Consider the following 109,503-nt stretch of genomic DNA (forward strand, 5'->3'; position numbering starts at 1 on the left):
CGCTGCGCGGCCCGATGTCTTCCTGATGCGCCTGTCCGATCTTGCGCATACCCCGGTGCTGGATCGGGCGCGACGGCTCGGTCTGACGGTGGCGCCGACTTTCGCCGAGGACGAGCCTACCTACCTGGGCCGCGCCGAGTGGATCCGTCTGCATGGTCTGCTGACCGAACGTGAGGCCGAGGCTGAGCGCCTGTTCGACCAGATCGAAGCGCGGGTCGAAGCCTTGAAGACAGTCGCAGCCTCGCGCCCGGCCGTGCCGACGCTCTGGGCCTATCCGGCCGGCGGCGATCGCTGGGTCGCAACCGTCCGTGGGGCGGAGCAGGCGTATCTGGCCGACGCCGGCGGCCGCAACCTGCTGCTTCGGCCGGAAGACCCGCGTAAATGGTCATCCGAAACCCTGGCCACCGAACAGATACTGCAGGTGGCGGACCAAGCCGAGGTCTGGATCGTCGGCGACCTCCACGCGGCCCCGGCGCGCAGCACATCGGTGGAGGGCGTCTCGCCGGCCTTCCGCGCCGGACGGTTGTTCGCCAACACCGGTCGCAGCAATCTCCCGGCCAACGCCTATGACTGGTACCAGACCGCCTTTGTCCGGCCCGACTGGGTGCTGGCGGACTTCGTGAAGGCGCTGCATCCGGATTTGGTCAGCGAGCCCTTCCGCTTCCTCAAGCCGGTCACTCGGGGCGCCTATCGATGACCTCCGCCTTCGCTCGGCCTGCGCTTGTTGGAGGGGGGGTGACCCTTGTCCTCCTCGTCGTGATCCTGACCAGCCTGATGATCGGTCAGGTCATGCTCAGCCCGGGAGAGGTGCTGTCCGGCCTGGGCTCGATCGGATCGGGGTCGATGGAGTCGCGCATTGTCGTTGATCTTCGGTTGCCTCGGGTGCTGGCGGCCGTAGTCGGTGGAGCAGCCTTGGGGCTGGCTGGTCTGCTGATGCAGACCCTGTTCCGCAATCCGCTGGCGGATGCCTGGTCACTTGGTTTGATGGCGGGGGGGCAGTTCGGTGCGGCCCTTGTCATCGTCGCCGGCGCTGTCGTCGGCCCCGGCTTCCTGATGATCCTGACCGGGTTCGCTGGATTGGGCGTCGTCGCCGGCTCGGTATTGGGCACGCTGGGCGTTGCGCTGGCCATGAGCGCCATGGCCCGCCGCGTCGGCACGGTGACTCTGCTGGTGCTGGGCCTCATGCTGGGTTTCCTCGCCCAAGGGCTGATCAGCGTCCTGCTACACTTCACCAACCGCAGCCAGGGGCGGATTTTCGCGGCCTGGAACGACGCCACCTTCGCCAATGTGCTCTGGGGCGACTTCGTCACCCTGGCGCCCCTGCTGGCGATCGGGCTGATCGGCGCCGTCGTGTTGGCCAAGCCGCTGACTGCTCTCCTGTTGGGCGATGTCTATGCCGAGAGCCTGGGCGTGAACGTGCTCAGGCTCCGACGACTGGTGCTGGGGACGACGATCCTGCTCGCCGCCCCTGTGACGGCCTTCTGCGGTCCCGTGGCCTTCGTCGGCCTCATCGTGCCGCATCTGGCGCGTGGAATTGTCGGGTCTGCGCGGATCGGAGCCCTGATCCCTGCGACGGCTCTGATCGGGGCGGTGCTGGCCCTAGCAGCGGATTTGGTGGTCCATCTGCCGTGGGAGCAGCATTTCCTGCACCTCAACGCCATCCTGGCGTTGATCGGCGCCCCGCTCGTGATCGTCCTGCTGCTGAAGTCCCGCAGTCTGTGCGGAGGGGAGGTCTGATGTACGCAATAGACCGTCTTCAGATCGGATACGGGAAAAACGTCCTCTCGACGCTTGAGCAGGTTGTCGTCGAACCCGGCGAGTTCATCTGCCTTCTGGGGCGAAACGGCCAAGGCAAGTCCACGCTGCTGCGGACTCTGGCGGGCTTCATACCTCCGGTCGATGGCGAGGTCCGTCTTGATGGACGGCCGGTGCGGCAGTGGGCCGCTGCCGAGCGAGCGCGAAAGGTCGCCGTGGTTCTGACCGACAGGCCGCAGGTCGGCGCGCTCCGCGTTCATGAACTCGTCGAGATGGGGCGTCAGCCTTACACCGGTTGGACTGGCGCGCTGTCTGACGAGGATCGGGAGATTTGCGGATACGCATTGAAACAGGTCAATGGCGGCCATCTGCGTGACCGCTATGTCGACAGTCTGTCGGACGGCGAGCGACAGCGGGTCATGATCGCGAGAGCTTTGGCCCAACGTCCTGAGGTCATGTTGCTGGACGAGATCACCGCCTTCCTGGATCTGCCCAGTCGCGTAACCATCACGGCGACCCTGCGGCGGATCGCCCGCGAGACAGGTGTCTCAATCATTCTGTCCAGCCATGATCTGGAGCTATCGCTCAATGCCGCCGACCGGATTTGGCTACTGCCGGGCGAAGGCCGTTTTATCGATGGCGCGCCCGAGGATGTCGCCCTGTCAGGTGCTATCGGCGAGGCGTTCGACCAAGCCAATCTGGCATTCTCGCTTCAGAGCGGCCGGTTCGAAACGCGTGGGACCAACCGTGGAATGGTTTTCATCGAAGCCGACGGTCTTGCGGCCGTATGGTTGGGACGCGCCGTCAAGCGGATGGACTTTGGGGTCAGCGGATCCCAAGCAGAAGCCGACGTTGTCATCCGCCACTCGACGGAGGGCTATGAAGTTGATGGCGAGACCTATTTGACGATCCAGTCGCTGAGCAAGGCGCTCATCCACCAGCTTGGATAGGGTTCCTGTAGCGTCGCCTTTTGGCGTCGATCAGAATGTCCAGTTCTGGCGCCTACCAGCCCTCACTGGGCAGGGTGTGTTGAGGCGTCCGGCAGGCCGGAGGGCTGCACTCAACTTACACATTCTCTTACACATTCATCGGTGACGTGATAAAAACACGCAGAGTATCAAATAGTTGATGCTGGCGTGTGTGACTTAAAATCTGCCGGACGAAAGTCCTTGCCGGTTCGATCCCGGCCGCCCGCACCACTTCGAACGCTACTCGATCAGAACGGGAAGAAGATCGGGATGGCGACCATGGCGGCGATCCAGGTGATCAGGTTCAGGGGCAGGCCGACGCGGACGAAGTCCATGTAGCTGTAGCCGCCCATGTTGAAGACCAGCACATTGGTCTGGTAGCCGAACGGGGTGGCGAAGGCGGCAGAGGCCGCCATCATGACGCACACCAAGAAGGGTCGGGGATCGACGCCCAGGCTTTCGGCCAGGGCTACGGCGATGGGGGTGATCAGCACCGCAACGGTGGCGTTGGACAGCAGTTCGGTGGCGAACAGCGTCACGCCGTAAAGCACGATCAGGGCGCCCAGCGGCCCCAGGGGTCGGATCACGCCGATCAGACGGTCCGCGCCGGCGGACGCCAGCCCCGTCACTTCGATCGCCGTGCCGACCACAACCATGCCGGCGATCAGCAGCAGGATTTCGGGGCGCAGTCCGGCATAGGCCTCTTCGGGCGTGATGACGCGCAGCAGGATCAGTCCGACGGCGCCGGCGAAGGCCGAGGCGGCGATCGGCGCCCACCCCAGCGCGGCCGACAGGATCACCAAAACAAACACGCCCAGCGAGATCGCAGCCGGCTTCAGCCGTAGCGGACGATCAGCGGCGCCATACAGTTCAACGTCGCCGAGATGCGCATCGCCCGACCCATCGACCTGGTTTCGCGATCCGCCCAGGCGCGGCAGGCCGAACGGCAGCAGGCGCTTGCGGCGATTGATGGCCTCGGCCTCTGCGCGACGACGCGCCTCTTCCATTTCCGCCAGACGCGCGGCTTCCGCCTCGTCCATGGCGACCGATCGACCCAGTTGGCGCGCGCCCACGAAATAGAGCCACAGGCCACCAACGACCGCGATGGCCAAACCCACGGGCGTGATCTCGAACAGGCCGAAGACCGGCTGGCCGGCGTTACGGGCCATGTCGTTGACCAGCAGATTGGTCGATGTCCCGATCAGCGTCAGCAGACCGCCCATGACCGTGACGTGGCTGAGCGGCATCAGAAAGCGTTTGGGCGACAGGCGCAGCGACTGGGCCACGTCGCGGATCACCGGCGCGGCCAAAACCACCACAGGGGTGTTGTTCAGGAAGCCGCCGACCGAACCGCACAGGCCGATGACGATCCAGATGCCTCGCGCGCCGATCCGGGCGGAAAGCTGCGTCGCCTGTCGGATCAGCCAGCCCAAAAGACCGGACAGTTCGATGGCGTAGGCGATGACGAACAGACCGGCCAAAGCGATGACTGCGGGACTGGCGAAGGCGCCCTGCACCTCGACCGGCCGCACCACGCCCAGCAGCAGGAGGACGGCGGCGCCCGTCAAGGCGACGACATCGGCCCGCACCTTGCCGTGAATCAGGACGCCCACGACGGCGACGAGCACGGCGAGGGCGGCGATCTGGTCGAAAGTCATGATGCTGTGCAGACCGTCCCCCATCGTTCGCGTCAACCTTTTTCGGATGAGCGCATCCCCCTCAGCGGTTCGCGTGTTAGGGTGGTTCCATGCTCGAAACGATTGCGTCGCCTAAGTCTTCGATAGTCGCGCTTGCGGCGTCCCTGCTGGCGCTCGCCGCCTGCCAGCGTGAGCCGCAGCCCGCGCCCGCTCCGGCTGAGAAAACCGAAACGCCGCCGGTGGTGACCGTCGCGCCAGCGCCGGTGCTGGACCGCGCCGGCCTGCTTGAAGCGATGGACATCGCCGCCTCGGCCTTCGCCGCAGGGCGAGAGGTCGGGGGCGCGTCTCTGGTCGGGCGACGCTTCGTCGTCCGCCAGGCCTTTGGCTGCGGGGCGCCGAGCGAGGCTGCCGAGGCTGCGGCCGATGGGCTGGCGACGGTCGCCTGGGCGAAGGATCGCCAAAGCCTGAAGTTCAGCCTGGCGCCGGCGGATTGGCTGCAGTCCGGTCTGGTCGGACGCGACGACAGCGGCCTGGAGGCGGTCGAGGGGTTCTGGCTGGCTCGGCCCTGGCTGCGCACCGAGGCCTGCCCGGCGATGGCGCCCGGCGCCTCTGCTTCAACTCAGGCCTCGCCTCAGACGGCGGGGCTGGCCGCCGTATTCAAACCGAACGGCGCTCGGACCGGGCGCCGAAACGGCCGCGCCTATGAGTTCACCTTGCGTGGCGAGGACGGCCAACCCCCCGTGCCGTCGGCGCAAGGATACCGTCTCGTCCTGGAGGGGCGGATGACCGCCTTCGCCGACGGCCGCGCCATCCACTGTCGCGCAGCCGCCGCCGATCAACGGCCGGTTTGCATCGGGGCGGTGCAACTGGACCGCGTCGCCTTCGAAGACGCCGACGGCCAGATGCTCAGCGAGTGGCGCGACGGTTAGGTCTAGAACAGACTGACCGGGAAGCCGATCAACCCAGACGATTGCAGGTGCTCAATGCCTTCCATGACGGGGATGGCGGCGAGGAAGACCAGGCCGTCGCGCAGGGTGCGGACGAAGAAGGCGGGACGGATGGTCAGTTCCTCGGCGTCGCGCCAGCGGGCGGGATTGGGCAGGAAACGCGGCGTGCGGGCGCAGTAGGCGGCATAGGGCGCGCCGAAATGTTCGCCCAGCCAGGCTTCTTCGCGACCGACCGTGCGCAGGAAGACCAGGAAGGTCGCCACGGCGAAGATCGCGCCGATCGTCACGCTGCCGGTCTGTGCGCCGACTCCGAAGGCGCCGATGAAGCTGAAGACATAGAGCGGGTTGCGCGTGATGGAATAGGGGCCGCGATCAACGATCTCGGCCTTCTTGCGTCCGCCGATATAGAGCGAGCACCAGGCGCGGCCGACGATGGCGACGATGATCGCGGCCAGGCCCAAGGCCTCGACGCCCTCGTGCCATTCGCCGTCTAGGGCGGCGACCGAGCGGACGCTGGCGGTCAGGACGATGAGGGCCAGAAGAACCAGACCGGCGAACCATTTGCGACGGCGCTGAACGACGTCGAGCGACAGGGCAGGGGGAACAGGGCTCATGATGGATCTGTTCAGTGATGCTGCTGGGCGCGAACAAGCAGGGCGCGGGCCTCAGCCTTGCGACCACGGTCGGCTACGGCCCGGCCGGGACGGGCAGGGGCGTCGATGGCCTTTTGCAGATAACGGGCGGCGCCGTTCCAGTCGTGTTCGCGCACCAGCAGATCGCCCATGAAGAAGTTGGCGTCGACGTCGTTGGGCGCCATGGCCAGACCGCGCTGGAGGTAGTCGCGGGCGCGCTGGCGGTTGCCGAAACCGATCGGGGCGCCCGGCACCTGGGCGTAGAGCGAACCGAGGCTGACATAGACCGAGCCGTTCAGCGCGCGCGGGTTGATCCGCTCGGCCTGTTCCAGTTCGGTGCGCGCCTCACGCACGAGGCCCAGGGCGCCGATGCCGCCCTTCAATCCCGCTTCCGAAGCGGTGATGATGGCGTCCCAGACCAGAGGTTCGGCGCGGTTGGGGCATTGGGCCACGACGGCGTCGGCCTGGGTGTTCAACCGCGCCATTTCCGCCATTCGGACGCCTTGCGGGACCTCGAAATTTACATGGTCCCATGACTGCTGGAGCCCGCGCGCGCGGTCGTCGCAGGCGTCGGCGTGGGCGACGGAGGCGACCGTCAGGGGGGCGGCCATCAGGGCCAGGGCGAACAGGGCGGTCTTCATGGCGTGTCTCTCCTTTTGTTCTGTGGTTCAGCCGGCGAACAGGGCGCGGGCCTTCAGGTCGTTGGATTTCAAGGCACCGTCGATCAGGCCGGGCGCCAGGGCGTTGAGGCGGACGAACAGGCTTTCGGGGAAGCCGAGATAGACGTCGCGGCGATCTGAGCGGATGGCGGCGACGATGCGGTCGGCGATCAGGTCCGGATCGTCGACAGCCATGCCGGTCAGGCGCGCATATTCGTCGACCTTGGCGGAGTTGAACGGCGTAGCCACTGCGCGGGGCGCAACATAGGTGACGCCGACGCCTGTTCCGGCCAGCTCGCGGCGCAGCGATTGGCTGAGCGCCCGCATCCCGGCCTTGGCGCTGGAATAGCTGGCGAAGTGGGCGAAGTTGATCGAGCCGAAAATGGAGCCTACGTTGGCGATCTGGCCGTGCTTGCGGGCCTTCATGCCGGGCAGGACGGCCTGGGCCAGACGCGCCGGCGCGACCAGATTGACCATATAGGTCGCCAGCAGATGCTCGGGCGTCTGCTGCTCCAGCGGGCCGAAATGCTGGATGCCGGCGATATTGATCAGAATGTCCCAGGCGCGGCCGCCGGCCTGTTCGGCGACGCTGTCGAGGCCCTGCGGAGTGGACAGGTCGCCCACCAGGGTGTGATGGCCCGCCACCGGCGCGCGGGCGACGATCGTGACCCGACCGCCCTCGCGCTCGATCCGCTCGACCACACGACGTCCCAAGGCCCCGGAGCCGCCGGTGATCAGGATGTTGCGATCCTCAAACTGCATCGGCCGTCTCCCGCGCTGCGATGTGGGGGATGGAGGCAAAGACTCCACCGAACAGCCCGAACATCACCTTGGCCATGTGGACGATGGCGGCGCGGTCGTCGGCGTCCGACACTCCGTCCAGCAGTTGCTTGAGGAAAAGGATGTGATCCTGGTCCAGAGCTCCGTGGGAAATCAGATAGGTGAAGGCGGCGGGCGGCAGGCCGAGGCTCTGTTGCACGGCCTCGGCGCCGACGCTGGCCAGCTGGATGCTGGTGCCTTCCAGCACATAGACCATGCCGAAAAAGGCCATCGGGTTGATGCGCTGGATGGTGTCATAGGCATAGGCCACCATCAGTTCGGTCGCGACGTTCGGGCCGTGCTGCACGGTCTGATCGGGGTCGCCGCCGGCGGCGCGGATGTCGTTCAGGATCCACTGCTCGTGGCCGGTTTCCTCGGCGATGTAGTCGTCGAGCGCGGCCTTGAAGACGGCGTGGTCATCGTCCAGCCGCGCCCGGGCGGCCTGCATCAACGGCACGGTGTGGCGGACGTGGTGATAGGCCTGGGCCAGATAGGCGACGTAGGTTTCGCGGCTGATGCGGCCGGCCAGACCGTCGCTGATCTGGGGGATGGCGGCGAAGGCGGCCCGCTCGGTTGCGGTCGCGGCGACCAGGGTTTCAAAAAACGACATGCGAACTCTCAGGCGGCTTGCGAGGGGGAGGGGGCGTAGGTCCGCAGCAGGGTTTCGCGACGCGGACGACCGTTGGCCGTGACCTGACCGGCGGCGGGATCGAAAGGCGGCACCAGACGCCAGTCGCCGATGCGGGCGTAGTCGGGCAGGCGGGCGTTGGCGCGCCCGACGGCGGCTTCGACCTGGGCCGGTTCGGCGCCGGGCATCGCCACGATCAGGGCCGACAACGCCGCCTGCGCCTCGCCCATCACCATGGCCTGCAGGATCTGGGGCTCGGCCAAAAGCTCGCTCTCGACCCATTCGGGCGCGACGTTGCGCCCGAAGGCGGTGATCAGGGTGTTGGCCTTGCGGCCTTCGATGCTGAGCCGTCCATCGGCGTCGAAGCGGCCGATGTCGCCTGTATGCAGACGCTCCGGCGCGGGCGCCTGGCCGACATAGCCGAGGAAGGGATGGGGCGAGACCAGGATTTCGCCGTCGTCGGCCAGATGGACCGCAAGGTGAGGCAGAGGCCGGCCGACCGTGCCGGGGCGGGCGTCGTCCGGACTGTTGAGCGCCACGACAGAAGCGCATTCGCTGAGGCCATAGCCCTCGACCACGGGCAGCCCGGCGTTGGCGGCGGCCTCTAGCAGCGCCGGGGACACCCGGGCGCCGCCGACCGCGATCATCTCCAGCCGATGATCCAGCCACATGGCGCCCTGGGCGGCGATCAGGCCGCGCAGCAGTTCGGGAACCAGGATCAGGGTCGTGGCGCCGGTCTGGACAATGGTGGTCAGCAGGCGCGCAAAGTCGGGGCGGAAGGCCTGGCCCATCCCGGCCTCGGCCAGACTGGCGGCGTGATAGCGGCCGCCGGCCAGAAGCGTCGCATAGAGGCCGGCGACATTTTCCAGCAGCACCGCCAGCGGCAGCACCGGCAGATGCAGCCCGGCGCGGTCCCGGCCCAGGACCTGAACCAGAGAGGCGGCGACTGCCTCCATCTGATCCTGCGACAGGCAGACGCCCTTGGGCGCGCCGGTCGAGCCGGAGGTGTAGGTGATCTTGGCCGTGCCGGGATGCAGATCGCGCACCGGCAGCCCCGTCGGCGTCAGCCGGATCGGCGCGCCGCCCGCCGTCAGCTCGCCCGGAGCGCCCGGCGTGATCAGCAGCCCCGCGCCGGCGTCGGCCAGGGCATGATCGCGTTGAGCGGCCGTGAAGAAGGGCGGGATCGGCACGCTCGGTCGCTGGGCGAGGATTAGCGCCAGATCGACGACGACCCAGGCCGGCCCGTTGTCGAGCAGGACTCCGACCGGAGATCGGTCGTCGGCCAGGGCGGTCGCCAGCTGACCGACCTGCGCCAGCAGTTCGGCCGCGGTCAGCGAACCTTCGGCCCACTGGATCACCACATCATCGGGCGTGGAGCGGGCGCGACGCGACAGGGCGTCCAGAACAGCGCTCATGAGCGATCCTCGTAGTGCAGGCGCGTGCGGACGGCCCGTCCGACCGGCGCCGTTTCAGAGAAGTGATCCAGCGGCGCGGTCGCCGCGTCGATGGAGCCGGCCAGCACCACCGGATCGGTCTGATAGTAGGCGCCCCAGCTGCCGCCGCCGTCGTCCAGGCGGCGCGGATCGGCGCGCGCGAGTTGAAGCGCGCCCAGACCGGCCTTGTGGAAGATGCGGCGCAGTTCGTCGGTCGCGGTCGCGACGGCGAATCTCAGACCTTCGGACTGCAGATGATGGGCCATGGCGGCGAACAGGAAGACGGTCGCGCCCTGTCCGCTGGAGGCCAGGCTGCCGATCTCGACCACCTGCGCACGGTCGATGACAGCGCCGATGGCTTGGCTCAGGACGGTTTCGACGGAGCCGTCCAGATATTGCTCCAAATACAGAGGCGCTTCGGCGGCGTGTCGGAAGCCGACGGCGGCGTAGATGACGCCAGCCTCGTCCTGAACGCTCATCAGGGTCGGGAAATGGGCCTGGATCTGGCCGCCATAGGCCTCGGCATAGGCCGCCTCGATGAACTGCTCCACGCGGCGACGTTCGCCTCGGCACGGATCGTCGAACCGGATGATGCGCGACGACAGCGTGCGGCGGGCGCGCGGCCGAACCGGATCGGCGTCTTCGGGCAGGCGGAGTGGAAACATGCGGGCCTCGGGCCAGGGGACTTCGGGCCAGAGACGACGCGGTGCGGCGACCCCCACAAAAAAATCTTTCGCCGTCGCAATCGCGGTTGCCGCAAAGGGCGCAGCAACCCACGATGGGGTGGTGAACGCCCCTTCCGGTCCCCCTCAGCACGACCCGAGCCGACCGGCGCGGCAAGCCCTGGCGGACGCGTGGCTGGACAGCCGCCCGGCCTTGGTGCGCTTTCTGACGGCGCGCACGGGATCGTCGGCTGCGGCCGAAGATCTGGCGCAGGATGTCTGGGTGCGGCTGCAATCTGTGACCGAGGAGGCCGCCGCCGAGGTCCGCCATCCGCAGGCCTTCCTCTATCGGATCGCCGCAAATCTGGCCCTGGATGCGTCCAAGGCCCAGCGTCGTGCAGGCGCGCGCGATCTGGAATGGCGGCGCGCTTCCGCTATCGATGATGCGGCCGAGGCCCAGGATGCGCCGTCGGCAGAGGACGCCGTCTGGGCCAAGCTGAAACTGGAAAAGGTGGTCGCCGCGATGGACCGGATGCCGCCCAAGGCCGCAGAGGCCTTTCGTCTGCACAAGATGGCCGGGCTCAGCCAGGCCGAGGTCGCCGAACGGATGGGCGTCTCGCGCAGCGCGGTCGAAAAATACGTTTCCGCCTCGCTGAAGGAACTGCTGCTGCGGGTGGGTTGGCCATGACGACCGGATTTCGCCATTTTTCATTGAGGATGCGGCGCGACCGCGTCGTCTCTCCCCCAAAGCCCGCTCGGGCCCGGACCGGATCATGACCCAGGACGACGTCATCAAGGACGAGGAGCTCGCCGCCCAGGCCGCCGCCTGGGTCGTGCGTCTGCGCGCCGATGACGTGACGATTGCGGACATCGACGCGGCGACGGCCTGGCTCGATCGAGACCCGGCCCATCGGCGCGCCTTCGACGAGGCCGAGGGGCTGTGGACCGCTTCGGACGACCTGTCCGACGTTCAGCCGGCGCCAGTCATCGACCTGTCGGCGCATCGCGAGCGGCGCAAGGGACCGGGGCGGCGATGGATGGTGGCGGTCCCGGCGATGGCTGCGGCTCTCGCCGCGGCGATCTTCCTGGGTCCGATGCTGCAAACCGCGCCCACCGTGGTCTACAGCACCGCGCCCGGCGAAACGCGGACGGTGACGCTGGACGACGGATCGCGGCTTCAGATCAACGGCGGCTCGACCCTGTCGGTGAAGATGGAGCGGGGACGGCGCCTGGTGCATATGGATCAGGCCGAGGCGACCTTCGACGTCGCGCATGACGCCGGCCGACCCTTCCTGATCGATGTCGGCGAAAGCCAGGTGCGCGTGGTCGGCACGGCGTTCAACATCCGCAGATCCGCCGATGACACCCAGGTGGCGGTGCTGCGGGGCGTCGTCGAGGTCAGCGACCTGAAACAGCCCGCGCGGCGGGTGCGTCTGACGGTCGGTCAGTCGGTCCAGCGCGACGACGCCGACGACCGCATGACCGTGGCCCCCGTCGATGTCCGCACCGCCGCCGCCTGGACCCAGGGCCGCCGCGCCTATGACGATCGGCCGCTGCGAGAGATCGCCGCCGACCTCAGCCGCGCCTTCGCCACGCCGGTGACCGTGGCGCCGAATGCGGCGAACCTGCGCTTCTCCGGCACGCTGGTGCTTGATGACGAAGCGGCGGTGATCGGCCGGCTGGAACGGTTCCTGCCGATCAAGGCCACTCGCGGGCCGCAAGGGGTTCGTCTAGAACGGCGCTGAACCTGCTTCGGACGTCGCCTTTTGGTACGAGCCTTCCTCTGCGCCCTGGTCGTCGTTTGCGGTGTGACCACGCCGTCGATCGGCATGGCCCAAGGGCGATCCTCGCTTCAGGTGTCGGTTTCGCCTCAGCCGTTGCGGACCGCCGTCCTCGACTTCGGTCTGCAGGCGGGCGTCAGCATCGACGCCGCCGGAGCCGAGCGATGCGGCCCCACGCGCGGGGTGAGGGGCCGACTTTCCGTCGATGCGGCCTTGTCCAGATTGATGCTGGGCACACACTGCGTCGCGACCCGCGTCGGCGACGGCGCCTACAGGATCGTGCTGGTCGCCGCTGCGCCGCCTGCCGTGGCGCGGACGATCTCGGCGCCGCCCGCGCCCGTGACCCCGACGACGCTGGATGAAGTCGTGGTGACGGCGTCACGCACGGACAATCTGCTGCTGTCGCGCGCCCCCTACGGCCTGTCGTCGCTGGATGGGGTGACGCTGGAACGGGCCGGGGTCAGCGACCTTGACGGCGTCGCCGCGCGCGTGTCGGGCCTGACGGTCACCAATCTGGGGCCGGGGCGCGACAAGCTCTTCCTTCGAGGCCTGGCGGACGGACCCGTCGCAGGACAGGCGCAAAGCCTGATCGGGCTCTATCTCGACGATGTGCGCCTGACCTACGACGCGCCCGACCCGGCGTTGCGTCTGGCCGACATCGAACGGGTCGAGGTCCTGCGTGGGCCGCAGGGGGCGCTGTACGGCGCCGGTTCGATGGGCGGCGTCGTCCAGATGGTCAGCCGCGCGCCGGACCTGGACGGCGTCTATGGACGCCTGACGGCAGAGGGGGCGCTGACGGCCGGCGGCGCGCCGGGCGACGCCGTAGAGCTGATGATCAACGCCCCGATCCTGCGTGATCGCCTGGCGGTCCGGGTCGTGGGCTATGACGAGACGGTCGGGGGCTACGTCGATGATCAGGCCCTCGGACTGAGCAATACCGGCGGCATGCATCGGCAGGGGCTTAGGGCGGCGGCGCTGCTGCGTCTGACCCCCGGCTGGACCTTGAAGACGGGATTCCTCGCCCAGACCATCGACGTCGATGACAGCCAGTACGCCAACCTGGGCGCCGACCAACCCTATGCGCGTCGTCGCAGCCTGACGGAGTCCAGCCGAAACGATTTCGACGGCGTCTGGGCCTCGGTGGACGGGGATCTGGGCTGGGCGCGGCTGCGGGCCTCGTCCAGCGTTCAGTCGCACGGCCTCGATGCGCGCTACGATGCGACGCCTGCGGCCCGATTGTTCGGGCTTACGGGAACAGCGGCGCTGGACCAGGCCGACGACCTGTCGGCTGCGGTGCATGAGGTGCGGTTGAACGGCGACTTCGGCGCGCGACTGAAGTGGAGCGCCGGGCTGTTCTTCTCGGAATACACCCACACCCGCACCGTCGCGATCTCGAACGGGCAGGGCGGGCCGGGGGTCTATCGACAGCACAGGCGCGACCATGTGGACGAGGCCGCCCTGTTCGGCGACGCCGCCTATGCGCTGACCGACCGCCTGAAGATCACCGCCGGCGCGCGCCTGTTCCGCATCGGGGTGGAGCATCGCAGCGAAACCGACGGCGATCCGACGGAGGTGTCTGGAGAGGATGCCTTGGTCGATATCACCCCGCGTCTGGTGATCGAATATGATCGCGGCCCCTTCGTCTTCTACGCCTTGGCGACCGAGGGTTATCGCGGGCCGGGCTTCAACGCGGGCGCCGTGCCGGGCGGCGATCAGCAGCCCGCGCGACGTGTGAAGCCGGACGAGATCGTCGCCGGCGAGGCGGGCGCGCGCTTCACCTTGTTCGAAGGGCGACTGCGCGGGCGAAGCGCGGTCTTCGTCGCCGATTGGCGCAACATCCAGTCGGACCGCTTCGACGCCCGGGGCCTGCCCTTCACCGCCAATCTGGGAGACGGCCGCAATCGCGGCATCGAGGGCGAGGTCGAATGGCGCGACGGCCCGTGGACGCTGGATGCGCACGCCGTCGTCAATGATCCCGAGTTGACCCGACCGGACCCCGGTTTTGCGCTGGGGACCGATACGCGCCTGCCGGCGGTCGCCGATTTCAGCGTCCAGGCCGGCGTCGTGCATGAGGCGCATCTGGCGCATGCCACGGTGCGTTCCGAGCTTCGCCTGGGCTATGTCGGCCCGACCGATATCGCCCTGTCGCCGACCTCCACCGGCGCCTCGGCCGGCTATCTGACCAGTTCGCTGGGCGTCGGCGTGGAGATCGATCGCTGGGCGATCAGGGCGTCGGTGGACAATCTGTTCAACCGCAGCGACGACACCTTCACCTTCGGCAATCCGTTCTACGCCTCGGGCGACATCAGCACGCCGCAACGACCGCTCACCGCCCGCCTGGCCCTGACGGCGCGGTTCTGATCAGGCGGCGATGTGGAACAGGCGGCCCACGCCTGCGGTGATGGCCATGGCGAGCGCGCCCCAGAAGACCACGCGCAAAACCGACCGGCCGATCGGCGCGCCGCCTGCGCGCGCGCCTAGGGCGCCTAGCACCGCCAGTCCCAGCAGGGCGGAAACCGCGACCCAGATCGCCAGCGTGTCCAAGGGCGCAACGGCGGCGACGACCAGAGGCAGGGCGGCTCCGGCCGAGAAGGTGATCGCCGAGGTCACCGCCGCCTGGATCGGCCGCGCGGTGGTGATCTCCGAAATACCCAGCTCGTCGCGCGCATGGGCGCCCAGCGCGTCATGCGCCATCATCTAGCGCGCCACCTCGGTCGCCAGATCCGGCGCGACGCCTCGCCCGACATAGATGCCGGCCAGTTCGCGCGTTTCGGCCTCGTGATCGCCGGCCAGTTCGACCGCCTCACGGGCCAGATCGGCCTTTTCGGTATCGGACTGCGAACTGACTGAGACATATTCGCCCGCCGCCATCGACATGGCGCCCGCCGCCAGTCCCGCCACGCCCGCGATCAATATGCCGCCATGACTGGTCGCCGCCGCCGCGACGCCCACCACCAGACTGGCCGTCGACACCAGCCCGTCATTGGCCCCCAACACCGCCGCCCTAAGCCAGCCGATCCGATCGACCCGATGGGTTTCGCTGTGGGGCATGCGCCTTCTCCATAATCGCCGCATTGAGCATGGACCGCGCGTTGGCCTGAAGCTAGACGCGGCGGTTGAATTCCGACGATCCGGGCAACTTCGCGCGCCTTGCGACAACCGCTATGCTGCCGCGATGAGTCGGGCCGCGTCATGATCAAATATATCGGCTCCAAGCGCGCCTTGCTGGGGCATGTGACGGGTGCGGTGGCGGGGGTGCTGCCGCAGGGCGGGCGGGTGTGCGATCTGTTCTCGGGCACGGCGAGGGTCGGGCACGCCCTGAAGAAGCAGGGGTTTCAGGTCTGGTCGAACGACCTGAACGCCTATGCCCACGCCCTGGCGACGACCTATGTTCAGGCGGATCGGGAGCGGTGGATCGAGCGGGCCGAGGGCGTGCTGGCCGAGCTGCGGACGGTCAAGCCCGAGGCGGGCTGGTTCACCCAGGCCTTTTGTCAGGATGCGCGGTATTTCCACCCTGACAACGGCGCTCGCATCGACGCCATGCGCGACCGGATCGAGGCGATGGGGCTGGAGCCGGAACTCAAGGCCATCGCCCTGGTCAGCCTGATGGAGGCGGCGGACCGGGTGGATTCCACCGCCGGGGTCCAGATGGCCTATATGAAGCAGTGGGCGCCGAGGGCGCTGAAGACGCTGGAGCTGCGCACGCCGGACCTGGTTCCGGCCGTGGACGGGCCGTGCCGAGCGACGCAGGGCGATGCGGTCGAGATCGCCGAACAGGTCGAGGCGGATCTGGTCTATCTGGACCCGCCCTACAACCAGCATTCCTATCTGGGGAACTATCATTGCTGGGAAAGCCTGGTGTTGTGGGACCGGCCCGAGACCTATGGGGTGGCCAACAAGCGGGTGGACGTGAGGACGCGCAAGAGCGCCTTCAACAGCCGGCCCGGCATCGGCCCGGCGCTGCGGACGGTGATCGAGCGGGTCAAGGCGCCGAACCTGATCGTCAGCTTCAACGACGAGGGGTATCTGAGCCGGGCCGACCTGGTCGAGATGCTGTCGGCGCGGGGTCATGTGCAGGTGCTGGAGATGGCGCATCCCCGCTATGTCGGCGCCCGGATCGGGATCCATAATCCCAAGGGCGAGAAGGTCGGGCAGGTCGGGCGGCTGAAGAACGTCGAGCACCTGTTCGTGGTGACGGAGCGGCCGGTTTCCCTGCCCGTGGCCGCATAGACACCAATAAAAACAACGGAGGGCGGGGCGGAACGCGAATCGCTGCGTGCCGTTGTGGGACTATGCAACCGCACCCGTACACCGCCCCCAAAACCGATCGCCTCGACGATTACCGCGTGCGTCCGGCGGCCGAGCCGCGCTCGTGGGCGCCGCGGACGGCGGATGCGACCTTCACCCACAACGCCGCGCGCTACACGCGGCCGGTCGAAGCTGCACAACCCATCGAGCAGATCGATGTCGAGCCCGAGGTGGCGCCGCCGCCGCGCTGGATGATGGCGATCGCCGGGGCGGCTGTTGCCGCCCTGATGGGCGCGCTGCTGGGCGGCTTCCTGCACATCTGAGACGGCGTCAGGCCTCCTGCAACAGCGCCTTGATCGGCGACCAACTGCGCCGGTGGGCGGGGCAGGGGCCTAAGGTTTTCAAGGCGTTCTGATGGATCGGCGCGTTGTAGCCCTTGTGGCTGGCGAAGCCGTAGCCGGGGTATTGGGCGTCCAGATCGATCATCAACCGATCCCGTGAGGTCTTGGCCAGGATCGAGGCCGCCGCGATAGATAGCGACAGTCCATCGCCGCCGACGACCGTCTGGATTTCGCACGGAAGCTTGAAGCGATAGTTGCCGTCGACCAGGGCGGCGACCGGCTGGACCTGCAAGGCCTCAATGGCGCGGCACATGGCCAGGCCCGTAGCGTGCAGGATGTTCAGTTCCTCGATCTCGTCGACAGAGGCGAAACCGACGCCCCAGGCGACGGCGCGGGCCTTGATCTCGGGCTCAAGGGCGGCGCGGCGCTTTTCGGTCAGGGCCTTGGAATCGTCGATGCCCGGCGGCAGGTCGTCGGGGTTCAGGATCACGGCCGCCGCCGAGACCGGCCCGGCCCAGGGACCACGCCCGGCCTCGTCCACGCCGCAGACGTGACCGTTGACCCGCTGCATCAGCACCGTTTCCAGCGCGAGGGTCGGGAAGGCTTTGGGGTTTGCGAGGGCTTTAGCCATGGCTCGCCATCGCACGAACCTGGGCGTGACGGAAGCAGGTCGTCTGGTGATCGTTGACCATGCCGACGGCCTGCATGAAGGCGTAGACGATGACCGGGCCGCAGAAGTTGAATCCGCGTTTCTTCAACGCCTTGGCCATGGCGACGGACTGTTCGGTCTGGGTCGGGGCCTGGCGATAGTCGGCGTAAGGGGTCTGGATCGGTTCGCCGCCGACGAAGGACCAGAGCCAGGCGGAGAAGTCCTCGCCGTCATCGCGCATCTGAAGCCAGATCTGGGCGCCCCGGATGGCGGCGTTGATTTTGGCGCGCGAGCGGATGATGCGCGGATCGTTCAGCAGGCGGTGGATGTCGGCCTCATCATAGCGGGCGACGATCTCGGGATCGAAACCATCGAAGGCGTCGCGGATACCCTCGCGTTTTCTGAGGATGGTGATCCAGGCGAGACCGGCCTGAAACCCGTCGAGCACCAGCTTTTCCCACAGGGCGCGGGGATCGCGTTCAGGCACGCCCCATTCGGTGTCGTGATAGGCGACATAAAGGGGGTCGGTCCCGCACCAGCCGCAGCGGCCGCCGGAAACCTCTGGGGCGTGTGAGTCGGTCATGGCCTGAAGTTGCCAGTCTGTTCTGGTTGAGGAAAGGGCGGTCGGCGTCGGGGAGACGGAGGGAAAACACCGTCTAAAGTGTCTAATTCGTCTAATCTCAGGGTGGCGGTTGGAAATTGCACTGCACCTCAAGAACGCGTGCAAAGTGCAAGAAAGTGCAATTTCGCGGGTGACGTCGGATGGCGGAAAAACAGTGTGACGAGCCCAAGTCTTCTTCTCCCTTCGTCATAGAACTGCGCATTTTAAGGGCGTTTAGGGAGGGGATGGTCGATTGACGCTGGTGAAAGCTAAACGACCGAAATCCCGCAAAATATTCTGCGATAATAGGATGCGTCTCGTCTCCTCCCCATGAAATGGGGAGGGGGACCGCGAAGCGGTGGAGGGGCTCTTAAAGTCCCACGGGCGCTTGTGCTGTGGTGAAGAACCCCTCCGTCACGGCGCTAAGGAGCGCCGCGCCACCTCCCCACGAAGTGGGGAGGAGACGGTCGTCATTTCAGTCCCGGACCAATCCGCCGTCCACGACCAGGTTCTGGCCGGTGACCGCGCGGCTCCAGGGGGAGGCGAAGAAGAGGACGGCGTCGGCGAATTCCTGCGGGGTCGTGACGCTGCGCAGCGGGGTCATGCCGGCGATCAGGTCGAAGACGGCCTCGGGCGTGGCGGCGCTGGCGTCGGTGGTGCGCAGAAGACCGCCCGAGACCATGTTGACGGTGACGCCGTCGGGGCCGAGGTCGCCGGCGGCGGTGCGGGTCAGGCTGAGCAGGGCGGCCTTGGCGGCGGTGTAGTCGTGGTAGGGCACGACCGGATTCTGGAACAGGTTGGTGCCGATGTTGACGACGCGGCCGAACCGGGCCGCGGCCATGCCGGGCGCGGTCGCCTGGATCAGGTTCAGGGCGCCGCGCACGACGGTCGAGAACTGGCGATCCATCTCGTCCCAGCCGATGGCGGTCATCTGGGAGCGGGCGTCGCCGTTGAAGCTGTAGTCCAAAGCGTTGTTGACGACGGTGGTGACGGGGGCGCCAAAACGGCCTTGCGCGGCCGCGACCATGGCGTCCACCGCGGCGCGGTCGGTCACGTCAGCCTGGAGGGCGAGGGCGCGCTCGCCGATCTCGGCGGCCAGGGCGTTCGCCGCTTCGCCGCTGTTTCTCCAGTTGATGACGACGCGGGCGCCTTCATGGGCGAAGGCGCGGACGCAGGCGGCGCCGACGCCACGCGCCCCGCCGGTGACGAGGACGATCTGATCGGCGATCTTCATTGGGGGGACTCACGCGTTGGAGGAGGAAAGGACGTCCTCGCCCATCCAGGCGGGTTTGCGCAAGCGCACCGGGCGACCGTCCACCGTCAGGTCGCCGTCGAGGCGGTCGATGCGCAGCAGGGCCATGACCGAACCGTCCCGGCCCGAGAGGACTTCGCCCGCGCGCAGTTCGCCCTTCAGCACCTCGGCGCCGAAGGCGGGGGGCGGGCCGTCGAAGTCCAGCGGCAGCATCCGGTTCTTGATCGTGCCCCGGCGCTTCATCCGCGACGTCGTTTCCTGGCCGACGAAACAGCCCTTCTGGAAGTCGATGCCGTTCAGCAGGTCGAAATCGGCCTCGATCGGATAGGTCTTGTCCTGGGGCGCGTCGGCGGTCGGATCGGGCAGGCCGATCGACAGGCGGTGGGCGTCGTAGTCGGCCTCGGCGGCGTCCGACGTCGCCTCGCCATAGAGACGGCCGCCCATCAGGGGCGTGCGGGGGTCGGGGATGAAGCCGGCGGAGGTCTCGGGCCAGGCGACGAAGACCGGGCGGTCGTCGGCGGCGACCTGAACCTTGGCGCGCAGCCTGTACATCGACAGGCGCTGGATCAGGGCGTCGCGGCGGTCGGCGGCGACATCCAGCAAAACGCCGTCAGCCTGTCCCAGAAGAAACAGGTCGAACAGCAGCCGGCCGGGCGGGGACAGAAGGGCGCCGAAGCGCAGCTCGCCTTCGGCCAGCGTCTCCACATCCTGGGTCAACAGATTGTGCAGAAAGGGTTTCGCATCCTCGCCCGTGACGGAGATCAGGGCGCGACTGTCGAGACGGGCGATGAGCATGGGGCGAAGATAGGGCGCACGGCGTCCCTTCAGAAGACGCCGCAGAGAATTTAGGCGACTGCGGCCGCCGCTTCCTCGAGGCGAGGATCGAAGGTGCGCCAGTCGCTGGCGCCCCACGCGGTGACGCGCATGACCAGGTCGACGATGTTCATCGGCTTGGCGATGCAGTCGTCCATGCCGGCCTGTTCGTACTGGGTCAGCTGTTCCGGCAGGGTGTTGGCGGTCAGGGCCAGGATCGGCGTGCGGCCCACGACGCCGGGCAGGGCGCGGATGGCGCGGGTCGCTTGGACGCCGTCCATCACGGGCATCTGGATGTCCATCAGGATCACGTCCCAGTCGCCGGTGCGGGCGGCCTCGACGCCCTGTTCGCCGTCGTTGGCGGTGGCGCAGGCGATGCCCTGGGCCGTCAACACCGCCATGACAAGGGCGCGGTTGCTGTCGTGATCGTCGACATAGAGGACGCGCAGGGCGGGGGCGTCCTCATTGGCCGGCGGGGCAGGCTCGGCCGGCGTGTCTGAGGGCGCCGGGGGAACGACGTTGTCGGCCGACAGGTCGATCATATCGTTGACGACGGACAACAGGCGCTGCCCCGCGCCGTTGATGCGGGCGGCCTGATCGGCGTGTTCCTGGGCCAGGCCGGCCTTGGACAACAGGTCGGAGAAGCCGATGACCGCATTCAGGGGCGTGCGCAGTTCGTGCGACATGTCCGTCAGGAACTTCTGCCGGGCCTCGGCCATCGATGTCTTCTGCTCGGCGGCGACGCGGGCCTGTTCGGCCTCGACGCGCTCGGTCACGTCGATCTCGTTCAGCAAGACGCCGAGATGGCCCGTGACGGGGTCCGTCACGGGACGAATGTCCAGATGGTGCCAGCGCACGCCCTCGCGCGTGATGATCTCGCAGACGTCGGAAATCGCCGAACCCGACAGGGCGGTCGCCAGCATGGGCTGGGCGCGCTCGGGCTGGGCGAACCGGGCCTCGAAGGGGTGCGCGGTCGATCCGTAGGCGGCGAAGGCCGACGGGTTGGAGAAGATCGGGCGGGCTTCGCTATCGAACAGGGTGATCAGGGTCGAGGTGTGACGCAGGGCCTCGACCGCGCGACGCTCCTCGTTCTCAACCGTGATGGGCGCGGCCTCGAACAGCAGGACCGGCGTGCCGTCCGTCAGGCGATAGGTCGAGATCACCGCTGACACCGTCAGCGGTCGGCCGTGCGGGTAGAAGGTCCAGTCTTCCGTCAGGGTCTCGCCATTGGCCGTCTCGCGCGCCAGACGCTCGGTGCGGGCCAGGACGGCGGGGGAAACGTTGCTGAAATCGCGCGCCAGCAGGGCGTCAAGATTGTCGGACCCCCAGAGGTCGAGCGCGGCCGCATTGGCGTAGACGCCGCGCAAGGCGACCGGATCGAACATCCAGATCGGTCGTTTCAGCGCGTCCCAGGCCTGCATCGACGGCGTGCCCTTTCCAGCGACGGCGTTACGGATTTCACCGTAGAGCCAAGGACTTAAGCTTCGGCTAAGCTTCAGGCCGATCCTGGGTTGTCACCGCATATCGCGCGACGACGCGGTCCGGCTGAAAGTCGTGTTCGGCCAGCCGGTCGAGGGACATCAGGACGCGGGTCGTGAAGGCGCCCGGGTCGCCATCCTCGATCGCCGGGCGCAGCCAGTCGGTGATGACGGCGCGGGCGGGATAGGTTCCAACGGGGCCGGGAATGCTGAGCGCGACCTCGATCCCTTCTGCGACCCAGCCGGCGACGGTCACGAAGAAGTCGGGCGAGGCCAGGAAGTCAGAGCGGCGCAGGACATACAGGGTGATGACCCCGTCCTCCACGCCGTCAGGGCGGACGATGACGCCGCTGCGATCCGGCCGCCAGTCGTCGGACAGCTCGACCACACGCCACAGGCAGAACCAGATGCGGCAGGTGTTCGGCCGGATTGCGTGGACCGAACAGCCGGCGCCGTCGACGCAATAGGCGCACAGCTCGCCCGTCGGCTTGGCCAGTTCCGGCAGGTTCAGCGGAATGACCCGGCAGCATTCGACGCAACCGCCGCAGGTCCGGCCGGGAAGGAGGGGAAGGCTCACCCGGCCTAACGCTCCAGCCGGGCGATGCGGCGATCCATGTCGGCGACGACGGCCTCCAGCCGGGTCTTTTCGGAGGCCATGTCGATCGGCGTGCCGTCCTCGTAGGAAATCGTCGCGCCCTTGGCGATCAGGTCCAGCCGGTAGATGGCCGTGACGCGCTGGGCCTTGAAGCGTTCGAGGGCGGCTGCGGCGGCTGCGGCGGCTGGGTCGGGCGTGTGGCTCATGCGCGTCGCTGTAGCGCATGGGGCCTTCCTGTGGAAACACGCGTTTGGCGCTGAACCGCAGATAGAATCCCTGTATCCGTCGACGGATGATCGGGCGGTTTCCCATCCTGTACATCGCCGAGGCGGACGCCGAGGACGCCGTGCTGTCCTCCGGCGTGCTGGCGCATCTGGTCGAGAGCCTGCCGCACGCGACCTTCACCATCGTCGGATCGGCCGCCAGCGCGCCGCTGTTCGCCGATACGCCGCGCCTGACGAAGTTGATCGTGCTGGAGCGCGAGGGCCATTTCGATTGGATCGCCCTGTGGAACCAGGTGCGGGCGACCAAATGGGGACTGGTCGTGGACATGCGCGGCTCGGACCTGTCGGGCAAGCTGAGGCGGCACAAGCGCGCGGTGCGGGGCAAGGATCAGCCGGGCCTGCATGCGGTCGAGGCGGCGGCGGCGGTGCTGAAGCTGGAGCCCGATGAGATCCCGGCGCCGAAACTCTATGTCTCGGATGAGACGCGGGCCCAGGTCGAGGCGTTGATCCCGGCGATGGGCGGTGACGGGCCGATCCTGGCGGTCGGGCCGGGGGTGGAATGGATGGGCAAGCGCTGGCCCGCCGAACGCTACGCCAAGGTCGCGGCCAAGCTGCTGGCCGACGACGGGCCGCTGGCGGGCGGGCGGCTGATGATCGTGGGCGAGGAGATCGACCGCGAGGCGGCGCACACGATCCGCTACGCCGTGCCGCGCGCGCGGGTGATCGAGCTTCAGGGCAAGCTGACGCGGCTGCAGACGGTCGCGGCCCTGTCGACGTCGGTGCTGTACATCGGGGCGGACTCGATCTGGACCCAGCTGGCCGTGGCCTCGGGCGCGCCGGTCGTCGCCGCCTTCGGGCCGTCGGACGAGACCGTGCGCGGACCCTGGAAGGGCGAGGCCGTGCGCGGGCCGCGGACCTATGAAGAGTTCAAGAAGCTGGATCCGCGCCTGAACCAGGCGATCCAGCATATGATGGACCTGCCGTGGGAGCGGGTGCTGAAGGCGGCGCAGCGGATGTTGAAGGTGCGGGGTTAGCGCGCCCAAAGCGCTGGGTCCCCGCTTTCGCGGGGATGAGCGGAGATATAGTAAGAGCGCATCGCTCATCCCCCAGGAACCGCCCCATGACCCAGACCTATGACCTGATCGTCCGTGGCGGCGAGGTGGCGAACCATGCGGGGCGGGGCATGGCGGATGTCGGGGTGATCGACGGCAAGATCGCCTTCATCGGCGATCTGTCGCAGGCGTCTGCGGGCGAAACCTTCGACGCCACGGGGCTGACGGTCCTGCCCGGCGTGATCGACACCCAGGTCCATTTCCGCGAGCCGGGGCTGGAGTGGAAGGAAGATCTGGAGACGGGCAGCCGCGCGGCCGCCCTGGGCGGCGTCGTCGCCGTATTCGAGATGCCGAACACCAACCCCAACACCACCGATCCCGACACCATGGCCGACAAGCTGGCGCGGGCGAAGGATCGGATGTGGACTGACCACGCCTTCTACGTCGGCGGCACGCACGAGAATGCGGACTATCTGGGCGAGCTGGAGCGGCTGCCTGGCTGTTGCGGGGTCAAGGTCTTCATGGGCGCCTCGACCGGGGACCTGCTGATCGCCGACGACGAGGGGGTGCGCAAGGTTCTGTCCAATGTGCGCCGACGCGCCACCTTCCACTCCGAGGACGAATACCGGCTGGTCGAGCGTCGCGGTCTGGCCCGCACCGGCGACTGGACCAGCCACCCCGAGGTGCGCGATGCCGAAAGCGCCATCCGCTCGACCCGGCGCCTGGTCGGCCTGGCCAAGGAGACGGGCGCGCGCATCCATGTGCTGCACGTCACGACCCGGGAAGAGATGGAATATCTGCGCTTCCACAAGGATGTCGCCACCGTCGAGATCACGCCCCAGCACCTGACCCTGGTCGGACCGGAAGCCTATGAGCGGCTGGGCAGCTACGCCCAGATGAACCCGCCGATCCGGTCGCAGGAGCATGTGGACGCGCTGTGGCTGTGGGGGATGCAGCAGGGCGTGGCCGACGTGCTGGGCTCCGACCATGCGCCGCACACCAAGGAAGAAAAGGCCAAACCCTATCCGGCCTCGCCGTCCGGCATGCCGGGGGTGCAGACGCTGGTGCCGCTGATGCTGACCCATGTCGCAAACGGGCGCCTGTCGCTGGAGCGCTTCATCGACCTGACCTCGGCGGGGGCGCAGCGGGTGTTCGGCACGGCGAACAAGGGGCGGATGGCCGTCAGCTATGACGCCGACCTGACCATCGTCGATCTGAAGGCCAAGCGGACGATCACGCACGATCAGCAGGCGACGCGCTGCGGCTGGACCCCGTTCGACGGGATGGAGGCGACCGGCTGGCCGATGGCGACCATCGTGCGTGGTCGGGTGGTGATGCAGGACGGCGAACTGATCGGATCGGCGCACGGGCGGCCGGTGCGGTTCATGGAGACGCTGTGAGGGAGAGGCTCGGCCTGATCGGCTTCGGCGCCTTCGGGCGGCTGACGGCGCGGCATTTGTCGGCCGGGTTCGAAATCCTGGCGCATGATCCGGCGGCGAGCGATGGCGAAGGCCTCGCGACCCTGACCGATCTGGCGACCGCCGCCGCCTGTCCCACGGTGGTGCTGGCCGTGCCGGTCGAGGCGTTGGAGGCGACGCTGATCGCCATCGGCCCGCACCTTAATCCCAAGGCCCTGGTCATCGACGTGGGGTCGGTGAAGGTGAAGCCGGCGCAGGCGATGAACGCCCTGCTGCCGCCCGGCGTGCGGATCGTGGGCACCCATCCCCTGTTCGGGCCGCAGAGCGGCAAGGACGGCATCGCCGGCCTGCGGATCGCCGTGTGCGAGGTGCGGGGCGCAAAAGACGCCCGTCGCGTCGCCGCCTTCTGCCGCCGGGCGCTGGGGCTGAAGGTGTTTCAGGTCAGCCCCGAGGACCATGACCGCGAGGCGGCCACCGTGCAGGGTCTGACCCATCTGATCGCCCGCGTCCTGATGGCGATGGAGCCCCTGCCGACGCGCATGACCACCGCCAGTTTCGACCGGCTGATGCAGGCTGTCGACATGGTCCGCCACGACAGCCCCGCCGTCTTCCGCGCCATCGAACGCGACAACCCGTTCGCGGCCGAGGTTCGGGAGCGGTTCTTCGCGCTGTCGGACGAGGCGCGGGGAGGGTTGGACTAACTTTACGGCAAAGTTCTCATGATCGCCATTCAGCCCTCCGGCGAATGGCAGGGGCGAGGACCAGAAGCGAGAGTGTAAAACGATCCGAGCGGCGTGTCATAGCGCATGAGCTCCATCTCTTCGCCGACCAAGCACGAGATGCGTCTGTACACTTTGATCCTGGCCAAGCGGCCTTCCACATGAACGATAGCCGCAGGAGCATTGCGCCGTTCGCTTCCGGCGACATCGAACGAAATCACCTTGCCCTTGGTGGATTGCGGCGCGCTAACAAAGGCTACGACCATCGCCATCACGACAGCGAGTACGACCACAATGAGCGCTCCACCAAGAGCGACCTTATGAAAGGTCCATACCACCCAAAGTTCGTTGATCACCCTGCGCATGCTCAGCAAAACTCTGTCGCCTGAATAGTTTTTTCAAGCCGATCAGATGTTGATGACGATTAATGCGCCCGAATGAACGTCGCCACATCCTGCGCCACGCCTGGCGCCAGCGGTAAGGCCGGGTCGGCGTAGGTGGCCAGGTTGGCGGCGCGGTCGGCGGGGGCGGTCTTGAGGAGGTGGTTGACGCCGTCCCAGAGTTTCAGCGTGGCCTTAGGGTCGGCGGCGTCCAGGGCTTGCGCGTCCGTGATGCCGATCTGGAGGTCGGTGGTCCCTTGGCCGATGAAGACCGGGCCGTCGTAGGCGGCGAGCAGGGCGGCGGGGTCCAGCGGCAGCCACGAGATCAGATAGGGCTGGACCGACGGGCGGAACAGGGCGGCCAGCGTGGGCGGCGTATCGGCGACGGTGCGGCCGGCTTCGAGTTCGGTCAGGACGCCGAAGGCCTGGGTCTTCAGGGGTTCGGGCAGGCCGGCCTGGAGCTGTTCGCGGATCACCACGCCGGCCGGACGACCGGCGCCGGACAGCAGGATCAGGCCGCAGACCTTGTCGTCTCCGCCGTCGACCGCCTTCAGCGCGACCAGGGCGCCTTCACTGTGGCCGATCAGCCAGGCGCAGGGCTGTCCCGTCCGCGAGGCGGCCTCGGCCGCCCAGGCGCGCGCATCGACGGCCAAGTCTGTGAAACGCAGCTTAGTTTCGTCGAACCCGGCGGCTGTGCTGGCCGCGACGCCGCGCTTGTCGATGCGCAGGGTGGCGACCCCCTGTTCCGCCAGGTCCTCGGCCATCAGGCGATAGGTGGAGGCGGCGACGCCCATCGGGCTGTTCCCGTCCCGATCGGTCGGGCCGGAGCCGGGCAGGATGACGGCGACGGCCGTCGCCGCCTCCGGCGACAGCAGCGTGCCATGCAAGGGTGCCGGCTGGGCGGGCAAAGCGATGTCGGTCGAGACCGGGCCGGCGAGCAGGCTTGCCGCGAGAAGGGCGTGGGTCAGCATCAGCATGGCAGTCTCCTTCAGAAGGGTTGGCGGTCGGGGTCGGCGCGCCAGACGCGCCAGCTTTCGAAGATCGAGAGGCCTGCGACGACGATGACGGCGGCGATCAGGGCCGTGACGCCATAGGGCGGGGGCGCAAGCGGCGCGGCGATCAGGCCGGCCAGGCCGACCAGGCAGAACAGTCGACCCGCCAGACGGTTCGAGCGATCCCAGGCCAGGCGGCTCTTGTAGCTCCAGGGGGTGCGCACGCCGATCAGGGGATTGGGCGCGACCCGACCGAGGAAGGCGCCGGTGACCAGCAGGATCAGCGACAAGGCGCCGGTCATGACGGTGGGGCCGCTATCGACGGTCGCGTGCCCCAGGCTGGCCCAGGCGATCACCAGGCCGATGGCGGCGACGATGAACACTGTCAGCCCCTGGCCGATCCGCATCGAGCGACGACGTGAGGCGTCGCCCTGATCCTCGGCGCGCAGGGCGGCCAGACCCAGGCCGGCGGCGGCGATGAAGCCGATCACCGCCAGGCCGCCCGTGAAGGTCGCGAACTCCACCCGATCGCCCCAGCGGTCGACCTGCCAGCCCGCATTCCAGTGCATCGGCATCGGCGTCGTCGGACCGTTAACGCCGATGTAGAGGGCGAAGGCCGCCTGCACGCCGAAGACGGCGAGGGTCAGATAGTCCAGCAGGGACAGGCGATCCTTCATCGGCGTGTTTCCTTTGAGGGCTGGGGCAGGGGTCCGGTCGCCTCGCCGGTTCCGACGATGTCCATCAGAAAGGCCATCGCCTCCTCGACCGCCGAGATTTCCAGCCGATAGCGGATGGTCTGGCCCTCGCGCTCCGGGCTGACCAGGCCGGCCTCCTTCAGGGCGTTGAGGTGGCCGGTGATGGTGGGCCAGCTCATGTCGAAGGCGGCGGCGATGTCGCCGGACGCCAGCGGACCGGCGCGCAACATGGCGATGATGCGACGGCGCACCGGATGCGACAGGGCCTTGAACAGGGTGTTCATAGCAATCTTCCTAATTAGGAATTCAGCTAAATGCAATATGTCGCGGGTGCGGCGGATTGCATTGCACAGAGCGATCGGGCTAGGGACGCGCAACTTGATTTTGAGAATGCGTATCAAAATGCCCTGCCTTCGCCGTGCTTCCGTTCTTTTGACCGCCAGCGCCCTGACGCTGACACTCGCCTCGCCGGCCCTGGCGCAGCAGGCGACGGCTCCGGCGGAGCTGGGGGAGATCGTCGTGACGGGGTCGCAGGTTCGGCTGACGGCGCCGGCGGCGGGCGGTCAGGTGGCGCGCGGCGGGCGCATCGGCCTGCTGGGCAATCTGGGCGTGATGGACACGCCGTTCTCGACCGCCAACTACACCGAAAAACTGGTGCGTGATCAGCAGGCGCGCGGCATCGGCGACGTGCTGCAGAACGACCCGACGGTGCGGGTGTCCAAGGGCTTCGGCAACTTCCAGGAGCTGTATGTAGTCCGGGGCTTCCCGGTCTATTCGGACGACATGAGCTACAACGGGCTCTATGGCGTCTTGCCGCGCCAGTTCGTGGCGGCCGAACTGGTCGAGCGGGTCGAGGTGTTTCGCGGAGCCTCCACCTTCCTGAACGGCGCCGCGCCGGGCGGGACCGGGGTCGGCGGCGCCTTCAACCTGACGCCGAAGCGGGCGGGCGACGCCCCCCTGACGCGCCTGACCGGAGGCGTATCGGGCCGTGACGAGATCTATGCCGCCGCCGACCTGGCCCGCCGTTTCGGCGACGAAGGCGAATGGGGCGCGCGCCTGAACATCGCCAGCCGTGCGGGCGAAAGCGCCGTCGAGGATGAGACCGGCCAACTGCGGGTCGTCGGCCTTGGGCTGGACCGCCGAGGCGATCGCGCCCGGTTTTCGGCCGATCTGGGCTGGCAGGATCACCGGATTGATGCGCCCCGTCCCAGTGTGACGCCGGGAACCGCCATCCCGGACGCGCCCTCGGCCGACAAGAACTTCGCCCAACGCTGGACCTACACAGACGAAGAGCAGCTGTTCGGCGCCGTGCGCGGCGAGCTGGACCTGACCGACAACATCAGCGCCTGGGCCGCTTTCGGCGGGCGTCAGGGCGAGGAAGACAACAGCCTGGCCAATCCGCGCGCCGACGCGGCGGGCGCGATCCGCGGCTATCGCTTCGACAATATTCGCGAGGACACGGTGTGGTCGGGCGACATCGGCGTGCGCGCCGACCTGACGACCGGCCCGATTGAGCATCGCCTGGTCGCTTCGGCTTCGCAGATCCAGTCCAAGTCCAAGAACGCCTGGGCGGCGTCGAACTTCGCCGGCTATGCGATGGGGACGCTGACCAATCCGCTGCTGTCGCCGGCGCCGGCCATCGCCAGCGTCTCGGGCGATCTGGATGATCCCAACGTCACCGAGCGGGTCAAGAACACCAGTTTCGCCGTCGCCGATGTCTTATCCTTCCTGGACGGACGGCTGCTGGCGACCGTCGGCCTCCGCTATCAGGAGATCGAGACCCGATCCTACGCCTACGCCGACGGGGCCTTCACGTCGGGCTATTCCAGCGACGCGACGACGCCGGCCCTCGCCTTGGTCTACAAGCCCAGCGACGCGATCTCGCTGTACGCCAACTATGCCGAAGCCCTGGTTCCGGGCACGACCGCGCCGGCGGTGGTCAATGGCGTGACGGTGGCGAACGGCGGCGAAGTGCTGTCGCCGTTCCGCGCCGAGCAGGCCGAGATTGGCGCCAAATACGACGCCGGTTCGTATGGCGGCACGCTGAGCGTCTTCCGCACGACCCTGCCTAGCGCCTTCTTCGATCCGAATACCGCTGTCTATTCGGACGGCGGCGAGCAGGAGAACAAAGGTGTCGAGCTGACGGTCTATGGCGAACCGGTCGTCGGCTTGCGTCTGATCGGGGGCGCGACATGGCTGGACGCCGAGATCAATCGGTCGCTGACCGCCGCCAATGCGGGCAAGTCGGCGATCGGCGTGCCGGACTTCCAGGCCAATCTGAATGTCGAATGGGACGTGCCGATGGTCAGCGGCCTGACGGTCGAGGGCCGGGCGGTCCATACCGGCGCCCAGCCGGGCGATGCGACCAATGCGTTCGAGCTGGAGAGCTGGACCCGCTTCGACGCCGGGGTGCGCTATGCCTTCACGGCGGGCGACAAGCCGGTGACGCTGCGCGCGCGGGTCGAGAATGTCGCGGACGAGGATCAATGGGTCGCGGTCGGCGGCTATCCGGGATCGAACTATCTGACGCTGGGCGCGCCGCGGACCTTGCGTCTGTCGGTCTCGACCGAGTTCTGATCCGCGCCGGCCGATGCACGCCCGGACGATCCGCGCCTGGACCTGGACACACAAGTGGTCGAGCCTGATCTCGACCCTGTTCCTGCTGATGCTGTGCGTCACGGGACTGCCGCTGGTGTTCAGCCACGAGTTGAACGAGGCGCTGCTGCATGAGCCGTGGGCGCCGAAGAACCCGGACGGCCAACTGCTGACGCTGGACGAGGTGCTGGCCGCCGGTCTGGCCAAACATCCGGGCGAGGTTCCGGCCTTCATGAGCTTCGACGAGGACCGGCCGGTGGTGAACGTCACCAGCCGCGCGCCCGACGCCCCGGCCGGCAAATACAGTTTCGAGCCGATCGATCAGACCAGCGGCGAGGGCGCGCCGTTGGTCGCCGGTCATCCGGTGATGGAGTTCCTGCTTCAGTTGCACACCGACATGTTCCTGGGGCTGCCGGGAATGCTGTTTCTGGGCGCGATGGGGCTGTTGCTGGTCGTCGCCGTGGTGTCGGGCGTGGTGCTGTATGCGCCCTTCATGCGTCGACTGCCGTTCGGGACGGTGCGGGTCAAGAAGGCGGCGCGGACGCGGTGGCTGGACTATCACAATCTGCTGGGCGTGGTGACGGCGGCCTGGGTGCTGGTGGTGGGGCTGACGGGGGTGGTCAACACCCTGGCCACGCCCATCCTGGCCTATTGGAGAGAGACGGCGCTGAAGGAGTTGACCGTCGCCTATGATACGCCGGCGCCCGCGCAGGGCCGGGCCTCGCTGGACGCGGCGGTGGAGCGAGCCAAGGCGGCGCTGCCGGGCATGAAGCTGCAGTTCGTGGCGTTTCCGGGAACCGACTATTCGACCGACCACCACTATGCCGTCTTCTTCCACGGCGACACGCCGCTGACGACACATATGACGACGCCGGCCCTGATCGACGCACGAACGGGCGAACTGGCGGCGGTGGCGCCGGCGCCCTGGTATGTGAAGACTCTGTCGCTGTCGCAGCCGCTGCACTTCGGCGACTATGGCGGGCTGGCGCTGAAAATCCTGTGGGCGCTGCTGGACATCGCCACCATCGTGATCCTGGGGTCCGGTCTTTATCTGTGGCTGGGCAAGGGGAGGCGGAAGGCGTGAGCCGTCGCCGTCACAACCCGAGGGATCTGACCCTGTGGGCCATCTTCCGCGCGCCGATCGTCCTGTTTGCGCTCAGCCTGATCGGGCTGGTGGGCGCACTGTTGCAGGATGGGGTGTGGGACTGGGCCTTTGCGGCCTTGCTTGTCTCGCCGATCCTGGCGACCGGCTGGGCCGTCGTCAGATCGAGAAGCTGACGCCGCAGCCGCAGCTGGAGGCGGCGTTCGGGTTCCTGACCACGAACTGGGCGCCGGCCAGTTCATCGACATAGGCGATCTCGGAGTTCTTCAGGAAGGGAACCGAGACGGGGTCGATCAAGGCGGTCTGGCCGTCGGCCTGGATGCGTAGATCGTCGTCCTCGGCCGTCTCGACCAGTTCGAACCGATACTGGAAGCCCGAGCAGCCGCCGCCGTCCACCGCGACCCGCAGCATCAGGGTCTTGCCCTCGGCCGCCCCCAGTTTCGCCAGTCGCTTGGCGGCGCTGGCGGCCAGGACGATGCCTTCCGGCGCGCGCGTGGCGACGGTGAAGGCGGGTGTGGACGGTTCTGTGGATTGGACGGTGCTCACGGCTGTCTATATGAGGCGGGCAGGGCCGTTCGCAAAGGCCCCCCGCATCAAAGCAGCCTCAAAGTTGATGACTTGAGCCACACAGACCTCGCCTCCTACGCCGAGCGCGCCGACCTGACCCAGGGCCGCCGCGTTTTCGAGCCCGCCAGCCGCACGCGCACCGCCTTTGCGCGGGACCGTGACCGCATCATCCATGCGACGGCGTTCCGGCGGTTGAAGGAGAAGACCCAGGTCTTCGTGGCGCATGAGGGCGATCACTACCGCACCCGCCTGACCCATTCGCTGGAGGTGGCGCAGATCGCGCGGTCGCTGGCCCATGCGCTGAGGCTGGACGACGACCTGGCGGAAACCATCGCCCTGGCCCACGACCTGGGCCATCCGCCGTTCGCCCACGCCGGCGAGGACGAGTTGGTGGTGCAGATGCGCGACTATGGCGGGTTCGACCACAACGTCCAGAGCTTCCGCGTCGTGACCGAGCTGGAGAACCGCTATCCGCAGTTCGACGGGCTGAATCTGAGCTGGGAGACGGTGGAGGGCGTCATCAAGCACAACGGCCCGGTATCGCACCGGCTGGACGAGCCGGCCTGGTCGGTCGTGCGCCCCTATGCGACCGGCGGCGAGGCGGGGTGGGACCTGCGGCTGGGGACGTTCGCCTCGCTGGAGGCCCAGTGTGCGGCCATCGCCGACGACATCGCCTATAACAATCACGACGTGGACGACGGGGTGCAGGCGGGTCTGATCACCCTGCGCGATCTGGGTCAGGTGCCGCTGATCGGCCCGATGTTGGCCGAGGTGCGCCGCGAATATCCCGACATCGACGACCGGATGCTGCGCATCGAGGCGGTGCGGCGCATGATCGGCGTGATGGTCGAGGACGTGCTGGCCGAGACGGCGAGGCGGCTGGAGGAAGACCGGATCGTCACGACCGAGGACGTGCGGATGGCCAAGCGCACAATGGTGGATTTCTCGCACGCCATGCACGTCGATCTGGCGGTGCTGAGGAAGTTCCTGTTCGAGCGGATGTATCGCCACTATCGCGTCAACCGCACCCGCAGTCAGGCGCGGCGCGTGCTGTCGCAACTGTTCGAACTGTTCATGGCCGAGCCGGAGGTGATGCCGCCGGAGTGGGGCGAACCCGCCATGACCCCGGACAAGACACAGCGGGCGCGCGCCGTGTGCGACTACATCGCCGGCATGACCGACCGTTACGCCATAGAAGTGCACCAGAAGCTGTTCAGCCTCGACCTCGCCCTCGATCTGTGATTCGAAAGATGCACGCGGGGGCGTAGAGTGATCGTTCGGCGCGCCGATTCGCGCCGACAGACGGCGGAGCGCGACCATGTCCTTTGAAGACGACAACAAACCCGGCCGGGGCGCCTATACGCCGCCGACCGACGACGACCTGCCGTTCCGCCGCAACAGCTATGACCCGCGCAGCGGCCGCAATGTCGGCTCGGGCGGGGGCAAGGCGCCGCCGGTGACATTGATCATCAGCGCGGTGGTCCTGCTGCTGCTGATCGTGGCGGTGATCTTCTTCTATCGCTCGGGCATGCGCGCCTCGACCGACGCGCCGCCGGCGGTGGGCCAGCCCGTCGGCGAGATGAAGACCGCCGCGCCCATCGACGCCCAGCCGATCGACCCGGCCGAGGGCGTGCGCGTCTATCGCGACGAGGCCGAGACGACCGATGCGCCGGTGACCTTCACTCCGCCTCCCGAGGCGCCCCAGCCGCGTCCGGCCGCGCCGCCGACCGCCGCACCGACCGGACAAGGCCTGCCGCCCGCCAATACGGCGACGCCGGCCGCGCCTGCGCCGCGTCCGACGACTCCGGCGCCCGCGCCCGTCGCTGCGCCGGCGACCAAGGCTCCGGCCGCGACCGGCGGATCGGCCTCGGTCCAGATCGGCGCCTTCTCCTCGACCGAGATCGCGGACCGTGAATACGCCGCCGTCGCCGGCCGCTTCGGCGCGTACGCCTCGGGCGCCGAAAAGCGCGTGACCGAAGTGACCTCGTCCAGCGGATCGACCCTGTACCGGACGGCCTTCTCAGGCCTGTCGCGCGAACGGGCGGTGGCCTTCTGCAATGCGCTGAAGGCGGCGGGCCGGGACTGCATCGTCCGGTGACGTCCGCCGCCATCTATGGCTGCCTGGGACATCGGCTGACGGAGGCCGAAAAGGCCTTCTTCGCCGAGGTCCGACCCTGGGGCTTCATCCTGTTCCGGCGCAATATCGACACGCCGGAACAGGTGCGGGCCCTGACCGACGAACTGCGGGCGTCCATCGGCGATCCGGACGCGCCGATCCTGATCGACCAGGAAGGCGGTCGGGTCCAGCGGATGGGGCCGCCCCACTGGCCCAAATATCCGCCGGCCAACGCCTATCTGAAGGCGACGAACGAGTTGGCGCAGGCGCGTGAGCTGACGCGACTGGGCGCACGCCTGATGGCGCACGATCTGCGCGAGGTCGGGGTGACCGTCGACCTGCTGCCGGTGCTGGACGTGCCGATTCCCGGCGCCCACGACATCATTGGCGACCGCGCCTATGGCGTCGATCCCGAGACGGTCGCCGTGCTGGGCCGGGCGGCGGCGGAGGGGCTGCTGGCGGGCGGGGTTCTGCCCTGCATCAAACACATGCCGGGCCATGGCCGGGCCTTTGCGGACACGCACAAGGATCTGCCGACGGTTCACGCCGATCTGGACACGCTGGACGCCTGGGACTTTGCGCCGTTCAAGGCCCTGTCGGACATGCCGATCGGTATGACGGCGCATATCGTCTTTACCGCGATCGATCGCAAACATCCGGCGACGCAGTCGAAGAAGGCCATTCGCCTGATCCGCGAGCGGTTGGGATTCGGCGGCCTGCTGCTGTCCGACGATCTGGTGATGAACGCCCTTTCGGGCTCGTTGACCCAGCGCGCGCACAAGGCGCTGAAGGCGGGGTGCGATCTCGTCGTCCACTGGAACGGCGACATGGACGAAATGCGCCAGGTCGCCGAGGGCGTCGGGCCGCTGAAGGGCGGGGCGCGCCGACGTGCGGACGCCGCGCTGGCCCGGATCGTGCGCACGCCCGAACCGCTGGATCCCGTCGCCGGGCACGACCGCTTCTTCAAGGCCATGGGCGGTCGCATGGACGCCGCCAAGGGACCGGACGTGGGTGAGGCGCAGGCCTAAAGACCTATGACGGAGTCTTTCCAGCCCAATCTGGATTTCAACGCCGAGGAGGTCGAGGAGCGCGAGGCCTTCGTCGTCGATCTGGAAGGCTATGAGGGGCCGCTGCACGTCCTGCTGGCCCTGGCGCGAAACCAGAAGGTCGATCTGCTGAAGCTGTCGATCACCCAGCTGGCGGAACAGTATCTGGCCTTCGTGCATGAGGCGCGCAGGCGTAACTTCGCCCTGGCGGCGGACTATCTGGTGATGGCGTCGTGGCTGGCCTATCTGAAGTCGCGGCTGCTGCTGCCGCGCACCGACAAGGGCAAGGCCGAAGAGCCGCCGGCCGAAGAGATGGCTGCCGCCCTGGCGTTCCGGCTGCAGAAGCTGGAGGTGATGCGAAAGGCCGTCGAACAGCTGATGGCCCGGCCCCAGCTGAAGCGCGACGTCTTCACACGCGGCGATCCCGAAGCGACGGTGATCGTGCCGTCGGACCGGATCGACGCCAGCCTGTACGAACTGATGAGCGCCTATGTGGTGCAGCGCCGGCGCGAGAAGGCCCGGCGCTACGCCCCCGGCCAGCGGGTCGAGGCCTTTCCATTGGAAGCCGCGCGCGACTGGCTGCGCGAGATCATGCCGAAGCTGGCCGACTGGACGCCGCTGGAACAGGTCGCGCCCCATCGTGAGGACGAGGAGGGGCCCAGCCAGGCCAGCTTTACGGCCTCGACCCTGTCGGCCAGTCTGGAGCTGGTGAAGGAAGGGGCGATGGACATCCGGCAGAGCGAAGCGTTCGCGGACTTGTATCTGAAGCGGCGCGGACCGGGCCAGCCGCTGGAGCTGACGCCGTGAGCGACCTCGCCTTCCAGCCCGACGAGGCCGAGATCGAGCGGCGAGTCGAAGCCCTGCTGTTCGCCGCCGCCGGGCCGTTGACGGCGGCCGAGATCGCCGCGCGCCTGCCCGAGAATTGCAATGTCGCCCGCGCCATATCGGGTCTGCGCGCCCGCTATGAGGGGCGGGGGGTCGAGCTGGAGTGCGTCGCCGACCGCTGGCGCTTTCGCACCGCGCCGGACCTGGCCTTCATGATGACGCAGGAGCGCGAGGAGCCGCGCCGTCTGTCCAAGGCCGCGCTGGAGACGCTGGCGATCATCGCCTATCACCAGCCCGTCACCCGCGCCGAGATCGAGAGCGTGCGCGGCGTCAGCATCTCCAAGGGCACGCTGGACCTGCTGCTGGAGATGGGGTTCGTGCGGCTGCGCGGGCGCCGGCGCACGCCGGGACGGCCCGTCACCTATGCGACGACCGACCGGTTCCTGGAGCATTTCGGCCTGGCGACCCTGTACGACCTGCCGGGCGTGCAGGAGATGAAGGCGGCGGGCCTGCTCGATCTGTCGCTGCCGGTCGGGTTCGAGGTGCCGGACCCCACCCGTGCGTCGGAGGTGGACGACGAGGACGGCACCCTGCCGCTGGACGACGAGGCGCCCGAGTTCGCCCAGGATTTCGTCGGCGAACGAAGCTGACCCAGCGTGATGTTCACGCCGTCTTAGTCTGCGCGCCGTAAGCCAGACCGTATGAGTGGCGTGACATCGAAGACGGGTTGGCGGGCGTGGAGCACGTTCAGGATCGCAATGATCCTGATGCTGTCGTCCATTGTCGGCATGGCCGGGGTTCTGGCCATCGTCAGCCGCGGCATCGACGCCCACCAAGCCAGCAAGGAAGAAGGTCTGGTGCGGCTGCGTCTGACGCGCGCGCTGGAGACCATTGGCGAAAACCTGACCACCGCCTCGGTCTGGGACGAGGCCGTCGATCGGATGACGGCGGGCGACGTGGCCTGGTACGACCGCAACTTCGGCGCCTTCTACGCCGCGCAGCACAAGCATCAGTTCACCCTCGGCTATGACGGGACCGGGCGGCTGTTTCGCATCAGCACCCTGGGCCGACCGGCCGAGGCGCAGGTTGGCCAGCCATTTGGCCAGGCGGCCCGTCCGCTGATCGACGCGCTCAGGGCCCAGGCCGCCGGGCGCGACCGATCGGTCACGGCGGATGCCGGGGTGCATCTGAAGGCGGCGTTCGTTCGCGTCGACGACGACGTCTATGTGCTGGGGGCCTCGACCGTGGTGCGGCATACGGCGGGCGGATCGACGCCGGCGTCCGATCCGGTGGTCGCGTCGTTCAAACCGTTCGCCGGCGAGCTGGAGCCGTTGAAGACGAGGCTGGCGCTGGATCGGATTCACTTCCAGCCCGGCGAGGCGGAGCCGCCCAAAGGCATGGTCGGCGTCGATGTGCGCGATGTCGGCGGCGCCCTGTTGGGCCGAGTTGTCTGGGCGCCGGAAAAGCCCGGCTATCAGATCCTGACCAAGGCCGGGCCGCTGCTGCTGCTGCTGTTCATCGTGCTGCTGATCGGCACGGGGTCGCTGCTGTGGAACACGACGGCGGACGTGCGGCGCCTCAAAGCCTCGGAGGTCGCCCTGTCCGCGGCGCTGGAGCGGGCCGAGGCGGCGAACCGGGCCAAGACGCGGTTCCTGTCCAACGTCAGTCACGAACTGCGCACGCCCCTGAACGGGGTTCTGGGCATGGCCGAGATCATCGGGGCCGATCTGGTGACGCCGCAGCAGCGCGAGCGGCTGGAAATCCTGAAGGCGTCGGGACGTCAGCAACTGAGGCTGGTCGAGGAGCTGCTAGACGTGGTGCGGCTGCGCGACGGGGCCGTGGCGCTGGAGACCCGGCCGTTCCGGCCCGACAACCTGCTGCGGCGGGTCGCCAACGACTTCCGGGGCGCGGCCGAGGCCAAGGGGCTGAAGATTTCGGTCGAGGCGGCCGAAGGCGAGTGGCTGGGCGACCCGGTTCATGTCGAAAAGCTGATGGCGGCGCTGACGGACAATGCGGTGCGATTCACGCGCACCGGCGGCGTGATGCTGCGCGCGGTCGCGCGCGCGGGCGCGGGCCTGGCGTTGGAGGTCGAGGACACGGGGCCGGGCATGGAGCCGGGGGAGGCGGCGCGCCTGTTCGAGGCCTTCACACAGGGCGATGAAAGCGCGACGCGCACCGCTGAAGGGCTGGGACTGGGATTGACGGCGGCGCACGGTCTGGCGGCCCTGATGGGCGGCAAGATCGAGATCGTCACCGCGCCCGGCGCCGGCAGCACCTTCCGCGTCGTCTTGCCTTTGGAGGCGGTCGCCTAGGCCGTCAGCAGGCGCGGCAGTTTGAAGGTGACGGTTTCGCGGGCGCCGTCGTCTTCGGTCACAGTGGCGTCGAAGCGCGCCCGGATGGCGTCGACCAGGGCCTCGATCAGCGGCTCGGGGGCCGAGGCGCCGGCGGTGACGCCGACGGTGTTCACACCGTTGAACCAGGACCAGTCCACCTGGGACGCATCGTCGACCAGATAGGCGGCCGGGGCGCCGGCGCGCATCGCGACCTCGACCAGGCGCACGGAATTGGACGAGTTCTTGGATCCGACGACCAGCACGAGGTCGCAGCCCTCGCCCAGCGCCTTGACGGCGTCTTGGCGATTGGTCGTCGCGTAGCAGATGTCTTCCTTGTGCGGATCGGGCAGTTCGGGGAAGCGGCGCTTCAGCACCTTCAGGATGCCCGCCGTGTCGTCTACCGACAGGGTGGTCTGGGTCGCATAGGCGAGGGGCGCGTCGCCGGGGCGTTCGAACGATTCGGCGTCGGCCTCGGTCTCGACCAGGGTGATGGCGCCAGGCGGCAACTGGCCCAGGGTGCCGACGACCTCGGGGTGGCCTGCGTGGCCGATCAGGATGATGTGGCGGCCGGCCGCATGATGACGTTCGGCTTCAACATGGACCTTGGACACCAGGGGGCAGGTCGCGTCCAGGAAGACCAGTTCGCGCGCCCGCGCCGTCGCCGGCACGGACTTGGGCACCCCGTGGGCCGAGAAGACGACCGGCCGGTCGTCGGGGCATTCATCCAGTTCCTTGACGAAGACGGCGCCCATGGCCTTCAGGCGCTCGACCACATGTTTGTTGTGGACGATCTCGTGGCGCACATAGACGGGGGCGCCGAACTTTTCGATCGCGCGCTCGACGATCTGGATCGCGCGATCGACCCCGGCGCAAAAGCCCCGCGGGGTGGCCAACCGCACCAAAAGCGGGCGAAGCGGAGCGTTGGGGACAGGAACATGCGCATTCATGGCGGCGAACCTAGTCGTTTGCGGCGCTGACCGCCATCGGAGCCGATGGGCGGATGCGACGGATTCTGTCGCCCGCAGCAGCGGCGCATCGTCACGGCGGGCGGGCGCGAATGGAAAGTCGATATTCTACAATGTCTTAGGCTATGATCACGACGCCTTGACCTGTAGGCCGCTCACGATTAGTTTCCGCGCCGAATTCAGACCCGTCCGGACGCACCGTCTGGACGCCGAACGCACAGGTCCTATCCCCCATGTCGGAATCGCGCGAAGAGGCGATCAAACGCCTCCAAGACAGCGCATCCGCATTGGAGGCGCGGACCACGGCGGAGAAATCCGCCGAACTGACCGGCCATCAGGTGTCGGGTCAGGCCTACAAGATCATCGCCGAACTTCTCGGCGGCGTCTTCGTGGGACTGGCGTTCGGAGCGATCGCAGACTGGGCCCTCGGGACCCGTCCGTGGGGTTTGATCGGCGGGGTCCTTCTGGGCTTCGCCTTGTCGATTTACATGGCGCGTCGCACAGCCAACCGGCTGATGGCGCAGGCCAAGGCGCAAGGGACGACGGCTCCGGCCGAGCCCTACGTCGAGGCCGACGAAGACGGGGAACGATAGGGCTTCATGGCCGATCCGATTCATCAGTTTGCGATTCAAAAGGTCGTCGACCTTGGCGACGTCACCCTGCCTGTGCTGGGGACGGTCGATCTGGCGATCACCAACTCGCACATCGCCATGACGGTCGCCTTCGTGCTGATCGTCGGCTTCCTGGCCGCCGTGACCGCGAACGCCCAGGTCGTGCCCGGCCGGCTCCAAGCCGCCGGCGAGGGCCTGTTCGGCCTGATCGACAATCTGGCCGATTCCATCATCGGTCACGAAGGCCGCAAGTATTTCCCGTTCATCTTCACCCTGTTCATCCTGATCCTGGGCATGAACATCCTGGGTCTGTTCCTGACCTTCACGGCGACCTCGCAGCTGGCGATCACCGCCACCTTCGCCCTGATCACCTTCGGTCTGGTGCTGGTCGTCGGCTTCGCCAAGAACGGTCTGGGCTTCTTCAAGCTGTTCTGGCCGATGGGCGCGCCGCTGGCGCTGCGCCCGGTGGTCGGCCTGATCGAGTTCGTGTCCTTCCTGCTTCGCCCGTTCACCCTGGCGCTGCGTCTGTTCGGCAACATGCTGGGCGGTCACGTCGCGCTGAAGATCTTCGCCGGCTTCGTCGTGTCGCTGGGCCTTCTGGGCCTGGGCGGCGGCATCGGTCTGCTGGCCTTCCCGGTCGCGGCCCTGTCGCTGGGCATGGTCGTCGCCCTGACCGCTCTGGAGTTCCTGGTGGCCTTCCTCCAGGCCTTCGTCTTCGCCGTTCTGGCCTGCATCTATCTGAACGATGTGGTCAACCTGGACCACGCCCACTAAAGGGCCGGACCAGTCTCTTCACCCCAACCACCAACGACTTTAATCTAGGAATACAATCATGGACGCTGAAGCCGCGAAGTACATCGGCGCTGGTCTCGCCACCCTGGGCATGATCGGTTCGGCCCTGGGCGTGGGCAACATCTTCGGCAACTTCCTTGCCGGCGCCCTGCGCAACCCGTCGGCCGCCGCCGGCCAAGTCGGCAACCTGTTCGTCGGCGCCGCTCTGGCCGAAGCCCTGGGCATCCTGGCCTTCGTGCTCGGCATCCTGATGATCTTCGGCTGATATCAGTCGATCACGGCGCGCGGGGTTCGCCCGCGCGCCGCTTCATCTGATCCTGCAGTAGACGGTTCATGGCCAGCACCCACACCATCGACGCGGTCCCGCCTTCGGTCGAAGCGGACCTGCACGCCGAGACGGCGACCCCCGCCGAGCACGGCTCGGGCGGCCTGCCGCAATTCCAGTTCGAACACTGGGCGGGCCAGATCGGCTATCTGCTGATCCTGTTCGTCATTCTGTATGTTCTGGTTTCCAAGGTCTTCGCGCCACGCCTTCGCAAGGTGATGGACGAACGGGCCGACACCATTTCCACCGCCGTCGCGACCGCGCGCCAGGTTCAGGCCGAAGCCGCCGAACAGGCCGCCCAGGCTCAGGCCGAAGTCGCCAAGGCTCGCGCTGACGCCCGCGCCACGGCCGCCGCCGCCAAGGCGCGCGTGACCGAAGAAGCGAACGCCCGTCAGGCCGCCGAAGAAGCCGTGGTCAACGCCCGCATCGCCGAGGCGGAAGCTTCGATCGGCAAGACCCGCGACGCCGCCATGGCCAATGTCTCCACCATCGCCTCCGACACGACCGCCGCCATGGTCGAACGTCTGACCGGCAAGGCCGCGACCGCCGCCGAGCTGGCCGCCGTCAAGGGAGCCGCCTGATGAACCTGATCTTCGAACACGGCATCTGGAGCTTCGCCAATGCGGAGATCTGGGTCGGCATCGGCCTGATCATCTTCTTCGGCATCCTGATCGCCGCCGGCGTGCCCAAGATGGCCGGCAAGGCGCTGGACGCCAAGGCCGTCAAGATCCAGGCCGACCTGGACGAGGCCGCGCGCCTGCGCGCCGAAGCCGAAGCCCTGCTGGCCCAGATCCGCAAGGAGAAGGCCGAGGCTGAAGCCCAGGCCGCCGAGATGATGGCTCAGGCCGAGGCCGACGCTCGTCGCCTGGAAGTCGAGACCAAGGCCAAGCTGGAAGAGACTCTGGCCCGTCGTCAGAAGATGGCCGAAACCCGCATCGCCCAAGCCGAAGCCCAGGCCTCGGCCGAGGTGAAGGCCGCCGCCGCCGATCTGGCCGCCAAGTCGGCGGAACAGGTTCTGGCCGCGCGCCTCGCCAGCGGCGCCAAGGATCCGCTGCTCGACAGCGCCATCGCCCAGATCGGCGATCGCCTGAACTGATCAGGGTCGATCCTGAATGAAACAAGGCCCCCGACGTCGCCGTCGGGGGCCTTTTTCTTGGGCGATCAAGCCGTGATCAGTGGGCGTGGGCGCCGCCGATGATGGTCGCGCCCATCCGTTTATCGCGCGCCACCAGTCGGGCATAGACGTTGCCCAGCACGATGCCGAAGACCGCGTGGGTGATCAGCAGCCAGGCGAAGGTGCCGAAGCCCGCGCCGGCCGTGAAGGTACGGTAATTCCCGAACATCACGATGGCGGCCATCATCAGGATCCAGGCGCCGACGGCGAAGACGATGCCCTTCGTCTCGGGCGTGTCCGTCGGCAGGCGGGGGCACAGGACGGCGAACGACGGCCCCAGGATGAAGACGCCGCTGATGACATGGACGACCCAGCCGACAGCCAGATTGCCGGGCATTCCAAGCATGCTGGCGATGACCCCCTGGAAGGGGTCGAACCAGTTCAGGAACATATTGGGGATTTCAAGCAGTGAGACGGCCACGGTCGCCGCAACGCCGGCGATCAGACCTTTTTGTACGCGTGACATCATGACCTTAGCGCCTCCCAACGCCTAAGTGGTTCTCTGATAACGCGCAGACAGGATACGCCTGACTTGGGAGAGCTGTGTTCACGATCCTGTGGTTAGCGGTTGCAGCAACGCAACCGCGAAATCAGGCCGCGACTAGCGGAAAAGCTTGCGGAAATAGCGCCGAACACTCTTGCGGCCGCGCGATAGGCGACGGCTGGATCGTTTGGTCACGATCTTTTCGGCCCGCAGCGCCTGTTGCCAGAAGACCGGGGCGAACTCCGGCTTCTTTCGCATCAGGCGGCGGAAGGGATAGACCCATTTCGGCTGCGCATATTGGGCGCGAATGAACTGACGCTTGGCCCAGAACGAGCTTTTCAGGATCAGCATCAGGCCGACGGCGATGACGGGAATGCCGCCCGGGCCGGGCAGGGGGGCGATCAGAATGCCCAGCAGCACGACGAACAGACCGCCGACCATCAGCGCCCAGCGCTTGAAGACCCGCAGCGTCGAGGCGCGCGGCTTGTCAGAGCGAATGAAGGGAACGGGGAGTGAGGTCACGAATACGCCAGATGGGGAGGAGGATCGTCATGACAACGATCGCCACGGACGCGCGATCCCTCGTCGGGAAAGGAAAAGGCGACCGTGACGACCTTGCCACAAGACCCCTTAACGTCCTGCGTCCATGGCGGATGGATGTCCGGCGGGTGAAGCTTTGGTCATGAAGGGAGGATCTCTGCGCGACGTGGCGCGGCGGACACGCCCCGCGCCGTCAGCCGTAGGTCACGCCCGTCAGACGCTCTGATTCCGACCACAGACGCCTGGCCACATCGGCGTCCCTGGCCTGGCGCTTGATCACCGCCACGCCGGGCGGGCCCTTCATCTCCTGAAAGCCCGTGGGGCCGTAGTAGCCGCCGGGCGTCGGGTCCGTCAGGGTCGCGGCCATCAGGATCGGCAGGGCGCCGTCGGCGGCGGAATGGCTGAGCACGGCCTCCAGCAGCCGGGCGCCGCGCGCGAAAAGGCCGGGCTTGCCGGCATGGCCGTTGGCGATCAGGTCGGTGCGGGCGAAGCCGGGATGAGCCGCCACGCTGGTCAGGCCCCAGCCGTGGGCGTCGCTGCGGCGCTGAAGCTCCAAGGCGAACATCAGCATGGCCAGTTTGGACTGCTGATAGACGGGCCATGGGCTGTAGTGGGTCTGATAGTTCAGGTCGTCCAGGCGGATATGGCCGCTGCGGTGGGCGACGCTGGACAGCTGGACCACGCGGGCTTTCGCAGCCGTCAGCAAAGGCAGCAGACGGCCGACCAGGGCGAAGTGGGACAGGTAGTTGGTCCCGAACTGCATCTCGAACCCGTCGACGGTCATCTGGCGCGTAGGCAGGGCCATGACGCCCGCATTGTTGATCAGGATGTCGATGGGGCGTCCCGTCGCCAGATAGCGCTCGGCGAAGGCCTGGACGGAGGCCAGGCTGGCGAGGTCCAGCAGATCGAACCGCACGGCGGCGTTCGGATGACGAGACCGGATCAGCCGTTCGGCCTCGGTCCCCTTGTCGGGATTGCGGGCCGCCAACACGACCTCCGCACCCTTGCCGGCCAGCACAATGGCGGTTTCCAGCCCCAGCCCGCCGGTGGCGCCGGTGACGATGGCCAGTCGGCCGGAAAGATCGGGGATGTCGTTCGTCGTCCAGGTCATGCGGGGACTTTAGGACGAGCCGAAGGTCGGGCGCCTCTCATTCTTTCGTCATTCCGGGCGCAGCGCAGCGAAGACCCGGAACCCAGCGGCGCCGAAGGCGAAATCCATCCGCCGCACAAACCTGCCAACATCCCAGTCCGCGCAGATTCGCGCTCTCGCGCGCCGCTGGGTCCCCCGGTCTCGCTACGCTCGCCGGAGGATGACGAAAAAGAAGTGTCTCAAACGAAAACAGCGCCCGCCCCGGCGAGGAGACGAGCGCTGCTTGGCACGGTTAAACCTGTTGCGTCGCGTTATGCCGCCTTGTTGGAGCCTTCCGGCGCGGTCCAGCGCAGAACCGGCGAACGGGCGGCCCGGGTTTCGTCCAGACGTTTCAGAGGCGCGTGGAAGGGCGCGCCCTTAAAGCGATCGACGTCGCCGGCCTTGGCCGCTCCGGCCAGGGCGCGCATCGCTTCGATGAAGCGGTCCAGTTCGGCCTTGGACTCGGTTTCCGTCGGCTCGATCAGCATGGCGCCGTGGACGACCAGCGGGAAGTACATGGTCATCGGGTGGAAGCCCTCGTCGATCATCGCCTTGGCGAAGTCGAGCGTGGTGATGTCCGTGCCCTTCAGCCATTCGTCGTCGAACAGGGCCTCGTGCATGCAGGGGCCGTCGGGGAAGGCGGCCGACATCAAATCACCGAGCCGGGCCTTGATGTAGTTGGCGTTCAGGACGGCGTCCTCGGCGACCTGACGCAGGCCGTCGGCGCCATGCGACATCATGTAGGACAGGGCGCGGGTATACATGCCCATCTGGCCCTGGAAGGCGCACAGACGGCCGAAGGCTTGCTCGGCCTCATCCTCCTCGCGCTCGATCAGGCGATAGCCGCCGTCGTCATGCACGACCCAGGGGGCGGGGGCGAAGGGGGCCAGGGCCTCGGACAGCACCACCGGACCTGCGCCCGGACCGCCGCCGCCGTGGGGCGTCGAGAAGGTCTTGTGCAGGTTGATGTGCATCGCATCGACGCCCAGGTCGCCCGGACGAACCCGGCCGACGATGGCGTTGAAGTTGGCGCCGTCGCAGTAGAAATAGGCGCCGGCCTCATGCGTCAGGCGGCTGATCTCCAGGATGTCGCGCTCGAACAGGCCGCAGGTGTTGGGGTTGGTCACCATGATGGCGGCGACGTCGTCACCCAGCTTGGACGCCAGGTCGGCGACGTCCACGCGGCCGTCCTCGGTCTGGGCCACTTCGACCACCCAATAGCCGACGAAGGCGGCGGTCGCCGGATTGGTGCCGTGGGCGCTGGTGGGCACCAGAACCTTGCGGCGCTTCTCATGCTGGCCCGACGCCTCGTGGGCGGCGCGGATCGCCATCAGGCCGCACAGTTCGCCGTGGGCGCCGGCCTTGGGCGATAGGGCGACGGCGGGCATGCCAGTCAGGGTTTTCAGCCAGTGGGCCAGGGTGTCCATCAGCTCGAGCGCGCCCTGAACGGTCGAGATCGGCTGAAGCGGGTGGATGTCGGAGAAGCCGGGCAGGCGGGCCATCTTCTCGTTCAGGCGCGGGTTGTGCTTCATCGTGCACGAACCCAGCGGATAGATGGCCAGATCGATGGCGTGGTTCTTCTGGCTCAGGCGCACATAGTGGCGCATGGTTTCCGGTTCGGACAGGCCGGGCAGGCCGATCGGATCCTTGCGGACCAGGTCGCCCAGATCGGAGCCGTCCGTCTTGGGTTCCGGCAGATCGACGCCGGTCTTGCCCCAGCCATCGCCCTCGAAGATCAGGGCTTCGTTCTGCAACAGGCCGCGGCCGCCGGTCAGGGTGGCGGGCTTGGTCTGGACCTGGTTCGGCGCGGTCGGGCGGCCGACGGTGTTCATGGTGCTCATGGTCAGTATCCCTTACGCGCCGAGGACTTTGGAGAGCGACTTGGCGAGGATCTGGATGTCGGCATCCAGGGTCGTCTCGGTCGCAGCGACCAGCAGGACATCGTCCATGCCGGCGTCAGGGGCCAGGCGGCTGTAGGGCACGCCGGCCAGGACGTGATGGGCGGCCAACTGATCCACGACCTCGGCCGCGTTCTTGGGCAGGCGCACCGCGAACTCGTTGAAGAAGCGGTCGGTTAGGACTTCGACGCCCGGAATGGCGGCCAGAGCGTCGCGGGTGGCGACGGCCTTTTCGTGGTTCAGCAGGGCCAGCTTACGCAGCCCCGTCTCGCCCAGCAGACTCATATGGATGGTGAAGGCCAGGGTGCACAGGCCTGAGTTGGTGCAGATGTTCGACGTCGCCTTGTCACGGCGAATATGCTGCTCGCGCGTGGACAGGGTCAGGACGAAGCCGCGCTCGCCGTCGGCGTCCACCGTTTCGCCGGTCAGACGGCCGGGCATCTGGCGGATCAGCTTCTCGCGCGTGGCGAACAGGCCGACGTAGGGACCGCCGAAGTTCAGGGCGTTGCCGATCGACTGGCCTTCGGCGGCGACGATGTCGGCGCCCATCTCGCCGGGCGACTTCAGCAGGCCCATCGACACAACCTCGGTGACCACGACGATCAGCAGGGCGCCGGCGGCGTGCGCGGCCTCGGCGATCTTGGTCACGTCGGTGGCCGTGCCGAAGACGTTCGGGGTCTGAACGACGACGCAGGCGGTGTCGGGACCAATCTGGTCGATCACGGCGGCCTCGGCATCCACGGCGGCGGGCAGGGCCAGGGTCTCGACGCCGACGGCGTGAACCACGGTCTCGGTCGCCTTGATGTAGTGCGGGTGCACGCCGCCCGAGATCACCGCCTTGTTGCGGCGGGTCACGCGCGTCGCCATCAGCACGCCCTCGGCCATGGCGGTCGAACCGTCGTACAGGCTGGCGTTGGCGACCGGCATCCCGGTCAGGTTCGCGACCTGGGTCTGGAACTCGTAAAGGTACTGCAGCGTGCCCTGCGCGATTTCCGGCTGGTAGGGGGTGTAGCTGGTCAGGAACTCCGAGCGCTGGATCACGTGATCCACCGTCGCCGGGACGTGGTGCTTGTAAGCCCCTGCGCCGCAGAAGAAGGGCACGGCGCCGGCCGTGGCGTTCTTGGCCGCCATGGCGGACAGGGCGCGCTCGACCTCCAACTCGCCTGCGACGCGCGGCAGATCGACGGGGCCGTCCAGACGGGCGGCCTGGGGCACGTCCACGAACAGATCATCGATGGATTTCGCGCCGATGGCGGCGAGCATCGCCGTGCGGTCGTCGGGCGTCAGGGGGAGGTAACGCATGGTCGTGTCCTGGGCCATGAAAGGCCGAAGACCCGCTGACTAATCAGCGGGTCCGATGGGGCTTAGAGGGTGGCGAGGAAGGCGTCGTAGGCGGACTGGTCCATCAGGGCGTCCAGTTGCGAGGCGTCCGAGACCTTGATCTTAGCGAACCAGCCGTCGGCCTCGGCGCCCGAGTTGACGGTTTCCGGGGCGGTCGACAGGGCGTCGTTCGCCTCGACCACTTCGCCCGAGACGGGGGCGTAGACGTCCGACGCCGCCTTGACGCTCTCGACCACGGCGAAGCTGTCGCCCTTGGAGACGGTCTTGCCGACTTCAGGCACTTCGACGAACACCACGTCGCCCAGGGCGTCGGCGGCGTGTTTGGAGATGCCGACGGTGGCGATGTCGCCGTCCAGGCTGACCCACTCGTGATCCTTGGTGAACTTCATGGTCTGATCTCTCAGGCTTTGGGTTTGCGGTAATAGCGTTGAGCCACGAAAGGCATGGCGACGACTTCGGCGGCGGCGGTCTTGCCGCGCACGATGACCTTCAGCGCCGTGCCCAGGGCGGCATGGGCCGGCGGGACGTAGCCCATGGCGATGTTCTTGCCCAAGGTGGGGGAGGGGCCGCCCGAGGTGACCTTGCCGATCACGTTACCGTCGGCGTCGGCGATTTCGGCGCCTTCACGGGCCGGGGCGCCTTCCTTGACGATCAGGCCGACGCGAACGCGCGAGGCGCCGTTGGACAGCTCCTTCAGGATGCGCTCGGCGCCGGCGAAGTCCGCGCGTTCCTTCCGTGACTTGGACAGGGCGAAGGTCAGGGCGCCTTCCACCGGCGAGGTGGTCGGGTCGATGTCGTGGCCGTGCAGCGGGAGGCCCGCTTCCAGCCGCAAGCTGTCGCGGGCGCCCAGGCCGATCGGCTTGACGCGAGCGTCTTCCAGGATCGTGTTCCAGATGCGCTCGGCCTGGTCGGCTGGGACCGAAATCTCATAGCCGTCTTCGCCGGTGTAGCCCGAGCGCGAGACGTAGCAGTCGGCCCCGAACAGCATCAGACGGGCGCATTCCATGAAGCCCATTTCGGCCAGGATCGGCTCGTGCGCGGCCATGACCTCGGCGGCTTCCGGCCCCTGGATGGCGATCAGCGCGCGGTCCAGCACCGTCAGCTTGGCGTCGCCTTCGAGGTTGGCTTCCCAAAAGGCGAAATCCTCGTCCTTGTTGCCGGCGTTGACGACGACGAACAGGCCGTCGTGATCCGGCCGTCCGGCCATCAGGTCGTCGATGATGCCGCCTTCGCCGTTCAGCAGGAGGGAATATTTCTGTTTGCCGGCCTTCAGGATGGCATAGTCGCCGGGCACGAAACGCTCGAACTGGGCGGTCGCGTCCTCGCCGGTGATCTTGCACTGGCCCATGTGGGAGACGTCGAACAGACCGGCGTGTTCCCGCGTCCAGCGGTGCTCGGCCAGAACGCCTTCATACTGGACCGGCATGTCATAGCCGCCGAAGCCCACCATGCGGGCGCCCAGCGCGCGGTGCGCGGCGTTCAGGGGCGTGATCTTCAGGGTCTGTTCGGTCATGGTTCAGGCTTTCACGGTCGCGTGTTGTGGCGGAGCTCCGCCGTCCTCGCGCCCCCGCTGTCCTGAAGCCTGAGAGATTCCGGCGACCAAATCATGTCGCCTTGCTCCGTCGGCGCGCCCGAATGGGCGACTTTCCAGCGTCCGTGTGCTTCGCGGTCCGTTTGCCTGAGCGTTTCCGGGGCGGTTGCGCCTTCGGCGTCGAACCCTGTTTCCAGCGCCCGATCTCTCCCGCGAGAGCCTGCGACCTAAGGCATCGACTCAAGCGCCAAGTCAAGCAGGCCGGGAACAAGGATGCGTGCGGCGGGTTGTCGTTTCGAACCCCGAAACCAGACCCAGGAATGCCAAAATGTCCATTATAGACAAGCTGTTCGGCGACAACGACAAGCCGCGCGATACGCCTGCCAAGGCCGATGGCCCGATGCAGAAGGTTCTGGATGAACTGGCGTCCCTCGGCGGCAAGCCGATCGAGACCCTGTCGCCAGAGGAGGCCCGCCAGCAACCGACCCCGACCGACGCGGTGAAATCGCTCTTGCGCAAGGACGGCAAGGACCCCAGCGACGACATGGGCGTCAAGACCAGCGACATCACCATCCCCGGCGCCGCCGGCCCGATCCAGGCGCGCATCTACAAGCCGCACGACCATTCCGAAGACAAGCTGCATCCGGTCGTCGTCTATTTCCACGGCGGCGGCTTCGTGATCGCGGATCTGGACGTCTATGACGGCGGCCCGCGCGGCGTGTCCAAGATGGCGGACGTGATCGTGGTGTCGGTCCATTACCGCCAGGCCCCGGAACATCATTTCCCCGCCGCCCACGACGACGCACTGGCCGCTTACCGCTGGGTGCTGGAGAATGCGCAGACCTTCCGCGGCGACCCGCAAAAGGTGGCGGTGATGGGCGAAAGCGCAGGCGGCAACCTGGCCATCGGCGTGTCGATGATGGCGCGCGACGCCGGACTGCCGGCGCCCAAACATCAGGTGCTGGTCTACCCGGTCGCCGGCGTGGACATGGACAATGAGTCCTACGTCGAGAACGCCGACGCCAAGCCGCTGAACAAGCCGATGATGAAGTGGTTCGTGAAGCACATCTTCGCCAACGAGGCCGATGCGCAAGACCCGCGCATCAATATCGTCGAGAAGGCGAACCTTTCGGGCCTGCCCTCGACGACGGTGATCTGCGCCGAGATCGATCCGCTGCGCACCGAAGGCGAACTTCTGGCCGAGAAGCTGGAGCAGGCGCGCGTCGATGTGCGTCACAAGACCTTCAACGGCTCGACGCACGAGTTCTTCGGCATGGCGGCGGTCGTGCCGGATGCGGCGGCGGCCCAGACCTTCGCCGCCCACGAACTGAAACGGGCGTTCGGTACGGCGATCCTGCCGATCTGACCGGCAACGCCGAAGGATAAGGAAACGCCCCGGTTTCGCCGGGGCGTTTTCGTTGTCACCTTGCCCTGCCGCCTTGCTCTGGGGCCTGTCCCCCGCCAAAACGGCGCAACGCCCCGAACCGGACCGACCGCATGACCCGCACACGCCTTGACGCCCATATCGCCGCCCTGGATGCGCCCGAGGGGCTGAAGACGGTTCTGACCGTGGTCGCCGCCACCTGCGCGGACATCAGCAAGGTCGTCGCGGGCGGCGCCCTGGCCGGGGCGCTGGGCGCATCGGGTCAGATCAATGTGCAGGACGAGGAGCAGAAGAAGCTCGACGTCATGACCAACGACATGCTGACCGAGGCCCTGCTGGCCAGCCCGGCCGTCGCCGGCGTCGCGTCGGAAGAGATGGACGAGGTCCAGCCAGCCTCAAACCCGGCCGGCGCGTATCTGGTGCTGTTCGATCCACTGGACGGCTCGTCCAACATCGACATCAACGCGCCCGTCGGCACCATCGTCTCGGTGCTGAAGTCCGCGACGGCGACCCCGATCGAGGCCGATTTCATGCAGGCCGGCCGCCGTCAGGTCGCCGCCATCTACGCCGTCTATGGGCCGCAGACCATGCTGGTGCTGACGACCGGCGCGGGCGTGAAGGGATTCACCCTGTCGAACGACGGCGACTGGATCCTGACCCACGACGACATCGCCATTTCGCCGGACACCAAGGAGTTCGCCATCAACATGTCGAACCTGCGCCACTGGGCCGAGCCGGTGCAGACCTATGTCGGCGATCTGCTGAAGGGTGACGAGGGGCCGCGGGCCAAGAACTTCAACATGCGCTGGGTCGCGGCCATGGTCGCGGATGTTCACCGCATCCTGATGCGCGGCGGGGTCTTCCTCTATCCCTGGGACCGGCGCGAGCCGAACAAGCCGGGCAAGCTGCGGCTGATGTATGAGGGCAATCCGATGGCCTTCCTGGTCGAGCAGGCCGGCGGCAAGGCGACGACGGATGGTCATCAGGCCATTCTGGATGTGCAGCCCGAGCATCTCCACCAGCGCATCCCTGTCGCGCTCGGCTCGGCCAATGAGATCGACGTCTACGCAGGCGTGTGATGAGCGACGCCCTTCTCGTCATCGATCCGCAGAACGACTTCTGCGAAGGCGGCCGTCTGGCGGTCGCGGGCGGTGCGGGGATCATGCCGCTGATCAACCGGCTGTCGGCCCGGTTCAACCGGGTGATCGTGACCCAGGACTGGCATACGCCGGATCAGATCAGCTTCGCCTCCAACCACCCCGGCGCGGCGCCCTTCACCGAGATCGAGGTGGCCTACGGTCGCCAGATGCTGTGGCCGGATCATTGTCTTCAGGGCACGCCCGGCGCCGACTTCCATCCCGACGTAGCGCCGACGGTCGACAAGGCCATGGCCGTGATCCGCAAGGGCTATAACCCGGCGGTCGACAGCTATTCCGGCTTCTTCGAGAACGATCACCGCACCCCGACGGGCCTAGCCGGCCTGTTGCGCGAATTGGGCGTGACGCGTGTCTTCCTGTGCGGCCTGGCCTTCGACTACTGCGTCCGCTTCACCGCCGAGGACGCGGTTCGCGAGGGGTTCGAAGCCGTGGTGATCGCCGACGCCAGTCGGGCCATCGCGCCGCAAACCGAGGCGGCGGCCCGAGACAGTTTTCGGGCCTTGGGCGTGGCTGAGATCGCGGCGACGTCCCTGCTGAGCTAGGTGGGCCTCACTCCCAGAAATCCTCGGCCTCGGGGATGCGGGTGAAGGCGATCTTGGCGCCGATATAGTCGGGCAGGCCGGCCTTGGGGCCGATGCTGACTGTGTCCTTGCCGTAGCGGCGGTTCAGCGCATCCAGCGCCTGGGACAGGCGAAGAGACGGAGCCTCGCCGTCCTGATCCGGGCCGGCGGCGAACAGATCCGTCTCGAAAGCGTCGCGGGATTTCAGGCCGTGCACCCCGACCCCGACATAGCTCAGGCGTCCCGCCTCCAGCTCCGGCTCGACCTTGCGCCACAGACTGTCGAGCGCGGCCAGCAGGGCGAAGGTGTCCTGTGTCGGCGCGATGGGACAACTCATCGCCGCCGTTTCCCACCCGCGACGACCGCTTCGGGGCGTCGCCTTCGGCCCCATGTCCAGATGCAGGGTCAGGCTGGCGCCGGTCAGGCCCATGCGCCGCAGCCGCGCCCCGCACTTGACCACCAGCCGCCGCGCCACGGCCCGCGCCTTGTCCGGGGTCCGCATGGCCTGGGCCAGGACGTGGCTGTGGCTGATGGAGGCGGGCGGTTTTTCCGGCGTCGGCTCGCTGTCCAGACCGTGCAGGCCGCGCCAGATGCGTTCGCCCTCGATGCTGTTCCAGACCGCGCGGGCCTGTTTCGCGCTCATGTTCCAAAGGCCGGCCGTGTCGGTGACGCCCGCCGCCTGCAACCGGATCTGCATTCGCGAGCCGATGCCCGGATATTTCGACAGCGGCAGATCCAGCAAGGGGCCGGGCAGCTCGTTGGCGCGCAGCACCGTCAGGCCGGCGGGCTTTTGCATGCCGCAGGCGGTCTTGGCCAGGAACCGCGACGGCGCCAGCCCGACGGACGACCGCAAACAATCGCCGACGTTTTGCAGGATGCCCGCCTGAATCCGTCGGGCCAGGGCGACCGCGTTCGCCTCCAGCCGTTCCGGACCCAGCAGTTCGCACGAACATTCGTCGATCGAGCCGACCTTCCACACCGGCACATGGCGATCGATCTCGGCCATGATCTGCTGGTGGATCTTGACGTAGAGGTCCGGGCGCGCCTCGGCGACGATCAGGTCAGGGCACAGTTTGCGCGCCTCGGACACCCGCATCCCGGTGTGCACGCCCCAGGCCTTGCTCTCATAGCTGGCGGCGATGGCGCCGGTGTATTCGCTCTCCGCAGGGCGAACGATGACCGGCTTGCCCCGCCAGTCCGGGTTCATCTGCTGTTCGACGCTGGCGAAGAAGGCGTTCAGATCGACGAACAGCCAGCGTAGGTTCGCGCTGTCTTCAGCCTTGGTGCCAGCTTGGTCCATCGACGGAACATATCAGGAACATCTGGTTCGAGGAAGCGATCACCTGTCCCTTTCGTCATTCCGGGCGCAGCGTAGCGAAGACCCGGAACCCAGGGCCGCATCCTCTCTGCACGATACAGCTGAGGCCGGATGTGAGCCTCCTGGCTTCCGGGTTCGTCCTTCGGACGCCCCGGAATGACGAGAAGGGAGGGTTCAGCGCTTCGCGTAGGCCTCGACCTCCGCCATGAACGCAGCCTTCTCCGCCTCGCCCAGGAACGACCCTTCGAAACTGTTCTTCGCCAGTTGCGTCACCTGATCGCGTGTCAGACCGACGGCCTCAGCCAGCCGGCTGTAGTTGTCGTTCACATAGCCGCCGAAATAGGACGGATCGTCCGAGTTCAGGGTGACGTGCAGGCCCCGGCGCAGCATCTCGGGGACGGGGTGGTCCTTCAGGTCATCGACCACGCACAGCTTCAGATTCGATAGGGGGCAGACGGTCAGGGTCATCTGCTCGGCGACCAGCCGCTGGACCAGCGCCTCGTCCTCCATGGAGCGATTGCCGTGGTCCATCCGGTCGATGTTCAGCAGGTCCAGCGCCTCGTGCACATAGGCGGGCGGGCCTTCCTCCCCGGCGTGGGCGCACAGTTTCAGGCCCAGCTCACGCGCGGCGGCGAAGACGCGCTGGAACTTGGACGGCGGATGACCGACCTCCGACGAATCCAGACCCACCCCGATGAAATGATGCAGATAGGGTTTGGCGGCCTCCAGCGTCGCAAAGGCTTCGTCCTCGGTCAGGTGGCGCAGGAAGCTGAGGATCAGGCCGCTTGAGACGCCCAGCTCCGCCTTGGCCCGGTCCATGCCCGCGATCAGCCCCTCGACCACCACGCCGAACGGCACGCCCCGGTCGGTGTGGGTCTGGGGATCGAAGAAGATTTCGGCGTGGCGCACATTATCGGCCGCCGCGCGCTGGAAATAGGCGAAGGCCAGATCCTCGAAATCCTGCCGCGTCAGCAGGACGGCGGCCCCCGCGTAATAGATGTCCAGGAAGTCCTGCAGGTTCGAGAAATCATAGGCGGCCCGCACCGCCTCGACGCTGTCGTAGGGAATGGACACGCCGTTGCGCTGCGCCAGTTCGAACATCAGCTCGGGCTCCAGCGAGCCCTCGATGTGCAGATGCAGTTCGGCCTTGGGCAGGCCGGCGATATAGGCGTCGAGATTAGACATGAGGGGAGGCTCCGTAACGGCCGCCAGCCTAAAGGATCAGGTTCGATGCGTCATCCGAAACGGCGATCCTCCCCCGCATGGCGGGGGAGGGGGACCATGCGCAGCATAGTGGAGGGGGCGAAAACAGGCTCGGTTCTGACCGGCGGGCGGCGGGGCGTATCCGCCCCCTCCACCGCTTCGCGGTCCCCCTCCCCCGTGAACGGGGGAGGATCGAGACCTGCTTACATCCGCTCAGGCGTGTCGATGCCCAGTAGGTTCAGGGCGATTTCCAACTGGCTGAGCGCCGCCGCCGACAGGGCGAGGCGCGAGCGTTTGGTCGCCTCGTCCGGCGCGATCAGCACGGGGCAGGCGGCGTAGAACTTCGAGAAGGACTGGGCCACGCGATAGGCGTGTTCGGCGACCAGATGCGGCATTCGCTTGTCGTAGGCGTCCGACACGGCCGTCGAGAAGGCATCCAGCGTCAGGGCCAGATCGCGCTCCGCCGGTTCGCAGATGACGATGGCGCCGGGCGTCAGTCCCTGTTCGGCGCCCTTGCGCAGAAGGGATTTGATACGGACCGACTGATACAGCAGATAGGGGCCGGTCTTGCCCTCGAAGCTCATGAAGCGGTCGAGATCGAAAACGTAGCTGGTCGTGCGCGCGTTCGACAGGTCGGCGAACTTCAGGGCCGCGATGGCCACCTTGTGCGCGATGGCCTCGAACTCTTCCGGCGACAGGTCGTCGCCCAGCTTGGCCTCGTGCAGACGCTCGCGCGCCTTTTCGGTCGCCTGATCGATCAGGTCGCGTAGCTTCAGCACCCCCCCCGCGCGGGTCTTGAAGGGCTTGCCGTCCTGTCCGTTCATCGTGCCGAAGCCGAGATGCTCCAGCGCGCCCTCTTCGGCGTAACCGGCCAGGTAGGCGGCGCGGAAGACCTGTTCGAAATGCTCGGCCTGGCGTTCGTCGACGACATAGAGGGCCAGGTCGGGCGAGAGGGCCTTCTTGCGGTCCAGGATCGTGGCCAGGTCGGTCGTGCCGTACATGGCCGAGCCTTCCGAGCTGATGACCAACAGGGGCGGGGGGGACGGGGCCTCGATCACCGAGCCGTCGGCCAGCTTTTTCTTGCGCGTCTCGCCGGACTTGGCGACGTGGACCACCTGGGCGCCGTCGTCCTCGACCAGCAGGCCGGTCTCTTTCAGATGCGCCAGCATTTCCGGCATCTGCGGATCGGCGTCGCTTTCACCGTTCCACAGGTCGAAATCGACCGACAGGTCGCCGTATTCACGCTTCAGCGCCTCACGGCTGACCGCCACGAAATGCCGCCACAGCGCGCGATAGCCGGGACGTCCGTTCTGAAGTTCCGCCGTCGCCTTGCGGGCGCGGTCGCGGAAGGCCGGATCCTCCTTGGCCTTGCCGGCGGCCTGCGGATAAAGGCGGTCCAGGTCGGCCAGGGTGACCGGGCTTTCGGCCGGGAAGGGGCCGTCGCCTTCAGCCATGAAGGCCTCGGCCAGACCCTCGTCGCCGCAGGCGACGATCAGCAGGCCCATCTGGAAGCCCCAGTCGCCGAAGTGGGCGTCGCCGGTGACGTGGTCGCCGCGGAAGCGGAACAACCGCTTCAGGCTCTCGCCGATGATGGCGCTGCGCAAATGGCCGACGTGCATCGGCTTGGCGACGTTGGGACCGCCGTAGTCGATGACGACCTGGCGCGGTTCGGCCACAGTCGCGGCGCCCGCGTGGTCTGCGTCGTTCGCCACCTCGGTCGCCCGTTCGGCCAGCAGGGCGTCGGAGAGCTTCAGATTGATGAAGCCGGGTCCGGCGACCTCAACCGAGGCGAAGCGGGCATCCGTGCTCAGGCGCCCGGCGATCTTGCCGGCCAGTTCGCGCGGATTGGTTTTCAGCGCCTTGGCGGCGGCGAGCGCGCCATTGGACTGGAAATCGGCCAGGTCGGGGCGGTCCGACGGGGTGACGCGGGCCAGGGCCGCATCCACGCCTTCGGCGGCGAAGGCGGCGGCGACCGCTTCGCTGAGGACGGTCTTCAGATCAGACATTATTGGCTCGGTGCGGAGGCAGGCGCGGGCGCGGCCGGCGTCGTGCCGGCGTTGACGCGGAAGCGGCTGCCCGAGCGATTGAACTCGGCCATTTCAGGCGTCACGTCGAAACCGACCAGGATTTCGAAGTTGCTGCCGCTGGTTTCAATGCCGGCGCGCGGAATGACGATGGTGCGCTTTTCAGTCACCGAGGCGGTGCGCTGGCCTTCGAAGTTCACCGGCAGGTCGAAATATTCCTTGGACAGGATGGCGTTGTTCCGCTCCGTCACCGCGATCCAGTAGCGGTAGGTGCGCTGTTCGCCCGCCGCCTGCGGACCACGGCCCAGGTTGAACAGCACGTCCATGTCGACGCGAATCGGATTAGCCTCGCGATATTCGCAGTCCGAGGCGATGCCCTCGATCTCGCCGGTGTAGCCGACGTTGGCCACGGCGGCGCGGCCGCCTTCCAGCTCGACGTAGCGGGCGGCGTCGTAGAGGATTTTCACATACGGGCAGGGGCCGGCGTTGGCGCGGCGACGCAGGGGCGCGATGCGCGGCGCGCGCGACGGCGCGGCGTCTTCACCCGAGGCCTGCTGCTGTTGCCCGCTGCGCTCGCGTTGACGCTGGGAGGTCTGGGCCTCGGCGGCGACGGGCAGGACGGAGGCCGCGATGGAGAGGGCGGCCAGGGCGGTGAACACGCGACGCATCAGCTTATTTTTCCGACAGCGAGAGAGGGCGCACGACGATCGGCGGCCGATCATCAACGCTCGCCGCTGATAGCGGCTAAAGCGAGGCGCGGCAAACGCTTGCTGGCCTCAGCGCTTCCCTCAGCGCTCCATGACCAGGCAGGTCGAGGTCGCGGTCGCATAGAGCTTGCCGTCCAGGCCGCGCAGATCGGCCTCCGAGAAGGCCGCGCGGCGACCGGCCTGAACGATCCGGCCCTCGGCCCGAACCGGCGTGCCGGCGGTCAGCGCCTTGTGAAAAACGGTCTTCAGCTCCAGCGTCGTATAGGTCTGGCCCGGCCGAAGCGTGGAATGCACGACGCAGCCGCAGGCTGAGTCGAGCACCGTCGCGATCCAACCGCCATGGACCGTGCCCAGCGGATTGTAGACGGCGGTGGTGGGAATGGCCTCGAACACCACACGGCCTTCTTCCACTTCGGTCAGTTCGAAGCCGACGGTGCGGGCGATGGGGGCGATGAAGGCGCCCGTCATGCCCAGACGCAGTTGGTCGATCCCGGACAGGGCGGCGATATCGACGGTTTCGGTCATGCAAAACGGCTCCCGATCAGGTCCGTTTACAATAAGGACGGACGCCGCCGTGGCAAGCGTCCGTCGTATCGGTTCTTACAGGCCCGGCAGTTTGAAGCCGTTGCTGCGACGCGGCTGGATCGTGATGGCCTGCTGGCCGCCGGTCAGAGCCTGAAGGCGAGCGGCCTCGGTCGAGGCGTCGATGGTCTTCTGGCCTTCGGCCGTCTGGCGGACCGTCGGGGCCTGGGTCGAGGCGTCGTCCTTGCGCCAGAACATCAGGCGGTTGGCGAAGCTCTCGTCCTTGTGCGCCAGGTCGCCGAACTCGTCATCGACGACATAGCGGGCCAGCGGGTCGGCCTGATCGCCGCCGGCCTGGGCCACCAGAACCTGTTCGCCCGGCGTGCGGGTTACGGCCTGACGCTGACCCAGAAGGATCTGACGCGCGGCGCTTTCGGGGGCCAGTTCCTGCGGGCGCGGCTGGCCCGGCGCGGGCGGACGCAGGCCGTATTCCGGCGGAACGCTGAGCGGAGCGGTCGAGACGGTGACGAACTCGTCCGGCACCACCTTGGTCAGGCCGATGCCCTGTTTGATGCTGCCGCAGGCCGAGACGGCGAGCGCGGAGGAGGCGACGAGGGTCAGGACGGCGACACTGCGGATACGCATGGTTTCAGGCTCTGGTCGGCTGATGCAGGAAGCGCCGCGATGGCGCAGTCGGCATAGTGAAGACGGGGTGATTACGACTTTTCGGGGGCCGCGCCAACCTTGGCGGGTTTGTCAGACACCAGACTGTCGATGATCAGCAGCACGACGCCGATGGTGATGGCGCTGTCGGCGACGTTGAACACCCAGGGAAACACGCCGGTGCCCGAGAAGTCGATGAAGTCGACCACATAACCGAAGCGGATCCGGTCGATCACATTGCCCAGCGCTCCGCCCATGACGAAGCCGATCGCGGTGATCAACAGGCGACGGTTCGACTGCGTCGCCCACCAGGCCAGGCCGGCCGAGACGACGATGGAGAAGATGGCCAGGCCCCAGCGGGCTTCGCCGCCGCCGAACAGGCCGAAGCTGACGCCGGTGTTTTCGACCCAGCTGAAGTTCAGGATCGGCGGGAAGACGGGGATGCGGCCGACTTCCTGCAGCGACAGGCCGCTGATGATCCAGGCCTTGGTCAGCTGATCCAGGACGATGATCAGGAGGGCGAACACATAGGCGGTGACGGCGAGGCGCGTGATCTTCATGCGGCGCGGTTAGCAGGAAGCGGCGCCGGGGCGAAGCGGAAAACGCGGATCATATGCGCTGCCGTCAGAACAGGCTGCCCTGATCGGCGGCGGAGGGCTTCGGCTTGGCGGCCGGACGTGGCGAGGACGGACGGGGTTCGCCGCCGTCGATCGTCGCGGGCTGAACGCCGTCGCCGAACACCAGCCTTACCGCCTGACCCGGCTCCAGCGCCTTGGCCGAGGTGATCCAGGCGCCGTCTGAATCTTCAACGCGGGCGAAGCCGGGCTTGGGACGGCCGGGGTCCAGGGTCGTCAGCGCGCGCGACAGCGCCGCCAGGCGATCGTTTTCGCGCTCCAGGCGGCGCGGCATGACGCCGTCCAGTCGCGCGCCGACGGCTTCGAGGCGGGCTTGGCGCTGATCCAGCCGCCGATGCAGCGGTTCGGGTGACAGCCGCCCGGAGACCTGCAACAACCGCCGTTCGCCGCGCGCCACGCCGGCCTGAAGCGCGGCGCCCAACCGGTCGCCCGCGCCGCGCAGACGGTCCTGCCCCCGCTCGATCCGCGTGCGCAGCAGGGCCGGGCTCAGCTTGCCGCCGGTCACCGCCAGATGCCGCTCGTGCAGGGCGACGTTGCGTTGCAAGCCCGATCCCAGCCGGCTCGACACATGGTCCAGCCGCTGTTGCGCCAGGGCCAGCAGATCCTCCGGCCGCGCCGGCAGGCCGCGCGCCACCGCCCGCAGGCGCGTGCGTCGATCCTCGATCAGCCGCCCGCCTGCCTGAACCATGCGCCGGTCCATGTCCGCGACGGCATAGCGCAGGTCCGCCAGCACCGGCGTCGCCATTTCGGCCGCGCCCGTCGGGGTCGGCGCCCGGCGATCCGACACGAAGTCGATCAGGGTGGTGTCGGTCTCGTGCCCCACGGCAGAGATGATCGGAATGCGCGCCGCCGCCACGGTCCGCGCCAGGCCTTCGTCGTTGAAGCACCACAGGTCCTCGACCGACCCGCCGCCGCGCGCGACGATCAGCAGGTCCGGGCGGGGGATCGGCCCGTTGGGCGTCATCGCATCAAAGCCGCGGATGGCGTTCGACACCTGACCGCAGGCCGAATCGCCCTGAACGACCACAGGCCAGACGATGACGCGGCAGGGCCAGCGTTCCGCGATCCGGTGCAGCACGTCGCGGATCACCGCCCCGGTCGGGCTGGTGATTACGCCGATGGTCGCGGGAAAGGCGGGCAGGGGCTTCTTGCGACCCGGCTCGAACAGGCCTTCCTCACGCAGCCGGACCTTCAGCCGCTCCAACTGGGCCAGCAGGGCGCCGGCGCCGGCCGCCTCCATGCTCTCGATCACGATTTGATAGGACGACCGCGCCGGATAGGAGGTGATCTTGCCGGTGACGATGACTTCCAGCCCCGCCTCGGGCTGAACGCCAAGGCCGCGCACCGACCCCTTCCAAACCACGCCGTCGATAGCCGACTTGTCGTCCTTCAGCGTCAGATAGACGTGGCCCGAGGCGTGGCGGTTGACCTTGGAGACCTCGCCGCGCAGCCGCACATGGCCGAAACGGTCTTCCAGCGTGCGCTTCAAAGCGAACGACAGCTCCGAGATCGACAGGGGCGGATTGTTGTCGCGAGGGGCAGGGACCTCGGCCGGGCCTTCGAATACGTAGGAGTCGTCGCTCATGGGGCCCACCCTAGCCTGCGTCGATCCGTCCGGGAACGCTGCGCGCGCCCTATCGTTCGACTTTCATGGCCGCCGACCCGCCCGGAACCGATCCTTCTGACCGCGACCCGCACGAGCGCGATCTGTCGCGCCGCGCCGGGGGCGGCGGGGCCATGAGCCCGTGGCTGATCATCGGCTGCATCATTCTGCTGGGCCTGGGCGTCTATGTCGTCTCGGCCCTGCTCTAGAGCCCAAGGAGGCCGTATGAACCGCTTCGTCCCGCTCGCCGCCATTCTTTGCCTGACCGGCGGCATCGTCGCCTGCTCGGATCGCGACGACGATGTGGTCCAGGCCCCTGCGCCGGGCGCAGCGCCCGTGGCCTTGCCGGACCAGCAGGCCGACGCCGCAGCCTCGAACGCCGCCTTGGCGTTCAACATGACGCGCGATCAGCTGGAGGATGCGGACCTGTACTCGCGCGCCAACGTCGATCTGGGCGATGTCGAAACCTTGGTGCTGGACGCTTCGGGCGCCCTGACCCATCTGGTCGTCGAACTGGAAGGACCGGGCGACATGAAGGTGCGGGTGCCGGTCGCGGACGTGTCTCCGATCGACCGCAACGGCGACCGGGATCTGGTTACCGATCTGACGCCCGGTCAGCTTCAGGCCTTGCCGGCGTGGACCCCGCCTGCACGCTGACGGGACGCTGAATGCGGCGTTAAGTCTGACGGGCGCTTGACCGGCCGGCGCCGGCCGGTCATTGCCCGATCTCATGAACATTCTTCTCGTCGGATCGGGCGGCCGCGAACACGCTCTGGCCTGGAAGATCGCCCAGTCGCCGCTGGTCACGCGCTTGGTGGCGGCGCCCGGCAACCCCGGTATCGAGAAGCTGTGCGAGCTGCGCGCCGTCAAGGCGGACGACGCCGACGGCCTGGCCGCCCTGGCCAGAGAGATCAAGGCCGACCTGGTCGTTGTGGGCCCCGAGGTGGCGCTGGCCGCCGGTCTGGCCGACCGCCTGGCTTCTGCCGGCATTCCGTGCTTCGGGCCGACCGCCAAGGCGGCGCAGCTGGAAACCTCCAAAGCCTTTTCGAAGGGCTTTCTTGAACGCCACGAAATCCCCACCGCCGGTTACGGCGTCTATGACACGGTCAAGGACGCCAAGGCGGCGCTGGACGTGTTCCGCCCGCCCTATGTCATCAAGGCCGACGGCCTGGCCGCCGGCAAGGGCGTGGCCATCAGCCCCGACCGCCCCGACGCCGAGGCCGAGATCGAGCGCATGCTGGGCGGCCGGTTCGGCGCGGCCGGCGCCCGCGTCGTGATCGAGGAGTTCATGGACGGCGAGGAAGGCTCGCTGTTCGCCCTGTGCGACGGCCAACGCGCCCTGCTGTTCGGCGGCGCCCAGGACCACAAGCGCGCTTTCGACGGCGACCTTGGCCCCAACACCGGCGGCATGGGCGCCTATTCGCCCGCGCCCGTATTCACGCCCGAGCTGGTGCAGCAGGCCGATGCGCTGATCGTCCAGCCGACGATCCGCAAGATGGCCGAAGAGGGCGCGCCCTATCGCGGCGTCCTCTACGCCGGCCTGATGGCGACGGAGGACGGCCCCAAGGTGGTCGAGTTCAACGCCCGCTTCGGCGACCCGGAATGCCAGGTGCTGATGATGCGGATGGCGGGCGACATCGTACCCTATCTGCTGGGCTGTGCGCGCGGCGACGTCTCGGGCCTGGCTTCGCCCGCCTTCAAGCCTCAGACGGTGATCTGCGTGGTCATGGCCGCCAAAGGTTATCCCGACAGCCCGCTAGAAGGCTCGATCATCCGCGGCGCCGACCAGGACTTCGGCCCCCACGTCCAGGTCTTCCACGCCGGAACCAGGCGCCGCGACGACGGCTTGCTGGCCGCCTCGGGCGGCCGCGTCCTGAACGTCTGCGCCGAGGGCGACGACATCGCGCAGGCTCGCGAACGCGCTTATGCCGCCATCAAGAAGATCGACTGGCCTGGCGGCTTCAACCGCTCCGACATCGGCTGGCGCGCGCTGGAGCGGGGCTGAAGCCTACGCCGCTGCGAACAGCAGTCGGCCCTCGCCCATGCGTTCGCGCAAAGCCGGCAGGTCGGTGTGGGCGACCGAGAAACAGCCGTAGCTACGACCCAGCTTGCCTTCACGCGCCAGGAAGTCGGGATCGGCATAGTCTGCGCCGTGGACGATGATGGCCCGCTCGCGCGCCTTGTCGTTGGTGTATTCAAGCCCGTCCAAAAGGACGTTCGGCCCCTGCTGCGCGCCCCAGTTGGCGCCCGCCGTCGCATAGGCGCCGATCGAGGACATGTTGGAATCCGGCGTGTTGGAAAAGCGCCGGGCATAGCCGGTGTGGCTGGGGTCCGATCCCCGACCGTGGCAGGTGCGCAGCACCTTCACTTCACCCGCGATGAGGTCGACTTCGTACAGCCGCTCCTCGCCCGAGAATTTCTGGAAATCGACCAGATACATCCGGTCACGCAGAGGCAGGCGATGATGGTGAGTGTCCAGCGCGGTCATGGCGCGCTCCATCAGCTCCTTGCGAACGTGACCGCGCGGATCAAGCGGCGGCGGCGTCAGGGCGGAGGTCTGGACGGTGGGCAGACCGACCTGCGGCATGGCGATCGGAGTTCCGTTCTGGGCCGTCGTCAGCGGCGCCGTAGCGCTCGCGCTGGCGCATCCCGCCAACATGGCCGATCCGCCCAGAATAAGTCCTCGTCTCGATAGCCGCATGCGACGCCCTCGTTGCGGTTGGTCTTGAGGCGTGTTTGTTTCAGTTGGTTACAGGCGAGGCAACCTGAGCCTTGTGGGGCATTTTTGCGGCCGACGCGTCGCGGGGAGAGATCGATGAAACGTTTCGGGATCGCGCTGGCGGCGGTGATGGCGTCGGCGGTAAGCGCCCATGCGCAGCAAACCCCCGTGGCCACAGGCGTTTCAACGCAACCCAACACAACGTTCGTTGAAGCCGGAAGGTTGCTTGCTGATCCGACGAACGGCGTTGTGCAGCGCGATAAAACTCTCGTGATCAGAGGGAACCAGATCGTTGAAGTGCGCGACGGCTTTGTCGGCGACCCGTCTCAAGGCAAGGTCGTGGACCTGCGCCAGGCCTTCGTCCTGCCCGGCCTGATCGACAGCCATGTCCATCTGACGAGCCAGCAGAACCCCAATGCACGCCTTGAGGAAGTGACGCTTTCGGACGCGGATCAGGCGATGGTCGGGGCCCGCTATGCGCGTCGCACTCTGATGGCCGGCTTTACGACGGTGGCGGATCTGGGCGCCTCGAACCAGGCCATCTTCGCCCTGCGAAACGCCGTGAAGAACGGCGACGTGCCGGGGCCGCGCATCATTGCGGCGGGGTCGTCGGTGTCGATCCACGGCGGGCATGGCGACATCAACGGCTATCGCGAGGACGTCATGCACCTGCTGTCGTCCGAAAGCATCTGCTCGGGGCCCGAGGACTGCATGCGGGCCGTGCGCACCCAGGTTCGCGCCGGCGCCGACATCATCAAGATCACCGCGACGGGCGGCGTGCTGTCCAACACCGCCGCCGGTCTGAACCAGCAGTTCAGCGACGACGAACTGTCCGCCATCGTCGGCAGCGCCCACCGCATGGGCCGCCAGGTGACGGCGCACGCCCACGGGGTCGACGGCATCAACGCCTTCCTGCGGGCCGGGGGCGATTCCATCGAACACGGCACCTATCTGGACGACCAGTCGATCCGCCTGTTCAAGTCGAACGGCGCCTGGCTGATCCCGACCCTGCTGGCCGGGGATTTCGTGGCGCGCATCGCCTCGGGACCCGACAACTTCTTCACCCCCGCCCAGACGGCCAAGGCGCTGGAGGCCGGGCCCAAGATGCTGGACATGGCGCGCCGCGCGCATGAGGGCGGGGTAAAGATCGCCTTCGGCACCGACTCGGGCGTTTCGGCCCACGGCGACAACGCCCAGGAGTTCGCGCTTCTGGTTCGCGCCGGCCTGACCCCGCTTGAAGCCATCCAGGCCGCCACCGTCGGCGCCGCCGAACACCTGCGCATCGCCAATGAGGCCGGGAAGATCGCCGTGGGCATGCCCGCCGACATCGTCGCCGTCTCGGGCGATCCGCTGTCGGACGTGACCGAGCTGGAGCGGATGAAGTTCGTGATGAAGTCCGGCGTGGTCTATCGCGCCGACTGAATTCTGTCGTTCAGGAAGGCGGCGAAAGCCGCCTCGTCCTCGAACCGGGCGACGACCGGCCAGGCGACGACGGCCTTGCGCTGCTCGGGCGTCAGCCGGACCCAGTCCTTTTCCGTCGTGACGAGGCCAGCGTCGAACACCGCCGCCCGGTGGGTCAGAAACGTCATGTCGGCGGCGCTGTAGGCCGCATGGTCGGGGAAGGGGACGAAGTCGACCAGGTCGCAGCCCGCCGCCTTCAGCGACCGCTCGACCTTCCAGGGCTTGGCGATGCCGGCGAACCCGACCTGTGGCCCCGACGGCGGGGGCCCCTCGGGCGTCAGGCGCGCGACGAAGACGGGCAGGGCGCCGAACACGGCCATCAGTTCGGGATCGGCCTCTTCGACATCGGTCGGCAGCATGACCACCACGGCGTCGGCGCGCGCCAGCCCGGCCTTCAACGGCTCGCGCATGGGGCCCGAGGGAAAGACCGATCCGTCGCCGAACGGCCATTCGTCGCCGCGCGTCTCGCCGTCCACGACGATCAGGCTGACGGTCTTTTTCAGGGCCGGGTTTTGATGGCCGTCGTCCAGCACCAGGGCCTGCGCCCCCTCCGCGACGGCGGCCTTGGCGCCCGCCACGCGATCGCGCGCGATCCAGACCGGCGACCCTTGCGCCAGCATCAGCGGCTCGTCCCCGACATCGTCGGCCGTATGGATTTGAGGATCGACGCGGACCGGCCCTTCCAGCCGCCCGCCATAGCCGCGCGACAGGCCTTGCGCCTCCACCCCCGCCGCCCGCAGCAGCCGCAGGGTTTCGCGCGCGACCGGCGTCTTGCCCGATCCGCCGACCGTCAGATTGCCGACCGAGATGACCGCGCAGCCGGGGTCGGCCGGGACCGTCTTGGCGATCCGGCGCGCCGTCACGGCGGCCCAGACCCAGCCCAGCGGTTTCAGCGCCGTGCGCGTCATCCGGGCGTGGTTGCTGTCGCGCACATACCACCAGCGCGGCGTGTTCAGCTTCATCGCCGGCCCTGCCTCTGCGGCATCAGCGGCGACAGCAGCGCCCACAGTCGCTCCAGCCCGCCTCCAGCCTCGACCGCCGCGCGACGCCCGCGTTCGCCCATCGCCTTGGCCGCGTTCAGGTCTTCCAGCAGGGGCTCGATCACGCCGGGCAGGTCGGACGGCGCCTGAACCAGGGCCAGGCCCCCCGCCTCGACCATGGCCGACGTCACCGGCGCCCAGTTGGATGCATCCGGCCCCGTGATCGTCGGCTTGCCCAGCCGCGCGGGCTCCAGCGGATTGTGCCCGCCGACGGGCGGCAGGCCGATAGCCGGCGCGAACGAGCCGCCCATCACCACCACATCGGCGAGGCGCAGGAACAGGCCCATCTCGTTCAGGGTGTCGGCCAGATAGATGTCGGTGTCCGGCCCGATCGTCTCGCCGCGCGAACGTATGGCGAAGGCGTAGCCGTCGCGTTGCAGGGCCTGGGCGATATGCGCCCCCCGCTCAGGATGGCGTGGCGTCAGAATCAGGCAGACCCGCTCGCTCAAATGGTCCAGCGCGCGCACGATGGCGATCTCTTCGCCCTCATGGGTGCTGGCGGCGACGATCACCGGCCTGTCGCCGATGGCGGCGCTCAAACGGCTGAAGGCGGCGGGATCGTGCGGCAGGGCGTCTCCCGACAGTTTCAGGTTCACCAGACCGTCGATCCGCGCGCCCATGCCCTCCAGCCGCTGGGCCGAGACGGCATCCTGCGGCAGGATCAGATCAAAGGCGCCGGTCAGCGCCCGCGCCGAAGCCGGAAACCGCGCCCAGCCCTCGACCGTCTTTTCCGTGATGCGCGCGCTGACCAGGGCCAGTTTCACGCCCCGCCGCTTCGCCTCCAGCAGCAGATTGGGCCAGATTTCGCTCTCGACGAAGACCGCCAGACCCGGCCGCCAGTGATCCAGAAACCGTTCGACCACGCCCGGCGCATCGACCGGCGCATACTGGTGGATCACGCCAGCCGGCAGCCGTTCGGCCAGAATCTGCGCCGAGGTCACGGTGCTGGAGGTGACCAGAACGGTCAGGTCCGGCCGCGCCTTCGTCAGCCGCTCGACCACGGGCAGCAGCGACAGGCTCTCGCCCACGCTGACGCCGTGCAGCCAGACCAGATCGCCTGCGGGGCGCGGGGTGCGGGTGAAGCCCATCCGCTCGTCCACCCGCACCGGGTCTTCCTTGCCCCGCCTGGCGCGCGCATCCAGTAGGCGCGGGGCCAGCGGCTCCAGCGCGCGCGTCGCCAGCCGATAGGCGATCAGCGGCAAGGGCGTCACGGCTGGGTCCTCACGGCTTCAGGCCCGTGATCGCATCGGCGCGTGCTTCGACGGCGTTCAACCGCGCGGTCCAGTCAACGACGACATCGGCCATGTCCGCGTCAGCAGGATAGTCGGCGCGGTCCCACACGATGGCGCCCTTGCCGAAGGGCAGGGGCAGCACGGCCCGGTCCCAACTGTCGAGACGGATCGCGGGATTGCACGACATGCCGATCAACAGCACCGGCGCCTTGGACAACTTCGCCATCAGGGGCAGGCCCTCGGCCATGACATTGGCCGGGCCGCGCGGCCCGTCCGGCGTGATGGCCAAGGCGCCGACCTTCAGCTGTTTTAATCCGTCACGCAGCGCCTGGGTGCCGCCCTTGGCCTTCTCGGCCTTGTCCTTGTTGGCCGAGGATCCGCGCACGGCGGGAAAGCCCTGACGCGCCACCGCCTTGGCGATGAACTCGCCGTCGGCCGAAAGGGAGATCAGCGCCTTGGCCGGCTGCGCCCGGTCCAGCGGCCAGCATGACGGCGACAGGCCGATCCGCGAATGCCAGAACACGCAAAGCACCCCGCCGCCCTGCGCCCAGACGGCCTCGGCGGCCTGCTGGTTTTCGTGCGTCCAGCGGATGGTGGAAAAGCAGAACTGCATCCACTTCGCCAAGGTCCAGGCCAGGGCCGACTGGACCGCCGGGTTGCGAAGCGGCCTCATGCGACTGTCTCGACGCTGGGCGCGGCGCCGTCCAGCGACTGCTGGCGCGCCAGGCGGGAATAGAGGCCGCCCTTGGCGACCAGGGCGTCGTGCGAGCCTTCCTCGACCACGCGCCCGGCCTCGATCACATAGATGCGGTCGGCGTTCCGGACGGTCGACAGGCGGTGGGCGATCATCAGGGTGGCGCGCCCCTGCATCAGCCGCTCCAGCGCCGCCTGGACCAGGGCCTCGCTCTCGGTGTCCAGGGCGCTGGTGGCCTCGTCCAGCAGCAGGATCGGCGCATCCTTGACGAAGGCGCGGGCGATGGCGATCCGTTGCCGCTGACCGCCGGACAGGCGCAGGCCCGCCTCGCCCGCGCGGGTCGCATACCCTTCAGGCAAGGCCGTGATGAAGTCGTGGGCGGCGGCGGACCGCGCGGCGTCCTCGATCTGCGCCTGCGTCGCGCCCGGCCGACCATAGGCGATGTTGGCGGCGATGGTGTCGTCGAACAGGAAGGGTTCCTGCGTCACCAGGGCTATGTGGTCGCGCAGATCATGGATGCGAAGCGCACGGACGTCCGCGCCGTTGATCGTCACCGCCCCGCCGGTCACATCATAGAAGCGCGGCAGCAGGCTCAGGATCGTGCTCTTGCCGCCGCCCGACGGCCCGACCAGCGCCACCGTCTCGCCCGGCGCGACCCGCAGGGACACCCCGTCCAGCGTCGGCGCGTCGGTCCCGTCATAGGCGAAGGACACCTCGTCCAGCACGACCTCGACCGGCCCGGCGGCCAGCGGCGCGGCGTCGGCCGCCTCGCGAATTTCAGGTTGGATGTCCAGGGCGCCGAACAGACGTCGGGCGGCGGTGAAACCCTCGCTCATCACCGTCGCCAGGTTGGTCACCTGGCGCAGGGCCTGACCGGCGGCCAGCAGCATGCCGATGAAGGCGGCGAAACCGCCCACGGTCATGTCGCCCGACTGCGCCCGCCATCCGGCGTAGGCCATGACGGCGGCGACGACGATATAGGCGACCAGATCGCTGGAGGGGCCGGCGAAGGCGCGGGCGTTGGCGCCCTTGATGACGTGGCGCTGGCGACGGGCGACCACCTCGGCGACGCGGTCCTGTTCGGCGGCCTCGCGGTTTTCGATCTTGATCAGGCGAACTCCGTCCAGATTCTCCATCAGGGCGGTGGACAGGTTTTCGGTCTCGGCCATGGCGCCGACTGCGGCCTTGCGAGTCTTGCGCCCGAACCGGCGCAGCACCAGCGCGACCAGCGGCACGCCCAGCAGCACGACGATCGTCAGCTGCCAGTCGATGAAGCCCATGTAGATCAGCACCGCGATCAGGGTCAGCAGGTTCTGGGTGTAGTTGACCACGCCCGAGGTGAAGGCCTCGCGCACCATATTGGCGTCGAATAGCACCGAGGAGACGAAGCCGCCCGAATGCTGGCTTCTCAGCCGGGCCAGATCGGCGCGGATCATGGCCCCGAACAGGCGAATCTGGATGTCGCCGACGATGGTGTGACCCAGCCGGTTGACCAGGGCCGCCTGACCCAGCGCCGCCAAGGTCCGCGCAATGGCGACGGTCAGGATGGCGACCGGAATCCAGACGACGGCCTTGTCCGCCGGAAAGGTCACCAGGCCGAACAGGCTGATCGGCTTGGTCCCGCCCAGGAACAGACCGTTGACGGCCGGCTCCAGCAGCTTCAGCAGCGCCGCCGTCAGCAGGCCCGTCGTCGCCGCGCACAAGACCGACAGGATCAGCGACCCCTTGTGCTTGGACAGATAGTCGCGCCAAATCCGCGCCAGCAGGGCGCGCAGCGGCATGGTTTCGGAGGCGGCGACGGTCATCGGCTCTCGGTCGTCCGAGCCGCCGTTCAAGTCAAGGCTTGTCCGGCGACGGTTCCAGCGCATGGCCCGGCTCGTCGGCGCGGATCAGGGTTTCGCCGGGCGCTTCCCGGATCCTGACCGCGGGCGGAACCGTCGGATTGGACGCGTATCGACGCCCGTCAAACGGCACGGCGACCTCATAGCCTTCGGTGATTCCGCCGCCCGCGACATAGACGCCCAGATCCCGTCGGCCATGGGTCTGTCGCTCCAAGAGCCGGATCGGGGCGCGCGCGACGCTGATCTCGCCGACCGACCGATAAGTTTCGCCGATTCGGTCCAGCACCAGCAGCCGGCATCCGCCCGAGCCGCACCAGTTGGGGCCGGTCAGATAGACCAGGGTCATGGCCCCGTCCGGCGTGATCGCGGCCGTATAGCGGCTGGTGTCCAGCGCCTCCTTGGCCCGGTCGCGCAGATAGGCGATCAGGGCGGGGTCTTCGGGCGGCGGCGTCTGGGCGGCGGCCGCGCCGGCCCACAGGCTGGCGGCGGCGACGACGGCGGTGGCGGCGAGGGTTTTCATCGGGGTGTTCTCCGGTCTCGACAAACATTCCAACGCATCAGGATCGAGATCGGATGACGCGGCGGCGTCGGATCGCTATCTGGCGGGCATGGCGCGCTTCGACCTCTCGACCGCGATGGGCCGTTTTCGGGCGCATTGGCATTATTTCTTGGCCGACCACGCGTTTCTGCGCGTGGCCTTTTCCAACGCCCACTGGCTGGGCCCGGATCTGGTGCGAACCAATCAGCCGTCGCCGCGCCAGCTGGCCTATTGGAAAAAGAAGGGCGTCAAGACGGTCATCAACCTGCGCGGCGCGCGGGACGAGGGCTATTACTGGCTGGAAAAGGACGCTTGCGAGCGGCTGGGCCTGACCCTGATCGACGCGCCGCTGGACTCGCGCGATCCGCCCGAGACGGTGCGCATCCACCGCGCGCGCGAGCTGTTCAGGACGATCCAGTATCCGGTGCTGATCCACTGCAAGTCCGGCGCGGATCGAGCGGGGATGATGGCGGTATTCTATCGCCACTTCCACCTGGGCGAGCCGATCTCGGTCGCCATGAAGCAGCTCTCCAAGAAATATCTGCACTCCCGCGAGGGGCTGACCGGGGTGCTGGACTATACGCTGGAGAAATACGTCAACGAGATCGAGCCGAAGGGCATCAGCTTCATCGATTGGGTCGACAGCCCCGACTACGACCCCAAAACCATCCGCGCCGAGTTCAAGGCCGGCTGGTGGGGCACGCTGCTGACCGACAAGCTGCTGCGGCGGGAGTAGGGGACTTCAGCCCCAGGGACCGGTTTTCGGCTCGTCGCCGCCTTCGCCGTTCGCGCGGGCCTCGGCGGCCAGTTCGGCGTCGCGACGGGCCTTGCGATCGGCCTCCCACCGCTTGAACCAGCGGGCGTAGTCGATGTGGCCGCGCAGCGAGAAGCTGAATAGCGCCAGCACGGCCAGCAGGCTGACCAGTTGGAAGATCTGTTGCGGTTCCAGGTTCATCGTCGTCCTCGCCTACAGATCGAAACGTCGGATCGAGGAGCCGGTTCGGCTCCTCGATGTCGCACTCAGTCCTCGGCTCAGGCCGCGTCGCCGCGCGGATCGATCAGCTTGTGGGCGTGCAGGATGAAATAGCGCATGTGGGCGTTGTCCACGGTCGCCTGGGCGCGCGCCTTCCACGCCTTCTTGGCGTCTTCATAGTTGCCGAAGGCGCCGACGAACTCGACCTGCGACAGGTCGCGGAAGGTCGGCTCGCCCAGGTGACGAAGCTCGCCGCCGATCACGATGTGCAGAAGTTGCGGCGGGACGGCGTTCTGATCGGTCATCGGAAATCCTGAAGGCTGGGCCGGAAGGCTTGGGGGAGGAGGTTTGCGCGCGGCATAGGCCGAGAATGCCCTCGGATCAATGTGGGCCGGGGTTTTTCCGCCCTCGCCTCAGGTCGAAAGCGGCACGTTTTTACAACGCCGCACGATCATCGGCTGGATGATCGGCGCCGCGCAGACTAGGCTGGCCTGACGCGGATCAGGCCGGTTGAACGCCCATGGCCGCCCGTGGTGATCGCTGACCCTGGCGCCGGCTTCGGTTGCGATCAGCCAGCCCGCGGCGACGTCCCAGTCCCATTTCGGCGTCAGGGCCAAGGCGGCGTCAAAGGCGCCGGCGGCGACCAGCGCCATCCGATAGGCCAGGGCGTTGCGCTTTTCGAACCGCATGGACGGCCAGGGTTCGTCGGCGAAATAGGGCGCTTCGATCAGTCGCGCATCGCCCAGGATCGAGGCGTCTTCCAGCGTATCGACATCCGAGGCGTGGATGGGTTTGCCGTTGCGCCGCGCCCCGCCGCCGCGCGTCGCCACATAGGTTTCGTCCACCTCGGGCGCATGGATGACGGCGGCGACGACCTCGCCGTCCTCGATCACGGCGATGGGCACGCACCACCACGGCGTCCGCTTCATATAGGCGACGGTGCCGTCGATGGGATCGACCACGAAGATGCGTCGTTTCGACAGACGCTCGGCCGTATCTTCCGTCTCCTCTGACAGCCAGCCGTAGTCGGGCCGCGCCGACAGCAGCCTGTCCCGCAGCATGGCGTCGACCTTCAGGTCGCCGCTGGTGACGGGCGAACCACCGACCTTGGACTCGATCTTCAGCCCCGCCTCACGCTCGGCGATGGCCAGCGTCCCGGCGTCTATGGCCGCCTGGCGGATCAGGTCGAGGTCGGCGTGCAAGTCGATCATTTGCCGGCGATGGCCACCGCGTCGAACATCAGGCTGGGCACATTGAATCCGCCCCGGAACTCCAGGTCCGAGCCGCGCTCGATCCGCAGATAGAGGTCAGTCAGCTTGCCCGCGACCGTGACCTCGCTGACCGGATAGGCGATCACGCCGTTCTCGAACCAGAAGCCCGACACCCCGGCGGACCAGTCGCCGGTGTTGCCATTCAGCGACGGGCCGAACATCGACGTCACCAACAGGCCGGTCCCGGCGTCGGCCATCAGGCCCGCCAGATCGCGCTCGCCCGGCTCCATATGCAGATTGTGCGTCGAGACGCCGGACGGCCCGGCCAGCCCCCGCGACGCGTGGCCGGTGGTTTCCAGACCCAGTTGCCGGGCCGAGGCGCTGTTCAGCAACCAGGTGGTCAGGACGCCGTCGTCGAACAGGGCGCGCTTCTGAACCGCTGCGCCTTCGTCGTCGAACGGGGTCGATCCCATGCCGCGCGGGCGGAACGGATCGTCGATCAGGGTGACGCCCTCGGCGAAGACGCGCTGACCCATGCGGTCCTTCAGGAAGGAGGTGCCGCGCGCGATCGAGGGGCCGGAAATGGCGCCGATGGCCGGCGACACGATCTGGCCCGCCATCCGGTTGTCGAAGATCACGGGCGCGGTGGTCGAGGCGATCTTGCGCGGTCCGACGCGGGCCACCGCGCGCTCGCCGGCGGTGCGGCCGATCAGGTCGGCGCCCGGCAGGTCGGACAGGTGGCGGGTCGAACGGCTCTCGCCGCCGCGCTCCATCGCCCCATCCTTTTCGGCGATGACGCCGACGCCCAGCGAGAAGGCCGAACCCTCATAGGCGCCGTCGAAACCGTGAGACGTCACAAGCCGCCAGCGGGTAGACGACCAGCCGGCGTGTCCGCCTTCTGATCGCGCCACGCCGGGCACCGCCAAGGCCGCGGCCTCGGCGTCGGCCGAGACCTGTTCCAGAGTTTGTGCGCTGCGTTCGCTGGGATCGAACAAATCCAGATCGATGAACGGGCCGCGCGCCAGCCGTTCCTCGGGCGCGAAACCGGCGTGGGGGTCTTCCGGCGCCAAGCGCGCCATGGCCACCGCCCGCTCGACCAGGCGCGCCTGGGTCGCCGGCGAAAGGTCCGAGGCCGAAACGGACGCCTGCCGTTGGCCCACGAACACGCGCAGGCCCAGGTCGCGCGATTCCTCGCGTTCGACATCTTCCAGCTTGCCGTTGCGCACCCCGACCGACAGGGATCGGCGATCGGCGCTGACCGCCTCTGCGGCGTCGGCGCCGGCCTTCAGCGCGGCCTTGACGATGTCGTTGAGAAGATCGGTGGAAACGGGCGCGGCCAGGGTTTCAGTCATGCCCCGATATGGCGGACGCCCCGCTGCACCGCAACCGCGTCAGACGACGGCGAAGGCGATCAGGCCCACAGCGGCCGTCAGCAGCGCCACCCAGGTCAGCAGCATGCCGACGACGCGACCCAGCGACGGCCCGGTCTGCAGCAAAAGGCCCAGGGCATGGGCGACCCGGCCGACGAACAGCGTCGCGCCGACCCCATGGACCATCCAGGCCGGCGCGCCGACGGCGGCCAGCAGCAGCATGGCGATCATGCCCGGCGTCGCATATTCCACCAGATTGCCGAAGGCGCGGCTGGCGGCCATCAGGTCCGCGTTCCCGCCGTCGCCGAATGACACCATGTGTTTGCGTCGCCCGCTGACCACGATGCCCGACAGCACCAGCATCATCAGGATCAGCAGGCCGCTCCACAGGGCGGCGGCCTGGACGGCGTACATCAGCGGCGTGGTCATCGATCAGTCCTCGCGCCCGACGGGGTAGAGCAGATAGTGGTCGTCATAGAAGGGCGTGCGTTCATAGAACCAGGCCAGACGCGCCTGCGGATCGGCGGCGAACGTGGCGTCGGCCGCCACCTTGGCCTCGAACTCGGCCTTCAACGCCGGGTCCGCCGCCATCATCTTGTCCGCAAGCGGGGCGATGGCGTAGGCCTCGATATATTCGACGCGGCTCATCACCTCGGGGAACATGCCCCAGGCGAAGAAGCTTTCGCTGGATTGCGGCTCCAGCAGCAGCACGACGATGTCGCCCAGCGGCTGATCCGTCGGCACCCGCACCGAGCCGGTCGGATACGTCCAGTCGCGCTTCTCGACCTCGACCGTCTTCACCGAGGCCTGCACGTGACCTTCATTGGCGCGGGTCGCAAGCTTGGGTTCGACCAGGCGCAGCATCGACAGGTTCACGGTGCGCGCAGCCTCGACCGTCTCCATTTCGATCCCGTGGGTCTTCAGCCGCTCGATGATGTCGGTGCGATATCCCGGCACCCAATAGGCCGTCGGCCGCGTCAGGCTCAGCGTCGGCTTGGAGCCATAGAACGGCATCTGCCACAGGTCGGGATCGGGGCGGCCCAGCCAGCGGATCTCCTTCCGGCCCGAGGCGGGACTGTCGTACATCTCGTACAGCATGCCCTTGAACGGGCGCGTGGACGATGGCGTCTCGTCAGCCTCGAAGTTGGCTGGGATCTGCGCCGGACGCAGGGCCTTGTCCTGATCCGTCGCGGCGCGAAGACCGGCGCCCTGATCGGCCAGCAGCCGCATCGCCTCCTCGATGAAGACATAGGTGCCCAGCACCCGCTGCTCGTGCGGTTTCAGGCTGTGGTTCTCGATCAGGATGGTCGGCACATGGGCGGCCGCGCCCCAGCCGTTGGAGAACCGCTCGCCCAGGCCGCCGTCCGACAGGCCCTTCTTGGGTTCATCGTCGTCGATGCCGAACACGAGTTCGCCGGGGATGTGGCCCTCGCGCTCCAGCGCGGCGTTCATGGCGGGCTTGAAGACCGAATCCAGCCAGGCCGAGCCGTTCGGCGACCGGCTGAAGGTCCCGTCCTCGCCGTTGAAGCCGTAGGTGACGTCGTACTGGTAATCCATGCCGTCGGTGACGTGGACGTCCACATACAGGTCCGGCCGGTATTTCAGGATCAGGCCGCGCACGGCCCGCATCTCGGGCTGGTCCAGCTTCAGATAGTCGCGGTTCAGGTTCTGGTTGGTCGCCGTATTGCGCCAGCCCTGGATGCGTGGGCCGCGCTGGTTGGGCCGGGAATAGGGCCCGGAACGCTCATGGCCGTCCACGCTCAGGATCGGGATCAGGATCAGGTTGACCCGGTCCAGCAGGGCGTCCTTCCCATAGAAGGCGATGTCGCGCAGCAGCATCATGCCCGCGTCCTTGCCGTCGATCTCGCCGGGGTGGATGCCGGCCTGGATCATCAGCACCGGCTTGGCGGGATCGAACGTCGCGCCATCCTTGGACGCGATCACCGCATAGATGGGCCGGCCCTCGGGCGAGACGCCAAACTGTTCGATGCGGATCAGGTCGCTGGCGGCGTCCAGGCGATCGAACCAGGCGCGGGTGTCGACATAGTTGGGGCTGAAGTCGTGGTCCGGATCGGCCTCGAACGCCGTGACCCACGGATCAGACGCATCGCGCAGCAAGGCCTTGGACGCGCCGTCCCAGGCGGGGGCGGGCGGCAGGAAGGCTTGATCCCACGGGGCGGTGTTTGGAAGCGTCTGGGACATGGCGGGGCTCACGCTACAGGCAAGGGCGGCGACCAGCGCCGAAACCAGAAGAGGGGACTGCATGGCCTTTCGTGAGCCGATTGCGCAGCCCTGACAAGGTTTCAACCGCCCCCGCCAAGCGCAGGCGCCCATCCGCCGGCCTTGAGCAGCAGGGCCGCCGCGTTCCCCATCTGCCAGAGACTGTAGAGCAGAACGAGGACCAGGGCGCCGACCGCAACCCGGCGCCACGGCGCGAACGCCGCCGTCGCCGTGCCGATCACGAAGATGGCGACCCCGATCCACAAGCGCACCGAGCCGGCGATCTTGGCGAAGCCGGGATTGAGCTGGGCCAGGATGATCACGATCACCGCCACGATCAGATTGGCCGCCAGGATGCAGCCGAACACCAGTCGCCGATGCGACCAGAAATGCGCGTCCAGATCGATCTTTTGGTCGCCGCCCTCGGCCGAAACGCGCGGGAAGGTCACGCTGGCGGCGACATAGAAGGTTGCGGCGATGGCCAGTGAGATCAGCAGCACGAAGGTGTTGAACGGGGCGCCGCGGAAGATGACCCAGGCCTGGTTCCAGAAGGTCGCGATGTCGATGGCCACGAACAGGGCCAGCATCGGCGTTAGCCAGCCGAACCGGATCCGCTGCTCTTCATGCAGCACCCGCGCGAAACCGCCGACCAGTTCGGCCACGGACAGGCCCAACAGCAGGCCGTAAAAGCTGAAAAAGAACTCGAACGCGCTCACATCGCCCCCCGGCGTCACCAAAAGCCAAGCTTACTTCCAGATCGGCGTCCCGTCGCCCGGCAGGCCGAGACGGCCCCACAGGTCGTTGACCCGTTCGACGACCGCTTCGTCCATGCGAATTTCTTCGCCCCATTCGCGCTTGGTCTCGGGCGGCCACTTGTCGGTGGCGTCCAGGCCGATCTTGGAGCCCAGTCCGCTCTCGGGGCTGGCGAAGTCCAGATAGTCGATGGGCGTCGACTCGATCACCGTGATGTCGCGCGCCGGGTCCATCTTGGTCGAGATGGCCCACATGACGTCCTTCCAGTCGCGGGCGTCGATGTCGTCGTCCACGACGATGACCCATTTGGTGTACATGAACTGGCGCAGATAGCTCCAGACGCCCAGCATCACGCGCTTGGCGTGGCCCGGATAGGCCTTCTTCATCGACACCACCGCGATCCGGTAGCTGCAGCCCTCGGGCGGCAGCCAGAAGTCTGTGATCTCCGGAAATTGCTGGCGCAGCAGGGGAATGAAGACCTCGTTCAGCGCCTCGCCCAGCACGCTCGGCTCGTCCGGCGGCCGGCCGGTGAAGGTGGTCAGATAGATGGGGTCGCGGCGCATGGTGACGGCGCTAACCTTGAAGACCGGGAACTTCTCGACCGAGTTGTAATAGCCGGTGTGATCTCCGTACGGGCCCTCGTCCTCGAACTCGTCCAGCAGGACATGGCCCTCCAGCACGATCTCGGCCTGGGCCGGGACCATCAGCGGCACGGTCTTGCAGGGCACAAGCTCGGCCTTGGCGCCCCGCATCAGGCCGGCGAACTGATATTCCGACAGGGTGTCCGGCACCGGCGTCACCGCCGCCAGGATGGTGCCCGGATCGGCGCCCAGCACGACGGCGCAGGGCAGCGGCTCCTTGGGCCGGGCCTTTTTGTGCCGGGCATAGTGTTGCGCCCCGCCCCGATGCGCCAGCCAGCGCATGATGGCCTTGTCCTTGCCCAGCACCTGCATCCGATAGATGCCCAGGTTGAAGTCGTCCTCGCGGTCGTCCGACGGCCCTTTGGTCACGACCAGACCCCAGGTGATCAGGGGCGCCGGCTCGCCGGGCCAGCATGACTGGACGGGCAGGGCGGTCAGGTCGATCTGGTTGCCCTTCAGCACCACCTCCTGCACCGGCGCCTTTTTCACCGTCTTGGGCCGCATCGACAGGACGGTCTGCATCAGCGGCAGCATCTCCATCGCGTCGCCCAGACCGCGTGGCGGCGTCGGGTTTCTCAGGAAGGCCAGAAGCTCCCCGACCTCGCGCAACTCGCCCGCCGTCGTCCGGTCCTTGCCTTCCAGCGTCACCCCCATGGCGACCCGCTTCACCGTGCCGAACAGATTGGCCAGGCAGGGGATGGGGCTGATCGTGCCGTCCGGCATGACCGGCTTCTCGAACAGCACCGCCGGTCCGCCATTCCTCAGCAGGCGGGTCTGGATCTCGGTCATCTCCAGCACGGTGGAGACGGGTTCGGACACCCGCACCAGCTCGCCCTTGGCTTCCAGCTGGTCGATGAAGTCACGCAGGGATTTGTAGGCCATGCCGCGACGCTTAGGCGGGAGTGGCCCCTCTGTCACGCGTCGCGCGACCGAACAGTCGATCCAGTCCGACGAGGCCGAGCCCGACGATCAGGAAAAACACCAGCAGCACGCCGAAAATCAGCACCACCCGGGCCAGCCCCAACTGATCCACATTGACGAACCCATAGGGCCACCAGCGCGTCGCCAGTCCATGAACCAGGGTCCAGCCGCCGTAGACGAGCGGAAACGCCAGCCATTTCGCTGGATCGATCCAGCGCAGCCGCCCTTTGGGGGTGAACCACAGCCAGTCCAGCACGAAGGCGGCGGGCATCAAGTAATGCAGCACCAGATTGACCACCAAGGACCAGCCGGTCGGGTTCCAATAGGGATGCAGCAGGAAGTGGTACACCACCCCGACCACCACGATGTACATGGCGACGGCGGCCCTGACGCCTTCGCTGGCGGACCAGCGGGCCAGACGCGATCCTTCGCCCAGCAGCGGCCCGGTGAAGGCCAGGGCGACCAGGATGTTGGTCAGGATGGTGAAGAAGCTGAAGTAGTTGATCGTCCGTTCCAGCACGGTCCAGCCCTGGGCCGGAGCGATCATCAGCAGATACTGAAGCGCCAGCGCGGTCCAGCCCACGACGGCGAACGTCGCGCGCCACAGCCTGGGCTGGTCCCGCTTGCGAAACACCGGCGCGTCCCTTGTCGGTCAGGCGGCAGTCTTGTCCCATTCGAACGCCGGGTCCAGCCAGTCGCCCAGCCGTTCACCCCGATCCAGGGCGTCCATCCGCTGCATCTCCTCGTCCGTCAGGGCGAAGTCGAAGATGTCGAAGTTCTCGCGCGCGCGGCTTTCCTTGGTCGTGCGCGGGATGGCGATGATTCCGTGCTGAATCAGCCAGCGCAGGGTGATCTGGCCGTTGGTCTTGCCGTGCGCGCTGGCGATCTCGCTGATCGTGGCGTCGTCGGCGATCTTGCCCTGCGCCAGCGGCGACCAGGCGGTGATCGACGATCCCAGCTCGGCCGCGGTGGCGACCAGCTGATCAACGCCCAGATAGGGGTGATGCTCGACCTGATCGGTCAGCAGTCGCGCCTTCGACAGGCTCTGCGCCTGACGGAATTCCTTGGAGGGGAAGTTGGACAGGCCGATCGACTTGGTCAGGCCCTGGTCCTTGGCCTCGTTGAGTGCGCCCAGCGTCTCTTCGAACGTCGGCGTCGTCTTGGGCCAATGCAGAAGCAGCAGGTCGGGCGTCGTGCCCAGGCTGTCGGCCGATTCCCTGGCCTGTTTCAGCAACGCATCGTGGGTGAAATGTTCGACCCAGATTTTCGTGGTCAAGAAGATGTCCTCGCGCGCCACGCCGGAGTCGCGAATGCCTTCGCCGACCGCCTTCTCGTTCTTGTAGATCCAGGCCGTATCGATGTGGCGGTAGCCGATCCGCAGGGCCTCAGCGACCATGCGCCGGGCATCGTCGGGCTCCAACTGCCAGGTGCCAAAACCGAGCAGGGGGATTTCGATACCGTCGACGGTGATCGTGGGTTGGTCGCCATAGGCCATGGGGCGCTCCTTGGGCTGGGTCCGCTTGAGGGGCGTAGTTAGGCGCCCGATCCCGCTCCGATAAGGTCCGGATGCGCCTTGGACAGTTTTTTCGGGGCGATCCGACGCCAGCGCTTCTCAAGCGCCGCCCTCAGCCAGACGGGATCGACGCTGGCGATGCGCGCCAGGACGATGGGATGGTCGCGATAGTGGTCGGTGAAATGAAAGGTCGCCGGGTCCATCTCAATCAGCAGTTCGCGCTCATCTCGATTGTCCAGATGCACCACGATGCTGTCGTCCAGCGCCGGGCGCATCCAAGTGAAGAACTTGCCCGCCACCTTGAACGACGGCTCGCCATAGGAGACGCCGTCCTCCACGCCGGGAAACGACAGCAGCAGGGCGCGGATCTCGTCGTGGGTCATGGTGTGGCGGCCAAGGCCGCTTGTGGTGAGGCGGTAGAGGGGCCGAGCGCGAGCAAACCGTCATAGGCGCCGTCATCAATCGAGCGCATCACCACGCCGCGCAGGTTGCGATCATCGGCTGCGGTCATGGGATGGACGCCGCAAGTTTCGCGACAGTTCCACGCCTCTCCACCCTGCGACGACACCAACAGGCTGATGACATCCTCCTGCGGAAGATGCGCGATGGCCGGTCGTCCGACGCGAGGATTGCGGCTGATGATCTTGCTGGCGTGAATACTGCCGACCAACACCAGGATTTTTGCGTTGGGATGGGCGTAGGCCGCCGATGACAGCTTGGTCGCCATCTGCAGTTCGGAATAGGCTTGGCCGACGCCTGGCACATGGGGCACGCTCGGCACGAAAGCATGGATCGCCACGTCTCGCCCACTCGCCTTCAAAACGCGAAGTCTGTTTATCAACGCGAGCATTGCGCGGCTGGTGCGGCCGTCGTCGATACGGGGGTTCAAGAACCAAGTGCCTTCCAGCGCCGCACGGGCGGAAGCCTCGTCCGGCGCTTCAAGCGCAGCCTCCAACTGCGGCTGAAGCAGGTCTGGAAGTTCAAGAGCGGCGACGACTGGACCTTGTTCGGTGGCTGCGCATACCAGTTCGCCGAACGCTGAAGGCGTTTCGACCGTACCATGCACCTCTCCGATGACGACGAAGCGCGGTCTATCATGACGCATAAGAACGTCTGAGCCGACCGGCGGCGCACAGGCGAGCGCTTGAGCTGCCGCCGCAGAAACCAGAAGGGCTGAGATCACAGTCTTCTCCCAAGCTTTACGGAAACAGCGACTGGCGTTGTCGCCGGTGTTGGCTATCACGCCTTCGCCGTCAGTAGGCCAGGGCGATGCCGTCCTTGCGCATCTCGGTCGCCGCGCCATAGGTCCAGCGCCCGCCGGGGTTCATCTGTTTCATGACGTTCTGATAGCCGCCGAAGCCGCCGTCCGGTTCGCCCAGGGTCCAGCCCATGGCGCGCAGCTGGGCCTTGGTCGCCTCGGGCACGCCGCTTTCCAGATGCAGCACGCCGGTTCCTTCCTGCGACTGGCCGGTCGGTTCGGACGAGCCATAGTGTTGCCAGCGCGGGGCGTCGCCCGCCGCCTGGGGCTCCAGCCCGTAATCGACCATGTTGATGATGATCTGGGCCTGGCCTTGCGGCTGCATGGCGCCGCCCATGACGCCGAACGCCATCCAGGGCTCGCCGTCCTTGACCGCAAAGCCGGGTATGATCGTCTGGAACGGGCGCTTGCCCGGCGCATAGATGTTGGGATGGCCGTCGCTCAAGGCGAACAGCTCGCCACGGTCCTGGAACATGAAGCCCAGCGGTTCGGAGCCGTTGTCGGGCGCCAGGCCTGAGCCCATGCCGCGATAGTTGGACTGAATCCAGCTGACCATCATCCCGTCGGCGTCGGCGACGCTGAAATAGGTGGTGTCGCCGTGGTGCGGGGCGTCGCCCGGCATGACGCGGTCCATGATCCGATCGGGTCGGATCAGCTTGGCGCGCTCGGCCGCATAGGCCTTGGAGTTCAGCCATTCGACCGGGGTCTTGGAGAATCGGTCGTCGGCGAACCAGCGCGCCCGATCCTCGAACGCCAGCCGCTTGGCCTCGGCCTGGACGTGCAGCGAGGCGGCGGACTGGAAGCCCATGGATTTTAGGTCGAACTGCTCGCAGATGTTCAGGATCTGGTTGGTGCTCAGCCCCTGGGTGTTCGGACCCAGGCCGAAGACATCCACGCCGCGATAGTTTGTCTGGATCGGCTCGACCCATTCGGTGTGATGCGCGGCCAGGTCAGCGCGGGTCATCCAGCCGCCGATTCGCTTGAAATAGGCCTCGATCTGATCGGCGATAGGCCCGTTGTAGAAGGCGTCGCGCCCACCCTCGGCGATCATCCGCAGGGTCTTGCCCAGATAGGGATTGGCGAAGACCTCGCCCACCTTGGGCGTCGCGCCGCTGGCGGCCCAGATGCGCTTTCGGTTCTCGTTTTCCTCGATCGGGATCTGGCCCCGGTCGAAGGCGGCCATGTTGCGTTCCAGATAGTAGGCGATGACCTGGGGCACGGGCACGCCCTGCTCGCACAGTTCGGCGACGGGCAGCAGCACCTCTTTCCACGGCAGTTTCCCATAGCGCTGGTGCGCGCTCCACCAGGCGTCCACCGTGCCCGGCACATTGATCGTCACCGCGCCATAGCGCGGCAGATAGCCGTCGATGGCCTTGGACCGCGCGATCTCCAGACTGAGGCCCCGCGGACTGGCGCCCGAGCCGTTCAGCCCGACGACCTTCTTCTGCTTGGGGTCCCACAGCATGCAATAGGCGTCGCCGCCGATGCCGTTGGCGACCGGCTCCAGAAAGCCCAGCGCCGCATTGATGGCGATGGCCGCATCGATGGCCGATCCGCCGCGCCGCAAGGTGTCGATGCCGATCAGACTGGCCGCCGGGTGCGCCGTCGCCGCCGCTCCGTTCGCGCCCCAGACGGTCGAGCGTCCCATGAACTTCGGTCCCGAAATCCGGTCGCCGATGCCGACGCCGGCATAGGGATCGGCCGGGCGAGCCGGCGCTGGGGCCGCCTCGGTCGGCCTGGCGGCGGGGGAAGCCTGCCGGGCCTGGGCTGCGGTCGCCGCCAGCGCGCCGGCGGGCAGGGCGGACAGGAAGGTGCGACGACGCATGGGCGGACTCCTCGAACAACCGATGCGGCATCAAGGGTGCAGTCGATCGATCCGGCAAGCCTTGCGGCAAAGAAAAAGGCCGCGTCCCTTTCGGAACGCGGCCCAAATCCTGGAAAGGACGAAGGTCCTATTCGATGTCTTCGTTCAGCAGGCCGACCTTGAAGAAGCCGTTCTCCTGCATCTTGTTCATGACTTCCATGAACTGCGAATATTTCACTTCGGGCTGAGCGCGGACGAAGACGCGCTCTTCCTGGCAGGCGCCGCCGCCCAGGGCGGTGCAGACGTCAGTGGCCAGGTTGTCGATCGAGGTTTGTTTGTCCGACAGGAACAGCTGACCGTTTTCCTGGATGGTGATGTACACCGGTTCCTTCTCTTCGGTCGGATTGGTGGGCGGCTGTGCGGGCGGCAGGTCCAGACGGATCGACACGGTCGCCATCGGCGCGGCGACCATGAAGATGATCATGAGCACCAGCAGAATGTCGATGAACGGCGTGATGTTGATATCCGCCGTCTGTTCGATCGTGTGCTTGTCCCCGCCGGAACCACCGAGCTTGGCAGCCATGCATCGTCTCCGTTACTCGCCGGCTGCGTTCCGCGCCGACATTTCCCTATGGATCGCCCGAAGGCTTGATCGGTTCTTGGCGTCCCGATGCGGGCTTGTAAAGCGGTTCTAAACGATCTGCCGTTCCCGAACGTCAATTATACACGACAGAGGGACGTCAGTTCGGCCTTCAGGCCTTGGCCAGCTTCAAAAAACGGTCCGCCAGGGCAGGATCGTCCTTGAACGCGCCGGTGAAGCGGGTCGTGATGGTCGAAACGTGCCGATGATGCACGCCGCGCGTGGTCATGCACTGATGCTCGGCGTCCACCAGCACCGCCACGCCGCGGGGCTGCAGGTGCGATTCGATGGCGTCGATGATGTCGTTGGTCAGGGTTTCCTGGTTCTGCAGGCGTCGCGCATAGATCTCGACGACCCGCGCCAGCTTGGAGATGCCGACCACCTTCTCGCCGGGCAGATAGGCGACGTAGGCCTTGCCCAGGAACGGGGCCAGGTGGTGCTCACAGTGGCTCTCGACCTCGATGTCGCGCAGGATGACCATGTCGTCATAGCCGGTCACGTCCTCGAAGGTGCGGCTCAGCTCCTTGCCCGCATCGGCGTCATAGCCGTCGAACCATTCGCCGTAAGCGTCCACCACCCGCTTGGGCGTGTCGATCAGGCCGGGACGGTCGGGATTGTCGCCGGCCCAGGCGATCAGGGTGCGCACGGCCTCCAGCGCCTGTTCGCGCGACGGGCGTTGCACGGCAGCATCGCTGACGAGGACGGGCTTGGCGGGGGTGACGCTCATGAACTCGATTTCCGGCCGGGGCGGGCGGGTCGCCCGGTTTACCTTCTACAATCCGTCGGGACTGTATATCAGGCCGCTATATGGGACAGACCGTCCGTCCCGCAAGAAAACCCGCTAAAGACTGATCCATGCCGCTGCACATCCACGACACCCTGCGCCGTGAAAAGCGCCTGTTCGAGCCCCGGAACAAGGATCGTGTGACCCTCTATGTCTGCGGCCCCACGGTCTATGACTACGCCCACATCGGCAATGCGCGCCCGCCGGTGGTGTTCGACGTCCTTGTGCGGCTGCTGCGCCGGACCTATGGCGCGGACAAGGTCCTCTACGCCCGCAACGTCACCGACGTGGACGACAAGATCAATCAGAAGGCCGCGCGCGAAGGCGTGCCGATCGGCGAGGTCACGGCCCGCTATGAAGCCGCCTATCTCGCCGACATGGGCCTGCTGAACGTCTCGCCGCCCGATATCGCGCCCCACGTCACCGACTACATCCCGGCCATCGTCGATCAGATCCAGGCCATCGTCGACGCCGGCTGCGCCTATGCGGCCGAGGGGCACGTCCTGTTCGACGTCTCGTCCTACAAGGCCTACGGCGCCCTGTCGGGTCGGAACCTGGACGACATGATTGCCGGCGCCCGCGTCGAGGTCGCGCCCTACAAGAAGAACCCGCACGACTTCGTGCTGTGGAAGCCGTCCAAGGCGGACGAGCCGTCCTGGCCGTCGCCGTGGGGCGAGGGGCGTCCTGGCTGGCACATCGAATGCTCGGCCATGATCGAAAAGACCCTCGGCCTGCCCATCGACATTCACGGCGGTGGCATCGACCTGGTCTTCCCCCACCATGAGAACGAGATCGCCCAGGGCGTCTGCGCCCACGGCCATGCGCATGGCGATCAGGCCCATGACGAATACGCCCGCTACTGGATGCACAACGGCTTTCTGACCGTGGACGCCGAGAAGATGTCCAAGTCGATCGGCAACGTCCTGCTGCTGCACGATCTGGTGCAGGCCATGCCGGGCGAGGTCGTCCGCTGGGCGCTGCTGTCGGCCCACTATCGGCAGCCGCTGGACTGGAACCAGGGGCTGTTGGATCAGAGCCGCAAGAACCTGGACCGGCTGTATGGCGTGCTGCGCGACGCCGACGCGGCCCTGGCCGACTTCGATGAGGCGACGCTCGACGAGGCCGAGAGGGAACTGGCCGAGAACGCCCTGAATCCGGTGCTGGACGCGCTTGAAGACGATCTCAATACGCCGGGCGCGATCGCCCAGCTGTTCGGGCTCGGCAACACCCTGCGCGAACTGCTGAACGACGCCGAGGCCGATATCAACGATGTCGCCATGGCCCGCTGGAGCCTGAAGGAAGCGGCCGGTCTGCTCGGCGTTCTGTCGCTGACGCCGGACGCCTGGTTCGAGGGCGGCGATCCCGCCCTGAAGGCCGAGGTCGAGGCCCTGCTGGACCAACGCGCCGCCGCCCGCGCCGCCAAGGACTGGTCCGAGGCCGACCGCATCCGCGACCGCCTGAACGCCCTGAACGTCGTCGTCATGGACGGCCCCGAAGGCGCCACCTGGCGCGTGAAAGGGTAAGCAGGCTATTCTCTCTCAAGCTGAGAAAGCAGTCGCGCCTCCCTCTTCGTCATCCTCCGGCAAGCCGCTTGCGGCGCAGACCGGGGGACCCAGCGGCGCCGGAGGCGATGTTTCCGCCGCACGGCTGTCAGCGAGTCCGCGACAGGTTCGCGCTCTCGCGCGCCGCTGGGTCCCCCGGTCGCTTCGCGCCGGAGGATGACGATGGATGGGATCACCGCCGCAGCCATCGCAATGCCGCTGGTCCATCCGCAGCGATTTCAACCGCTTGCCGATTTATGTCCCCCGTTTCCCATCCACGGGGTCAAACGGCCCCATAATGCACCCGTCTCGTCGCATGGAGGGCTCGCCTGGCCTGCGACCTTGCGGCGGCGAGAGCGGAGGGAACGGGGGCGATGGTGAAATCCCATCGCGGCGCCGGGGCTGATCGGTCGGGGAATCGCCCCGGCGTCCGCAGCCGCGTCGCAGGGTCGAGGGGGATACTCGGCCGCACCGGGGATCGGGGATCGCTGCTCCGACCCGCCCGTCGCAGGCTTATGGGGTTAGGCGATAAGACCGCCACCGCTCGGCGCCCCGAGCTTGCAGGCCAACCTTCCGCGCGGAGCGTCATACCCTTCGTCGAAACGGTACTTAAAAACTCACACTCCGGGCGAAGGCCCGGCGCTCCGCCCAGCCCTCCATCCCTCCGCCCGATAAAAGGCAGGAGCGGCGAACCATGCCCGACTCTAAGCCCTCAGTTCGTCCGGCGGATCAGTTCGTCCGCCAGCGCCGGCGTCAGATAGCCGTCGGCGATCCGGTTGTTGGCGATCTGCCAGCGACGCAGGGCCGCGCGGGTGTTGGAGCCGATCACCCCGTCGACGCCCTGGGTGTCGTAACCCAGTTGGGTCAGGGCGCGCTGCGCCCCGACACGCTGGTCGCGCGTCATCGACGGATCGTTGGGCCAGGCCTTCGTCAGCCCCGGCTTGCCCATGACCCCGTCCGCCGTCAAGCCGATGGCCAGGGCGTAGGAGACCGAGTTGTTGTAGCGGCGGATCACATAGTGGTTCGGCAGGGCCAGGAAGGCCGGACCGTTCGCGCCCTGGGGCAGCAGGATGGTCGCTTCTTCCAGCGCCTCGGCGCCGTTCGGGGCGCCGCCTTGCGCCAGGCGCACGCCCTTGGCCGCCCAATAGGCCCAGTTGTGCTTCGGGCCTTCCGCCTCGGCATAGTCGAAGCCGGAGGGCAGGGTAACTTCATAGCCCCAGCCCTGACCGCGCTTCCACCCGGCCTGGGCCAGCAGGTTGGCGGCCGACGCCAGGGCGTCGGCGTCGTCGTTCCAGATGTCGACCTTGCCGTCGCCGTCCTGATCCACGCCCAGGCGCAGATAGTTGTCGGGCATGAACTGGGTCTGGCCCATGGCCCCGGCCCAGCTGCCCTTCAGGCCCGCGCGCTCGCGCCGGCCGTCCACGACGATGTCCAGCGCGTCCTTCAGCTGCCCCTCGGCCCAATCGCGTCTGCGGCCGTCATAGGCCAGGGTCGCCAGCGAGCGGATCACGTCATAGTCGCCCTGCACCTGACCGAAGGCGCTCTCCTGGGCCCAGACGCCGACCAGGATCTCGCTGGGCACGCCGAATCGTTGAACCACCGACCACGGCACCCGGTCGATGCGCTGTTTGGCCTGGGCGATTCGCACGGGGGTCACCGCATTCTGCACATAGGCGCCGGCGGGTTTGGAGAATTCAGGCTGGTTGCGATCCAGGCGGATCACCGTCGGATCGGGCGTCAGCCCCTCCAGTTCCCGGGCGTAGTCCGCGCGGCGGGCGCCGCCCTTACGCGCCAGGAAACCCTGCTTCCAGCCTTCGAAACCCTGCTGGTCATAGGCGGCCAACGGCGGCGTCTGGGGGGTAGGGGTCGGCGTCGTGACCGGCGCGCCCGCCTGGGGCTGAGGCTGGGGCGTCGGCAGGTTCACCTGCGGCTCGGGCAGCATGGGCGCGCAGGCCGAGACGCAGCCGATCAGGAGAAGGCGGTAGGAAAAGCGCATGAGATTCAAACTAAAGCCCCCGGGGTCAGACACGAAATGACATCCGCGCGAACGGCCATTTCGACGCCCTAAAGCGCGCGCGGCGCGAATGCGTTGCCTGGCCATTCCCCGCTCGGGTGTAAGGCGCGCCGTTAACCACCTTTGTATTGGACGCCTTATAAGTGTGTGTCGTAATGACGCACCAGCTCTGACGGCCTGATGGCGGAGCGGCGACGCGGCGGGCGTGCAACCCCGTAAACCCTCCGTTCGACTCGGAGGTCAGGCCTCCATAGTTTTCTAAGCGTGCTATCGCCCTTCGGGCTACTTGAGCACGCGAAATGAAAGGCTTCGCCAGGCAGACGGGGACTGGGTTTTCTGCGGTTTCGGCCTTTGGCGGCTTGACCTTCCGAACCCCTCTCTCTATACGACCGCCTCCGCCGCGATCCGCCCGGGTCAGCGGCTTTCTTATTGGTTTCTTTCAGGACGTCCGACCATGAAGGTCCGTAGCTCGCTCAAGTCGCTGAAGACCCGCCACCGCGACTGCAAGGTCGTGCGTCGCAAGGGCGTCGTCTTCGTCATCAACAAGACCGACCCGCGCTTCAAGGCGAAGCAGGGCTAAGCAGCGTTCGCTGCGCGCCGCTTCTGCGGCGTGCGCACGCTGGGTCGCGCTCAAGCCGCCCGAAGGGCCACAGCGCGCTTGAAAGATGACGATCCACAGGCTGCGGATTTCTGTCCGCGGCCTTTTTCGTGTTCGCGGTTGTCGCGCGCCTGTCCGCAGGGTTAGCGTCCGCGCCTGATTTCTGGAGTATTTCCCATGGCTGACGACGCCTCGTTCGACGGTGGTTCCGACGTTCTCACCGCCACGGCGCAGGGCCGCCTTCGCACCATCATCGAGCGCCTTGAGCGTCTCGAAGAGGACAAGCAGGCCGTCATGACCGACATGAAGGAGGTCTTCGCCGAAGCCAAGGGCGAGGGCTACGACGTCAAGATCCTGCGCAAGGTCATCCGCATCAGAAAGCAGGACAAGGCCAAGCGTCAGGAAGAGGACGCCATCCTGGACCTCTATCTGTCGGCGCTCGGCGAGATCTGAGGCTGACCCGGCTTGAAGCGCACCCCCTTCAAGCCAGGAGGCGGGCTGTCGCGATCAGGCGGCCCGAAGCGCGATGGCGCATCCAGTCTGCGCTCAAGCAGCCCAAAGGGCGGTAGCGCTGCAAAAAAGCCCGCGCCCAGCCCCTTCGAGATGCAGCGCGAGGCGGCGAAACGCGCTGCATTGAATGCCTTGAAACGCGCTCGGCGCGCGGCGGACAAGGCGGGCGTTTCGCTGTCCGAATGGGAGGGCGAGTTCATCGATTCGGTCAGCGAGCGCGTGAAAACCCACGGCCGCGCCTTCGCCGACCCCGAAAAGGGCGCGCCGGGCCAGGCGCTCTCGGCGATGCAGGGCCGCAAGCTGAAAGAGATCACCGCCAAGGCCAATGGCGAAGAGCCGAAACGGCGGTGGGGCAGGAAGCCTTCGGGGTGATCGTCTCCTCCCCACTTGTGGAGAGGGGGACCGCGCAGCGGTGGAGGGGCTCTCGAATCTCCAAAGGCGCTATGATGCGGCGAAGAGCCCCTCCGTCACGGCGCTAAGGAGCGCCGCGCCACCTCCCCACGATGTGGGGAGGAGACGGTAACCCTCAGCCCGCTTCCTTCAGCTGACCTTCCAGACCCTGTTCGCGGACCTTGCGATACAGGGTCGAGCGGCCGATGCCGAGGCGGCGCGCGATCTCGCTCATATGACCGGCATAGACCTCGATGGCGTGCTGGATCAGGTCGCGTTCGATGTCTTCCAGCGTCCGCAGATGGCCGCGCTCGTCCAGGATGCGGATCGGCTGATCGACCTGCGCGGCGGCGTCGGTCTGGGCGCCGGCGGCTGTGGCGGCCTGGAGGGGCTGGGCGTCGGGCATGGGCGCGGCGACGCCTGAAATCGCGGGGAAATCGTGCGGCTGAAGGAAGGGCGCATCGGCCAGGACGATGGCGCGGAACACCGCGTTTTCCAGCTGTCGCACGTTTCCGGGCCAGTCGAACCCTTGCAGCAGAGCCAGGGTCTCGGGCGCGCATCCGGCGATCCGCTTGCCCTCCTCGGCGTTGAAACGGGCGATGAAGTGATCGACCAGGGGCGCGATGTCCTCGCGCCGGTCGCGCAAGGACGGGGCCTCGATCGGGAAGACGTTCAGGCGATAGAACAGATCCTCGCGGAAGGCGCCGTCCTTGACCTGCTGGGCGGGGTCGCGATTGGTCGCCGAGACGATGCGCACGTCGATCTTGACCGGGCGCTTGCCGCCCACGGGATCGATCTCGCCTTCTTGCAGCGCGCGCAGCAGCTTGACCTGCATGTCCAACGGCAGTTCGCCGATCTCGTCCAGGAACAGGGTGCCGCCGTCCGCTTCTCGGAACTTGCCCAGCGTCTTATCCACGGCCCCGGTAAAGGCGCCCTTCTCATGCCCGAACAGGATGGATTCGATCAGATTGGCGGGCAGGGCGCCGCAGTTGACGGCGACGAAGGGCTTGCCGGCTCGGTCGCTGGCGCCGTGCAGGGCGCGGGCGATGACCTCCTTGCCGACGCCGCTCTCGCCGGTGATCAGGACAGGGATGGAGGATTTGGCGGCCCGAGCGCCCAGCGCCTTGACCATGCGCATCGGCGCGCTGTCGCCCACGATGTCGTCGAAGCTGGTGCGGCCCTGCACGCGCTTGGTCAGGCGGCCGACCTCGGCGGTCAGGCGCTTCATCTGCATGGCGTTGCGCACGCCGACCAGCAGTCGTTCGGGCCCGACCGGTTTGACAAAGAAGTCCTGGGCCCCTGCCTGCATGGCCTTGACCACCATGTCGATGCCGCCGTTAGCCGTCAGGACGATGACCGGCTCATTGATCCCGGCGCTGCGCAGTTCGGCCAGGCATTCCAGCCCCGACATCTCGGGCATGACCATGTCCAGCAGGATCAGGTCGGCCCCGCCGCCGCGCGTCATCCGGTCGATGGCCTCGCCGCCGCTGGCGGCATGGACCACGGCGTTGCCGTCCCGCTCCAGCACGGCCTGGATCAGCCGGCGCTGGGTCGGATCGTCGTCAACGACCAGGATGGTCTTGGCCATGAAAATCCCTTGTACTGTCGCCCAACCCGTCACGGATGGATCGTTTCGGGACGATTCCTAAGGCGGCGAGGTGAAAATCGGGTGACACGGCGTGGTGAGCGTCCCGTTAACGCGGCTCGGTTGCGTCGCATCGCGCCTCGGGGCTGGCGCGCAATCTCTGGCCGTCGACAACCAGGTCGGGCAGGGCCGCCGGCGCCGTCGCGAGGCCCTTCGACAGGCCCGCATACATCCGCTCCGCACTGCGCCCGCAGGTGAAGCCGTATCGGCCCGTCACGCGCCACTGGCCTTGGGCGTCCTGATCGAAGGCGACGATTTCACGAGCCGTAGCGACCAGCAGATCGGTTCGTCCATCGTCGTTCAGCTCCATCGATCGCACGATGCAGGGCGTTTCCGCATTGCAGCTGAGCAGCATGTCCACCTGCGCGTCCAACTGATCGACGAAGCTGGCGGGGACGGATTGGCCATCGGCGGCCTTCAGGCGGATGGCGGCCTTGCGCGCTTGCCGTCCCTGCTCGGTATCGCCGGATGGCCACGGGCGAGCCTGGGCGGCGCGGGCGTTTCGCGCAATGCGAGGATCGGTTGAGGCGGCCAGACGTCGCAGCGCCGCCTCGCCGGCCTTGCCGCTCTCGAACCGCAGGAAGTCATAGTCGAATATGTCAGCGGACACCGCCCCACGCTGCAAGCGTGCGACCTGATCCTGCACCGAGAGGCGGGCGGGATCGGCCAGCGGGCTGAACAGGGCCAGGATGACAAGAACCGACAGGATCGCCGCTATGACATTGGTCCGCTCCAGCGGCTTCATCCAGTCGCCCGGTTTCACGGCCGCCAGCAGATAGCCCGCGCCATAGACCGCGCCGACCAAGGTGCAGGCGGCGGCGATGATCCGATCGGGCGTCAGGCCGTGCTGGCCTATCCGCAATGCCAAGCCCCAGGCGGCAAGAACGATCAGCGGCGCGATCAGGACGGACGCCGCCCGCACGCCATATCGCAGGACGACCGGCGGCAGATTGGCGGCGCGCCCGTCCTGATAGGCCGTGTTGATCAGCACGATCAGGGCGGCGGCGGCCGACAGCACTAGGGCGGTCGCGCTGCGCGTCTCCCACAGGCCGTCCAATCCGGTGAAGGGCAGGGCGAGGAGGAAGCCGCCGACCAGGACCGTGATCACCAGCAACAGCCAGGACAGCAGCATCAACGCCACGGTCCGCACGCCCCGGATCAGGCCGTCGCGCACATCGGTCAACTGGACGGCGGTGGCGAAGACCAGGGCCGTGACCGGAATGGCGAACCACGCCTCGCCGAGCAGCTGTTGCAGAAAGCCGAGGCCGATCATCTTGAACAGGGCCGCGCCCAGATGCAGCAGGATCCAGAAGGCGCCAGTGAAGCCCAGAGACAGGGCCAGTTGCACCCCCGCCTTCCAGGCGATGTCAAAATAGTCGGGATAGTCGACGATCCAGCGTCGTTCGCGGATCGCGGGCACAATCAGGTGGTGGGCGATGAACAGAGCCGCGGCACCGAAGGCCAGCACAGGGAAGCTGAGGAACGGCGGCTCCTCGTAAGGCTTCAGCACCTGGCGGGCGACGTCGTGGGCGCCCAACAGAGCCAGCACGCCGGCTGCGGCGGCCGCCCAAAGGATCAGGGCCAGCAGCTTGACCCGACCTACGCCGGCGAGAACCACCACCGGCACATAGCCGGCCGCCAGGGCCAGGGCGCCGAACACCACCGGCTGGGTTTCGGGCCAGACGCGGCTGTCGGCCGCCAGATACAGCAGATAGAGCGCCAGCCCCTGAACCAGACCCGTCGCCAGCCGAATCGCAAACAGGGCCGAGGCCCCGCCAAGGCCCGTCCGGCCGGTGTCATGCTGCAGGGTTTCGGTCATTCACGCGTCTCCGAAAGGCAGGATTGCACGGGCCGTGACGCCGAGAAAGCGCAAGGGACGGTTGCGGCCGTCGCCGCGCATCCCCAGAACAGGGGCATGAACGCTCCCTTCAAGACGCCCAACACCGAAGCCCCGCTATGGGACCTGACCGACCTCTATGCGTCGCGCGACGACGCCAAGGTGGCGGCCGACCTGGACAAGGCGCGCGGTCTGGTCGAGGCGCTGAACGGGCTGAAGGGCCGGCTGGCGGTGGATCAGGACGCGCAGGCGCTGGGCGAGGCGCTGGACCGCGCGATCCAGCTTTACGAGCAGGCGTCCGATGTGCTGGGCGCGCTGGGCGCCTATGCCTTCCTGTCGGCGTCGACAGCGCGTGATGATGCGACGGCGCAAGGGTTCGAGGCCGATGTGCGCGAGAAGATCACCGCCATCGCCACCCCGACCGTCTGGCTGACGCTGGAGATCAACCAGATCGACGATGCGGCGCTGGAAGCGGCGCTCACCGCCCATGCGGGCGCGGCGCGCTGGCGGCCGTGGCTGCGGCGGGTGCGGGCGATGAAGCCGCACGAACTGTCGGCCGAACTGGAAACCTTCATCGCCGAGCGCGGACCGATCACGGCCCAATGGCCGCGCCTGTTCGACGAGCAGCTGGCCGCCCTGCGTGCGAAGGCGGGCCATGAGGAACTGACGCTGGCCGAGGCGCTGAACCGCCTGTCGGACGCCAAACCCGCGCGCCGCAAGGCCGCCGCCGAGGGTCTGTCAGAGGCGCTGGCCGCCCGCGCCCCGACGCTGGCCCTGGTGCTGAACACCGTCGCCGCCGACAAGGCGATGGAGGATCGCTGGCGCGGGTTCGAACGTCCCGCCGACAGCCGTCACCTGGGCAACGAGGTGGATGGCGAGGCCGTGGATGCGATGGCCGAGGCGGTCGCCGCCGCCTATCCGCGCCTGTCGCACCGCTATTATGCGCTGAAGGCCAAGGCGATGGGCAAGGCGCGCCTGGACCACTGGGACCGCAACGCGCCTATCGAGACCACGACGCCGCGCGTCTTCACCTGGACTCAGGGGCGCGAGATCGTGCTGGACAGTTTTTCGGACCTGGGCGGCGATTTCGCCGACCGGGCAGGCGGCTTCTTCGACAAGCCGTGGATCGACGGCCGGGCGCGGCCGGGCAAGCAGTCGGGCGCCTACGCCCACCCCGTCACCGCCGACCGCCACCCCTATGTCTTCCTGAATTGGATGGGCGAGCGGCGCGATGTCCTGACCCTGGCGCACGAGCTGGGTCATGGCGTCCACCAGACGCTGGCGGCGGATCAGGGCACGCTTCTGGCCGACACGCCCCTGACCCTGGCCGAGACGGCGTCGATCTTCGCCGAGGGGCTGACGTTTGATCGTCTGCTGGCGACCGCGCCGAAGGCCGAGCAGCGCGGCCTGCTGGCCGGGCGGATCGAGGACGGTCTGAACACTGTCGTGCGCCAGATCGCCTTCCACCGGTTCGAGACCCGCTTCCACGACGAGCGCCTGCAGGGCGAGGTGTCGCAGCAGCGGATCAACCAGCTGTGGCTTGAGGAAATGGGCGCCTCGCTGGGGCCGTCGGTCAAGCTGAACCCGGGCTATGAACACTGGTGGGCCTATGTCAGCCACTTCGTCCATTCGCCCTTCTACGTCTACGCCTATGCCTTCGGCGACCTGCTGGTGGCGGCGCTGATGGAGGCGCGTCGCAGCGATCCGGCCGGCTTCACCCCCCTGTATCGCGAGCTTCTGGCCGGCGGCGGATCGCGAACCTATGTCGAGGCGTTGAAGCCGTTCGGTCTGGACCCGCGCGACCCGGCCTTCTGGAGCGTCGGCTGTCAGAGGCTGGAGCGGCTGGTCGATCAGTTCGAGGCGCTGGCCTGACCAGGGCATGACTGCGGGCTTGAGCGGGGCGGTCGCCTCGGTGTAAGTCCGCGATAACGACGAGGGGATTCCACGAATGGCCGACCTGCACGACACCGCCAACGCACCTGCCGACGCCGATGCGCAAGCCTATCTGCACGGCCATATGGAAGTGCGCGAACAGGTCTCGACCTACCGCCTGTTCCTGAACCTGGCCAAGTGGGGCAGCCTGGCCATCGCCGTCTTGCTGCTGTTCCTGACCCTGTGGTTCCACCCGGGCGGCAGCTTCATGGCCGCCGTCATCGGCGCGGTCGTTCTGGGCGGCGTCGGGTTCGTGGCGCTGAAGTCCAAGCCCGGCGCCGCGCACTGAGCCTTGCAGACGATCGCCGTCGGGTGGTCTGAAATCACGCGCTCTCGCCAAGCTTTGGCATAACCGTGCTTTGACGGCTTGCGCCGGAAGGGCCTAACCTTCGTTCAACGAAAAGAACGAGGGGATTCGCTTGGCCGTCGCTATCGCCGTCACCCGTGAACGTCGCGAAGGCGAGACGCGCTGCGCCGTCACGCCAGAGACGGTCAAGAAGCTGATCGCCCTGGGGGCGACCGTCACGGTCGAGGCCGGGACCGGCCTGGGCTCCTCCATTCCCGACGCCGACTACGCCGCCGCCGGCGCCATGGTGAAGCCCGACACCCGCGCCGTGCTGGACGGCGCCGACATCGTACTGAAGGTGCGCGGCCCCACGGCCCAGGAAACCAGCGCGCTGAAACCCGGCGCCATCGTTATCGCCATGCTTGACGCTTGGCGCGACAAGGCGACCGTCGACGCCCTGGCCGGGGCTGGCGCCACCGCCTTCGCTATGGAGTTCGTGCCCCGCATCACCCGCGCCCAGGTCATGGACGTCCTGTCGTCCCAGGCGAACTTGGCCGGATACCGTGCGGTGATCGAGGCGGCCTATGCCTATGGCAAGGGCTTTCCGATGATGATGACGGCGGCCGGCACGGTCGCCGCCGCAAAGGTCTTCATCATGGGGGTAGGCGTCGCGGGCTTGCAAGCTATCGCCACCGCGCGTCGTCTGGGCGCCGTCGTCACCGCCACCGACGTCCGCCCCGCGACCAAGGAACAGGTCGAAAGCCTGGGCGCCAAATTCCTGGCCGTCGAGGACGAGGAGTTCAAGAACGCCCAGACCGCCGGCGGCTACGCAAAGCCCATGTCAGCCGAGTATCAGGCCAAACAGGCCGAACTGACCGCCAGCCATGTGGTCAAACAGGACGTGGTCATCACCACGGCCCTGATCCCCGGCCGCGCCGCTCCGGTGCTGCTGACCGCCGCCCATGTCGCCGCGATGAAGCCGGGCTCGGTCATCATCGATCTGGCGGTCGAGGCGGGCGGCAATGTCGAGGGCTCCAAGCTGAACGAGGTCGTGACCACCGCGAACGGCGTCACCATCGTCGGCTGGTCGAACCTGCCCGGCCGCATCGCCGCAGACGCCAGCGCCCTCTACGCTCGCAACCTCACCGCCTTCGTTGGCCTGTTGATCAAGGACGGCGGTCTGGCGGTCGATCTCGAAGACGAGATCCTGAAGGCGGCGGTGGTCACCCATGCCGGCGCCGTGGTGCATGAAGGTTTGAAGGGAACACATTGATGGAACATGTCGATCCCACCGTCTTCCGCTTGGCCATCTTCGTGCTGGCGATCTTCGTCGGCTATTACGTCGTCTGGAGCGTGACGCCGGCCCTGCACACGCCGCTGATGGCCGTGACTAACGCCATTTCCAGCGTCATCATCGTCGGCGGCCTGATCGCGGCGGCGGCCGTATCCGGTGACGCGACCGGCCCCAGCGCCTGGATCGCCAAGGGCGCCGGCGTCGTCGCCGTCACCCTGGCCAGCGTCAACATCTTCGGCGGCTTCATGGTCACCCGGCGAATGCTGGCCATGTACAAGAAGAAGGAGCGACCCATCGCTCCGAAGGGGGCGAAGTGAACGGTTTGCCGATGGACGCGGTCGTGACGGCGATCGGGGGCGTCGTCATAGCTGCAGTGATCGTGTTGGTGATTTTCAGCGGTCGCATGTCGAAAGCCGTGCGATCCACGGTGGAGATTGTCGTCGGCATTCTCTTGTTTCCGACCGTAACCGGGCTTTGGGGCTGGCGGGCGATCGAAGGCGTGAGAGATCGCGATTGGCTTTACGCAGGCCTGATGGCCATCGCTGCTGCGATATTTGCTGTGACTGGCTTCTACGCCATTCGACGCCGTACCCTGGCGCCTTTTGCCAAGCGTCCGAAATGACCGACGCTGCGCAGATCGCCATCACCGGATCCTGGGTCGCGACCGGCATCGGCTTCGGCCTGTGGCTGTATGGCTGGTTCGGGACCAAAACTCCGATCAAGCGCCAGAGGCTGCACGACTGCGGGATCGCCCTGGTCTTTTCGGCCATTCTGGTTCGCGTGGTGACGCAGGACCGGCCGTTGGGCGTCTTCGAATGGGCCCTGTTCTTCATCGGCCCGTTGTTCATCGCCGCCGCCCTATGGCGGCTGGCCCGCACGTCTTGAGGGGAGGGCGTGATGAACGCATCCTTGGCCGCTTTGGCCTATCTGGTTTCGGGCGTCCTGTTCATCCTGTCGCTGCGGGGGCTGTCCAGCCCGGAGACCAGCCGTCAGGGCAACACCTTCGGCATGGTCGGCATGGCGCTGGCCATCGGCGTGACCCTGCTGACGCTGGGCGCGACGGGGGCGCTGGATACCGTGACCCTGGCCCTGATCGCAGGCGGCGTCATCGTCGGCGGCGGGGCCGGCGCCCTGATCGCCAAGCGGGTCGCCATGACCGACATGCCGCAGCTGGTCGCAGCCTTCCATAGTCTGGTCGGCATGGCCGCCTGTCTGGTCGCCATCGGCGCCATCTATGCGCCCGAGGCGTTCGGAATCCTGACCGACGACGGAACGGGCATCAAGACGCTGTCGATCATCGAACTCAGCCTCGGCGTCGCCATCGGGGCCATCACCTTCACCGGCTCGGTCATCGCCTTCGCCAAGCTGAACGGCAACATGAGCGGGGCGCCGATCATCCTGCCGGCGCGGCATCTGATCAATGTCGGCCTGGCCCTGGCGCTGGTCTTCCTGATCGGCATCCTGATCGGCACGAACGGCGCGGCGACCTGGGCCTTCTGGGGCGTCTTCCTGATCGCCCTCGTTTTGGGCGCGACCTTGATCATTCCCATCGGCGGGGCGGACATGCCGGTGGTGGTGTCGATGCTGAACTCTTACTCCGGTTGGGCGGCGGCGGCGCTGGGCTTCACGCTGGAGAACATCGCCCTGATCATCACCGGCGCCCTGGTCGGGTCGTCGGGCGCGATCCTCAGCTACATCATGTGCAAGGGCATGAACCGCAGCTTCATCTCGGTGATCCTGGGCGGCTTCGGCGGCGGCGATGCGGCGGCCGGTCCCGGCGGCGCCAAGGAGACGCGCCCGGTCAAGCAAGGCTCGGCCGAGGACGCGGCCTTCATCATGAAGAATGCGTCCAAGGTCATCATCGTGCCCGGCTATGGCATGGCGGTGGCCCAGGCCCAGCACGCCCTGCGCGAAATGGCCGACAAGCTGAAGGAGGAGGGGGTCGAGGTGAAATACGCCATCCATCCCGTCGCCGGCCGGATGCCGGGCCACATGAACGTCCTGCTGGCCGAGGCCAACGTCCCCTATGACGAGGTGTTCGAACTGGAGGACATCAACGCCGAGTTCGCCACCGCCGACGTCGCCTTCGTCATCGGCGCCAATGACGTGACCAACCCCGCCGCCAAGACCGATCCGACCAGCGCCATCTACGGCATGCCGATCCTGGATGTGGAAAAGGCCGGCACGGTGCTGTTCATCAAGCGCGGCATGGGTTCGGGCTATGCCGGGGTCGAAAACGAGCTGTTCTTCCGCGACAACACCATGATGCTGTTTGCCGACGCCAAGAAGATGGTCGAAGGGATTGTGAAGGGGCTTTGAGCCATGGCCAGCACGCCCAAGACCGGACCCACCGACGCCTCTGTCGACGCGTTCTTGTCTGCGATCGCCGATCCACGCCGACGGTCTGACGCTCAAGCCGTCGCCGCACTGATGTCGGACATCACCGGTGAACCGGCCGTGCTCTGGGGATCGTCCATCGTCGGGTTCGGCAATGACGGCGGCCCCAAGGGCGGCTGGCCGCTGATCAGCTTCTCGCCGCGAAAAGCCAATCTGGTGCTTTATGTCGCTGGCGATTTCCCTAAACGAGCCCAACTGATCGCCCGCTTGGGCAAGGTGAAGACCGGCGTCGGGTGCGTCTATATTTCACGCCTCGAAGATGTCGATCAGACGGTTCTGCGCGACCTTTGCGGTCGCGCTGTTCGCGCGGTCGAAGCCGGCTCGGACTGAAGTCTCTTCAGACCCCTATCGCGCAACCTTGACCGGCGCTATCACGCGTCCGTGAACACACTGTCCGGACCCCTTCCTGCCGCCCATCGCCGTTTCGAGGCTCTGGATTCTCTTCGGGGTGTGTGCGCCATCCTTGTCGTGATGTTTCACATGCCGGTTGCAAGTCACTGGCGCGACTGGGGTTTCATTCAGCACTCCTATCTGTTCGTCGATTACTTCTTCGTCCTGTCGGGCTTCGTCATCGCCCATGCCTATGCGAACCGATTGAAGTCCGGCCGCGACGCCGGACGGTTCATGGTGCGGCGCTTTGGGCGGATCTGGCCGCTGCATCTGCTGATGCTGGCGGCCTTCATCGGGCTGGAGCTGGCGCGTCTGGTCTTGCATTTCGACAGCGCACCGCCGTTCACGCGGGATCGATCGATCGAGGCGATCTCCACCAATCTGGCGCTGATCCAGGCCTGGCATGTGCATCCCTATCTGACCTGGAACGGGCCGGCCTGGACGCTCAGCGCCGAATGGGCCTGTTATCTGATCTTCGCAGGGCTGGTGCTGATCGCGCCCAAAAGGTTCCGCTGGATCGGGCTGGTGCTGGCGATCATCGGCGGCGTGCTAGTGCTCAGCTACGCCCGGCGCTGGATGAACACAACCTATGACTTCGCCGTGCCGCGCGCGGTCTATGGGTTCTTCCTGGGCTGCCTGCTGCAGGGGCTGTGGACGCGCATTCCGCGCCTCAAGGGCGGCGCCGCAACTCTGTTGGAGATTGCGGCCATCGTCGTCGCCTGTGTCTTCATCGGCTATGCTCAGGGGCCGATCACCGTGGCCGTCACCCTGATCTTCGTGGCGCTGATCTGGGTCTTCGCCGGCGAGGAGGGGGCGCTGTCACGCGTGCTGGACCATCCGGCTCTGGTCACCCTGGGGCGGTGGTCGTTCGCCATCTACATGGTCCACATGTTCATCCTGACCGTGATGATGATCGTGGCCAGAAAGCTGGACCTGGTCCCGGTTCGACGCATCGACTTCGGCTCGGTCTGGCTGAATGACCTGTTCGCCGTCGCCATGTTCGGCTTCATCGTCGCGGTCGCCGTGGTGGCGCACCGACTGGTCGAGCAGCCGGCCCAGCGCATGATCGACCGCTGGACCAAGCCGAAGGCGGCCTGAGCTCAGGCGGCCATCCGCCATTCGGGGGCCATGTCGCCGGCGCGGCCTTCGTCCCACAGCATGTCCTCGTCAGAATAGCGGCTGCTGGCGGCGGCCGAGATGACGTCGACCACCTGTTCCTCCAGCCGGTCCCAGATCACGGCGAGGTCGGACGACCCACCGGTCTCGCATGGCACGATGATATAGCGGCTGGCGTTGACGGTCTGGGCGGGTTGGAAATGCGCCATCTGATGATCTCCTGAAGCGGGGGGCCTCTTGTCGATGATGTCGTTATGAAGCAGTGTTGCGTCAGAAACGGACGTAGGGATCGGCGAGAGCATTGAGACACGACAAGGCGGCTATGGTGATCGATCTGGCGCGCCGCATGGCCGCCAGCGCCGAAGGGCTGAGCCTGGACGAGATCGCGCGCGACATGCGCGTCGGCCGCCGCACCGCCGAACGGATGCGTGATGCGGTTCTGATGCTGTTTCCCCAGGTGGACGAGGTTTCCGACCCGCCGTCCAAACGCTGGCGCATCCGAGGCGGGCTGTCGGCCTTCGAACAGGCCCCGACGGCGACCGAAATGCTGGAACTGTCCAAGGCCGCGACCGCCCTGCGCGCCGCCGGCGAACCGGCGCGCGCCACGGCGTTGGAGGGGCTGGAGCGCAAGCTGAAGGCGGCGATGCGGTCAACCACCCTTAACCGCATGGCGCCGGATCTGGAGGCCCTGGTCCGGGCCGAGACCATTGCGGTTCAGGCCGGCCCTCGACCCTCCGCCGACGAGGCCATGCTGACCGCCATCCGCGCGGCGGTGCTGGCTCAGCAGCCCTTGGGCTTCACCTATTCCCGTCCGGGCGCCGAGCCGCGTCGGCGCAGCGTGGCGCCGTGCGGCGTCATGTTCGGCCGGGCCAACTATCTGGTCGCCGCCGACCGCGAGACCGGCCGCATCCAGACCTTCCGCCTGGACCGAATGAGCCACGTCGCCCCGCAGGAGGGGATGGCCGTACCACCCGCCGATTTCGATCTCAACGTCTTCGCCAGCCAGTCCTTCGGCATCTATCAGGACGAGATCGAGGACGTCGTGCTGCGCATCGCGCCCGAGGGCGCGGCCGAGGCCAGGGGCTGGCGCTGGCACCCCACCCAGTCGTTCGAGAATCAGCCGGACGGCGGCGTGATCGTGCGGTTCCGCGCCTCGGGCATGCGCGAGTTGGCCTGGCATCTGTTCACCTGGGGCGAGCAGGTGCAGATATTGGCGCCGCAGCGGCTGAAGGCCGTGATGGCCGGAGAACTGGCTGCGGCAGGCCGCGCCTTGGAACGGGCCTCAGCCTGACGAAACCGTAAGCTGACGCGACGCGTTGACGACCGCTAGGCTTCGCGCCGACCGCCCTTCAGGAGATCGCCCTTGCGCGTCCACGCCTTCGCCTCGTCAGCCGTCCTCTCCCTCGCCCTGATGAGCGGCGCCTGCGCCGCCGGGCCCATGTCGGCGCCGACGACCTTTCAGGCGGAAGACGGACCCCAGGTGACGGTGACCCGCGATGGCGAACACCTGAACATCGACTATCGCTTCGGGCGCGACGTGCCGGTCTGGGCGTTCCAGGATTCGGCGCTGGAACAGGATTCGCGCCAGCCCTGGCGGCCGCGCCAATGGACGGTCAAGACGCCCGGCGTCGTCATGGAGCGACGCGGCCATTACGACATCATCCGCAGCACGGACGGCGGGCCTGTTCCCCGCGAGGTCCGCTTCCGCGTCCGACCGCAGGCGGTGGATCTTGAGGCCGAGTATCCGACCCTGCTGTTCTCCAATGGCGCGGTGGCCCTGCCGACCCGGCAACTGGACGTCTTCGCCCTGTCGTCGGCCCAGGCGGCCGAGCAGGTGCCGGATGACCTGAACCGGATCCGGCTGGATGGCGGACCGTCCCGCGTGACGTGGCGGGACGAGAACGGACCCGTCTTGTTCAACGGCCGCCGCCGCGACGAACTGACCACGACGGACGAACGCAGCTATGTCCTGCTGGGCGAGGCGACGGTGACGCCGGGCGACGGCCTTTCGACCGTCATGGACCCCAATCTGCCGCCGTGGATCGGCGAGGAGATCCGCGGCTTTGCGCCGCGTGTCGGTCATTACTATCGCGACCGCCTCGGCGCGCCGGGCTCCGGCGGCGATACGCCCATCGTCATGGTGGCCTGGAACGGGCCGACCGAAAGCATGACCAGCATGGGCGGCAGCGTCCTGCCGGGCCTGATCGTCATGTCGTTCGAGGGCAGGGGCGTGACCTCGCCCCAGCCGGAAATCATGGAGCGTTCGCGCTGGTTCATCGGCCATGAGGGGGCGCATTTCTGGCTGGGGCAGACGGTGCGCTACGCTTTCGCCGATGAGGCCTGGATCACCGAGGGCGGAGCCGACCTGATGGCTGTGCGCGCCCTGAAGGCCCTGGACGCAAACTATGACGACCGGGCCGAGCTTCAGTCCGAGGTGGACGACTGCGTCAACCTGTCCCGCCAGCCGATCGCCCAGGCCGGCGCCAGGGGCGAACACCGCGCCTACTACGCCTGCGGGGCCGTCTTCGCCCTAGCGGCGGAGGGCGCGCAACGCCAGCGCAGCGGCGGCGACTGGTTCGACTTCCTCAGACCCCTGTTGCGCCAGCCGGATGGCGTGCTCAGCCGCGAGGAATGGCTGACGGCCCTGACCCGCACATCGCGCGACCCGTCGCTGCGCGGCGATGTCGAGCGGCTGCTGGACCAGGGCGCGTCCGATCCGTCCGCCGTCATCGCCCGCCTGTTCCAGCGCACCGGCGTGGCCTTTCGGATGATCGACGGCCGCGTGGTCCTGAGCTGAATCCGATCGCAGGCGCTGGCGTCGGTCATCGGATTGAACCCGAACCTTGGCCGTGGCGTTGTGGCGGGATGAAAACAGCCTTGATCCCGATGGCGGGCGCGATCGCCCTTCTGGCCGCCTGCGGCGATCACGAGGTCAATCCCCCGAACGAACCGGCGGCGCCCCTGCGCACGCCCGAGGCCATGCAGCCGGTCGAACCGCCTGGACCGTCTTCTCTGGCCGGACGCGGGCCGCGCAGCTTCGTGGGGGTCTGGGCGGCGAACCCGCAATGGTGCGCCCGCCCCCAAGGCGAACGCAGCCCGATCACCCTGACGCCGCTGCGCTTCGACGGCTTTGGCCGAAACTGCGACATCGCCAGCATCGACGAGACGGGTTCCGGTTATGTCGCGGTTCTGCGATGCGCGGGGCGGGCTCAGACCGAGCGGGTGCATATGAGCACGAGCGGCGACGTGATGAACCTGACCTATGTCGATCAGGACATGAAGACGGTGAAACTGGCGCGCTGCCCCGGTTCGCCGCGTGCGCCCGATCCCGCCAATCCGCTGGAAAAGATGATGAAGAAGGACGGGGCCGAAACCCCGCCGACCGCGCCGCCTAGTTGAACAGGAAGTTCATCACGTCGCCGTCCTTGACGACATAGGACTTGCCTTCGGCGCGCAGCTTGCCGGCCTCGCGCGCCTTGGCTTCGCCGCGCAGAGCGACAAAGTCGTCGAAGGCGATGGTCTCGGCGCGGATGAAGCCCTTTTCGAAGTCGGTGTGGATCACGCCGGCCGCCTGGGGCGCGGTGTCGCCAACATTGATGGTCCAGGCGCGCGCTTCCTTGGGACCGACCGTGAAATAGGTCTGCAGGCCCAGCAGCTTGTAGGCCTCGCGGATCAGACGGTTCAGGCCGGGCTCTTCCAGGCCAAGGGTCTCCAGGAACTCCTTCTGTTCCTCATCGTCCAGCACGGCGATCTCGGACTCGATCTGGGCCGAGATGACGACCGAGTTGGCGTTGTCGGCGGCGGCGCGGGCCGCGACCTTGTCGGACAGGTCGTTGCCCTTGTCGGCCGAGCCTTCCTCGACGTTGGCGACATAGAGGGCAGGCAGCGCCGTCAGCAATTGCAGCATGTGCCAGGCCTTGATGTCCTCCTTGGACACCTCGGCGGTGCGGGCGGGCTTGCCGGCGTTCAGCTGAGCCAGGGCCAGATCGACCAGCTTCAGCGTCAGGACGGATTCCTTGTCGCCGCCCTTGGCGCGCTTCTCCAGCTGCGGCCGGCGGCGCTCCAGGCTTTCCATGTCGGCCAGCATCAGCTCGGTCTCGATGATCTCCAGGTCGGCGATCGGATCGATACGGTCCTCGACGTGGGTGATGTCATCATCGACGAAGCAGCGGGCGACGAAGGCCACGGCGTCGCAGTCGCGGATGTTGGCCAGGAACTGATTGCCCAGGCCTTCGCCCTTGGACGCGCCGCGCACCAGACCGGCGACGTCGACGAAGGTGATGCGGGCGGGGATGATCTCTTTCGATCCGGCGATCTCGGCCAGGGCGTTCAGACGCGCCTCGGGCACCGCCACATCGCCGGTGTTCGGCTCGATGGTGCAGAACGGATAGTTGGCCGCCTGGGCCGCCGCCGTCTTGGTCAGGGCGTTGAACAGGGTGGACTTGCCAACGTTGGGCAGGCCGACGATCGCGACTTTAAGAGCCATGGTATTCCTCGTGAGGCGCGAGCCTTTAGCGGGTTCAGAGCCGTTTGTCAGGCTCGCGCTTCAACTGAGGTCAGTGGGCGCCGTGATCCATGCCTTCCACGGTCGGTTGACGAACCTGCGCCTGAACGGTGATCGTCGGCGCCGAGGCGAACTGGAAGGTCAGCGGCACGGTCTCGCCGGCGACCAGAGGCGCGGTCAGGCCGATCAGCATCAGGTGGTTGCCGCCCGGCGCCAAGGCCACGGCCTGACCGGCGGGCAGGGGCAGGCCCCCTGTCAGCTCGGCCATCTTCATCATGCCGTTCTCGGTCTTCATCTCGTGGACCTGAAGCGATCCGGCGCGCGGTGTCGATCCGCCCGTCAGCCGGTCGTCAGTCGCGGCGGTCAGGGTGACGTAGCAGCCGCCGGCCTTCGCCCCGTTCGGCGACGGGCGGCACCAGGCGTCGGTCGCGGTCACGGCGGCGGTCGCTGTCGGCGTCTCAGTGGCGGGCGCCTTGGCCGGCTCGGACGGATTGCAGGCCGCCAGCGACAGGGCGGCGGCGGCAAGGGCGAGTTTGATCTTCATGGCGTCAGGTCTTTCACGAGGCGGCGGAACGGCGCCGGATCATCGGACGCAGGGCTCGGTCGAGCAATACGGCCGCGATCAGACTCAGTCCCGTCAGGGGATAGAGGATGGCGAGGGGCAGGACGATGCCCAGGACAGCGGCGCGCGCGCGCGGTCCCGGCGGGGCGGGCGGCGCGCCCAGGCGTCGGCGCGACAGATTGGGCGGGCGGCGCTTCCACCACATGACCAGGCCGCTGATCGCCAATAGCCACACGCCGATGCAGCCCAGCAGCATGACGATGCGGTTCGCCTGGCCGAACTGCGTGCCCTGGTGCGTATAGATGCCGAACTCGATGGCCTTTGCGCCGGCGCCGAACTGGTCATAGCCGATGTCGCCCAGCAGCCGCCCGGAGGCCGCATCGACATAGAGCGACCGGCTGTCCTGAACCCGTGTCGCCTGGGTCGTCAGCGTATAGGCGGTGTCGTCGGCCTTGGGGATGTTCACCGTATAGGGGCGCGCCAGGCTGGCTTCATCCGCGACCCGCAGAACCTGCGCCAGGCCGCCATGGCCAGCGTGGTCGTGGGTCATCACCATGCCCTCCATGGTCCAGCCGGTCCCGACCGGCGCATCGTGGTGCTGCGCCCTTTGCCAGGCGCCGGCGACGGGTGCGGGCGGCCGCCCCAGCCCCGTCTCCTTGACCGCCCCCATGACCTTGTCGCCCCAGACCGCCGACCACGGCATGCCGGTCACGGCCAGAAACAGCACCACCCCGCCGACATAGAAACCCGTCAGCGCATGCAGGTCGCGCCAGAACGGACGGCGGCGACCGTCGGTCGTCTGTGGTGCGAAGTTCGCCACGCCCCGCCCGCGCGGCCACCACAGATAGAGCCCCGTGGCGAACAGAATGATCGTCCAGCCGGCGACGATCTCGACCAGGATGTTGAACGGCCGCCCCAGCAGGGTCAGGCTGTGCGTGTTCTTGACCAACTCCATGAACCCGCCGGCCGGAATGACGCCCGTGGCCCGCCCGGTGTGCGGATCGACGAAGACCGTCTTCTGCACGCCGTCGGGTCGATCGACCCGCAGCCGGATCGCCTCATCGTCGCGGGCAGGCATGACCAGATTGGCGACCCGCCCGCCGCCTGCGGCCTGGGCGGCCGAAGCCACCCAGGTTTTCGGCGTCGCTTGGGCCTGAACCGCCGGCACGCGGATCATGTCGCGATAAAGAAACTCGTCGATCTCGTCCTTGAACAGATAAAGCCCGCCCGTCAGGGCCAGCAGCATCAGCACCGGCATCACGAAGACGCCGGCATAGAAGTGCCAGCGCCAGACCGCGCGGTAGGCGTCGGACAGGTCGTCCGGCGTCGTCTTGTCGAGATTGCGCGCCATCAGTAGCTCATCCTGACGCCGACATAGGCCGAACGGCCGTCGCCGGGGAAGAAGACGGCCTTGGACACGGTGGCCACGCGGGCGTCCGTGACCGCGCCGAAGTTCGACACATAGGCTTCGTCGAACAGGTTGCGGACATCGGCGAACACCGTCAGTCGGCGATTGACGGTCCAGCCCATGTTCAGGTTCGCGACCGCATAGGACGGCGACTTCAGAGTGTTGGCGTAATCGACCCAGGCATCCTTGATCGACCATTCCACGCTGGGCGCGATGAACCAGCCGGCCGGATCGTCGTAGCGAAGCTCCGCGCGGTACAGGTGCGGCGGCACGACCGGCAGATGGCCGTCGCCATAGACCTTGTCTCCGTCGAAGTAGAAGTCGGAGAAGGCGTAGGTCTGGCGCAGCCGCCATTCCGGCGCGATCCGCCAATCCAGCCCTGCCTCGATCCCCTGGTGGATGGTCGGTCCCGCGTTGAAGGTCGCGGCCGGTATGCCCAGGGCTGCGTTTACAGCAAAGTTCAGTAGTTCGTGCTTCAGATCGGCGCGATAGGCGGTCACGTCCCAGGTCAGCGGTCCCCGCCGACCCCGCGTGCCGACTTCCCAGGTCACGGCCTCTTGCGGAACGAGGGGCTGATAGCCGCCGGCGGTCGGCGACAAGGCCGAGAAGTTGGGCGGCTCGATCGAGCGGGTAACGTTGGCGAAGACCTGGGCGCCGTCCTCGCTCTCCCACAACAGGCCGGCGCGAGGCGCGAACCAGTCGAAGGTCTTGTCGGTGGTCAGGTCAATCGTACCGACGACGCCGGGAACGACATAGCTCTGGTAGTCGCGCTCGGCGCGCCCCCAGGTTCCTCCCGCGACCAGCGCCAGGCGATCGGTCACGAACAGCCGCCCCTCGCCGAAGACATCCAGCCCCTTGCCGTTCTGGAAGCTGCGGGCGCGTAAACCGTTCTGCTGTCCGCCGACATTGACCCACTGTTTGGCGTCCAGATCACCCTGTCGATACCAGGCGCCATAGAAGGCGTCGGCGCGCATACCGCCGATCCGGCCCTGCCAATCGAACCGACCAAAGGCGCCGTAGTTGCGGCTCTGCTGGTCGATGACCTGGAAGATGGGATGGTCCAGATCTTTCCAGGTTCCATAGAGGGCGCCCTCGAACACCGTTGCGTCGTCCAGCCTCCAGCGGGTCTGCAAAGTGGTGCGAAGCGAGCGCATATTGCGCTGATAGTTGAGGGCGATATTGGCGGGATTGGCCGCCTCGGGATTTGTCAGGGCGTCGGACAGACTAACGCTGCCCGGGATTTCCTGATGGATGTCGCCCCACGAGGCCAACAGGCGAACTTCGCGATCCTGCCCAAAGCTGCGCCCGACGTTGCCCGACAGGTTCAGCGCCTTGCCTTCGCTCTGTTGACGCCACCCATCGACGCTCTGGCCCGTGACGGCGGCGAAACCGTCCCAGTCGCCGCGAACGCCGGCGACCTCGGCATGGGCGCGCACGGTTCCGTAAGAGCCGCTGTTCAGGCGCAGGTTCAGGTTGGACGAGGCCGTGTGCCCCGTCGGCGTCACCAGATTGACCGCCCCGCCTAGCAGAGCTCCACCGAACCGCAGCGCATTCCCGCCCTTGTAGACCTCGGTGTAGCGGGCGATCAGCGGGTCGATCAGCTGGAAATCACCGAACCCGTCGGCCTCGTTGAACGGCACGCCGTCCTGAGCCAGCAGAACGCCGCGATTGTGAGCCGCATTGCCTATGCCCGATCCGCGAATCGACAGGCGAATGTCGCCGCCCCACTTCTTCTGGGCATAGACGCCGGGCGCATCGCGCAGCACGTCGGCGAGGTTGGTCGCATACCGGTCGGCATAGGATTCGGCTGAAATGACAGCAACGGCGCCCGGCGTGCGTGACAGCCGCTGTCGCGCGTCTGCGACGATGGGCGGATCCTCGGCGTTGCGGCGGCCGGTGACGATGACGCTATCCAGCAAAGCCGGTTCGGGCGTCTGCTGAGCCCAGACGGGGCTTGTCCAACCGGCGTTGGAGAGGGCGGCGAGCAGCAACGCGCAGGGCGCTGCGGTGGTCTTGAAGGACATGAAGTGAACCTGAAATCAGAACGAGACGGCGCGCGGGCGCTGGGGCCGGCGCGGGCTTGGGGTCTGGCTCAGGCTTGGGGCGGGGCGGTGGACGGCGGACGCGGCGGCGCGCGCGCTGGCGGCGGCGGACTGACGCTGGCGGCGACATAGACGACGCGCTCGAGGGTGCGGACCACAGGCGCCGGCTCTGGCGCAGGCGGGCAGGGCAGGGCGGCGGCCAACGGCATGACGCAGGCCGCGCACTTGGCCCCGACATGTTTGTTGACCGGGCCGTCCATGCCGCCGGACTGGATCGTCTGGGGGCCTTCCGCCGAACAAATGACCAGCGGGTGGCCCGGCTGAACCGCCGCCAGGGCCGCGAACGGCAGCAGGGTTCCGAGCACGAGCGCGAACACCGCCGCCAGGAAGGCGAGCGATTGCGAGATCGACCAATTGTCGGCCTGGGCGCGGGTCACGTCTGGCCTCTACGGCGTTTTGCGACGGCGCGATAGGCGGCGCTTTGTCCTAAAGCTCGCCGCGCGCCGCCTGGCGGGGGCTGAACTTGGGCGCGGGGGCCAGGCGCATGACCTCGCCCTGATAGCGTTCGTCGTCGCCGGCGATCGCGAAGGGCAGGGCGTCGGCGCAGGCCTGAAGCATGGCGTCTAGCCAGGGCTGTTCCGCCTTATGGAAGTCGCCCAGCACGTGGGGCATGACCAGTTCCTTTTCGCCCGGATGGCCGATGCCCATGCGCGCGCGTCGGAAGTCGGCGCCAAGGTGGCTGATCAGGGAGCGGATGCCGTTCTGGCCGGCCGCGCCGCCTCCGGTCTTCATGCGAAACCGCCCGGGGGCCAGGTCGATCTCGTCGTGGAAGACGATGATTTCACTCGGCTTGATCTTGTAGAACCGCGCCGCCTCGCCGACCGCCCGACCGCTTT

115 protein-coding genes, 1 tRNA gene, 2 pseudogenes and 2 riboswitches (2 of these 120 cut by a window edge) are annotated in these 109,503 nt (G+C 67.4%); of the genes and pseudogenes, 51 read left to right on the plus strand and 67 right to left on the minus strand.

Annotated features, from left to right (window positions below):
- The 3 genes in view from HF680_RS00815 to HF680_RS00825 are tightly spaced (at most 38 nt apart) and all read left to right on the plus strand, a layout consistent with a single transcriptional unit that may run on beyond the window.
- On the plus strand, positions 1-697 hold the 3' portion of the coding sequence (locus HF680_RS00815; protein WP_185223782.1) for an ABC transporter substrate-binding protein. 491 nt of this gene lie to the left of the window's left edge; only the last 697 of its 1,188 coding nucleotides appear in the window; the start codon falls outside the window, past its left edge; the stop codon is at positions 695-697.
- A gap of 38 nt (positions 698-735) precedes the next feature.
- A complete protein-coding gene (locus tag HF680_RS00820) occupies positions 736-1,737 on the plus strand; it encodes a FecCD family ABC transporter permease (protein ID WP_205195868.1) in 1,002 nt (333 codons plus the stop codon).
- A complete protein-coding gene (locus HF680_RS00825) occupies positions 1,737-2,705 on the plus strand; it encodes an ABC transporter ATP-binding protein (protein WP_235968840.1) in 969 nt (322 codons plus the stop codon). Before HF680_RS00820 ends, HF680_RS00825 begins: the two co-directional genes overlap by 1 nt.
- A 266-nt stretch (positions 2,706-2,971) precedes the next feature.
- Here the strand turns inward: HF680_RS00825 and HF680_RS00830 are convergent, their stop codons facing one another.
- Entirely contained in the window at positions 2,972-4,381 is a 1,410-nt protein-coding gene (locus HF680_RS00830) for an SLC13 family permease (protein WP_185223785.1), read from the minus strand.
- A gap of 89 nt (positions 4,382-4,470) precedes the next feature.
- On the opposite strand from HF680_RS00830, the gene HF680_RS00835 reads away from it, so the two are divergent.
- A complete protein-coding gene (locus HF680_RS00835; RefSeq protein ID WP_185223786.1) occupies positions 4,471-5,289 on the plus strand; it encodes a hypothetical protein in 819 nt (272 codons plus the stop codon).
- A 2-nt stretch (positions 5,290-5,291) separates the two neighbouring features.
- Here the strand turns inward: HF680_RS00835 and HF680_RS00840 are convergent, their stop codons facing one another.
- From HF680_RS00840 to HF680_RS00865, 6 genes are read right to left on the minus strand one after another with little or no spacing between them, the layout of a single operon-like run.
- On the minus strand, positions 5,292-5,921 hold the full coding sequence (locus tag HF680_RS00840; RefSeq protein WP_185223787.1) for a methyltransferase family protein: 630 nt from the start codon (positions 5,919-5,921) through the stop codon (positions 5,292-5,294).
- A gap of 11 nt (positions 5,922-5,932) precedes the next feature.
- Positions 5,933-6,580, minus strand: a complete 648-nt coding sequence (locus HF680_RS00845) for a tetratricopeptide repeat protein (protein ID WP_153922598.1) — start codon at positions 6,578-6,580, stop codon at positions 5,933-5,935.
- Positions 6,581-6,607: 27 nt separating this feature from the next.
- Entirely contained in the window at positions 6,608-7,360 is a 753-nt protein-coding gene (locus tag HF680_RS00850; protein WP_185223788.1) for an SDR family NAD(P)-dependent oxidoreductase, read from the minus strand.
- Positions 7,350-8,027 (minus strand): TenA family transcriptional regulator, encoded by a 678-nt coding sequence (locus tag HF680_RS00855; RefSeq protein WP_185223789.1) that lies wholly within the window; start codon positions 8,025-8,027, stop codon positions 7,350-7,352. Before HF680_RS00855 ends, HF680_RS00850 begins: the two co-directional genes overlap by 11 nt.
- An 8-nt stretch (positions 8,028-8,035) precedes the next feature.
- Positions 8,036-9,460 carry an AMP-binding protein gene (locus tag HF680_RS00860; protein ID WP_185223790.1) on the minus strand — a complete coding sequence of 475 codons (1,425 nt, stop codon included), beginning with the start codon at positions 9,458-9,460 and terminating at the stop codon, positions 8,036-8,038.
- A complete protein-coding gene (locus tag HF680_RS00865; protein WP_017504196.1) occupies positions 9,457-10,143 on the minus strand; it encodes a thermostable hemolysin in 687 nt (228 codons plus the stop codon). The genes HF680_RS00860 and HF680_RS00865 overlap by 4 nt, the downstream gene beginning before the upstream one ends.
- A 121-nt stretch (positions 10,144-10,264) precedes the next feature.
- On the opposite strand from HF680_RS00865, the gene HF680_RS00870 reads away from it, so the two are divergent.
- The 3 genes from HF680_RS00870 (at position 10,265) to HF680_RS00880 (ending at position 14,282) form a co-directional block, all read left to right on the plus strand.
- On the plus strand, positions 10,265-10,828 hold the full coding sequence (locus tag HF680_RS00870) for an RNA polymerase sigma factor (protein WP_317133973.1): 564 nt from the start codon (positions 10,265-10,267) through the stop codon (positions 10,826-10,828).
- An 85-nt stretch (positions 10,829-10,913) separates the two neighbouring features.
- Positions 10,914-11,885 carry a FecR family protein gene (locus HF680_RS00875; RefSeq protein ID WP_185223792.1) on the plus strand — a complete coding sequence of 324 codons (972 nt, stop codon included), beginning with the start codon at positions 10,914-10,916 and terminating at the stop codon, positions 11,883-11,885.
- Positions 11,886-11,906: 21 nt separating this feature from the next.
- Complete coding sequence (locus HF680_RS00880) at positions 11,907-14,282, plus strand: TonB-dependent receptor (RefSeq protein ID WP_185223793.1); 2,376 nt, start codon at positions 11,907-11,909, stop codon at positions 14,280-14,282.
- On the opposite strand, the pseudogene HF680_RS00885 reads toward HF680_RS00880, so the two are convergent.
- A pseudogene (locus HF680_RS00885) lies at positions 14,283-14,972 on the minus strand (VIT1/CCC1 transporter family protein).
- 141 nt (positions 14,973-15,113) lie between these two features.
- Between HF680_RS00885 and HF680_RS00890 the strand changes: the two are divergent.
- The gene (locus HF680_RS00890) at positions 15,114-16,151 is read left to right on the plus strand and encodes a DNA adenine methylase (protein WP_185223794.1); all 1,038 of its coding nucleotides are present in this window, start codon (positions 15,114-15,116) and stop codon (positions 16,149-16,151) included.
- Between the two features lie 62 nt (positions 16,152-16,213).
- On the plus strand, positions 16,214-16,492 hold the full coding sequence (locus HF680_RS00895; RefSeq protein WP_185223795.1) for a hypothetical protein: 279 nt from the start codon (positions 16,214-16,216) through the stop codon (positions 16,490-16,492).
- Between the two features lie 7 nt (positions 16,493-16,499).
- Here the strand turns inward: HF680_RS00895 and HF680_RS00900 are convergent, their stop codons facing one another.
- The 7 genes from HF680_RS00900 to HF680_RS00930 form a co-directional block, all read right to left on the minus strand.
- Positions 16,500-17,141 carry a ribonuclease HII gene (locus HF680_RS00900; RefSeq protein WP_394353515.1) on the minus strand — a complete coding sequence of 214 codons (642 nt, stop codon included), beginning with the start codon at positions 17,139-17,141 and terminating at the stop codon, positions 16,500-16,502.
- Positions 17,134-17,742, minus strand: coding sequence for a DNA-3-methyladenine glycosylase I (locus tag HF680_RS00905; RefSeq protein ID WP_185223796.1), 609 nt, complete (start codon positions 17,740-17,742; stop codon positions 17,134-17,136). The genes HF680_RS00900 and HF680_RS00905 overlap by 8 nt, the downstream gene beginning before the upstream one ends.
- Positions 17,743-18,235: 493 nt before the next feature.
- Entirely contained in the window at positions 18,236-18,994 is a 759-nt protein-coding gene (locus tag HF680_RS00910) for a 3-oxoacyl-ACP reductase (protein WP_185223797.1), read from the minus strand.
- A 9-nt stretch (positions 18,995-19,003) separates the two neighbouring features.
- A complete protein-coding gene (gene ygfZ, locus HF680_RS00915; RefSeq protein WP_185223798.1) occupies positions 19,004-19,807 on the minus strand; it encodes a CAF17-like 4Fe-4S cluster assembly/insertion protein YgfZ in 804 nt (267 codons plus the stop codon).
- 50 nt (positions 19,808-19,857) lie between these two features.
- Positions 19,858-21,246, minus strand: a complete 1,389-nt coding sequence (locus tag HF680_RS16125) for a hybrid sensor histidine kinase/response regulator (RefSeq protein ID WP_185223799.1) — start codon at positions 21,244-21,246, stop codon at positions 19,858-19,860.
- A 67-nt stretch (positions 21,247-21,313) separates the two neighbouring features.
- Complete coding sequence (locus tag HF680_RS00925) at positions 21,314-21,880, minus strand: hypothetical protein (protein WP_185223800.1); 567 nt, start codon at positions 21,878-21,880, stop codon at positions 21,314-21,316.
- A 5-nt stretch (positions 21,881-21,885) separates the two neighbouring features.
- Complete coding sequence (locus tag HF680_RS00930; RefSeq protein WP_185223801.1) at positions 21,886-22,104, minus strand: hypothetical protein; 219 nt, start codon at positions 22,102-22,104, stop codon at positions 21,886-21,888.
- A gap of 86 nt (positions 22,105-22,190) precedes the next feature.
- Between HF680_RS00930 and HF680_RS00935 the strand changes: the two genes are divergently transcribed.
- The 3 genes from HF680_RS00935 (at position 22,191) to HF680_RS00945 (ending at position 25,293) form a co-directional block, all read left to right on the plus strand.
- Positions 22,191-23,156 carry a glycosyltransferase family 9 protein gene (locus HF680_RS00935; protein ID WP_185223802.1) on the plus strand — a complete coding sequence of 322 codons (966 nt, stop codon included), beginning with the start codon at positions 22,191-22,193 and terminating at the stop codon, positions 23,154-23,156.
- An 86-nt stretch (positions 23,157-23,242) separates the two neighbouring features.
- Positions 23,243-24,574: a dihydroorotase gene (locus HF680_RS00940; RefSeq protein WP_185223803.1), complete on the plus strand. Its 1,332-nt coding sequence runs from the start codon at positions 23,243-23,245 to the stop codon at positions 24,572-24,574.
- Complete coding sequence (locus HF680_RS00945) at positions 24,571-25,293, plus strand: prephenate dehydrogenase/arogenate dehydrogenase family protein (RefSeq protein WP_185223804.1); 723 nt, start codon at positions 24,571-24,573, stop codon at positions 25,291-25,293. The genes HF680_RS00940 and HF680_RS00945 overlap by 4 nt, the downstream gene beginning before the upstream one ends.
- A 29-nt stretch (positions 25,294-25,322) precedes the next feature.
- Here HF680_RS00945 and HF680_RS00950 read toward each other — a convergent pair whose 3' ends face one another.
- The 4 genes from HF680_RS00950 to HF680_RS00965 all read right to left on the minus strand — a co-directional run bounded on the left by HF680_RS00950 (position 25,323) and on the right by HF680_RS00965 (position 27,662).
- Positions 25,323-25,667: a hypothetical protein gene (locus tag HF680_RS00950; protein WP_185223805.1), complete on the minus strand. Its 345-nt coding sequence runs from the start codon at positions 25,665-25,667 to the stop codon at positions 25,323-25,325.
- 68 nt (positions 25,668-25,735) lie between these two features.
- Positions 25,736-26,668: an alpha/beta hydrolase gene (locus HF680_RS00955; RefSeq protein WP_185223806.1), complete on the minus strand. Its 933-nt coding sequence runs from the start codon at positions 26,666-26,668 to the stop codon at positions 25,736-25,738.
- Positions 26,669-26,679: 11 nt separating this feature from the next.
- Complete coding sequence (locus HF680_RS00960; RefSeq protein ID WP_185223807.1) at positions 26,680-27,360, minus strand: SdpI family protein; 681 nt, start codon at positions 27,358-27,360, stop codon at positions 26,680-26,682.
- Positions 27,357-27,662, minus strand: coding sequence for a metalloregulator ArsR/SmtB family transcription factor (locus HF680_RS00965; RefSeq protein WP_185223808.1), 306 nt, complete (start codon positions 27,660-27,662; stop codon positions 27,357-27,359). The genes HF680_RS00960 and HF680_RS00965 overlap by 4 nt, the downstream gene beginning before the upstream one ends.
- A 106-nt stretch (positions 27,663-27,768) precedes the next feature.
- On the opposite strand from HF680_RS00965, the gene HF680_RS00970 reads away from it, so the two are divergent.
- The 3 genes and pseudogenes from HF680_RS00970 to HF680_RS00980 all read left to right on the plus strand — a co-directional run bounded on the left by HF680_RS00970 (position 27,769) and on the right by HF680_RS00980 (position 31,251).
- The gene (locus tag HF680_RS00970) at positions 27,769-29,955 is read left to right on the plus strand and encodes a TonB-dependent receptor (RefSeq protein ID WP_394353516.1); all 2,187 of its coding nucleotides are present in this window, start codon (positions 27,769-27,771) and stop codon (positions 29,953-29,955) included.
- Positions 29,865-31,057: pseudogene (locus HF680_RS00975) on the plus strand (PepSY-associated TM helix domain-containing protein). The gene HF680_RS00970 and the pseudogene HF680_RS00975 overlap by 91 nt, the downstream one beginning before the upstream one ends.
- Positions 31,054-31,251 carry a hypothetical protein gene (locus HF680_RS00980; RefSeq protein ID WP_205196062.1) on the plus strand — a complete coding sequence of 66 codons (198 nt, stop codon included), beginning with the start codon at positions 31,054-31,056 and terminating at the stop codon, positions 31,249-31,251. Before HF680_RS00975 ends, HF680_RS00980 begins: the two are co-directional and overlap by 4 nt.
- Here HF680_RS00980 and erpA read toward each other — a convergent pair.
- Positions 31,235-31,552: an iron-sulfur cluster insertion protein ErpA gene (gene erpA, locus HF680_RS00985; RefSeq protein WP_039245694.1), complete on the minus strand. Its 318-nt coding sequence runs from the start codon at positions 31,550-31,552 to the stop codon at positions 31,235-31,237. The two genes, HF680_RS00980 and erpA, sit on opposite strands and share 17 nt — an antisense overlap.
- A gap of 141 nt (positions 31,553-31,693) precedes the next feature.
- Between erpA and HF680_RS00990 the strand changes: the two genes are divergently transcribed.
- From HF680_RS00990 to HF680_RS01015, 6 genes are all read left to right on the plus strand, one after another.
- Positions 31,694-32,884, plus strand: a complete 1,191-nt coding sequence (locus HF680_RS00990; protein WP_185223811.1) for a deoxyguanosinetriphosphate triphosphohydrolase — start codon at positions 31,694-31,696, stop codon at positions 32,882-32,884.
- 76 nt (positions 32,885-32,960) lie between these two features.
- Positions 32,961-33,740 (plus strand): SPOR domain-containing protein, encoded by a 780-nt coding sequence (locus HF680_RS00995; RefSeq protein WP_045810346.1) that lies wholly within the window; start codon positions 32,961-32,963, stop codon positions 33,738-33,740.
- Positions 33,737-34,786 carry a beta-N-acetylhexosaminidase gene (gene nagZ, locus HF680_RS01000; RefSeq protein ID WP_185223812.1) on the plus strand — a complete coding sequence of 350 codons (1,050 nt, stop codon included), beginning with the start codon at positions 33,737-33,739 and terminating at the stop codon, positions 34,784-34,786. Before HF680_RS00995 ends, nagZ begins: the two co-directional genes overlap by 4 nt.
- 6 nt (positions 34,787-34,792) lie before the next feature.
- A complete protein-coding gene (locus HF680_RS01005) occupies positions 34,793-35,611 on the plus strand; it encodes a segregation and condensation protein A (RefSeq protein WP_185223813.1) in 819 nt (272 codons plus the stop codon).
- Positions 35,608-36,279 (plus strand): SMC-Scp complex subunit ScpB, encoded by a 672-nt coding sequence (scpB, locus tag HF680_RS01010; RefSeq protein ID WP_185223814.1) that lies wholly within the window; start codon positions 35,608-35,610, stop codon positions 36,277-36,279. Before HF680_RS01005 ends, scpB begins: the two co-directional genes overlap by 4 nt.
- A gap of 108 nt (positions 36,280-36,387) precedes the next feature.
- Positions 36,388-37,941: a sensor histidine kinase gene (locus tag HF680_RS01015; RefSeq protein ID WP_205195870.1), complete on the plus strand. Its 1,554-nt coding sequence runs from the start codon at positions 36,388-36,390 to the stop codon at positions 37,939-37,941.
- On the opposite strand, the gene ispH is transcribed toward HF680_RS01015, so the two are convergent.
- Positions 37,938-38,909, minus strand: coding sequence for a 4-hydroxy-3-methylbut-2-enyl diphosphate reductase (gene ispH, locus HF680_RS01020; protein ID WP_185223816.1), 972 nt, complete (start codon positions 38,907-38,909; stop codon positions 37,938-37,940). The two genes, HF680_RS01015 and ispH, sit on opposite strands and share 4 nt — an antisense overlap.
- A gap of 251 nt (positions 38,910-39,160) precedes the next feature.
- Between ispH and HF680_RS01025 the strand changes: the two genes are divergently transcribed.
- The 5 genes from HF680_RS01025 (at position 39,161) to HF680_RS01045 (ending at position 41,751) form a co-directional block, all read left to right on the plus strand.
- Entirely contained in the window at positions 39,161-39,520 is a 360-nt protein-coding gene (locus tag HF680_RS01025; protein ID WP_017505296.1) for an AtpZ/AtpI family protein, read from the plus strand.
- Positions 39,521-39,526: 6 nt separating this feature from the next.
- Positions 39,527-40,312: a F0F1 ATP synthase subunit A gene (locus HF680_RS01030; protein ID WP_185223817.1), complete on the plus strand. Its 786-nt coding sequence runs from the start codon at positions 39,527-39,529 to the stop codon at positions 40,310-40,312.
- Positions 40,313-40,370: 58 nt separating this feature from the next.
- Positions 40,371-40,595 carry a F0F1 ATP synthase subunit C gene (locus HF680_RS01035; protein WP_017505298.1) on the plus strand — a complete coding sequence of 75 codons (225 nt, stop codon included), beginning with the start codon at positions 40,371-40,373 and terminating at the stop codon, positions 40,593-40,595.
- A gap of 68 nt (positions 40,596-40,663) precedes the next feature.
- Positions 40,664-41,236, plus strand: a complete 573-nt coding sequence (locus HF680_RS01040) for a F0F1 ATP synthase subunit B family protein (protein WP_017505299.1) — start codon at positions 40,664-40,666, stop codon at positions 41,234-41,236.
- Positions 41,236-41,751 carry a F0F1 ATP synthase subunit B gene (locus HF680_RS01045; RefSeq protein ID WP_017505300.1) on the plus strand — a complete coding sequence of 172 codons (516 nt, stop codon included), beginning with the start codon at positions 41,236-41,238 and terminating at the stop codon, positions 41,749-41,751. The genes HF680_RS01040 and HF680_RS01045 overlap by 1 nt, the downstream gene beginning before the upstream one ends.
- A gap of 76 nt (positions 41,752-41,827) precedes the next feature.
- On the opposite strand, the gene HF680_RS01050 is transcribed toward HF680_RS01045, so the two are convergent.
- The 7 genes from HF680_RS01050 to gcvT all read right to left on the minus strand — a co-directional run bounded on the left by HF680_RS01050 (position 41,828) and on the right by gcvT (position 48,734).
- A complete protein-coding gene (locus HF680_RS01050) occupies positions 41,828-42,298 on the minus strand; it encodes a DUF6789 family protein (protein ID WP_185223818.1) in 471 nt (156 codons plus the stop codon).
- Positions 42,299-42,430: 132 nt separating this feature from the next.
- Complete coding sequence (locus HF680_RS01055; protein WP_317133974.1) at positions 42,431-42,835, minus strand: PGPGW domain-containing protein; 405 nt, start codon at positions 42,833-42,835, stop codon at positions 42,431-42,433.
- 211 nt (positions 42,836-43,046) lie between these two features.
- Complete coding sequence (locus tag HF680_RS01060; protein WP_185223819.1) at positions 43,047-43,964, minus strand: SDR family oxidoreductase; 918 nt, start codon at positions 43,962-43,964, stop codon at positions 43,047-43,049.
- Positions 43,965-44,254: 290 nt separating this feature from the next.
- Complete coding sequence (gcvPB, locus tag HF680_RS01065) at positions 44,255-45,823, minus strand: aminomethyl-transferring glycine dehydrogenase subunit GcvPB (protein WP_185223820.1); 1,569 nt, start codon at positions 45,821-45,823, stop codon at positions 44,255-44,257.
- 12 nt (positions 45,824-45,835) lie between these two features.
- Complete coding sequence (gene gcvPA / locus HF680_RS01070) at positions 45,836-47,182, minus strand: aminomethyl-transferring glycine dehydrogenase subunit GcvPA (RefSeq protein WP_185223821.1); 1,347 nt, start codon at positions 47,180-47,182, stop codon at positions 45,836-45,838.
- A gap of 62 nt (positions 47,183-47,244) precedes the next feature.
- Positions 47,245-47,610: a glycine cleavage system protein GcvH gene (gene gcvH / locus HF680_RS01075; RefSeq protein WP_185223822.1), complete on the minus strand. Its 366-nt coding sequence runs from the start codon at positions 47,608-47,610 to the stop codon at positions 47,245-47,247.
- A gap of 11 nt (positions 47,611-47,621) precedes the next feature.
- Entirely contained in the window at positions 47,622-48,734 is a 1,113-nt protein-coding gene (gene gcvT / locus HF680_RS01080) for a glycine cleavage system aminomethyltransferase GcvT (RefSeq protein WP_185223823.1), read from the minus strand.
- 55 nt (positions 48,735-48,789) lie between these two features.
- Positions 48,790-48,874, minus strand: a riboswitch (glycine riboswitch).
- Between the two features lie 3 nt (positions 48,875-48,877).
- Positions 48,878-48,975, minus strand: a riboswitch (glycine riboswitch).
- A gap of 105 nt (positions 48,976-49,080) precedes the next feature.
- Here gcvT and HF680_RS01085 point away from each other — a divergent pair.
- From HF680_RS01085 to HF680_RS01095, 3 genes are all read left to right on the plus strand, one after another.
- Positions 49,081-50,118, plus strand: a complete 1,038-nt coding sequence (locus HF680_RS01085) for an alpha/beta hydrolase (RefSeq protein WP_185223824.1) — start codon at positions 49,081-49,083, stop codon at positions 50,116-50,118.
- Positions 50,119-50,249: 131 nt separating this feature from the next.
- The gene (locus tag HF680_RS01090; RefSeq protein WP_185223825.1) at positions 50,250-51,215 is read left to right on the plus strand and encodes a class 1 fructose-bisphosphatase; all 966 of its coding nucleotides are present in this window, start codon (positions 50,250-50,252) and stop codon (positions 51,213-51,215) included.
- The gene (locus tag HF680_RS01095; protein WP_185223826.1) at positions 51,215-51,835 is read left to right on the plus strand and encodes a nicotinamidase; all 621 of its coding nucleotides are present in this window, start codon (positions 51,215-51,217) and stop codon (positions 51,833-51,835) included. The genes HF680_RS01090 and HF680_RS01095 overlap by 1 nt, the downstream gene beginning before the upstream one ends.
- A 7-nt stretch (positions 51,836-51,842) precedes the next feature.
- On the opposite strand, the gene HF680_RS01100 is transcribed toward HF680_RS01095, so the two are convergent.
- From HF680_RS01100 to xseA, 8 genes are all read right to left on the minus strand, one after another.
- The gene (locus HF680_RS01100; protein WP_185223827.1) at positions 51,843-53,153 is read right to left on the minus strand and encodes a Y-family DNA polymerase; all 1,311 of its coding nucleotides are present in this window, start codon (positions 53,151-53,153) and stop codon (positions 51,843-51,845) included.
- Between the two features lie 192 nt (positions 53,154-53,345).
- The gene (locus tag HF680_RS01105; RefSeq protein ID WP_045810331.1) at positions 53,346-54,356 is read right to left on the minus strand and encodes an adenosine deaminase; all 1,011 of its coding nucleotides are present in this window, start codon (positions 54,354-54,356) and stop codon (positions 53,346-53,348) included.
- A gap of 221 nt (positions 54,357-54,577) precedes the next feature.
- The gene (argS, locus tag HF680_RS01110; protein WP_045810330.1) at positions 54,578-56,380 is read right to left on the minus strand and encodes an arginine--tRNA ligase; all 1,803 of its coding nucleotides are present in this window, start codon (positions 56,378-56,380) and stop codon (positions 54,578-54,580) included.
- Entirely contained in the window at positions 56,380-57,066 is a 687-nt protein-coding gene (locus HF680_RS01115) for a Tat pathway signal sequence domain protein (protein ID WP_185223828.1), read from the minus strand. Before HF680_RS01115 ends, argS begins: the two co-directional genes overlap by 1 nt.
- A gap of 120 nt (positions 57,067-57,186) precedes the next feature.
- A complete protein-coding gene (locus tag HF680_RS01120) occupies positions 57,187-57,630 on the minus strand; it encodes a PaaI family thioesterase (protein ID WP_039245416.1) in 444 nt (147 codons plus the stop codon).
- 75 nt (positions 57,631-57,705) lie between these two features.
- Complete coding sequence (locus tag HF680_RS01125) at positions 57,706-58,272, minus strand: DUF3035 domain-containing protein (protein WP_045810327.1); 567 nt, start codon at positions 58,270-58,272, stop codon at positions 57,706-57,708.
- Between the two features lie 71 nt (positions 58,273-58,343).
- On the minus strand, positions 58,344-58,850 hold the full coding sequence (gene lspA, locus HF680_RS01130; protein WP_161638781.1) for a signal peptidase II: 507 nt from the start codon (positions 58,848-58,850) through the stop codon (positions 58,344-58,346).
- Positions 58,851-58,914: 64 nt separating this feature from the next.
- Entirely contained in the window at positions 58,915-60,510 is a 1,596-nt protein-coding gene (gene xseA / locus HF680_RS01135; protein ID WP_185223829.1) for an exodeoxyribonuclease VII large subunit, read from the minus strand.
- A 65-nt stretch (positions 60,511-60,575) separates the two neighbouring features.
- Here xseA and HF680_RS01140 point away from each other — a divergent pair, with 65 nt between their 5' ends.
- From HF680_RS01140 to purD, 3 genes are all read left to right on the plus strand, one after another.
- The gene (locus HF680_RS01140; RefSeq protein ID WP_165115848.1) at positions 60,576-60,737 is read left to right on the plus strand and encodes a hypothetical protein; all 162 of its coding nucleotides are present in this window, start codon (positions 60,576-60,578) and stop codon (positions 60,735-60,737) included.
- A gap of 16 nt (positions 60,738-60,753) precedes the next feature.
- Complete coding sequence (locus HF680_RS01145) at positions 60,754-61,185, plus strand: hypothetical protein (RefSeq protein WP_185223830.1); 432 nt, start codon at positions 60,754-60,756, stop codon at positions 61,183-61,185.
- Between the two features lie 73 nt (positions 61,186-61,258).
- The gene (purD, locus tag HF680_RS01150; protein ID WP_185223831.1) at positions 61,259-62,533 is read left to right on the plus strand and encodes a phosphoribosylamine--glycine ligase; all 1,275 of its coding nucleotides are present in this window, start codon (positions 61,259-61,261) and stop codon (positions 62,531-62,533) included.
- Positions 62,534-62,536: 3 nt separating this feature from the next.
- On the opposite strand, the gene HF680_RS01155 is transcribed toward purD, so the two are convergent.
- Positions 62,537-63,229, minus strand: a complete 693-nt coding sequence (locus HF680_RS01155) for a murein L,D-transpeptidase catalytic domain family protein (protein ID WP_185223832.1) — start codon at positions 63,227-63,229, stop codon at positions 62,537-62,539.
- Between the two features lie 114 nt (positions 63,230-63,343).
- Between HF680_RS01155 and HF680_RS01160 the strand changes: the two genes are divergently transcribed.
- The gene (locus HF680_RS01160; protein ID WP_185223833.1) at positions 63,344-64,669 is read left to right on the plus strand and encodes a metal-dependent hydrolase family protein; all 1,326 of its coding nucleotides are present in this window, start codon (positions 63,344-63,346) and stop codon (positions 64,667-64,669) included.
- Here HF680_RS01160 and lpxK read toward each other — a convergent pair.
- From lpxK to HF680_RS01185, 5 genes are read right to left on the minus strand one after another with little or no spacing between them, the layout of a single operon-like run.
- Positions 64,654-65,670, minus strand: coding sequence for a tetraacyldisaccharide 4'-kinase (gene lpxK, locus HF680_RS01165; protein WP_185224294.1), 1,017 nt, complete (start codon positions 65,668-65,670; stop codon positions 64,654-64,656). The two genes, HF680_RS01160 and lpxK, sit on opposite strands and share 16 nt — an antisense overlap.
- Positions 65,667-66,959, minus strand: a complete 1,293-nt coding sequence (locus HF680_RS01170; protein ID WP_185223834.1) for a 3-deoxy-D-manno-octulosonic acid transferase — start codon at positions 66,957-66,959, stop codon at positions 65,667-65,669. Before HF680_RS01170 ends, lpxK begins: the two co-directional genes overlap by 4 nt.
- Before the next feature lie 10 nt (positions 66,960-66,969).
- Positions 66,970-67,653 (minus strand): lysophospholipid acyltransferase family protein, encoded by a 684-nt coding sequence (locus tag HF680_RS01175; RefSeq protein ID WP_185223835.1) that lies wholly within the window; start codon positions 67,651-67,653, stop codon positions 66,970-66,972.
- A complete protein-coding gene (locus HF680_RS01180) occupies positions 67,650-69,479 on the minus strand; it encodes an ABC transporter ATP-binding protein (RefSeq protein ID WP_185223836.1) in 1,830 nt (609 codons plus the stop codon). The genes HF680_RS01175 and HF680_RS01180 overlap by 4 nt, the downstream gene beginning before the upstream one ends.
- Before the next feature lie 31 nt (positions 69,480-69,510).
- Positions 69,511-70,035: a hypothetical protein gene (locus HF680_RS01185; protein WP_185223837.1), complete on the minus strand. Its 525-nt coding sequence runs from the start codon at positions 70,033-70,035 to the stop codon at positions 69,511-69,513.
- A gap of 88 nt (positions 70,036-70,123) precedes the next feature.
- Here HF680_RS01185 and HF680_RS01190 point away from each other — a divergent pair, with 88 nt between their 5' ends.
- Positions 70,124-70,789 carry a fused DSP-PTPase phosphatase/NAD kinase-like protein gene (locus HF680_RS01190; protein ID WP_045810510.1) on the plus strand — a complete coding sequence of 222 codons (666 nt, stop codon included), beginning with the start codon at positions 70,124-70,126 and terminating at the stop codon, positions 70,787-70,789.
- A gap of 6 nt (positions 70,790-70,795) precedes the next feature.
- Here HF680_RS01190 and HF680_RS01195 read toward each other — a convergent pair whose 3' ends face one another.
- The 15 genes from HF680_RS01195 to folE all read right to left on the minus strand — a co-directional run bounded on the left by HF680_RS01195 (position 70,796) and on the right by folE (position 84,084).
- Positions 70,796-71,008, minus strand: a complete 213-nt coding sequence (locus HF680_RS01195; RefSeq protein ID WP_045810319.1) for a hypothetical protein — start codon at positions 71,006-71,008, stop codon at positions 70,796-70,798.
- A gap of 77 nt (positions 71,009-71,085) precedes the next feature.
- Positions 71,086-71,331 (minus strand): DUF4170 domain-containing protein, encoded by a 246-nt coding sequence (locus HF680_RS01200; RefSeq protein ID WP_045810318.1) that lies wholly within the window; start codon positions 71,329-71,331, stop codon positions 71,086-71,088.
- 108 nt (positions 71,332-71,439) lie between these two features.
- Positions 71,440-72,237 (minus strand): 3'(2'),5'-bisphosphate nucleotidase CysQ, encoded by a 798-nt coding sequence (locus HF680_RS01205; RefSeq protein ID WP_045810317.1) that lies wholly within the window; start codon positions 72,235-72,237, stop codon positions 71,440-71,442.
- Positions 72,234-73,589: a TldD/PmbA family protein gene (locus HF680_RS01210; RefSeq protein ID WP_045810316.1), complete on the minus strand. Its 1,356-nt coding sequence runs from the start codon at positions 73,587-73,589 to the stop codon at positions 72,234-72,236. Before HF680_RS01210 ends, HF680_RS01205 begins: the two co-directional genes overlap by 4 nt.
- Before the next feature lie 39 nt (positions 73,590-73,628).
- Positions 73,629-74,036 carry an MAPEG family protein gene (locus HF680_RS01215; RefSeq protein ID WP_017505339.1) on the minus strand — a complete coding sequence of 136 codons (408 nt, stop codon included), beginning with the start codon at positions 74,034-74,036 and terminating at the stop codon, positions 73,629-73,631.
- A gap of 3 nt (positions 74,037-74,039) precedes the next feature.
- Entirely contained in the window at positions 74,040-75,872 is a 1,833-nt protein-coding gene (locus HF680_RS01220; protein ID WP_185223838.1) for a M14 family metallopeptidase, read from the minus strand.
- Positions 75,873-75,910: 38 nt separating this feature from the next.
- Positions 75,911-76,543: a hypothetical protein gene (locus HF680_RS01225; protein ID WP_317133977.1), complete on the minus strand. Its 633-nt coding sequence runs from the start codon at positions 76,541-76,543 to the stop codon at positions 75,911-75,913.
- 30 nt (positions 76,544-76,573) lie between these two features.
- The gene (locus HF680_RS01230) at positions 76,574-78,103 is read right to left on the minus strand and encodes a UbiD family decarboxylase (RefSeq protein ID WP_185223840.1); all 1,530 of its coding nucleotides are present in this window, start codon (positions 78,101-78,103) and stop codon (positions 76,574-76,576) included.
- A 10-nt stretch (positions 78,104-78,113) separates the two neighbouring features.
- Complete coding sequence (locus tag HF680_RS01235) at positions 78,114-78,776, minus strand: Pr6Pr family membrane protein (protein WP_185223841.1); 663 nt, start codon at positions 78,774-78,776, stop codon at positions 78,114-78,116.
- Positions 78,777-78,794: 18 nt separating this feature from the next.
- Entirely contained in the window at positions 78,795-79,637 is an 843-nt protein-coding gene (locus HF680_RS01240; RefSeq protein ID WP_185223842.1) for an aldo/keto reductase, read from the minus strand.
- 38 nt (positions 79,638-79,675) lie between these two features.
- The gene (locus HF680_RS01245; RefSeq protein WP_185223843.1) at positions 79,676-80,038 is read right to left on the minus strand and encodes an MmcQ/YjbR family DNA-binding protein; all 363 of its coding nucleotides are present in this window, start codon (positions 80,036-80,038) and stop codon (positions 79,676-79,678) included.
- Complete coding sequence (locus HF680_RS01250; RefSeq protein WP_185223844.1) at positions 80,035-80,898, minus strand: hypothetical protein; 864 nt, start codon at positions 80,896-80,898, stop codon at positions 80,035-80,037. Before HF680_RS01250 ends, HF680_RS01245 begins: the two co-directional genes overlap by 4 nt.
- Before the next feature lie 10 nt (positions 80,899-80,908).
- The gene (locus HF680_RS01255; RefSeq protein WP_185223845.1) at positions 80,909-82,738 is read right to left on the minus strand and encodes a gamma-glutamyltransferase family protein; all 1,830 of its coding nucleotides are present in this window, start codon (positions 82,736-82,738) and stop codon (positions 80,909-80,911) included.
- A 127-nt stretch (positions 82,739-82,865) separates the two neighbouring features.
- Complete coding sequence (locus HF680_RS01260; RefSeq protein WP_017505348.1) at positions 82,866-83,300, minus strand: biopolymer transporter ExbD; 435 nt, start codon at positions 83,298-83,300, stop codon at positions 82,866-82,868.
- 169 nt (positions 83,301-83,469) lie between these two features.
- Complete coding sequence (gene folE, locus HF680_RS01265; protein ID WP_161638808.1) at positions 83,470-84,084, minus strand: GTP cyclohydrolase I FolE; 615 nt, start codon at positions 84,082-84,084, stop codon at positions 83,470-83,472.
- A 128-nt stretch (positions 84,085-84,212) separates the two neighbouring features.
- Between folE and cysS the strand changes: the two genes are divergently transcribed.
- Complete coding sequence (gene cysS / locus HF680_RS01270) at positions 84,213-85,664, plus strand: cysteine--tRNA ligase (RefSeq protein WP_185223846.1); 1,452 nt, start codon at positions 84,213-84,215, stop codon at positions 85,662-85,664.
- Positions 85,665-86,394: 730 nt separating this feature from the next.
- Here the strand turns inward: cysS and HF680_RS01275 are convergent.
- Positions 86,395-87,678 (minus strand): lytic murein transglycosylase, encoded by a 1,284-nt coding sequence (locus HF680_RS01275; RefSeq protein WP_185223847.1) that lies wholly within the window; start codon positions 87,676-87,678, stop codon positions 86,395-86,397.
- 192 nt (positions 87,679-87,870) lie between these two features.
- Between HF680_RS01275 and HF680_RS01280 the strand changes: the two genes are divergently transcribed.
- From HF680_RS01280 to HF680_RS01295, 4 genes are all read left to right on the plus strand, one after another.
- Positions 87,871-87,947, plus strand: a tRNA-Ala gene (locus tag HF680_RS01280).
- Between the two features lie 203 nt (positions 87,948-88,150).
- A complete protein-coding gene (gene ykgO / locus HF680_RS01285; RefSeq protein WP_008263184.1) occupies positions 88,151-88,276 on the plus strand; it encodes a type B 50S ribosomal protein L36 in 126 nt (41 codons plus the stop codon).
- 195 nt (positions 88,277-88,471) lie between these two features.
- Positions 88,472-88,747 carry a DUF2312 domain-containing protein gene (locus HF680_RS01290; protein WP_017505946.1) on the plus strand — a complete coding sequence of 92 codons (276 nt, stop codon included), beginning with the start codon at positions 88,472-88,474 and terminating at the stop codon, positions 88,745-88,747.
- A gap of 150 nt (positions 88,748-88,897) precedes the next feature.
- Positions 88,898-89,176: a hypothetical protein gene (locus HF680_RS01295; RefSeq protein WP_205195872.1), complete on the plus strand. Its 279-nt coding sequence runs from the start codon at positions 88,898-88,900 to the stop codon at positions 89,174-89,176.
- A gap of 154 nt (positions 89,177-89,330) precedes the next feature.
- On the opposite strand, the gene HF680_RS01300 is transcribed toward HF680_RS01295, so the two are convergent.
- A complete protein-coding gene (locus tag HF680_RS01300; RefSeq protein WP_039245381.1) occupies positions 89,331-90,782 on the minus strand; it encodes a sigma-54-dependent transcriptional regulator in 1,452 nt (483 codons plus the stop codon).
- 106 nt (positions 90,783-90,888) lie between these two features.
- Positions 90,889-92,658, minus strand: coding sequence for a DUF4153 domain-containing protein (locus HF680_RS01305; protein ID WP_185223849.1), 1,770 nt, complete (start codon positions 92,656-92,658; stop codon positions 90,889-90,891).
- Between the two features lie 96 nt (positions 92,659-92,754).
- On the opposite strand from HF680_RS01305, the gene HF680_RS01310 reads away from it, so the two are divergent.
- From HF680_RS01310 to HF680_RS01350, 9 genes are all read left to right on the plus strand, one after another.
- Positions 92,755-94,548: a M3 family oligoendopeptidase gene (locus tag HF680_RS01310; protein WP_185223850.1), complete on the plus strand. Its 1,794-nt coding sequence runs from the start codon at positions 92,755-92,757 to the stop codon at positions 94,546-94,548.
- A 76-nt stretch (positions 94,549-94,624) separates the two neighbouring features.
- Positions 94,625-94,897, plus strand: coding sequence for an aa3-type cytochrome c oxidase subunit IV (locus HF680_RS01315; protein WP_017505952.1), 273 nt, complete (start codon positions 94,625-94,627; stop codon positions 94,895-94,897).
- 130 nt (positions 94,898-95,027) lie between these two features.
- Positions 95,028-96,167, plus strand: coding sequence for a Re/Si-specific NAD(P)(+) transhydrogenase subunit alpha (locus HF680_RS01320; protein ID WP_185223851.1), 1,140 nt, complete (start codon positions 95,028-95,030; stop codon positions 96,165-96,167).
- Positions 96,167-96,505 carry an NAD(P) transhydrogenase subunit alpha gene (locus tag HF680_RS01325; RefSeq protein WP_185223852.1) on the plus strand — a complete coding sequence of 113 codons (339 nt, stop codon included), beginning with the start codon at positions 96,167-96,169 and terminating at the stop codon, positions 96,503-96,505. The genes HF680_RS01320 and HF680_RS01325 overlap by 1 nt, the downstream gene beginning before the upstream one ends.
- Positions 96,502-96,810, plus strand: coding sequence for a hypothetical protein (locus HF680_RS01330; protein WP_205195874.1), 309 nt, complete (start codon positions 96,502-96,504; stop codon positions 96,808-96,810). Before HF680_RS01325 ends, HF680_RS01330 begins: the two co-directional genes overlap by 4 nt.
- Positions 96,807-97,073, plus strand: a complete 267-nt coding sequence (locus HF680_RS01335; protein WP_185223854.1) for a hypothetical protein — start codon at positions 96,807-96,809, stop codon at positions 97,071-97,073. The genes HF680_RS01330 and HF680_RS01335 overlap by 4 nt, the downstream gene beginning before the upstream one ends.
- Before the next feature lie 12 nt (positions 97,074-97,085).
- Positions 97,086-98,507, plus strand: a complete 1,422-nt coding sequence (locus HF680_RS01340) for an NAD(P)(+) transhydrogenase (Re/Si-specific) subunit beta (protein WP_185223855.1) — start codon at positions 97,086-97,088, stop codon at positions 98,505-98,507.
- 3 nt (positions 98,508-98,510) lie between these two features.
- Entirely contained in the window at positions 98,511-98,915 is a 405-nt protein-coding gene (locus HF680_RS01345; protein WP_185223856.1) for a DUF1801 domain-containing protein, read from the plus strand.
- Positions 98,916-98,966: 51 nt separating this feature from the next.
- On the plus strand, positions 98,967-100,073 hold the full coding sequence (locus tag HF680_RS01350; RefSeq protein WP_185223857.1) for an acyltransferase family protein: 1,107 nt from the start codon (positions 98,967-98,969) through the stop codon (positions 100,071-100,073).
- A gap of 2 nt (positions 100,074-100,075) precedes the next feature.
- Here the strand turns inward: HF680_RS01350 and HF680_RS01355 are convergent, their stop codons facing one another.
- Positions 100,076-100,300 carry a hypothetical protein gene (locus HF680_RS01355; RefSeq protein WP_185223858.1) on the minus strand — a complete coding sequence of 75 codons (225 nt, stop codon included), beginning with the start codon at positions 100,298-100,300 and terminating at the stop codon, positions 100,076-100,078.
- 92 nt (positions 100,301-100,392) lie between these two features.
- On the opposite strand from HF680_RS01355, the gene HF680_RS01360 reads away from it, so the two are divergent.
- The 3 genes from HF680_RS01360 (at position 100,393) to HF680_RS01370 (ending at position 103,490) form a co-directional block, all read left to right on the plus strand.
- Positions 100,393-101,382, plus strand: coding sequence for a helix-turn-helix transcriptional regulator (locus HF680_RS01360; RefSeq protein WP_205195876.1), 990 nt, complete (start codon positions 100,393-100,395; stop codon positions 101,380-101,382).
- Positions 101,383-101,454: 72 nt separating this feature from the next.
- Positions 101,455-102,888 (plus strand): hypothetical protein, encoded by a 1,434-nt coding sequence (locus HF680_RS01365; protein WP_205195877.1) that lies wholly within the window; start codon positions 101,455-101,457, stop codon positions 102,886-102,888.
- A gap of 68 nt (positions 102,889-102,956) precedes the next feature.
- Positions 102,957-103,490 (plus strand): hypothetical protein, encoded by a 534-nt coding sequence (locus HF680_RS01370; protein ID WP_185223859.1) that lies wholly within the window; start codon positions 102,957-102,959, stop codon positions 103,488-103,490.
- Here the strand turns inward: HF680_RS01370 and ychF are convergent.
- The 6 genes from ychF to pth all read right to left on the minus strand — a co-directional run.
- On the minus strand, positions 103,483-104,577 hold the full coding sequence (gene ychF / locus HF680_RS01375) for a redox-regulated ATPase YchF (RefSeq protein ID WP_045810299.1): 1,095 nt from the start codon (positions 104,575-104,577) through the stop codon (positions 103,483-103,485). The genes HF680_RS01370 and ychF overlap by 8 nt on opposite strands.
- Positions 104,578-104,647: 70 nt before the next feature.
- Positions 104,648-105,139 (minus strand): copper chaperone PCu(A)C, encoded by a 492-nt coding sequence (locus tag HF680_RS01380; RefSeq protein ID WP_185223860.1) that lies wholly within the window; start codon positions 105,137-105,139, stop codon positions 104,648-104,650.
- Positions 105,140-105,152: 13 nt separating this feature from the next.
- The gene (locus HF680_RS01385) at positions 105,153-106,508 is read right to left on the minus strand and encodes a PepSY-associated TM helix domain-containing protein (protein ID WP_185223861.1); all 1,356 of its coding nucleotides are present in this window, start codon (positions 106,506-106,508) and stop codon (positions 105,153-105,155) included.
- Entirely contained in the window at positions 106,508-108,589 is a 2,082-nt protein-coding gene (locus tag HF680_RS01390; protein WP_185223862.1) for a TonB-dependent receptor family protein, read from the minus strand. Before HF680_RS01390 ends, HF680_RS01385 begins: the two co-directional genes overlap by 1 nt.
- A 68-nt stretch (positions 108,590-108,657) precedes the next feature.
- Positions 108,658-109,044 (minus strand): hypothetical protein, encoded by a 387-nt coding sequence (locus tag HF680_RS01395; RefSeq protein ID WP_039245351.1) that lies wholly within the window; start codon positions 109,042-109,044, stop codon positions 108,658-108,660.
- Between the two features lie 49 nt (positions 109,045-109,093).
- Positions 109,094-109,503 carry the 3' portion of an aminoacyl-tRNA hydrolase gene (gene pth, locus HF680_RS01400; RefSeq protein ID WP_039245350.1) on the minus strand. It continues 199 nt past the right edge of the window, so the window shows 410 of its 609 coding nt (coding positions 200-609); its start codon lies beyond the right edge, outside the window — the gene reads right to left on this strand; its stop codon occupies positions 109,094-109,096.

It is taken from the genome of Brevundimonas huaxiensis (assembly GCF_014218725.1).
Classification (GTDB): Bacteria; Pseudomonadota; Alphaproteobacteria; order Caulobacterales; family Caulobacteraceae; genus Brevundimonas; species Brevundimonas huaxiensis.

What these genes read in the sequence shown, in the direction of transcription:
- HF680_RS01300 (WP_039245381.1), bottom strand. Translation starts at nt 90,782, where the DNA reads ATGGCCAAGACCATCCTGGTCGTTGACGACGATCCGACCCAGCGCCGG.
- ispH (WP_185223816.1), bottom strand. Translation starts at nt 38,909, where the DNA reads ATGAATGCGCATGTTCCTGTCCCCAACGCTCCGCTTCGCCCGCTTTTG.
- HF680_RS01105 (WP_045810331.1), bottom strand. Translation starts at nt 54,356, where the DNA reads ATGTCTAATCTCGACGCCTATATCGCCGGCCTGCCCAAGGCCGAACTG.
- HF680_RS01215 (WP_017505339.1), bottom strand. Translation starts at nt 74,036, where the DNA reads ATGACCACGCCGCTGATGTACGCCGTCCAGGCCGCCGCCCTGTGGAGC.
- HF680_RS00840 (WP_185223787.1), bottom strand. Translation starts at nt 5,921, where the DNA reads ATGAGCCCTGTTCCCCCTGCCCTGTCGCTCGACGTCGTTCAGCGCCGT.
- HF680_RS01050 (WP_185223818.1), bottom strand. Translation starts at nt 42,298, where the DNA reads ATGATGTCACGCGTACAAAAAGGTCTGATCGCCGGCGTTGCGGCGACC.
- HF680_RS00960 (WP_185223807.1), bottom strand. Translation starts at nt 27,360, where the DNA reads ATGAAGGATCGCCTGTCCCTGCTGGACTATCTGACCCTCGCCGTCTTC.
- HF680_RS01345 (WP_185223856.1), top strand. Translation starts at nt 98,511, where the DNA reads ATGGCCAGCACGCCCAAGACCGGACCCACCGACGCCTCTGTCGACGCG.
- HF680_RS01190 (WP_045810510.1), top strand. Translation starts at nt 70,124, where the DNA reads ATGGCGCGCTTCGACCTCTCGACCGCGATGGGCCGTTTTCGGGCGCAT.
- HF680_RS01275 (WP_185223847.1), bottom strand. Translation starts at nt 87,678, where the DNA reads ATGCGCTTTTCCTACCGCCTTCTCCTGATCGGCTGCGTCTCGGCCTGC.
- HF680_RS00845 (WP_153922598.1), bottom strand. Translation starts at nt 6,580, where the DNA reads ATGAAGACCGCCCTGTTCGCCCTGGCCCTGATGGCCGCCCCCCTGACG.
- HF680_RS01090 (WP_185223825.1), top strand. Translation starts at nt 50,250, where the DNA reads ATGACCCGCACACGCCTTGACGCCCATATCGCCGCCCTGGATGCGCCC.
- lspA (WP_161638781.1), bottom strand. Translation starts at nt 58,850, where the DNA reads ATGAAGATCACGCGCCTCGCCGTCACCGCCTATGTGTTCGCCCTCCTG.
- HF680_RS01340 (WP_185223855.1), top strand. Translation starts at nt 97,086, where the DNA reads ATGAACGCATCCTTGGCCGCTTTGGCCTATCTGGTTTCGGGCGTCCTG.
- folE (WP_161638808.1), bottom strand. Translation starts at nt 84,084, where the DNA reads ATGAGCGTCACCCCCGCCAAGCCCGTCCTCGTCAGCGATGCTGCCGTG.
- HF680_RS01015 (WP_205195870.1), top strand. Translation starts at nt 36,388, where the DNA reads ATGATCCTGATGCTGTCGTCCATTGTCGGCATGGCCGGGGTTCTGGCC.
- ykgO (WP_008263184.1), top strand. Translation starts at nt 88,151, where the DNA reads ATGAAGGTCCGTAGCTCGCTCAAGTCGCTGAAGACCCGCCACCGCGAC.
- HF680_RS01035 (WP_017505298.1), top strand. Translation starts at nt 40,371, where the DNA reads ATGGACGCTGAAGCCGCGAAGTACATCGGCGCTGGTCTCGCCACCCTG.
- HF680_RS00890 (WP_185223794.1), top strand. Translation starts at nt 15,114, where the DNA reads ATGATCAAATATATCGGCTCCAAGCGCGCCTTGCTGGGGCATGTGACG.
- HF680_RS01205 (WP_045810317.1), bottom strand. Translation starts at nt 72,237, where the DNA reads ATGATCGACTTGCACGCCGACCTCGACCTGATCCGCCAGGCGGCCATA.
- HF680_RS01385 (WP_185223861.1), bottom strand. Translation starts at nt 106,508, where the DNA reads ATGGCGCGCAATCTCGACAAGACGACGCCGGACGACCTGTCCGACGCC.
- HF680_RS01120 (WP_039245416.1), bottom strand. Translation starts at nt 57,630, where the DNA reads ATGACCGAAACCGTCGATATCGCCGCCCTGTCCGGGATCGACCAACTG.
- HF680_RS01390 (WP_185223862.1), bottom strand. Translation starts at nt 108,589, where the DNA reads ATGTCCTTCAAGACCACCGCAGCGCCCTGCGCGTTGCTGCTCGCCGCC.
- HF680_RS01145 (WP_185223830.1), top strand. Translation starts at nt 60,754, where the DNA reads ATGAACCGCTTCGTCCCGCTCGCCGCCATTCTTTGCCTGACCGGCGGC.
- HF680_RS00955 (WP_185223806.1), bottom strand. Translation starts at nt 26,668, where the DNA reads ATGCTGATGCTGACCCACGCCCTTCTCGCGGCAAGCCTGCTCGCCGGC.
- lpxK (WP_185224294.1), bottom strand. Translation starts at nt 65,670, where the DNA reads ATGAAGCTGAACACGCCGCGCTGGTGGTATGTGCGCGACAGCAACCAC.
- HF680_RS01325 (WP_185223852.1), top strand. Translation starts at nt 96,167, where the DNA reads ATGGAACATGTCGATCCCACCGTCTTCCGCTTGGCCATCTTCGTGCTG.
- HF680_RS00995 (WP_045810346.1), top strand. Translation starts at nt 32,961, where the DNA reads ATGTCCTTTGAAGACGACAACAAACCCGGCCGGGGCGCCTATACGCCG.
- HF680_RS01310 (WP_185223850.1), top strand. Translation starts at nt 92,755, where the DNA reads ATGAACGCTCCCTTCAAGACGCCCAACACCGAAGCCCCGCTATGGGAC.
- HF680_RS01175 (WP_185223835.1), bottom strand. Translation starts at nt 67,653, where the DNA reads ATGAGGCCGCTTCGCAACCCGGCGGTCCAGTCGGCCCTGGCCTGGACC.
- HF680_RS01305 (WP_185223849.1), bottom strand. Translation starts at nt 92,658, where the DNA reads ATGACCGAAACCCTGCAGCATGACACCGGCCGGACGGGCCTTGGCGGG.
- HF680_RS01370 (WP_185223859.1), top strand. Translation starts at nt 102,957, where the DNA reads ATGAAAACAGCCTTGATCCCGATGGCGGGCGCGATCGCCCTTCTGGCC.
- HF680_RS01125 (WP_045810327.1), bottom strand. Translation starts at nt 58,272, where the DNA reads ATGCGTATCCGCAGTGTCGCCGTCCTGACCCTCGTCGCCTCCTCCGCG.
- HF680_RS00895 (WP_185223795.1), top strand. Translation starts at nt 16,214, where the DNA reads ATGCAACCGCACCCGTACACCGCCCCCAAAACCGATCGCCTCGACGAT.
- gcvT (WP_185223823.1), bottom strand. Translation starts at nt 48,734, where the DNA reads ATGACCGAACAGACCCTGAAGATCACGCCCCTGAACGCCGCGCACCGC.
- HF680_RS01240 (WP_185223842.1), bottom strand. Translation starts at nt 79,637, where the DNA reads ATGGCCTATGGCGACCAACCCACGATCACCGTCGACGGTATCGAAATC.
- HF680_RS01230 (WP_185223840.1), bottom strand. Translation starts at nt 78,103, where the DNA reads ATGGCCTACAAATCCCTGCGTGACTTCATCGACCAGCTGGAAGCCAAG.
- HF680_RS16125 (WP_185223799.1), bottom strand. Translation starts at nt 21,246, where the DNA reads ATGCAGGCCTGGGACGCGCTGAAACGACCGATCTGGATGTTCGATCCG.
- HF680_RS00965 (WP_185223808.1), bottom strand. Translation starts at nt 27,662, where the DNA reads ATGAACACCCTGTTCAAGGCCCTGTCGCATCCGGTGCGCCGTCGCATC.
- HF680_RS00940 (WP_185223803.1), top strand. Translation starts at nt 23,243, where the DNA reads ATGACCCAGACCTATGACCTGATCGTCCGTGGCGGCGAGGTGGCGAAC.
- HF680_RS01255 (WP_185223845.1), bottom strand. Translation starts at nt 82,738, where the DNA reads ATGCGTCGTCGCACCTTCCTGTCCGCCCTGCCCGCCGGCGCGCTGGCG.
- HF680_RS00850 (WP_185223788.1), bottom strand. Translation starts at nt 7,360, where the DNA reads ATGCAGTTTGAGGATCGCAACATCCTGATCACCGGCGGCTCCGGGGCC.
- HF680_RS00855 (WP_185223789.1), bottom strand. Translation starts at nt 8,027, where the DNA reads ATGTCGTTTTTTGAAACCCTGGTCGCCGCGACCGCAACCGAGCGGGCC.
- HF680_RS00860 (WP_185223790.1), bottom strand. Translation starts at nt 9,460, where the DNA reads ATGAGCGCTGTTCTGGACGCCCTGTCGCGTCGCGCCCGCTCCACGCCC.
- HF680_RS01185 (WP_185223837.1), bottom strand. Translation starts at nt 70,035, where the DNA reads ATGAAAACCCTCGCCGCCACCGCCGTCGTCGCCGCCGCCAGCCTGTGG.
- HF680_RS01380 (WP_185223860.1), bottom strand. Translation starts at nt 105,139, where the DNA reads ATGAAGATCAAACTCGCCCTTGCCGCCGCCGCCCTGTCGCTGGCGGCC.
- HF680_RS01115 (WP_185223828.1), bottom strand. Translation starts at nt 57,066, where the DNA reads ATGCGTCGCGTGTTCACCGCCCTGGCCGCCCTCTCCATCGCGGCCTCC.
- HF680_RS01160 (WP_185223833.1), top strand. Translation starts at nt 63,344, where the DNA reads ATGAAACGTTTCGGGATCGCGCTGGCGGCGGTGATGGCGTCGGCGGTA.
- purD (WP_185223831.1), top strand. Translation starts at nt 61,259, where the DNA reads ATGAACATTCTTCTCGTCGGATCGGGCGGCCGCGAACACGCTCTGGCC.
- argS (WP_045810330.1), bottom strand. Translation starts at nt 56,380, where the DNA reads ATGTCTGATCTGAAGACCGTCCTCAGCGAAGCGGTCGCCGCCGCCTTC.
- HF680_RS01180 (WP_185223836.1), bottom strand. Translation starts at nt 69,479, where the DNA reads ATGACCGTCGCCGCCTCCGAAACCATGCCGCTGCGCGCCCTGCTGGCG.
- HF680_RS00900 (WP_394353515.1), bottom strand. Translation starts at nt 17,141, where the DNA reads ATGGCTAAAGCCCTCGCAAACCCCAAAGCCTTCCCGACCCTCGCGCTG.
- xseA (WP_185223829.1), bottom strand. Translation starts at nt 60,510, where the DNA reads ATGAGCGACGACTCCTACGTATTCGAAGGCCCGGCCGAGGTCCCTGCC.
- HF680_RS01200 (WP_045810318.1), bottom strand. Translation starts at nt 71,331, where the DNA reads ATGACCGATCAGAACGCCGTCCCGCCGCAACTTCTGCACATCGTGATC.
- cysS (WP_185223846.1), top strand. Translation starts at nt 84,213, where the DNA reads ATGCCGCTGCACATCCACGACACCCTGCGCCGTGAAAAGCGCCTGTTC.
- HF680_RS00875 (WP_185223792.1), top strand. Translation starts at nt 10,914, where the DNA reads ATGACCCAGGACGACGTCATCAAGGACGAGGAGCTCGCCGCCCAGGCC.
- HF680_RS01095 (WP_185223826.1), top strand. Translation starts at nt 51,215, where the DNA reads ATGAGCGACGCCCTTCTCGTCATCGATCCGCAGAACGACTTCTGCGAA.
- HF680_RS01210 (WP_045810316.1), bottom strand. Translation starts at nt 73,589, where the DNA reads ATGACTGAAACCCTGGCCGCGCCCGTTTCCACCGATCTTCTCAACGAC.
- gcvPB (WP_185223820.1), bottom strand. Translation starts at nt 45,823, where the DNA reads ATGAGCACCATGAACACCGTCGGCCGCCCGACCGCGCCGAACCAGGTC.
- HF680_RS01220 (WP_185223838.1), bottom strand. Translation starts at nt 75,872, where the DNA reads ATGCAGTCCCCTCTTCTGGTTTCGGCGCTGGTCGCCGCCCTTGCCTGT.
- HF680_RS01085 (WP_185223824.1), top strand. Translation starts at nt 49,081, where the DNA reads ATGTCCATTATAGACAAGCTGTTCGGCGACAACGACAAGCCGCGCGAT.
- HF680_RS01355 (WP_185223858.1), bottom strand. Translation starts at nt 100,300, where the DNA reads ATGGCGCATTTCCAACCCGCCCAGACCGTCAACGCCAGCCGCTATATC.
- HF680_RS00930 (WP_185223801.1), bottom strand. Translation starts at nt 22,104, where the DNA reads ATGAGCCACACGCCCGACCCAGCCGCCGCAGCCGCCGCAGCCGCCCTC.
- HF680_RS01140 (WP_165115848.1), top strand. Translation starts at nt 60,576, where the DNA reads ATGGCCGCCGACCCGCCCGGAACCGATCCTTCTGACCGCGACCCGCAC.
- HF680_RS00905 (WP_185223796.1), bottom strand. Translation starts at nt 17,742, where the DNA reads ATGACCGACTCACACGCCCCAGAGGTTTCCGGCGGCCGCTGCGGCTGG.
- HF680_RS01060 (WP_185223819.1), bottom strand. Translation starts at nt 43,964, where the DNA reads ATGACCTGGACGACGAACGACATCCCCGATCTTTCCGGCCGACTGGCC.
- HF680_RS00970 (WP_394353516.1), top strand. Translation starts at nt 27,769, where the DNA reads ATGCGTATCAAAATGCCCTGCCTTCGCCGTGCTTCCGTTCTTTTGACC.
- HF680_RS00865 (WP_017504196.1), bottom strand. Translation starts at nt 10,143, where the DNA reads ATGTTTCCACTCCGCCTGCCCGAAGACGCCGATCCGGTTCGGCCGCGC.
- HF680_RS00910 (WP_185223797.1), bottom strand. Translation starts at nt 18,994, where the DNA reads ATGAAGATCGCCGATCAGATCGTCCTCGTCACCGGCGGGGCGCGTGGC.
- HF680_RS00835 (WP_185223786.1), top strand. Translation starts at nt 4,471, where the DNA reads ATGCTCGAAACGATTGCGTCGCCTAAGTCTTCGATAGTCGCGCTTGCG.
- HF680_RS01100 (WP_185223827.1), bottom strand. Translation starts at nt 53,153, where the DNA reads ATGGACCAAGCTGGCACCAAGGCTGAAGACAGCGCGAACCTACGCTGG.
- HF680_RS00935 (WP_185223802.1), top strand. Translation starts at nt 22,191, where the DNA reads ATGATCGGGCGGTTTCCCATCCTGTACATCGCCGAGGCGGACGCCGAG.
- gcvPA (WP_185223821.1), bottom strand. Translation starts at nt 47,182, where the DNA reads ATGCGTTACCTCCCCCTGACGCCCGACGACCGCACGGCGATGCTCGCC.
- gcvH (WP_185223822.1), bottom strand. Translation starts at nt 47,610, where the DNA reads ATGAAGTTCACCAAGGATCACGAGTGGGTCAGCCTGGACGGCGACATC.
- HF680_RS01295 (WP_205195872.1), top strand. Translation starts at nt 88,898, where the DNA reads ATGCAGCGCGAGGCGGCGAAACGCGCTGCATTGAATGCCTTGAAACGC.
- HF680_RS00825 (WP_235968840.1), top strand. Translation starts at nt 1,737, where the DNA reads ATGTACGCAATAGACCGTCTTCAGATCGGATACGGGAAAAACGTCCTC.
- HF680_RS01245 (WP_185223843.1), bottom strand. Translation starts at nt 80,038, where the DNA reads ATGACCCACGACGAGATCCGCGCCCTGCTGCTGTCGTTTCCCGGCGTG.
- HF680_RS01335 (WP_185223854.1), top strand. Translation starts at nt 96,807, where the DNA reads ATGACCGACGCTGCGCAGATCGCCATCACCGGATCCTGGGTCGCGACC.
- ychF (WP_045810299.1), bottom strand. Translation starts at nt 104,577, where the DNA reads ATGGCTCTTAAAGTCGCGATCGTCGGCCTGCCCAACGTTGGCAAGTCC.
- HF680_RS01045 (WP_017505300.1), top strand. Translation starts at nt 41,236, where the DNA reads ATGAACCTGATCTTCGAACACGGCATCTGGAGCTTCGCCAATGCGGAG.
- HF680_RS01155 (WP_185223832.1), bottom strand. Translation starts at nt 63,229, where the DNA reads ATGCGGCTATCGAGACGAGGACTTATTCTGGGCGGATCGGCCATGTTG.
- HF680_RS01025 (WP_017505296.1), top strand. Translation starts at nt 39,161, where the DNA reads ATGTCGGAATCGCGCGAAGAGGCGATCAAACGCCTCCAAGACAGCGCA.
- HF680_RS01290 (WP_017505946.1), top strand. Translation starts at nt 88,472, where the DNA reads ATGGCTGACGACGCCTCGTTCGACGGTGGTTCCGACGTTCTCACCGCC.
- HF680_RS01260 (WP_017505348.1), bottom strand. Translation starts at nt 83,300, where the DNA reads ATGGCTGCCAAGCTCGGTGGTTCCGGCGGGGACAAGCACACGATCGAA.
- HF680_RS01195 (WP_045810319.1), bottom strand. Translation starts at nt 71,008, where the DNA reads ATGAACCTGGAACCGCAACAGATCTTCCAACTGGTCAGCCTGCTGGCC.
- HF680_RS01005 (WP_185223813.1), top strand. Translation starts at nt 34,793, where the DNA reads ATGACGGAGTCTTTCCAGCCCAATCTGGATTTCAACGCCGAGGAGGTC.
- HF680_RS00830 (WP_185223785.1), bottom strand. Translation starts at nt 4,381, where the DNA reads ATGACTTTCGACCAGATCGCCGCCCTCGCCGTGCTCGTCGCCGTCGTG.
- HF680_RS01030 (WP_185223817.1), top strand. Translation starts at nt 39,527, where the DNA reads ATGGCCGATCCGATTCATCAGTTTGCGATTCAAAAGGTCGTCGACCTT.
- HF680_RS01040 (WP_017505299.1), top strand. Translation starts at nt 40,664, where the DNA reads ATGGCCAGCACCCACACCATCGACGCGGTCCCGCCTTCGGTCGAAGCG.
- HF680_RS01315 (WP_017505952.1), top strand. Translation starts at nt 94,625, where the DNA reads ATGGCCGACCTGCACGACACCGCCAACGCACCTGCCGACGCCGATGCG.
- ygfZ (WP_185223798.1), bottom strand. Translation starts at nt 19,807, where the DNA reads ATGCTCATCGCCCGTCTCGACAGTCGCGCCCTGATCTCCGTCACGGGC.